The 113,955-nt window shown below is 68.4% G+C and carries 98 protein-coding genes (1 of these 98 cut by a window edge); 33 read left to right on the forward strand and 65 right to left on the reverse strand.

Annotated features, from left to right (window positions below; genetic code table 11):
* The 4 genes from AXE84_RS11605 to AXE84_RS11620 form a co-directional block, all read right to left on the reverse strand.
* A protein-coding gene (locus tag AXE84_RS11605; protein ID WP_060957981.1) for an HNH endonuclease signature motif containing protein crosses the window boundary here: on the reverse strand, positions 1 to 2,261 show its 5' portion. It extends 355 nt beyond the left edge of the window; 2,261 of the gene's 2,616 nt are visible here — the first part of the coding sequence; the start codon lies at positions 2,259 to 2,261; the stop codon falls past the left edge of the window.
* 428 nt (positions 2,262 to 2,689) lie between these two features.
* Complete coding sequence (locus tag AXE84_RS11610) at positions 2,690 to 3,496, reverse strand: hypothetical protein (protein WP_060957982.1); 807 nt, start codon at positions 3,494 to 3,496, stop codon at positions 2,690 to 2,692.
* A complete protein-coding gene (locus tag AXE84_RS11615) occupies positions 3,493 to 4,191 on the reverse strand; it encodes a SatD family protein (RefSeq protein ID WP_060958272.1) in 699 nt (232 codons plus the stop codon). Before AXE84_RS11615 ends, AXE84_RS11610 begins: the two co-directional genes overlap by 4 nt.
* A 127-nt stretch (positions 4,192 to 4,318) precedes the next feature.
* Positions 4,319 to 4,966 (reverse strand): thymidine kinase, encoded by a 648-nt coding sequence (locus AXE84_RS11620; RefSeq protein WP_060957983.1) that lies wholly within the window; start codon positions 4,964 to 4,966, stop codon positions 4,319 to 4,321.
* Positions 4,967 to 5,113: 147 nt separating this feature from the next.
* Between AXE84_RS11620 and AXE84_RS11625 the strand changes: the two genes are divergently transcribed.
* Positions 5,114 to 5,857, forward strand: a complete 744-nt coding sequence (locus tag AXE84_RS11625) for a phosphatase PAP2 family protein (RefSeq protein ID WP_060957984.1) — start codon at positions 5,114 to 5,116, stop codon at positions 5,855 to 5,857.
* On the opposite strand, the gene AXE84_RS11630 is transcribed toward AXE84_RS11625, so the two are convergent.
* Both AXE84_RS11630 and AXE84_RS11635 read right to left on the reverse strand, forming a co-directional pair.
* Positions 5,822 to 7,522, reverse strand: coding sequence for a DNA polymerase Y family protein (locus AXE84_RS11630; protein ID WP_060957985.1), 1,701 nt, complete (start codon positions 7,520 to 7,522; stop codon positions 5,822 to 5,824). The two genes, AXE84_RS11625 and AXE84_RS11630, sit on opposite strands and share 36 nt — an antisense overlap.
* Positions 7,519 to 8,424 (reverse strand): hypothetical protein, encoded by a 906-nt coding sequence (locus AXE84_RS11635; protein WP_060957986.1) that lies wholly within the window; start codon positions 8,422 to 8,424, stop codon positions 7,519 to 7,521. Before AXE84_RS11635 ends, AXE84_RS11630 begins: the two co-directional genes overlap by 4 nt.
* A 230-nt stretch (positions 8,425 to 8,654) precedes the next feature.
* Here AXE84_RS11635 and AXE84_RS11640 point away from each other — a divergent pair, with 230 nt between their 5' ends.
* Both AXE84_RS11640 and AXE84_RS11645 read left to right on the forward strand, forming a co-directional pair.
* Positions 8,655 to 9,230: a YbhB/YbcL family Raf kinase inhibitor-like protein gene (locus tag AXE84_RS11640; protein ID WP_060957987.1), complete on the forward strand. Its 576-nt coding sequence runs from the start codon at positions 8,655 to 8,657 to the stop codon at positions 9,228 to 9,230.
* Positions 9,227 to 10,090, forward strand: a complete 864-nt coding sequence (locus AXE84_RS11645) for an SDR family oxidoreductase (protein ID WP_010615111.1) — start codon at positions 9,227 to 9,229, stop codon at positions 10,088 to 10,090. Before AXE84_RS11640 ends, AXE84_RS11645 begins: the two co-directional genes overlap by 4 nt.
* A 21-nt stretch (positions 10,091 to 10,111) precedes the next feature.
* Here AXE84_RS11645 and AXE84_RS11650 read toward each other — a convergent pair whose 3' ends face one another.
* Genes AXE84_RS11650 through AXE84_RS11665 form a run of 5 tightly spaced genes read right to left on the reverse strand, consistent with a single transcriptional unit; the run spans position 10,112 to position 13,147 of the window.
* A complete protein-coding gene (locus AXE84_RS11650) occupies positions 10,112 to 10,570 on the reverse strand; it encodes a tRNA (cytidine(34)-2'-O)-methyltransferase (protein WP_060957988.1) in 459 nt (152 codons plus the stop codon).
* A 44-nt stretch (positions 10,571 to 10,614) separates the two neighbouring features.
* Positions 10,615 to 11,397: an ABC transporter permease gene (locus tag AXE84_RS11655; protein WP_060957989.1), complete on the reverse strand. Its 783-nt coding sequence runs from the start codon at positions 11,395 to 11,397 to the stop codon at positions 10,615 to 10,617.
* Entirely contained in the window at positions 11,397 to 11,732 is a 336-nt protein-coding gene (locus AXE84_RS13345; RefSeq protein ID WP_236750065.1) for an ABC transporter permease, read from the reverse strand. The genes AXE84_RS11655 and AXE84_RS13345 overlap by 1 nt, the downstream gene beginning before the upstream one ends.
* Positions 11,733 to 11,789: 57 nt before the next feature.
* The gene (locus tag AXE84_RS13350) at positions 11,790 to 12,137 is read right to left on the reverse strand and encodes a hypothetical protein (protein ID WP_236750066.1); all 348 of its coding nucleotides are present in this window, start codon (positions 12,135 to 12,137) and stop codon (positions 11,790 to 11,792) included.
* 14 nt (positions 12,138 to 12,151) lie between these two features.
* Entirely contained in the window at positions 12,152 to 13,147 is a 996-nt protein-coding gene (locus AXE84_RS11665) for an ABC transporter ATP-binding protein (RefSeq protein ID WP_060957990.1), read from the reverse strand.
* Between the two features lie 419 nt (positions 13,148 to 13,566).
* Between AXE84_RS11665 and AXE84_RS11670 the strand changes: the two genes are divergently transcribed.
* Entirely contained in the window at positions 13,567 to 14,220 is a 654-nt protein-coding gene (locus AXE84_RS11670; protein WP_060958273.1) for a GNAT family N-acetyltransferase, read from the forward strand.
* Between the two features lie 6 nt (positions 14,221 to 14,226).
* On the forward strand, positions 14,227 to 14,820 hold the full coding sequence (locus tag AXE84_RS11675; protein WP_060957991.1) for a YbaK/EbsC family protein: 594 nt from the start codon (positions 14,227 to 14,229) through the stop codon (positions 14,818 to 14,820).
* Positions 14,821 to 14,863: 43 nt separating this feature from the next.
* On the opposite strand, the gene AXE84_RS11680 is transcribed toward AXE84_RS11675, so the two are convergent.
* The 6 genes from AXE84_RS11680 to AXE84_RS11705 form a co-directional block, all read right to left on the reverse strand.
* The gene (locus tag AXE84_RS11680; RefSeq protein ID WP_060957992.1) at positions 14,864 to 16,315 is read right to left on the reverse strand and encodes a dihydrolipoyl dehydrogenase family protein; all 1,452 of its coding nucleotides are present in this window, start codon (positions 16,313 to 16,315) and stop codon (positions 14,864 to 14,866) included.
* A 205-nt stretch (positions 16,316 to 16,520) separates the two neighbouring features.
* On the reverse strand, positions 16,521 to 17,102 hold the full coding sequence (locus AXE84_RS11685) for a TetR/AcrR family transcriptional regulator (protein WP_060957993.1): 582 nt from the start codon (positions 17,100 to 17,102) through the stop codon (positions 16,521 to 16,523).
* A complete protein-coding gene (locus tag AXE84_RS11690; RefSeq protein WP_236750067.1) occupies positions 17,084 to 17,875 on the reverse strand; it encodes an alpha/beta fold hydrolase in 792 nt (263 codons plus the stop codon). The genes AXE84_RS11685 and AXE84_RS11690 overlap by 19 nt, the downstream gene beginning before the upstream one ends.
* Positions 17,876 to 18,149: 274 nt before the next feature.
* A complete protein-coding gene (gene acnA / locus AXE84_RS11695; protein ID WP_060957995.1) occupies positions 18,150 to 20,822 on the reverse strand; it encodes an aconitate hydratase AcnA in 2,673 nt (890 codons plus the stop codon).
* Between the two features lie 238 nt (positions 20,823 to 21,060).
* Positions 21,061 to 22,458, reverse strand: coding sequence for a class I SAM-dependent RNA methyltransferase (locus AXE84_RS11700; protein WP_060957996.1), 1,398 nt, complete (start codon positions 22,456 to 22,458; stop codon positions 21,061 to 21,063).
* Positions 22,455 to 24,572: an APC family permease gene (locus AXE84_RS11705; protein WP_060957997.1), complete on the reverse strand. Its 2,118-nt coding sequence runs from the start codon at positions 24,570 to 24,572 to the stop codon at positions 22,455 to 22,457. Before AXE84_RS11705 ends, AXE84_RS11700 begins: the two co-directional genes overlap by 4 nt.
* Positions 24,573 to 24,663: 91 nt before the next feature.
* On the opposite strand from AXE84_RS11705, the gene AXE84_RS11710 reads away from it, so the two are divergent.
* On the forward strand, positions 24,664 to 25,287 hold the full coding sequence (locus AXE84_RS11710; RefSeq protein ID WP_236750068.1) for a potassium channel family protein: 624 nt from the start codon (positions 24,664 to 24,666) through the stop codon (positions 25,285 to 25,287).
* A 3-nt stretch (positions 25,288 to 25,290) separates the two neighbouring features.
* On the forward strand, positions 25,291 to 25,953 hold the full coding sequence (locus tag AXE84_RS11715; protein WP_004565026.1) for a potassium channel family protein: 663 nt from the start codon (positions 25,291 to 25,293) through the stop codon (positions 25,951 to 25,953).
* 12 nt (positions 25,954 to 25,965) lie between these two features.
* On the opposite strand, the gene AXE84_RS11720 is transcribed toward AXE84_RS11715, so the two are convergent.
* The 4 genes from AXE84_RS11720 to AXE84_RS11735 are packed head-to-tail and all read right to left on the reverse strand — an operon-like array spanning position 25,966 to position 28,191.
* The gene (locus AXE84_RS11720; protein WP_010615097.1) at positions 25,966 to 26,742 is read right to left on the reverse strand and encodes a DUF3159 domain-containing protein; all 777 of its coding nucleotides are present in this window, start codon (positions 26,740 to 26,742) and stop codon (positions 25,966 to 25,968) included.
* A gap of 33 nt (positions 26,743 to 26,775) precedes the next feature.
* Positions 26,776 to 27,153, reverse strand: coding sequence for an OB-fold nucleic acid binding domain-containing protein (locus AXE84_RS11725; RefSeq protein WP_060957999.1), 378 nt, complete (start codon positions 27,151 to 27,153; stop codon positions 26,776 to 26,778).
* Positions 27,154 to 27,858, reverse strand: coding sequence for a DUF3710 domain-containing protein (locus AXE84_RS11730; RefSeq protein ID WP_060958000.1), 705 nt, complete (start codon positions 27,856 to 27,858; stop codon positions 27,154 to 27,156).
* 27 nt (positions 27,859 to 27,885) lie between these two features.
* On the reverse strand, positions 27,886 to 28,191 hold the full coding sequence (locus AXE84_RS11735) for a DUF4193 domain-containing protein (protein ID WP_004565030.1): 306 nt from the start codon (positions 28,189 to 28,191) through the stop codon (positions 27,886 to 27,888).
* A gap of 320 nt (positions 28,192 to 28,511) precedes the next feature.
* Between AXE84_RS11735 and sepH the strand changes: the two genes are divergently transcribed.
* On the forward strand, positions 28,512 to 29,990 hold the full coding sequence (gene sepH / locus AXE84_RS11740; protein WP_081093167.1) for a septation protein SepH: 1,479 nt from the start codon (positions 28,512 to 28,514) through the stop codon (positions 29,988 to 29,990).
* An 8-nt stretch (positions 29,991 to 29,998) separates the two neighbouring features.
* On the opposite strand, the gene AXE84_RS11745 is transcribed toward sepH, so the two are convergent.
* Both AXE84_RS11745 and AXE84_RS11750 read right to left on the reverse strand, forming a co-directional pair.
* Complete coding sequence (locus tag AXE84_RS11745; RefSeq protein ID WP_081093168.1) at positions 29,999 to 31,354, reverse strand: alkaline phosphatase family protein; 1,356 nt, start codon at positions 31,352 to 31,354, stop codon at positions 29,999 to 30,001.
* A gap of 11 nt (positions 31,355 to 31,365) precedes the next feature.
* Positions 31,366 to 31,986, reverse strand: coding sequence for a DUF5998 family protein (locus tag AXE84_RS11750; RefSeq protein WP_175284670.1), 621 nt, complete (start codon positions 31,984 to 31,986; stop codon positions 31,366 to 31,368).
* A 151-nt stretch (positions 31,987 to 32,137) separates the two neighbouring features.
* Between AXE84_RS11750 and AXE84_RS11755 the strand changes: the two genes are divergently transcribed.
* The gene (locus tag AXE84_RS11755) at positions 32,138 to 34,681 is read left to right on the forward strand and encodes a DNA gyrase/topoisomerase IV subunit A (protein ID WP_060958002.1); all 2,544 of its coding nucleotides are present in this window, start codon (positions 32,138 to 32,140) and stop codon (positions 34,679 to 34,681) included.
* Positions 34,682 to 34,748: 67 nt separating this feature from the next.
* Positions 34,749 to 36,392, forward strand: a complete 1,644-nt coding sequence (locus tag AXE84_RS11760) for an amidohydrolase (RefSeq protein WP_208854560.1) — start codon at positions 34,749 to 34,751, stop codon at positions 36,390 to 36,392.
* 25 nt (positions 36,393 to 36,417) lie between these two features.
* On the opposite strand, the gene AXE84_RS11765 is transcribed toward AXE84_RS11760, so the two are convergent.
* The 3 genes from AXE84_RS11765 to AXE84_RS11775 all read right to left on the reverse strand — a co-directional run bounded on the left by AXE84_RS11765 (position 36,418) and on the right by AXE84_RS11775 (position 40,731).
* The gene (locus AXE84_RS11765) at positions 36,418 to 37,470 is read right to left on the reverse strand and encodes a GNAT family N-acetyltransferase (protein WP_060958276.1); all 1,053 of its coding nucleotides are present in this window, start codon (positions 37,468 to 37,470) and stop codon (positions 36,418 to 36,420) included.
* A gap of 129 nt (positions 37,471 to 37,599) precedes the next feature.
* The gene (locus AXE84_RS11770; RefSeq protein ID WP_060958003.1) at positions 37,600 to 39,852 is read right to left on the reverse strand and encodes a DNA gyrase/topoisomerase IV subunit B; all 2,253 of its coding nucleotides are present in this window, start codon (positions 39,850 to 39,852) and stop codon (positions 37,600 to 37,602) included.
* A gap of 102 nt (positions 39,853 to 39,954) precedes the next feature.
* Complete coding sequence (locus AXE84_RS11775) at positions 39,955 to 40,731, reverse strand: hypothetical protein (RefSeq protein WP_060958004.1); 777 nt, start codon at positions 40,729 to 40,731, stop codon at positions 39,955 to 39,957.
* A 183-nt stretch (positions 40,732 to 40,914) separates the two neighbouring features.
* On the opposite strand from AXE84_RS11775, the gene AXE84_RS11780 reads away from it, so the two are divergent.
* Together AXE84_RS11780 and AXE84_RS11785 are read left to right on the forward strand one after the other, a co-directional pair.
* Positions 40,915 to 41,187: a DUF7455 domain-containing protein gene (locus AXE84_RS11780; protein ID WP_010615084.1), complete on the forward strand. Its 273-nt coding sequence runs from the start codon at positions 40,915 to 40,917 to the stop codon at positions 41,185 to 41,187.
* Between the two features lie 244 nt (positions 41,188 to 41,431).
* The gene (locus AXE84_RS11785; RefSeq protein ID WP_010615083.1) at positions 41,432 to 41,839 is read left to right on the forward strand and encodes a rhodanese-like domain-containing protein; all 408 of its coding nucleotides are present in this window, start codon (positions 41,432 to 41,434) and stop codon (positions 41,837 to 41,839) included.
* Between the two features lie 149 nt (positions 41,840 to 41,988).
* Here AXE84_RS11785 and AXE84_RS11790 read toward each other — a convergent pair whose 3' ends face one another.
* Entirely contained in the window at positions 41,989 to 43,632 is a 1,644-nt protein-coding gene (locus AXE84_RS11790; protein ID WP_060958005.1) for an RNA polymerase sigma factor, read from the reverse strand.
* Between the two features lie 225 nt (positions 43,633 to 43,857).
* Here AXE84_RS11790 and AXE84_RS11795 point away from each other — a divergent pair, with 225 nt between their 5' ends.
* Together AXE84_RS11795 and pknB are read left to right on the forward strand one after the other, a co-directional pair.
* Positions 43,858 to 45,018: a polyprenyl synthetase family protein gene (locus tag AXE84_RS11795; RefSeq protein ID WP_060958006.1), complete on the forward strand. Its 1,161-nt coding sequence runs from the start codon at positions 43,858 to 43,860 to the stop codon at positions 45,016 to 45,018.
* A gap of 97 nt (positions 45,019 to 45,115) precedes the next feature.
* Complete coding sequence (pknB, locus tag AXE84_RS11800) at positions 45,116 to 47,143, forward strand: Stk1 family PASTA domain-containing Ser/Thr kinase (RefSeq protein WP_060958007.1); 2,028 nt, start codon at positions 45,116 to 45,118, stop codon at positions 47,141 to 47,143.
* Between the two features lie 77 nt (positions 47,144 to 47,220).
* On the opposite strand, the gene AXE84_RS11805 is transcribed toward pknB, so the two are convergent.
* The 3 genes from AXE84_RS11805 to AXE84_RS11815 all read right to left on the reverse strand — a co-directional run bounded on the left by AXE84_RS11805 (position 47,221) and on the right by AXE84_RS11815 (position 50,917).
* Positions 47,221 to 48,570, reverse strand: a complete 1,350-nt coding sequence (locus AXE84_RS11805; RefSeq protein ID WP_236750226.1) for a class II 3-deoxy-7-phosphoheptulonate synthase — start codon at positions 48,568 to 48,570, stop codon at positions 47,221 to 47,223.
* Positions 48,571 to 48,887: 317 nt separating this feature from the next.
* Complete coding sequence (locus tag AXE84_RS11810; protein ID WP_010615078.1) at positions 48,888 to 50,117, reverse strand: pyrophosphate--fructose-6-phosphate 1-phosphotransferase; 1,230 nt, start codon at positions 50,115 to 50,117, stop codon at positions 48,888 to 48,890.
* A gap of 149 nt (positions 50,118 to 50,266) precedes the next feature.
* Positions 50,267 to 50,917: a CPBP family intramembrane glutamic endopeptidase gene (locus AXE84_RS11815; RefSeq protein WP_236750069.1), complete on the reverse strand. Its 651-nt coding sequence runs from the start codon at positions 50,915 to 50,917 to the stop codon at positions 50,267 to 50,269.
* A gap of 179 nt (positions 50,918 to 51,096) precedes the next feature.
* Between AXE84_RS11815 and AXE84_RS11820 the strand changes: the two genes are divergently transcribed.
* Positions 51,097 to 51,936 (forward strand): PaaX family transcriptional regulator, encoded by an 840-nt coding sequence (locus tag AXE84_RS11820; RefSeq protein WP_236750070.1) that lies wholly within the window; start codon positions 51,097 to 51,099, stop codon positions 51,934 to 51,936.
* Between the two features lie 38 nt (positions 51,937 to 51,974).
* Here AXE84_RS11820 and AXE84_RS11825 read toward each other — a convergent pair whose 3' ends face one another.
* Entirely contained in the window at positions 51,975 to 52,856 is an 882-nt protein-coding gene (locus AXE84_RS11825) for a lysophospholipid acyltransferase family protein (RefSeq protein WP_060958011.1), read from the reverse strand.
* Between the two features lie 224 nt (positions 52,857 to 53,080).
* Here AXE84_RS11825 and AXE84_RS11830 point away from each other — a divergent pair, with 224 nt between their 5' ends.
* Positions 53,081 to 54,703 (forward strand): DEDD exonuclease domain-containing protein, encoded by a 1,623-nt coding sequence (locus AXE84_RS11830; RefSeq protein ID WP_060958277.1) that lies wholly within the window; start codon positions 53,081 to 53,083, stop codon positions 54,701 to 54,703.
* A gap of 46 nt (positions 54,704 to 54,749) precedes the next feature.
* On the opposite strand, the gene AXE84_RS11835 is transcribed toward AXE84_RS11830, so the two are convergent.
* Positions 54,750 to 55,193, reverse strand: coding sequence for a hypothetical protein (locus AXE84_RS11835; protein ID WP_060958012.1), 444 nt, complete (start codon positions 55,191 to 55,193; stop codon positions 54,750 to 54,752).
* A 180-nt stretch (positions 55,194 to 55,373) separates the two neighbouring features.
* On the opposite strand from AXE84_RS11835, the gene AXE84_RS11840 reads away from it, so the two are divergent.
* Complete coding sequence (locus AXE84_RS11840; protein WP_010615073.1) at positions 55,374 to 55,997, forward strand: superoxide dismutase; 624 nt, start codon at positions 55,374 to 55,376, stop codon at positions 55,995 to 55,997.
* A gap of 106 nt (positions 55,998 to 56,103) precedes the next feature.
* Here the strand turns inward: AXE84_RS11840 and AXE84_RS11845 are convergent, their stop codons facing one another.
* The 4 genes from AXE84_RS11845 to AXE84_RS11860 all read right to left on the reverse strand — a co-directional run bounded on the left by AXE84_RS11845 (position 56,104) and on the right by AXE84_RS11860 (position 60,124).
* Positions 56,104 to 57,096 (reverse strand): FKBP-type peptidyl-prolyl cis-trans isomerase, encoded by a 993-nt coding sequence (locus tag AXE84_RS11845; protein ID WP_060958013.1) that lies wholly within the window; start codon positions 57,094 to 57,096, stop codon positions 56,104 to 56,106.
* Positions 57,097 to 57,135: 39 nt separating this feature from the next.
* The gene (locus tag AXE84_RS11850) at positions 57,136 to 57,528 is read right to left on the reverse strand and encodes a HesB/IscA family protein (protein ID WP_010615071.1); all 393 of its coding nucleotides are present in this window, start codon (positions 57,526 to 57,528) and stop codon (positions 57,136 to 57,138) included.
* Positions 57,529 to 57,760: 232 nt separating this feature from the next.
* On the reverse strand, positions 57,761 to 59,419 hold the full coding sequence (locus AXE84_RS11855; protein ID WP_208854561.1) for an ABC-F family ATP-binding cassette domain-containing protein: 1,659 nt from the start codon (positions 59,417 to 59,419) through the stop codon (positions 57,761 to 57,763).
* A 48-nt stretch (positions 59,420 to 59,467) separates the two neighbouring features.
* Positions 59,468 to 60,124, reverse strand: coding sequence for a hypothetical protein (locus tag AXE84_RS11860; protein ID WP_060958015.1), 657 nt, complete (start codon positions 60,122 to 60,124; stop codon positions 59,468 to 59,470).
* 376 nt (positions 60,125 to 60,500) lie between these two features.
* On the opposite strand from AXE84_RS11860, the gene AXE84_RS11865 reads away from it, so the two are divergent.
* Complete coding sequence (locus AXE84_RS11865; RefSeq protein WP_060958016.1) at positions 60,501 to 62,609, forward strand: glucose PTS transporter subunit IIA; 2,109 nt, start codon at positions 60,501 to 60,503, stop codon at positions 62,607 to 62,609.
* Between the two features lie 140 nt (positions 62,610 to 62,749).
* On the opposite strand, the gene AXE84_RS11870 is transcribed toward AXE84_RS11865, so the two are convergent.
* The 4 genes from AXE84_RS11870 to AXE84_RS11885 all read right to left on the reverse strand — a co-directional run bounded on the left by AXE84_RS11870 (position 62,750) and on the right by AXE84_RS11885 (position 66,524).
* Positions 62,750 to 63,610, reverse strand: a complete 861-nt coding sequence (locus AXE84_RS11870; RefSeq protein ID WP_060958017.1) for a TrmH family RNA methyltransferase — start codon at positions 63,608 to 63,610, stop codon at positions 62,750 to 62,752.
* Positions 63,611 to 63,758: 148 nt separating this feature from the next.
* Entirely contained in the window at positions 63,759 to 65,060 is a 1,302-nt protein-coding gene (locus AXE84_RS11875) for an SPFH domain-containing protein (RefSeq protein WP_060958018.1), read from the reverse strand.
* 59 nt (positions 65,061 to 65,119) lie between these two features.
* A complete protein-coding gene (locus AXE84_RS11880) occupies positions 65,120 to 65,596 on the reverse strand; it encodes an NfeD family protein (RefSeq protein WP_060958019.1) in 477 nt (158 codons plus the stop codon).
* Positions 65,597 to 65,702: 106 nt separating this feature from the next.
* Positions 65,703 to 66,524 carry an ABC transporter ATP-binding protein gene (locus AXE84_RS11885; RefSeq protein ID WP_060958020.1) on the reverse strand — a complete coding sequence of 274 codons (822 nt, stop codon included), beginning with the start codon at positions 66,522 to 66,524 and terminating at the stop codon, positions 65,703 to 65,705.
* A gap of 121 nt (positions 66,525 to 66,645) precedes the next feature.
* Between AXE84_RS11885 and AXE84_RS11890 the strand changes: the two genes are divergently transcribed.
* Entirely contained in the window at positions 66,646 to 67,383 is a 738-nt protein-coding gene (locus tag AXE84_RS11890; RefSeq protein WP_060958021.1) for a hypothetical protein, read from the forward strand.
* A gap of 57 nt (positions 67,384 to 67,440) precedes the next feature.
* Here AXE84_RS11890 and glgA read toward each other — a convergent pair whose 3' ends face one another.
* Positions 67,441 to 68,670, reverse strand: coding sequence for a glycogen synthase (gene glgA / locus AXE84_RS11895; protein WP_010615061.1), 1,230 nt, complete (start codon positions 68,668 to 68,670; stop codon positions 67,441 to 67,443).
* A gap of 349 nt (positions 68,671 to 69,019) precedes the next feature.
* Between glgA and glgC the strand changes: the two genes are divergently transcribed.
* On the forward strand, positions 69,020 to 70,264 hold the full coding sequence (gene glgC, locus AXE84_RS11900) for a glucose-1-phosphate adenylyltransferase (protein WP_060958022.1): 1,245 nt from the start codon (positions 69,020 to 69,022) through the stop codon (positions 70,262 to 70,264).
* Positions 70,265 to 70,362: 98 nt separating this feature from the next.
* A complete protein-coding gene (gene serB / locus AXE84_RS11905; protein ID WP_060958023.1) occupies positions 70,363 to 71,073 on the forward strand; it encodes a phosphoserine phosphatase SerB in 711 nt (236 codons plus the stop codon).
* A 28-nt stretch (positions 71,074 to 71,101) separates the two neighbouring features.
* Here the strand turns inward: serB and AXE84_RS11910 are convergent, their stop codons facing one another.
* Positions 71,102 to 71,602 carry a SixA phosphatase family protein gene (locus tag AXE84_RS11910; protein WP_009406005.1) on the reverse strand — a complete coding sequence of 167 codons (501 nt, stop codon included), beginning with the start codon at positions 71,600 to 71,602 and terminating at the stop codon, positions 71,102 to 71,104.
* Between the two features lie 85 nt (positions 71,603 to 71,687).
* Complete coding sequence (locus AXE84_RS11915) at positions 71,688 to 72,416, reverse strand: SDR family oxidoreductase (RefSeq protein WP_208854562.1); 729 nt, start codon at positions 72,414 to 72,416, stop codon at positions 71,688 to 71,690.
* Positions 72,417 to 72,597: 181 nt separating this feature from the next.
* Between AXE84_RS11915 and dusB the strand changes: the two genes are divergently transcribed.
* A complete protein-coding gene (gene dusB, locus AXE84_RS11920) occupies positions 72,598 to 73,896 on the forward strand; it encodes a tRNA dihydrouridine synthase DusB (RefSeq protein WP_150116277.1) in 1,299 nt (432 codons plus the stop codon).
* A 46-nt stretch (positions 73,897 to 73,942) separates the two neighbouring features.
* On the opposite strand, the gene AXE84_RS11925 is transcribed toward dusB, so the two are convergent.
* Positions 73,943 to 75,271, reverse strand: a complete 1,329-nt coding sequence (locus tag AXE84_RS11925; RefSeq protein WP_060958026.1) for a YibE/F family protein — start codon at positions 75,269 to 75,271, stop codon at positions 73,943 to 73,945.
* A 118-nt stretch (positions 75,272 to 75,389) separates the two neighbouring features.
* A complete protein-coding gene (locus AXE84_RS11930) occupies positions 75,390 to 76,781 on the reverse strand; it encodes a glycine--tRNA ligase (RefSeq protein ID WP_060958027.1) in 1,392 nt (463 codons plus the stop codon).
* A gap of 226 nt (positions 76,782 to 77,007) precedes the next feature.
* On the opposite strand from AXE84_RS11930, the gene AXE84_RS11935 reads away from it, so the two are divergent.
* The 4 genes from AXE84_RS11935 (at position 77,008) to AXE84_RS11950 (ending at position 80,417) form a co-directional block, all read left to right on the forward strand.
* A complete protein-coding gene (locus AXE84_RS11935) occupies positions 77,008 to 78,099 on the forward strand; it encodes a metal ABC transporter substrate-binding protein (RefSeq protein ID WP_060958028.1) in 1,092 nt (363 codons plus the stop codon).
* A 73-nt stretch (positions 78,100 to 78,172) separates the two neighbouring features.
* Positions 78,173 to 79,108, forward strand: coding sequence for a metal ABC transporter ATP-binding protein (locus tag AXE84_RS11940; protein WP_060958029.1), 936 nt, complete (start codon positions 78,173 to 78,175; stop codon positions 79,106 to 79,108).
* A complete protein-coding gene (locus AXE84_RS11945; RefSeq protein WP_004565082.1) occupies positions 79,105 to 79,995 on the forward strand; it encodes a metal ABC transporter permease in 891 nt (296 codons plus the stop codon). The genes AXE84_RS11940 and AXE84_RS11945 overlap by 4 nt, the downstream gene beginning before the upstream one ends.
* Positions 79,992 to 80,417: a Fur family transcriptional regulator gene (locus AXE84_RS11950; protein ID WP_060958030.1), complete on the forward strand. Its 426-nt coding sequence runs from the start codon at positions 79,992 to 79,994 to the stop codon at positions 80,415 to 80,417. Before AXE84_RS11945 ends, AXE84_RS11950 begins: the two co-directional genes overlap by 4 nt.
* A 49-nt stretch (positions 80,418 to 80,466) precedes the next feature.
* Here AXE84_RS11950 and uppS read toward each other — a convergent pair whose 3' ends face one another.
* From uppS to leuA, 3 genes are read right to left on the reverse strand one after another with little or no spacing between them, the layout of a single operon-like run.
* On the reverse strand, positions 80,467 to 81,336 hold the full coding sequence (gene uppS / locus AXE84_RS11955; protein ID WP_060958031.1) for a polyprenyl diphosphate synthase: 870 nt from the start codon (positions 81,334 to 81,336) through the stop codon (positions 80,467 to 80,469).
* Positions 81,337 to 81,338: 2 nt separating this feature from the next.
* The gene (gene recO / locus AXE84_RS11960; protein ID WP_010615051.1) at positions 81,339 to 82,088 is read right to left on the reverse strand and encodes a DNA repair protein RecO; all 750 of its coding nucleotides are present in this window, start codon (positions 82,086 to 82,088) and stop codon (positions 81,339 to 81,341) included.
* Between the two features lie 22 nt (positions 82,089 to 82,110).
* Positions 82,111 to 83,892: a 2-isopropylmalate synthase gene (gene leuA, locus AXE84_RS11965; protein WP_060958032.1), complete on the reverse strand. Its 1,782-nt coding sequence runs from the start codon at positions 83,890 to 83,892 to the stop codon at positions 82,111 to 82,113.
* A 374-nt stretch (positions 83,893 to 84,266) separates the two neighbouring features.
* Here leuA and AXE84_RS11970 point away from each other — a divergent pair, with 374 nt between their 5' ends.
* The 3 genes from AXE84_RS11970 to AXE84_RS11980 are packed head-to-tail and all read left to right on the forward strand — an operon-like array spanning position 84,267 to position 86,181.
* Positions 84,267 to 85,121 carry an ABC transporter ATP-binding protein gene (locus AXE84_RS11970; protein WP_060958033.1) on the forward strand — a complete coding sequence of 285 codons (855 nt, stop codon included), beginning with the start codon at positions 84,267 to 84,269 and terminating at the stop codon, positions 85,119 to 85,121.
* Positions 85,118 to 85,954, forward strand: coding sequence for an ABC transporter permease (locus AXE84_RS11975; RefSeq protein WP_060958034.1), 837 nt, complete (start codon positions 85,118 to 85,120; stop codon positions 85,952 to 85,954). The genes AXE84_RS11970 and AXE84_RS11975 overlap by 4 nt, the downstream gene beginning before the upstream one ends.
* Positions 85,955 to 85,956: 2 nt before the next feature.
* Positions 85,957 to 86,181 carry a helix-turn-helix transcriptional regulator gene (locus tag AXE84_RS11980; protein WP_020991564.1) on the forward strand — a complete coding sequence of 75 codons (225 nt, stop codon included), beginning with the start codon at positions 85,957 to 85,959 and terminating at the stop codon, positions 86,179 to 86,181.
* Positions 86,182 to 86,188: 7 nt separating this feature from the next.
* Here the strand turns inward: AXE84_RS11980 and AXE84_RS11985 are convergent, their stop codons facing one another.
* The 6 genes from AXE84_RS11985 to AXE84_RS12015 form a co-directional block, all read right to left on the reverse strand.
* Positions 86,189 to 86,536 (reverse strand): type II toxin-antitoxin system PemK/MazF family toxin, encoded by a 348-nt coding sequence (locus AXE84_RS11985; protein WP_029316666.1) that lies wholly within the window; start codon positions 86,534 to 86,536, stop codon positions 86,189 to 86,191.
* Positions 86,537 to 86,926: 390 nt separating this feature from the next.
* Complete coding sequence (locus tag AXE84_RS11995; RefSeq protein ID WP_060958035.1) at positions 86,927 to 90,499, reverse strand: proline dehydrogenase family protein; 3,573 nt, start codon at positions 90,497 to 90,499, stop codon at positions 86,927 to 86,929.
* 156 nt (positions 90,500 to 90,655) lie between these two features.
* Complete coding sequence (gene era / locus AXE84_RS12000) at positions 90,656 to 91,939, reverse strand: GTPase Era (protein WP_060958036.1); 1,284 nt, start codon at positions 91,937 to 91,939, stop codon at positions 90,656 to 90,658.
* Complete coding sequence (locus tag AXE84_RS12005) at positions 91,932 to 93,218, reverse strand: hemolysin family protein (protein WP_060958037.1); 1,287 nt, start codon at positions 93,216 to 93,218, stop codon at positions 91,932 to 91,934. The genes era and AXE84_RS12005 overlap by 8 nt, the downstream gene beginning before the upstream one ends.
* A 7-nt stretch (positions 93,219 to 93,225) precedes the next feature.
* Positions 93,226 to 93,684 carry an rRNA maturation RNase YbeY gene (gene ybeY / locus AXE84_RS12010; protein WP_004565094.1) on the reverse strand — a complete coding sequence of 153 codons (459 nt, stop codon included), beginning with the start codon at positions 93,682 to 93,684 and terminating at the stop codon, positions 93,226 to 93,228.
* Positions 93,674 to 94,891: a PhoH family protein gene (locus AXE84_RS12015; RefSeq protein WP_208854563.1), complete on the reverse strand. Its 1,218-nt coding sequence runs from the start codon at positions 94,889 to 94,891 to the stop codon at positions 93,674 to 93,676. The genes ybeY and AXE84_RS12015 overlap by 11 nt, the downstream gene beginning before the upstream one ends.
* A gap of 164 nt (positions 94,892 to 95,055) precedes the next feature.
* On the opposite strand from AXE84_RS12015, the gene AXE84_RS12955 reads away from it, so the two are divergent.
* On the forward strand, positions 95,056 to 96,423 hold the full coding sequence (locus AXE84_RS12955; protein WP_141675974.1) for a pentapeptide repeat-containing protein: 1,368 nt from the start codon (positions 95,056 to 95,058) through the stop codon (positions 96,421 to 96,423).
* A gap of 601 nt (positions 96,424 to 97,024) precedes the next feature.
* Here the strand turns inward: AXE84_RS12955 and AXE84_RS12025 are convergent.
* From AXE84_RS12025 to AXE84_RS12040, 5 genes are all read right to left on the reverse strand, one after another.
* Positions 97,025 to 97,897, reverse strand: coding sequence for an EamA family transporter (locus AXE84_RS12025; RefSeq protein WP_060958038.1), 873 nt, complete (start codon positions 97,895 to 97,897; stop codon positions 97,025 to 97,027).
* Positions 97,898 to 98,629: 732 nt separating this feature from the next.
* Positions 98,630 to 101,161 (reverse strand): pentapeptide repeat-containing protein, encoded by a 2,532-nt coding sequence (locus AXE84_RS12960; RefSeq protein WP_167542055.1) that lies wholly within the window; start codon positions 101,159 to 101,161, stop codon positions 98,630 to 98,632.
* Positions 101,162 to 101,770: 609 nt separating this feature from the next.
* Positions 101,771 to 102,517 (reverse strand): ABC transporter permease, encoded by a 747-nt coding sequence (locus tag AXE84_RS12030; RefSeq protein WP_060958039.1) that lies wholly within the window; start codon positions 102,515 to 102,517, stop codon positions 101,771 to 101,773.
* Entirely contained in the window at positions 102,517 to 103,350 is an 834-nt protein-coding gene (locus tag AXE84_RS12035; protein WP_208854564.1) for an ABC transporter ATP-binding protein, read from the reverse strand. The genes AXE84_RS12030 and AXE84_RS12035 overlap by 1 nt, the downstream gene beginning before the upstream one ends.
* A 208-nt stretch (positions 103,351 to 103,558) precedes the next feature.
* On the reverse strand, positions 103,559 to 104,176 hold the full coding sequence (locus AXE84_RS12040) for a TetR/AcrR family transcriptional regulator (RefSeq protein ID WP_060958040.1): 618 nt from the start codon (positions 104,174 to 104,176) through the stop codon (positions 103,559 to 103,561).
* A gap of 392 nt (positions 104,177 to 104,568) precedes the next feature.
* Between AXE84_RS12040 and AXE84_RS13530 the strand changes: the two genes are divergently transcribed.
* Complete coding sequence (locus AXE84_RS13530) at positions 104,569 to 104,838, forward strand: ribbon-helix-helix protein, CopG family (protein ID WP_081296299.1); 270 nt, start codon at positions 104,569 to 104,571, stop codon at positions 104,836 to 104,838.
* A gap of 98 nt (positions 104,839 to 104,936) precedes the next feature.
* On the opposite strand, the gene AXE84_RS12045 is transcribed toward AXE84_RS13530, so the two are convergent.
* Positions 104,937 to 105,749, reverse strand: coding sequence for a 16S rRNA (uracil(1498)-N(3))-methyltransferase (locus tag AXE84_RS12045; protein WP_060958041.1), 813 nt, complete (start codon positions 105,747 to 105,749; stop codon positions 104,937 to 104,939).
* Between the two features lie 60 nt (positions 105,750 to 105,809).
* Between AXE84_RS12045 and AXE84_RS12050 the strand changes: the two genes are divergently transcribed.
* Positions 105,810 to 106,643 carry a YggS family pyridoxal phosphate-dependent enzyme gene (locus tag AXE84_RS12050; protein WP_060958280.1) on the forward strand — a complete coding sequence of 278 codons (834 nt, stop codon included), beginning with the start codon at positions 105,810 to 105,812 and terminating at the stop codon, positions 106,641 to 106,643.
* A 39-nt stretch (positions 106,644 to 106,682) separates the two neighbouring features.
* On the opposite strand, the gene dnaJ is transcribed toward AXE84_RS12050, so the two are convergent.
* Complete coding sequence (dnaJ, locus tag AXE84_RS12055; protein ID WP_060958042.1) at positions 106,683 to 107,807, reverse strand: molecular chaperone DnaJ; 1,125 nt, start codon at positions 107,805 to 107,807, stop codon at positions 106,683 to 106,685.
* 91 nt (positions 107,808 to 107,898) lie between these two features.
* On the reverse strand, positions 107,899 to 108,984 hold the full coding sequence (gene hrcA, locus AXE84_RS12060) for a heat-inducible transcriptional repressor HrcA (protein WP_060958043.1): 1,086 nt from the start codon (positions 108,982 to 108,984) through the stop codon (positions 107,899 to 107,901).
* 180 nt (positions 108,985 to 109,164) lie between these two features.
* Here hrcA and AXE84_RS12065 point away from each other — a divergent pair, with 180 nt between their 5' ends.
* On the forward strand, positions 109,165 to 110,232 hold the full coding sequence (locus AXE84_RS12065) for a DUF3097 domain-containing protein (protein WP_420480483.1): 1,068 nt from the start codon (positions 109,165 to 109,167) through the stop codon (positions 110,230 to 110,232).
* A gap of 35 nt (positions 110,233 to 110,267) precedes the next feature.
* Here AXE84_RS12065 and AXE84_RS12070 read toward each other — a convergent pair whose 3' ends face one another.
* The 3 genes from AXE84_RS12070 to AXE84_RS12080 all read right to left on the reverse strand — a co-directional run bounded on the left by AXE84_RS12070 (position 110,268) and on the right by AXE84_RS12080 (position 113,679).
* A complete protein-coding gene (locus AXE84_RS12070) occupies positions 110,268 to 111,689 on the reverse strand; it encodes a sodium:proton antiporter (protein WP_060958045.1) in 1,422 nt (473 codons plus the stop codon).
* Between the two features lie 135 nt (positions 111,690 to 111,824).
* Positions 111,825 to 112,868, reverse strand: a complete 1,044-nt coding sequence (gene hemH, locus AXE84_RS12075) for a ferrochelatase (protein WP_060958046.1) — start codon at positions 112,866 to 112,868, stop codon at positions 111,825 to 111,827.
* A 154-nt stretch (positions 112,869 to 113,022) separates the two neighbouring features.
* A complete protein-coding gene (locus tag AXE84_RS12080) occupies positions 113,023 to 113,679 on the reverse strand; it encodes a hypothetical protein (protein ID WP_236750071.1) in 657 nt (218 codons plus the stop codon).
* Positions 113,680 to 113,955: the final 276 nt, after the last annotated feature.

Consider the following 113,955-nt stretch of genomic DNA (forward strand, 5'->3'; position numbering starts at 1 on the left):
GTGTGCCAGGACAGGATCCCGCTGGCCTGGTCTCGGGTGAGGGCCCATCCGGGGGTGTGCTTGAGGCGGTGGTGGGCCTCGCACAGGGTGACGAGGTTGTCCAGGCTGGTGGTCCCGCCCTGGCTCCAGGCGGTGAGGTGGTCGATGTCGCAGCGTTCGGCGGGGGTCTGGCAGGTGGGGAAGACACAGGCCCGGTCGCGGGCGCGCACCAGGTCGGCCAGGCCGGCCGGGGGACGGTAACGGGTGCGGCCCACGTCGATCACGACTCCGCTTGCTGGGTCGGTGACCAGGCGCCTCCAGGTCCCGCCGGCGGCCAGGGCCCAGGCAGTCAGGGCCGGCACCGCCACACTGCGCGCCCCAATGCGCACCTCCGCGACCTCAGCCGGCGAGGCGGCCGGCTGGGCGATGAGAGCAGTGGACAACGACGCGGCAGGCGAGGAGTCGTGAGCAGCAGAGCACGAGAAGGCGGGAGTAGCCGGGTCGGGTACAGGCAGACTCCTCCCACTGGAGCCGGGCAGACTCCTCCCATCAGTGGTGGGCAGGCCTCTCCGGTCATGCGGGGATGCTGCGTCATTGAGAGGGTCGGGCGTGACAATGGTGGGGCTCTTGTCTGGGCTGGCTCTGCCGGACTTCGGATGGCAGGGACCTTCGGGGCGCTCAGCGCTCTCGGGAACACCACACTTAGGAGCACAGCCCTCGGGCACATAGCCCCCGTGATCGCTGTCCTGGAGCCGGTTGCCTCCGATGCTGGTGGCGGGTTCGCGGCCGCCGGGACCGTGAGCAGCTGGGGTGTGGTCGGTGACGTCTTCTGGCTGAGCCAGGCCACCTGGGTCGGTCAGGCTGGTGAGGGGGACGGTGACCTGGACGTCGATGTGGATGCCCGCTGGCAGGGGGAGGTGTCCGGTGCCTGAGGGAGTCCACCATGGGCTGGCGGACCCCACCAAGGAGCTCAAAGCCCCCAGGAGTCCTTCCAGAGGCACCCCGTCAGGCAGCAGACGACCCAGGAAGGCAGAACGCCTGGGAGGAAAGAACGAGGCAGGCACTGAACCCAGCTCACTCACACCGCCAAAGTCTCCAGTGCTGCTGCCGAGACCGCCACCACCGCCAGTGCCGCCACTGGTGCCGTCGTCGGGGGCTTGTGTGGGTCTGTGGTAGGCGGTCTGCTGGCTGGTGCGTAGTGTGGACAGGGTCATCGCGGTGATGGCGTCGGCGCGCAGCTGGGCCGGGGTGCGCTGCTCGCCGCAGGCCCTGGCGCTGGCGGCGATCGCGTCCAAGGTGGCGTCCAGCAGCAGGGCGTCCATCGTGGGCAGCAGCAGGCGGACCTGGGACAGGCCCTCGCCGGCGGGCCTGGGGCGCGTCACGCACCGACGGGAGACATTGACTCGCACCCGCTCAGCGTGGCCGGCGGGGTCTGTCTCCATTAGGGCCCGTTCAATGTCGCGTCCTACCTGGGACACGCTGCGCCTAGGCGCCTGGGGCAGGACCCGCTGCTGAACGGCCAGTGCCACCGGGGCCGGCACCCCCTCCAGGCGGCGAGTCACCAGGGACGCCTTGGCTGCGTCCAGCACCCCGCACCGCTCCATGACCTCAGTGGGGCCGCAACCCATGTTCATCAGGGCGCTGCCGTGATCGATGATCTGCCCGACCCGACTCCGCGAGACGCCCAGGCGGGCTGACAGCAGGCAGGTGGTGTTGAACCTGCGCTCCTCGTAGCCGACCACCGACGAGACCTGCCCGTCTGGGCCCCACTGACCCGGATGGGTCGACAGCTCACCACAGGCGGTCAGGCACGCCGCCGCCAGGGACTGACCCCACGACGCCCAGGCCGCCAGGCGGTGGCAGGCCGCGGCCAACTCCCCCAGACCCCGTGCTCCCAGGCCAAGCAGCCCAGTAGCACCGACCCCCTCCAGAGACACGACCCTGTGTCCATCAGCAGCGGCCACCAGCGTCGCGTCAGCACCCGACTCGCCGGTGAGCAGGGCCGGCGCCGCATCACCATCAGCAGCGCAACGCTCACCGTCACCACTTCCATCGCCGCCACCGTCGCTGTCGTCGTCGTGGTCCTGGGCGGTGACCAGCAGCCGGGACAGCAGCCCCTCGACCACACCGGCCAGCGCTCCACCGCCGGCCAAGGACCCCAGCAGACCCACCACGTCCTCAGCGCAGGTCACAGCCCCCGCCGACGCGTCCCCGGCGGGCGCGGCCAGCACCTCGGCCGCACCACCGGCCGGGACACGAGGAAGCACACCGCCTTCGAACATATGTACAGTATAGCCCGAGCCCCCACCACCCGCACGCTGAGACAGCCACCCAGAAACACCGGCACAGCAACGAAAACCCAAGGACACCGACCTCCCTGGCCGAAGGTGCGCGAAGACAGGACGGACCTCACACACCCCAACCCACCCAAGCCGAAGCAAACACCCCGAACCAGCCCACCTAAACCGGCCAACCAGCTTGGCTGAGCCAGTCCAGGAAGTCCGGTCCGGGTGCACTAGTTCAGGGATATAGGTTCGAGAGAGTCAGGGCGGGGATGCGGGTTCAGGTGAGCAGGTGCGGATAAGCCAGTTCAGGGATACGACTTCGCAGCGTTCAGCTCGGGCGATCCGGTTCAGGCCGACCGGAACCCGCCTACCCGAACTCGCTCACCCGAAACGGCCGACCCCACCCCTCCCCGACGTGACGTGACTCAGGCGAAGTGAATGATCACAGCACCCAAGACCGCCAGGATCCAGGAGACGAAGGAGCCGATGAGGAACTCCTCAGCCTTCTGCCCCGCCTTATCCTGACTGATCTCGGGAAATCGGATCACACCCTTGGCGGCAACAATTGCGGCAATAGCGGCGGGCGCCTCAACAGAGGCGAGCAGGAGAATGAGGATTCGCTCAAGCGGACCGATCCAGCGACCGCCGCGCATCGAGCCCTCCATCTCATCCTGCTTCCCGCTCTCCTGCGAGAGCTCACAACCAACCGCAACAGCTTTTACGTCACGCTGCGAGGAGTGGCGCGCAACAGCAAGAATGTCGGCGACGACTCGATTGGCAGGAACAGTCAGAAGGACGACCACTCCGACGACGGCGCCCATCTTGGCAGCCCGAGATCCAAGCGGCTGCGACGCGACGACACAGAGCCCCACGGCGAGGAGCAACAGACCCGCATGGACAAGCCGGATGAACGGCCCCAGCCGCCCCTCACCGCCCTCAGAGACACTCCACCCCAGCCGCTTCCGCTGATAGGCCCTCAACGATTTGTCCCACCAGACCTGCGAAACCAGGCCGCAGCACAACCATGCAGTGGCTACCAGAACGCTGACGACAACACCTCCCGCCCCGAGATGAAGAACGGGCCACCCGACCAGGACGCCAAGAGCAACGACTGCAGGCACTCCCACCAGAAGTCTCGCCCCGGCGGACCTCCTGGACAATCCCCCACTCACCCGGTCGGAGTCGACAACCACGGAGGCGGCAGCAAACAGAAGGAGGAACAGGGAAATCATTCTCCTTCACCTCCCCCACTCAACCCGTCGAGAAGCTTTTGAACCTCCAGCAAGGAGGAACCGGCACCGCGAGCGAATTCTGAGACGGCTTGCTGACTCACCTTCTCCTGGCGGGCGATCTCAACCTGGGTCACCCCCATGAGGAGTCCGGCCATAATGCGGCGCTGACGGGGCTGAAAGCGGAATACCGCCTGGTCTCGCAGGATGAGGACGGAGTTGACGAACTCCTCACGTTCACTCCACTCCCCTCCGGATCCGCCGACCGCATCCGGGTGGATGCGCAGCCAGGTGCGAATGAAGGACCTCCCCGCATCCTGGAGATGATGAGCCTTCTCGATGGCTTCGCGTGCGGCCCACCATGCCGAGCCGTCCTGGATCGGACGTCCTGGCGCACCGTCTGCACCGCTTCCCGCCGCCCCCTCCACCTCGGAGATCGCTCCGACTCCGATTCCGAAGCGCAGGCCTAAGCCATCAGGCAGAAGAAGGTGTGTACGCATGGTGAGAGCGAGAGCGTCGGCAAGGGTCGCCGAGACTGCCTGCAGCTCGTCACCAACCGTGGCGTACGGGCGCTGCGTCAGCTTCAGCCCTTCAGCGGCCCGATCCAGAGTCTCGTGGATGACGCGCTGAGCACGCCTGCGATCAGGGAGCTCACGCGAGCGGATGATGTCTGCGATGAGTGCGTAGGAAGCATTCACGGCTTCACGATAGTGCTTGTAATGACCCAAGTACAAGGAATACCTCGGAGCGAGAGTCGCCTCCTAGCGCCAACCCTTCAGTCAGCCTTGTACTCCCGCCAGCACAAGCTCAGTCCCGGAGCGCGGCCTACCTGCCAGGAAGCCTCCCACCGGCGGCGAGGTAGCACTGGCCGCACAATGACTCATACGTGACGTCCCCGGAGTCGATGGCCACCTGATCGCCGTCGAAGACGAAGGACTCCCCCACCTTGCGGGCGTTGAAGATGGCCTTGCGCCCGCAGCGGCAGATGGTCTTGAGCTCCTCCAGGGAGTGGGCGATCTCCAGTAGCCTGCGCGACCCGGGAAAGCTGACTGTGCGGAAGTCGGTGCGGATCCCGTAGGCCAGGACGGGCACGTCGTCGATCAGCGCGATCTCCATGAGCTGGTCCACCTGAAGGGCCGTGAGGAACTGAGCCTCGTCGATGAGCACGCAGTCAAGAACCTCACGCAATGTCGCCGCCTCTCGCGGGACGCCGTCCTCGTCGCGGACGGGCCGCGCACCGCTCAGGGCCCGCCGGTGCACCAGGGCGCGCAGGTCGTCGTCGGCGTCGACGAGGAGGTCAACGCGGCGCGACACCCCGAGCCGGGAGACCACTGAGTCCTCACCCTTGGTGTCGACCACCGCCTTGAGGAGCAGGACGCGCTGATCGCGCTCCTCGTAGTTGTAGGCGGTCTGGAGCAGCCCCGTGGACTTACCGGAGTTCATGGCGCCGTAGCGGAAGTAGAGCTTGGCCACGCGGGTCCTCCTGAGCCGAATCGAATCACTCGGGCCGGATGCTACCCGCCGAGCGCCCCGGGCGCGGGCAAGACGTGACGACGCCGCTCAGCCACTCCATGGCGCACGCATAGCCTCATCCAGACCAGCCCGGATAACCTCCCCCTCATGCTCTCACTCGACCACCTGCCTCACACCTGGCGCACCAGGCAAGCCGGCACGCTGGCCGCAACCGCCGTCATCACGCTGTCGCTGTTCTCCTGGCTGGCCCTGACCACGAACTCCGGAACGGGGCTGGCGCCTCACGACCAGAGCGTCACCACCTGGGCCGTGGACGAGCGCATCCCGGCCCTGACCGTCATCATGCAGGTGTTCACCGCCCTGGGCTCCACCGTGGGGCTGACGATCCTGACCGCGATCTGTGCTGTCCTCCTCTTCATGAGGGGCCACCGCGTGCGAGCACTAGTCCTGAGCCTCACGATGATCGGCTCCAGCCTGTTGACGGTGGCGCTCAAAGAGTTCTTCAGGCGTGCACGCCCCTCAACCGACACCCTTCTAGGCGAGCCCGCCTCAACCACCTCTTTCCCCTCGGGGCACTCCTTCAACACGGCTGTCTTTGCCGGCCTGCTAGCGGGGATGGTCCTGGCATCCACGGCGTCGATCCTGTACCGGGCCTTAGCGATCATGGCGGCGGCGGGGGCGACCCTGCTGGTGGGGGCATCCCGCGTCTACCTGGGCTACCACTGGATGACCGATGTTCTAGCCGGCTGGTCCCTGGGGCTGGCCTGGCTGTGCCTGGTGACGCTGGCGCTCCTGTGGCTGAAGGGACGACGGCGCCCGACCCCACCTCTTGCGACCGCATCATCGGACAGCTCCTCAGGAGTAGAGGGCATCGAGCCACCACCGGCCTGATCGCACCAGCAGGCGGGGCGGCCCGACGTCGGTGACCACCTGGAGGTAGGCGCGTCGCGAAGGCCCCTGGGAGGTCCACCACCCCTCGTCGACCGGCCAGGGTCCGGCCCACAGGAGCACGGCCTCCATCTGGGACCCAGTCCCCACAGCACCCTCATCAACGCCAACCACGCCATCGTCGACACTGAGGAAGCCGGGGACACCGTCGAGCTGACCGTGGATGTCGACGCCGAGCTCTCTCCCCTCAATGTCGGTGAGACGCGCAGGAACCGGTCGGGGCAGGACAATGGAGGGTGAAGGCTTGGGCAGAGCGCCGCTCCAGGGCGCCGTCTCATCACCCGTGGACTCCCCTACGCCTTCGCTCTCACCCCAGGGGATGAGGCGAACCCGCGAGCGCGGGTCGCGCCCGGGAACGATCCTGGGAACCTGGACGCTTCCGGCCCCCAGGAGTGACTCCACGCGCTCGGCGGCGCGGCGGGCGCGCGACTGGGCCTGGTGGCCCGGCGCTTGCCACAGTCCTGCCTGGGAGGTCGTGGCGGGGCTCAGCTCGAGGGCTGTCAGGCTCAGGTGGGTCAGGCCGGAGGAGGGTGGGCGCCCGGATCGTCCGGAGAGCCATCCCTCGAGCTGCCAGCGCACGCGGTCGGTGAGCTCGGCGGGGGTGGGGGTGTCCTCCAGCATCCAGCTTCGGGCCAGGTCGGTGCCATCCTCGCAGCGGGCGGCAACGCAGAGGCGTCCGACGGAAAGGCCTGCGGACAACAGGCGCGCCGCCAGGTTCTCGGCGAGGTGGCGGGCGGCGAAGGCCGCGGTGTCGGCGCGTTCGACAGGAGGGTCGAGGTCGGAGGTGACGGTGATGTCCTGGGCCGGCCGGGGTATGGCGGGGACCTCGTGGTGGGTGCCGGCGGCCAGGTGGTGGAGCCTGTTCCCCAGGGGGCCGAAGCGGGCGGTGACGTCTTTTCTGGGCAGGGCCGCAAGGTCCGCCAAGGTGCGTAGGCCGAGTCGGGAGAAGCTCTCCAGCAGGGGGCGGGCGTCACGCCTCAGTCGGCTGAGGGGCAGGCAGGTCAGGAGTGCGTCCAGGGGCCAGGGGGCGAGGAACTCCGGGGTTCGTCCCGGTTCGACGATGATTCCTTGGCGGGCGGCCAGGACGGCTCCGGGCAGGGAGTCGGCGATACCGACCTGGCACTCGACGTCGACCTCCTGGGTGACGGTCTCCACGAGTGCTGAGGCGAGGGATTCTTCTCCGCCGATCCAGGCGGCAGGTCCTCTGACGTGGGACAGGGCCAGTCCGGGGCGGGCCACCATGGGGTCAGCCAGGAGGGAGGTGAGGGCCTCCATGACGGTTTCGAAGGCGCGGGCTTGGCGTTCCTCCTGTGGAGGCAGGACGGTGAGCTCAGGACACAGGGAGCGGGCGGTACGCAGTCGCATGCCGGTGGTGACGCCGGCGCGGCGGGCCGGGGCTGAGGCGGCGAGGACTCCGTGAGCGCCGACGACGGCGACGGGTTCGGTGGCCGGGTCCGGCAGGTGAGGGGCTCCTTGGCGCGCTCGGGGGTGTCGATGCTGTTGGCGGGCCTCCATGGTGAGGGCGACGACGGGCCAGTCGGGGACCCAGATGGCCACGAATCTGGAGGCGGGTGGGCCGGACGGCGAGGGCGGTTGTGGCGGGTTCATCCGGCCACCTCCTGTGGGTGGGAGGTCGGGTCGACGGCGTTGCGGGAGCCTGTGCGCAGCCCTTCGGCGGACAGTGAGAGCGTGAGCTCTTCGGTGGGGGCGAGCCGTGGTCGCTGCGGGTCGGCCAGGGTCCAGGTGAGGCGTTGCAGGTATCCGGCCGGCATCTCGATGGCTCGCACTGGGGCGGGTGAGGCTCCTCGCCCGATGGGGATGACGACGCCGTCGGCGGAGGGCTCTGCGGGGGCCTCCACCGGGGCCTGGGCGGGAGGCGTGTTGCTGGTTCCAGCGTCGGGGGCCAGGGCGTCGGCTCGGAGGATGCGGGCGCCTTCCCAACGGGCGGGGGTCAGAATGAGGTGGCCGCGTTCGCGTGCTCGGGACAGCAGGCGTCTGCGGTGCTGGGTGCGCAGGCCTTCGGCGACGGCGGCACCGATGAGGAGGGTGTCGACGCCGTCGAGCAGCGTGGAGGTGACTGTCAGGGTCGAGGCGTCGTCGAGGAGGGGGGCTGGAACGGTGAGGACCCGGTTGAGGTCGAGGCCGACCTCGGTGGCTGCGCACCAGCCCAGCTCGTCTCCCCCGATGATGCCGCACCAGCCGGTGGCACCCTGGCGCAGAGCGAGGGCGGCCAGGAGGAGGGTGGTGGATCCGCAGAGGGTGAGGACGCCGGAGTCCTGACATGCCGAGAGCGCCGCAGGGGGTGCGGGGGATGCGGAGGAGCCGGCCTGAGGCGAGTCGGCTGATGTGCTCAGCAGGGCGCTGGTTGATGCCGAGGACAGGGCGCGCTGCACCGTCAGGGCCGCTGAGTCGCACAGCCCGGTGCGTTCCTCGGCCAGCCTCAGGGCGAGGCGGGCCCGATCGAGGCGGTTCTGAGCCTCCGCTGGCGCGCGCGTGATCGAGGCTCTCATGACACCCCCTCCCTCTGTACGTATGTTCGATGGATGGGTTTCAGGATAGCGCCGCGCTGCGACATCAATCGGGGGCGTAGGCAACAAGGGGGTCTCAGGGTGCGACGAGCCCACGGACCTCCTCCACAGGAGATCCACAGGGACGGGTCTGCGCAGGGGCGTCTACAGTTGGGGCTGTGCCCTCATGGAAGGCCACCTTCCCTACCCGTCACCTGCCTGGAGGTACACCTATGACAGCCGACCTCACTCGCCCCCGCCCGCCGGCCCCTACCGGCCTCCTGCCCTCAGTCCCCTCCTTCACCCTGACCTCCGCGGACCTGACCGAGCAGGGGCGGGTCCCGGACATCTTCACCGGCATCCATGACAACGTCTCCCCGGCCCTGAGCTGGTCGGGCTTCCCCGAGCAGACGCAGTCCTTCGTCGTGTCCTGCTTCGACCCGGACGCTCCGACCATGTCGGGCTGGTGGCACTGGACCATCGTGGATCTGGACGCCTCGGTCACCTCGCTGGAGCGGGGTGCGGGGGCCAGCGACCTTCAGCTCGACGGCGCCGCCTTCCACCTGGCCGGGGACTCCGGCGACCACGCCTGGTTCGGCCCCTACCCGCCGGCGGGCGACGGCGACCACCGCTACGTCTTCACCGTCTCCGCCCTGGACGTGGACACGCTGGGCCTGGATGACGAGGCCAGTCCCGCCATGGCGGCCTTCACCCTGGCGCCGCACTGCATCGCTCGGGCCACGCTCACCGCCACCTACTCCGTGCCCGGGGAGCCCGGGGCCACCGCCTTCCTCAGGGACGGCCAGTGAGCCCGCAGATCGCCCAGGTCGACGCCTCGTCCTCCAAGGCGGGCCGGCGTCGCCGTCAGGGGGAGTCCGTCCCCTTCACCCCCGCCCACGGTTTCACGCGCGCCGGCTCCGGCCGCCACCAGCGCCGCCCCATCGCCCTGATCACCGGGGCGACCTCCGGGATCGGCCTGGCCGTGGCCAGGGACCTGGCCCGGGACCACGACCTCATCCTGCTGGCCCGTTCCGTCAACGACCTGGAGGAGCTGGCGCTCGCGCTGGAGGAGGAGTCCCAGACGGCGGTCCTCATCTGCCCGGTCGACCTGACCGACGACACGGCCCTGGCCAGGCTGGTCAGCCGGATCGACATTGAGAGCCTCGACGTGCTGGTGCACAGCGCCGGCATGGAGGCGCCCGGTGCCGTTGACAAGATCACCCCCACGCGTTGGCGGGCGGTTCTCAACCTCAACCTGGTGGCGACGGCGTATCTGACGAGCCTGCTGCTGCCGGCACTGCGGGAGGCGCGCGGGCTGACGGTGTTCATCAACTCCGGCGCCGGAGTGAGCCCGCGTTCGGGCAACGCCCTCTACTCCGCCTCCAAGGCGGGGCTGAAGTCCCTGGCCGACACGCTGCGCCAGGAGGAGGCCGGCAAGGTGCGGGTCACCTCGATCTACCCGGGCCGGGTGGACACCCCTATGCAGGAGCGTCTGCACGCCTTCAATGCGGCACGCCTGCGCACCGAGGGGATCATGGCCACCCCCGCATACAGGGCTGCGGACCATATGGCGCCGCAGTCGGTGGCCGCGGCCGTGCGCCTGGCCGTCAACACCCCGATGGACGCGGTCGTGGAGGACCTGGCGATCCGCCCCGCCGGCATGCTCTGAGAAGAACCCTGAGGCAGGAGCTCAGGCCCCTCCGGCGAAGCCCAAGGAACGCCAGGCCTCATACAGGCCGATAGCGGCGGAGTTGGCCAGGTTGAGGGAGCGGTTGCCCTCCACCATGGGGATGCGCAGGTGGGCGCTCACCCGCGGGTGGTCGAGGATCTCCTGGGGCAGGCCGGTGGGCTCGGGGCCGAACAGGAGGGCGTCGTCGCCGCGCCAGTCGACCTGGGTGTAGAGGCGCTCGGTGTGGGAGGTGAAGGCGAAGATGCGTCCAGGGATCTGCTCAAGGCACTCCTGCCAGGTGGCGTGGACGCGAGTGTTGGCCAGGTCGTGGTAGTCCAGGCCGGCACGGCGCAGCTTGGCGTCGTCCATGTCGAACAGGGGGTCCACGAGGTGGAGCATGGAGCCGGTGTTGGCGCTCAGGCGGATCGCGGCCCCGGTGTTGCCGGGGATGCGCGGCTCGAAGAAGATGACGTGCAGCACGGGGACAATGAGACCACATGCTGAGGCAGACCTCCTCCTCAGACTCAGACGGTGTCGGTGCGTTGGCCCTGACGGAGTCGGGTGACGGCGCGACGGGTGACGGCCAGCCCGATCCCAGCCCATACGGCGGCGACCGCGAGGTCGCGGCCTAGCAGGGCCGGGACGGCGGCCGCCGGTGCGTCCAGGACCGTCAGGGTGCCGCTGACCGGAACCAGGTGGGCCAGGGCCTGCAACCAGGTAGGGCACTGCTCGAGCGGCACGATGACGCCGGTCAGCAGCGGCAGGAACGTGGCGATGATCGTGGCACCCAGGTAGGGATCGGGCAGGTTGACTCCGACACCGGCGGCCATGATCCCCATGAGCAGCCCGCACACGATGGTCGGCGCTGCCAGTGTGATGACACGCCCCAGCACTCCAACGTCGTGCAACGGTGAGAGCGCGAAGACGACGCCGATCGCGACGGTGGCGGTCGAGGCAGCCAGGAGCGCCGGCACGACGGCGACGGACAGCCAGTAGGCGACGTCGAGGCGCCTGCGGGTATGGACCTCCTGGAAGACGCCCAGCATCCGGTCCGTGGCCACGGTCCCCACCACTCCGGAGGCCACCGAGACGGCCAGTGCCACCAGGGCCGCTGCGTATCCGGTGCGCACCAGGTCAGGCGCGGAGAGGTCCGAGCCCATGAGGACATCGAAGAGCACGTCCAGCAGCGGCAGCACCAGCAGCGTGACCACGGCCGTGCCCAGGGTCGCGAAGGCCGTCGACGAGGCCCACGAGACACGCACCCCTGAGGAGAACCGGTAGGCGAAGGCCAGAGCCCGGGCGCGCATCAGACCACCTCCAGGGTGCCGGTCCGTGTCGCCAGACGCAGCGCCCGCCGGCCGAGGAAGGCAGCAAGCCCCAGCCATGCGGCCGTGCACACCAGCCAAGCGCACAGCGCCACTGCCGACGTCGCCCGGCCCAGCAGCAGCTCGAAGGGTACCGACAACGGCAGGAACCGACTCACCACAGCCAGCCAGGCAGGCGGCGTCGTCGAGGTGAACACGATGCCTGAGACCACGAGCACCGGCACCAGCAGCAGCCCCTCGTACTGGATCGCGTTGGGGGTGAGCACGAACAGCGCCGCGATGACCAGACTCAGGGCAAGGCAGCCGACCAGCAGCATGAGGGCCCCTGCGGTCAGGCGCGCCCAGACCTCCCACCCCGGCCCCGTGAAGGAGACTTACGTCGACAGCAGCGCCCACGTGCACCACGCCACCGGGAAGGCGACCAGACCGAAGGACGCCGCCGCGCACACCACGGCCGCCAACGACCTAAGCGCCCCCACCGGAGCCATGACCAGATGGACCAGCGTGCCCTTGTACCGCTCGAATCCGATGATCCCCGCCGCGCAGGTCGTCGTCGTCCACATTCCCACGACGCCCCCGCGCACCCAGCCCTGCGTCGGGGTGATCCCGCCCCATGCCGAGGCCGCCAGGAACTGCACCAGCGTGGTGGATGTCGTGGTCATGACCATGAGCTGGATGAAGTAGGGAACCGACACGAACTGACGGACGTGAAAGGCCGTCATCCTCACCTGACGCCTCATCGGGCGAGCCTGTCGGCCAGGGCCAGGTAGGCCTCCTCCAGGGAGACCGGCCGCGTCAGCACGTCCGACGGCGCTCCCACGCCGGCTTCGGCCAGGACCTGGCGAACCTGCTCGTCGGCGTCGGTAGTGCCGGTCGCCTCGATAGCCCAGTAGACCGTCACGGCCCACCGGGCCGAGGAGGCGCGCTGCTTCACCGTCGCCCGCGACCCCAGACCGCTGCGAAGCGCCTCGACGGCGCCCCCGTGGCGGGCCGGTAACGTGAAAGTCGTGGTGGCACTCACCCCGGCCAAGGCGGACACGTCCCCCACGCCGCCGCGCACGACGATCCGGCCCGCCCCGATCACCGAGATGATGTCGGCCAGCTCCTCGACCTCCGGCATCGAGTGCGAGGTCAATAGCACCCCCGTTCCCCGCTGCGCCAGCTCACGCACCAGATCGCGTACCTGCAGCGCCACGTCCGGGTCCAGGCCGGTGGTGGGCTCATCCAGCAGCAGAAGAGCCGGCGACCCGAGCAGCGCCCGGGCCAGGTGCAGACGCTGCCGCATCCCTCGAGACAGCTCGCCCGCCTTGCGGGACGCCGCCTCGACCAGCCCCACACGCTCCAGGGCGTCCATGACCGCACTGTGTCGCCGCCGGGCGTCGAGACCCTGAATATCGGCGAAGAACAGCAGGTTGTCGCGTGCCGTAGCTCGCGGGTAGAACCCCAGCTCACCGCCCAGGACCAGGCCCAGCCGGGACCTGGCCCGCTCCGGATGGCGCACCGCATCGATGCCATCGACCCAGACCTCACCCGACGTCGGAGCCAGCAGCGTGGCGCACATCCGCACCGTCGTCGTCTTACCGGCACCGTTGGGCCCCAGCAGACCATGGACCTGCCCCGCCCCGACGTCCAGGGACACATCCTCCACGGCGACGAAGGTTTTGTCCTTTTTCCCGAAGGAGCGAACCAGGTGGGAGGCACGCAGCAGCGAATCCTCATTAAGCAATACCATAGAGCCCCTCCACTTCCAAAGGATCACAATCAATAACGTCAGCCACCCTCTCAGCCTTATAGTCGCCAAAGAATAAAATGAATGCATCAATTGCATGCCTTAGATCAGCAAGATCAGGTAGATGCACAAATCCTTCAAGAGCAGATCGCCCCGCATTACCGACGTTTTCAGCGGCTATTCATGTACACGAAGACATGCGTCATCCAACATGACTGCGCCGACTGCCGGCCGTGATTCCATCCCGTCATCATGCCGGCAAATACTCGCACCTTTATATAAGATATTTTACGTATCAAAATACAGTTCGCAACACTTGACGTGTAGTCAAGATTCGAAGATGACGTACAGCACAGGGACAATGAGACCACATGCTGAGGCGTCTGAGCGGCGACTGCGCCACGGATGCCATGATCGGCAGCATGAGCACCACTGAGTCGCATACCACCTCCCCCATTCTGACCTGCGGCGCGCTGGCCGGCAACATCGTGCGTCTGGAGCCGCTGTCGCCTGAGCACGTACCGGGGCTGCAGATGGCCGCAGAGGGGGCCGCGACCAGCCCCTTCGCCACGGTGCCGGCACCGGAGACGGTCGAGGACTACGTGGCCCATAGCCTGGCCCGCCGGGACACGGGTACCTACGCGCCCTTCGCCCAGGTGGAGGTCGCCACCGGCCGCGTCGTCGGGCACACCGCCTACCTGACGCCCCGGTGGATGCCCGATGGGCGGCTCTTCGCCGTCGAGGTCGGCTCCTCCTGGCTCTCCCCCACTGCTCGCGGCACCGCCATCAACCCAGCCGCCAAGCTCCTGCTGCTCACGCAGGCCCTCGAGGACTGGAGCGTGGACCGTGTGGACATCAAGACCGATGCACGCAATGCGGTGGCTCGCGGCGCGATCGCGGCCCTGGGGGCGACCTTCGAGGGGATCCTGCACGCCTGGCAGCCCTCGCTGGCTCCCGGTGAGGAGGGGCGCACGCGCGACACGGCCATGTTCGCCATCACCCCACAGCAGTGGCCCGAGGTCAGGACCCGTCTGGCCGAGCGCATCGAGAGGCGCTCGACGTCGTCGAAAGGATGAGAAGGAATGACTGAGCTGCGTGATCCGGCTGAGGTCTTCGCCACGGAGATCGGCTGGCAGCCGGCGCTGGAGCGCACCGATCTACTCGCCGAGCCCGTGGCCGCCGCGCTGCGGGCGCTGGAGGCGGCCTCGCCCGAGGGTACGGACCTGGCCCGTCAGGCGCAGGTAGTGCCCATTGACCCGTCCCACTCCGACACCGACGCCCTCAACGCGCACTACGACCTGGATCCTGAGGCGACCGGGAACTGCGTACTCGTGGCCGGTAAGCGGACCGGCCAGGAGCGCATCGCCGCCTGCGTGGTGCGCGCCACCGACTTCGCCGACGTCAACCACGTCGTCAAGAAGCGCATTGACGTGCGTAAGGCCTCGTTCCTGCCGGTGGAGCGGGCCGTGGAGATGAGTGGCATGGAGTACGGCGGGATCACCCCGGTCGGCCTGCCCGAGGACTGGCGCCTCTTCATCGACGGCGCCGTGGCGGAGCGGGCCACGGTACTCATCGGCTCGGGCGTGCGCCACTCCAAGCTCCTGGTGCCCGGGGCACTGCTGGTGGCGCTGCCGGGGGCCGAGCGCGTCGAGGACCTGGGGGTACGCCCCGCCTGAGCGGGCCGGTCGGACCGTTCAGGCGGGGCCAGTCCTCAGGCTCTCAGCCCAGGGAGTCCAGGACGATGTTGAGTCCCTCGCTCATGGTGGGGTGGGTGATGACGGCGTCGCGCACCTGCTGCCACGTCAGGTCGCCCAGCATCGCCATCTGGATGCTGGTGACGACCTCACTGGCCTCGGCGCCGATGATGGCGGCACCCAGGATCAGGTCGGTGCGGGCGTCGATGATGACCTTGAAGAAGCCCTCGGTACGGCCCAGGGTCTTGGCGCGCGGGACGGCCGCCGTCGGGGTCTTGGCGACGCGCACCTCATAGCCGGCCTCGCGGGCCTCGGCCTCGCTCATGCCCACGTGCCCGAGCTCGGGCGTGGTGAAGACGGCCCAGGGGATGAGACGTCCGGTGGTGGAGGCCTCCTTGCCGGCGAAGAGGTCGCGCAGGACGCGGAAGTCGTTCCAGGAGGCGTGGGTGAACTGGGGCGTTCCGGCCACGTCACCGGCGGCGTAGACGTTCTCGGCGGTGGTGCACAGGTGGTCGTCGACGCGCACGAAGCCGCGCTCGGTCAGCTCCACGCCCGCGGTCTCCAGGCCGAGGCCGGCGGTGACGGGGGTGCGCCCCAGGGCGACGAGCAGGTGGGATCCGCTCACCTCGTGCCCGTCGGCGGTGGTGACGACGACGCCGTTCCCGTCGGCCGCGGCGGCGACCTTCGAGGCGAGTGCGCCAGTCAGGACCGTGACCCCCAGGGCCTCCAGGCCGGCGGTCACCTCAGCGGCGACGTCCTCGTCCTCGCGGTCCAGGATGTGCGGCCCGGCGTGGACGATGGTGACCGGGACACCGAGGAGCCCCATGAGGGAGGCCATCTCGACGCCGATGACGCCGCCGCCCAGGACGATGAGGCTACTGGGCAGCTCGGGCAGGGTGAGCAGGTCCTCGCTGGTCCAGTAGCGCACGTCGGACAGGCCCTCGATCGGGGGGACCGACGGCGTGGTGCCGGTGTTGATGAGGACCTTGGCGCCGCGCACGCGCCGCAGGCCGCCGTCGTTCAGGGCGATCTCGACGGTGCGCTCCCCCACGAAGCGGGCGGTGCCCTTGACGAAGTCCATGCCGGAGGCGGGGAACATCTTCTCGTGGGCGGCCACCATGCCGCCCACGACGGCCTCCTTGCGGGCGCGGAAGGAGGCCAGCTCGATGCGGGCCTGGGCCAGGGCGTCAGCGCCACCGTCCTGCTCGGGCAGAGTGACGCCGTAGGTCTGCGAGCCCTGGACCTCCCGGAGGACGCGGGCGGCGGAGATGAGGGTCTTGGTGGGGATGCAGGCGACGTTGATGCAGGTGCCGCCCACCTTGTCACGCTCCACCATGACGACCTTGTCGCCGGCCTTGGCGCGCAGCATCGCCAGGGACTTGCCCGCCTTGCCGCCTCCGACGACGAGCAGGTCGACCTCCTCGACCGGGACGTCTGTCTGGTTGGTCGCGTCGCTGTTGACGGTGGACTGTGACATGAGTGCGCATCTCCTTCGGCGGTCGCCGCTCGGCATGATCTGAACGCCAAGGGCAACGGGAAGCGAAGGGCCGCTATTCCGGGGCGACTGCCCAAGGTCTCAGTGAATCGCCGACAGCAGCCGGGGAATCCTCACGCTGCTCTTACCCCTCCCGACCGGTCATTGGGGCGACTTATCCTTTCGTCCTCACTGATACCTGGCAGCCCTACTGCTCGCCGAGAGCAACCAGGGCTGCATGCAGAGAGTCAACGAGCGTGGCAAAACTCACGTCAATGGGGGCATTCATGGCGAAGCCACCGTGGACCTCGATATCCACGAAGCCATGGAGTGACGCCCGGGTCATTCGCACAGCGTCGATGATCCGATCCTCGGGGATGCGGTAGCCGGACAGCGCCGCGGTGACGATGGCAACCGTGCGTTGCGCAGCGGATGACCGTAGCGGACTCAGGCTCCCGTCCGAGGACTCGGCAGGGACCTGGGTCATCGGATAGAGCCCGGGGTGCGCGTGGGCGAAGCCTCGATAGGCGTCGGCAAGGGCTCGCAGGGCATCAGGCCCGGCCAACCCCATGACGGAGGCCGCCAGACGGTCGGCGAACTCGTCCACCGCCCGCACGGAGACTCCTCGGACCAGGTCGCTCATTCCGGAGACATGCTTGTACAGGCTCGGCGGCGCGACTCCCAGATCGGCAGCCAGACGACTCAGGGACAGTTCCTCAAGGCCGTGCTCGTCAACGATCTGCGCGGCTCGTTCCACCACGCGTTCGGCGCTCAGTCCTGCTCGTGGCATCGTGCACTCCTCACCTCTCCCCCCGCCGGCCTTGCCTCAGCATTGCCGGCGATCATACGCCGGGCGAAGTCGACCACCTGCGGCCCAACGAGGCCGGGGCGTTCCAGCATCGGGGCGTGCCCCGCACCGGGAACGATGACAACCTCTCCCCCACCTCCACCAACAGCGCTTGCTACCCAGGCGGCCTCAGCCGCAGGGTCCTTCCAATCTGGATCCTCCTGCCCCATAACCACGAGGGCGGGACAGTCCACCTTGTCCAGCCACGGGGAGACAACGCGGTGATCAGTACGAGTCGTCGCCCAGAAGGCGCGCCAGCGCCCCGGACGGCACAGCAAGCCCGTCAGACGCGTGGCCCGCTGCTGGGCATCAGGTAGACCGGGCCACAATCTGGCGGAGTAGCTGTTCCACACAGCAGGCCCCCAAGGGCGCATCAGCGCAGCCCCAAGCATGGCGCGCTGCACGAGCGTCCAGACTCGACTCTGCGGCCCACGCAGGAAGGGGCAGACGAGGACGAGCCCACACACCAGGTCAGGGCGACGCCCGCCGGCGATCACTGCAGCGGCTCCGGACATGGAGGCGCCCACAAGGATGGCGGGACCGGCGTCGAGAACCTCAATCAGGGCAATGAGGTCGGCTGCGGTGGCCTCATCGCCGTAGGCGGTGAAGGTCGCCGAGCTGTCCCCGTGACCGCGCAGATCCGCAGTGACGACACGAAACCCCGCCTCGTTCAGGGACTGCGCCAGCGGCGTATAGACGTCCCGCACGTCCCCCATGGCCGGCGAGCAGACGACAAGCGGCCGACTACTCGGTACATCCGATCCGGCACTTGTTCCGACAGGTTCGTACACCTCGTAAGCGATGGTGCCGCCCGGCACCTCAAGTTGGCTAATAGTCATAGCCATAAAGTTACTGTCAATAACCTCTGGGGGCAAGCAGCCCTTCCAGACCTGATCTCAGGCCAAGGAGGCACTCACCATCGTGCCCATCAACAACAACGCGGGGCGATCGCTGATCTGCGATCGCCCCGCGTTGTCAACGCACGAGGTCTCAGGAGCTGGCGAGCTGGCGCAGCACGTACTGCAGGATGCCGCCGTGGCGGAAGTAGTCGGCCTCCCCGGGGGTGTCGATGCGCACGACGGCGTCGAAGGAGACCGCCGAGCCGTCAGCCTTCTGCGCCGTGACCGCGACGGTGCGCGGGGTGGTTCCCTCGTTAAGCGCGGTCAGGCCCGTGATGGAGAAGGTCTCGGTGCCGTCCAGGCCGAGCGACTCGGCGCTCTGGCCGGCCGGGAACTGGAGGGGAACCACGCCCATGCCGATGAGGTTGGAGCGGTGGATGCGCTCGAAGGACTCGGCGATGACGGCCTTGACGCCCAGCAGAGCCGTGCCCTTGGCCGCCCAGTCACGTGAGGAGCCCGAGCCGTACTCCTTGCCGCCCAGGACCACCAGCGGGATGCCAGCGTCCTGGTAGGCCTGGGAGGCGTCGAAGATCGACTCCTGCTCGCCGGTGAGGAAGTTGCGGGTGTAGCCGCCCTCGACGCCGTCGAGCAGCCGGTTGCGCAGGCGGATGTTGGCGAAGGTGCCGCGGATCATGACCTCGTGGTTGCCGCGGCGCGAGCCGTAGGAGTTGAAGTCCGCGCGGGCCACGCCGTGCTCGGCCAGGTAGCGCCCGGCCGGGGAGTCGGCCTTGATGGCGCCGGCCGGGGAGATGTGGTCGGTGGTCACCGAGTCCCCCAGCAGGGCGAGCACTCGGGCGTCCTTGATGTCGGTGACCGGGGTGAGCTCCATGGACAGGCCCTCGAAGAAGGGGGCCTTGCGCACGTAGGTGGACTCCTCGTCCCAGGCGAAGGTGTCCCCCTCGGGGGTGTCCAGGCCCTGCCAGCGCTCGTCGCCGGCGAAGACATCGGCGTAGTCGCGCGTGTACATCTCGCGGTCGATGGTGGCGTCGATGACGGCCTGGACCTCGGTGGGATCGGGCCAGATGTCGGACAGGAAGACGTCACGGCCCTCGGGGTCCTGGCCCAGCGGCTCGGTGGCGAAGTCGATGTCCATGGTCCCGGCCAGGGCGTAGGCGATGACCAGGGGCGGGGAGGCCAGGTAGTTCATCTTGACGTCGGGGTTGATGCGCCCCTCGAAGTTGCGGTTGCCCGAGAGCACCGAGACCACGGCGAGGTCGGCGTCGTTGACCGCCTGGGAGACCTCGGCCGGCAGGGGCCCGGAGTTGCCGATGCAGGTGGCGCAGCCGTAGCCGACGACGTTGAAGCCCAGCTCGTTGAGGGCGGGCCACAACCCGGCCTTCTCGTAGTAGTCGGTGACGACCTGGCTGCCCGGGGCGGTGGAGGTCTTCACCCAGGGCTTGGAGCGCAGGCCCCGGGCGACGGCGTTACGGGCCAGTAGGCCGGCGGCCATCATCACCGAGGGGTTGGAGGTGTTGGTGCACGAGGTGATCGAGGCGATGGCGACGTGCCCGTTGTCGAGCTCGGTGGCGGTGCCGTCGGCCAGGGTCACCGGCGTCGGCTTGGATGGCTGGGAGGCGTAGGTGGGCAGGACCTCCTGGAAGGACTCCTTGGCCCGTGACAGGACGATACGGTCCTGGGGGCGCTTGGGGCCAGCGATGGAGGGCACCACGGTGGACAGGTCCAGCTCGAGGTACTCGGAGTAGACGGGCTCGCGGGCCGGGTCGTGCCACATTCCCTGGGCCTTGGTGTAGGCCTCGACCAGGCGCACGCGTTCCTCGGAGCGGCCGGTCAGGCGCAGGTAGTCCAGGGTGACCTCGTCGATCGGGAAGATCGCGGCGGTGGAGCCGAACTCGGGGCTCATGTTGCCGATGGTGGCGCGGTTGGCCAGCGGTACCTCGGCGACGCCCTCGCCGTAGAACTCGACGAACTTGCCCACCACGCCGTGGGCGCGCAGCATCTCGGTGATGGTCAGGACCACGTCGGTGGCGGTGGCGCCGGCGGGGATGGCACCGGAGAGCTTGAAGCCCACCACCTTGGGGATGAGCATGGAGACGGGCTGGCCCAGCATGGCGGCCTCGGCCTCGATGCCGCCCACGCCCCAGCCCAGGACGCCCAGGCCGTTGACCATGGTGGTGTGGGAGTCGGTGCCCACGCAGGTGTCGGGGTAGGCCTGGGTGACGCCGTCGGCCTCGTGGGTGAAGACGATGCGGGCCAGGTACTCGATGTTGACCTGATGGACGATGCCCGTACCCGGTGGAACGACGCGGAAGTTGGACAGCGCTCCCTGTCCCCAGCGCAGGAACTGGTAGCGCTCGGCGTTGCGCTCGTACTCGCGCTCCTTGTTGCGCTCCAGGGATCCGGGCAGGCCAAAGGAGTCGATCTGCACGGAGTGGTCGATGACCATCTCAGCGGGGTTGAGAGGGTTGATGACCTCGGGGTCGCCTCCGAGGTCAGCGACCGCCTCACGCATGGTGGCCAGGTCCACGATGCAGGGCACGCCGGTGAAGTCCTGCATGACGACGCGGGCCGGGGTGAACTGGATCTCCGTGTCGGGCTCGGCGGCCGGGTCCCAGGCGGCCAGGGCGCGCACGTGATCGGCAGTGATGTTGGCACCGTCCTCGGTGCGCAGCAGGTTCTCGGCCAGCACCTTGAGGCTGTAGGGCAGGCGCTCCAGGCCGGGGACGGCGTCGAGGCGGTAGATCTCGTAGTCGCGGCCGTCGACGTCGAGGGTGCTGCGGGAGGCGAAGGTGTTGAGGCTGGTCACCGGGGCTCACTTCCAGTTGTCGTACCGATCCGGCTCGCTGCACCACCACGGGTCTGTCACGCGGACCTGCGTTGACAGACAGGCGGAGGCTGCGCGGATGCTCCGGAGTGGACCGTAGCCCACGGCGTGTCATCCGTTGTCAATACGTAGGGAAGGTTGGCCAAACTCGGTGTGTGGGCGGGCGCCCCGGGGACGCATTTGGTGATGCCGGCCGCACGCAACCCCACTGACCACCCGTTCAGGAGCGCTCGAGTACCGCGATCGTCTCGAAGTGGTGGGTGTGCGGGAACATGTCCAGCGCGCTCATGGAGCCCAGCGTGTAGCCCGAGCGCAGGAGGGTTCCCAGGTCCCGGGCCAGCGCCGCCGGGTCGCAGGCCACTAGGACGATCCGCTCGGCCCCCAGGGCGCCGACGGCCTCGATGACCTCGCACCCAGCCCCTTGCCTCGGCGGGTCGAGAACGACGACGTCGGGGCGGCCACCGGTGAAGGAGCCGGCGAGCTCGCGCACCGAGCGGGCGCTCACGCGACCCGAGGCCAGGCGTGCGGTGGGGTGGTCATGCAGGGTGCGGCGGGCGTCGCGAACGGCCTGCTCATTGCCCTCCAGGGACAGGACCTGACCGCGGTCCCCCGCCAGGGCGGCCAGCGGCAGGGTGAACAGGCCGGCCCCCGAGTAGAGCTCCAGGACGCGGCTACCCGCGGCGCCCTCTAGGTCCTCCCTCAGGGCGCCGCGCACGACGCGCTCGACGAGCATCCGGGGGGCGTCGACGTGGACCTGCCAGAAGCCCTCTGCATGGACGGAGTAAGTCAGCTCCCCCAGCCCCAGGGCGGAGGCGTCCACGACCTCCCGGACTCGGCGCCGTCCGGTGCTGCGGGCCTGGGAGGTCAGGAGTCGATCGTCGAGCAGGACGACGGGCTCACCGCCGCTGGGGGCGATGGCCTCGATACGCATGCCGGGCCGGTAGTGGGCGCGCCAGCGGGAGCGCTCCAGCAGCCCGATCTCGGTGATGGCGTCAACCGCCAGGGGCAGGCTGCGCAGGGGCAGGACCGTCCCGGAGCGGAAGGCATGCATGCCGGGCCGGCCGTCCTCACCGACCGTCAGGCTCACGCGGGTGCGGGTGGCGGTTCCGGCCAGGGCACGCCGCCGGGCGCTGTTGGAGGCCTGGGCCGCGGCGTCGGTGGGCATGGGCTCGATCGGCACGGCGGCAGCGGCGGAGGCCTCAGGCAGGGCGGCGACGGCGTCGGCCACCTCCTGCCCGCCGATCCGGCGCAGGCAGTCGGCCAGGACCCAGCGCTTCCAGGTGCGCTGGGCGTCCAGGGCCACGTGGGCGAGCTCTCCCCCACCCACGCCGGCCGGGCCGGCCTCGGGCCAGACGGACTCGACGCGGTCCGGGGAGGCCTGGAGGATCTCAACGGCGTCGGCGCGCCAGGTCCGCGAGGTCATCTCGGTCAGGCGGGCCCGCACGGTCTCACCGGGCAGGGCGTGGCGCACGAAGATGACCCGGCCGCCCGGGTCGTCCACGGGGCGGGCCACGCAGTGCCCGCCGTGCGCAGGGGCCCCCACCGCCAGGGTCAGCTCGCGCGGCTCGCCACGGCTGGGGGCGGGCTGGTCTGCGCTCCGGCTGGGCTGGGGGGTCATCGATTCTCCTGGGGGTCGGCACCGACGCCGCCGGTGCCGGCGGGGCTGTGCTGGTCGAGGTGGCTGAGGTGACTGAGATGGCTATCGACGTGACGGCGCATGGCGACGTCGGCGTCGATGATCCCCTCGGCGGTGCGGGCCCGCACGCCGTGGTGGATGTGCCGTTGTCCGGGCAGTCCCAGCTGCCAGGGCACGGAGGCCACGACGACCCCGGGGGTGAACAGCAGGACGGTCTTGAGGCGCAGGGCGGTCTGGTTGTGGAGGATCTGCTCCCACCAGTGGCGCACGATGTACTCGGGCAGGAAGACGACGACGAGGTCTCGGGGGGACTCCCGGCGCACCGAGCGGACGTAGTTGATGACCGGGCGGGTGATGTCCCGGTAGGGGGAGTCCAGGACCGTCAGGGGCACGGCGATGTCGGCCTCCTCCCAGGCGTCCAGGAGATGCTCGGCGCCGCCGTCACCGGTGTCCACTGTCAGGGCCTCCAGGACGGTGGGGTGCGTCGACTGGGCGTAGGTCAGGGCCCGCAGCGTGGGCTGGTGGAGGCGGGAGGCCAGGACGATGGCGTGGACATGGGCCGGCAGGACGCGGGCGTCGTGGAGGTCGGAGATGGCCACCTCCTCGCTGACTCGGCGGTAGTGGCGGCGGATCCGGTTCATCACCAGGTAGAGCAGCGCCATGATCGTCAGGGTGATCCAGGCTCCCCGGGTGAGCTTGGTGAGCAGGACGATGACCAGGACCGTCCCGGTGCCCAGCACGCCGATGGAGTTGATGATGCGGGCGCGGTGCATGCGTGAGCGGGCCCGCGGCTCAGTGGCGATGGTCAGCTCGCGTGTCCAGTGGCGCACCATGCCCACCTGGGAGAGCGTGAAGGAGATGAACACGCCCACGATGTAGAGCTGGATGAGGCGGGTCGTGTTGGCCTCGAAGCCGATGAGGAAGGCCACGGCCCCCAGCCACAGGACGATGATGCCGTTGGAGAAGGCCAGGCGGTCGCCGCGCTGGGAGAGCTGGCGGGGCAGGAACTCGTCACGGGCCAGGACACTGGCCAGCACCGGGAACCCGTTGAAGGCGGTGTTGGCGGCCAGGACCAGGATCAGCCCGGTGACGGTGGCGACCAGGTAGAACATCGGGCGGAAGCCGGAGAAGACGGTGGCGGCGATCTGTCCGATCGCGGGGTCCTGGTGGTAGCTGTCCCCGACCGGGACGCCGTTGTGCAGGAGCTGGTGGGCCGGGTCCTCCACCATGCGCACGCCGACGGCGCCGGCCAGGTGGATGACGCTCATGAGCATCAGTGCGGCGATTCCTCCCAGGAGCAGCAGCGTGGTAGCGGCGTTGCGGGACTTGGGGCGCTGGAAGCTGGGCACGCCGTTGGAGATCGCCTCCACGCCGGTCAGGGCCGCGCACCCCGAGGAGAAGGCCCGCAGGACCAGGAAGCCTCCGGCCAGGCCGGTCAGGCCATGCTCCCAGCCGGCGTGAGTGACGACGTCGAAGCCGGCGGACTCGGCCCGCCCCAGGGTCCCGGTCAGCTCCTGGACGAGGCCGGCGACGGCCATGATGCCGATGACACCCATGTACAGGTAGGTGGGGATGGCAAAGGCCCGGCCCGACTCGCGCGAGCCGCGCATGTTGAGCACGGCCAGGACGGTGACGACCGCGACGGCGATCTCCACCTTGTAGGGGACCAGGGCGGGCAGGGCGGCCGCGAGGTAGGAGGTGCCCGAGGACACTGAGACCGCAACGGTCAGGACATAGTCGCTCAGCAGGGCCGAGGCCACCAGGAGCCCGGCGTGGGAGCCGAGGTTGGCCGAGACCACCTCGTAGTCGCCGCCGCCCGAGGGGTAGGCGTGAACGGTTTGACGGTAGGAGGCCACGACGACGGCCAGGACGCCGACGACGGCCAGGGCCACCCACGGCGACAGGGAGGTGGCCACCACACCGGCCACGGCCAACGTGATGAGCACCTCATCGGGGGCGTAGCCCACGGAGGACAGGGCGTCGGAGGCGAATACCGGAAGGGCGATCCTCTTGGGCAGGAGCGTCTCCCCCAGAGCTCCGCTGGGAACAGGACGGCCGACGAGAAGCCGCTTGATGCGGTCTGCGAAGTCACGCACGTCTCCAGATGTTACGTCCGCGGCCCGACAACGGAGTACCGTCCTCCTCGTGCACTTCGTCATCATGGGTTGTGGGCGCGTGGGAGCGTCCATGGCTGTTCAGCTCGACCGTATGGGGCACTCGGTGTCCGTCATCGACCGCTCCTCGGACTCTTTCCGCCGCCTGCCCTCGGACTTCAACGGCCGCAAGGTCAAGGGTGTCGGTTACGACCGCGACGCCTTGGAGCAGGCGGGCATTGATGAGGCCTACGCCTTCGTGGCCGTGTCCAACGGGGACAACTCCAACATCGTGGCTGCGCGCGTGGCCAGGGAGAGCTTCGGCGTGGACAACGTCGTCGCCCGGATCTATGACTCGCGGCGGGCCGATGTCTACGAGCGCCTGGGCATCCCCACAGTGGCCACCGTGCGTCAGACGGCCGACCAGATGATGCGCCGCATCCTGCCGGGCTCCAGTGCCCGCGAGCTCGAGGACCCCTCGGGCACGGTGGCTCTCATCCAGCCCAATGCCTCCCCGCAGTGGGTCGGTACGACGATCGGGGTGTTGGAGGACCGCCTCAGAGTGCGGGTGGCCTGGATCTCACGCGATGCCACGGCGCTGCTGCCTGAGGCCGCCACCGTCATCCAGGAGCACGACCGACTGCACCTGGCGGTGAGCACCGACCGTATCGGCCAGGTCCGCCGCGCCCTGTCACACGCCCCGACCCAGGAGGCCTGAGCCATGCAGATCGTCATCGCCGGAGCCGGATCCGTGGGCCGTTCCATCGCCCGCGAGCTCATCAGCCACGGCCACGAGGTCACCCTCGTCGACCGTTCCACCGAGGCCATGCGCATCGCCTCGGTCCCGCAGGCCGACTGGCAGCTGGCCGACGCCTGCGACATCGACGCCCTGGAGCGCGCCGGGGCTGAGACCTGCGACGTTATCGTGGCCGCCACCGGGGATGACAAGGCCAACCTGGTCATCTCCCTGCTGGCCAAGACCGAGTACGGGGTGCCGCGCACGGTCGCGCGCGTCAACAACCCCAAGAGCGAGTGGCTCTTCGATGAGACCTGGGGCGTGGACGTGGCCGTGTCCACCCCGCGCTTCATGACGGCCCTGGTGGAGGAGGCCGTCAGTGTCGGCAGCCTGGTGAGCATCTTCCACTTCCACCAGTCGGGCGCCTCCATGCACGAACTGACCCTGCCGGAGGACTCACCGGTCATTGGCGAGCTCGTCACCGACATCGAGCTGCCGCCCCACACGGTGCTGGCCGCGATCCTGCGCGACTACCGCCCCATCACACCGGACCGCGACGAGCGCTTCGAGCGCGGCGACGAGCTCATCTTCCTCACGGCGCGGGAGGGAGAGTCCAGCCTGAAGGAGCTGCCCCTCATCTTCACGTGACGGTGGGCGGTGCTACCGCTCGACGGGAGCCTGGGCCTGGGCGATCCGGCTGGGGGCCACCAGCAGCCAGATGAACCACAGGGTCACGGCGTACAGCGGCACGCCCAGGATGAGGCGGGCCGCTCCGAGGTAGGACACGGCCTGGGCTCCGGCCAGGTAGAGGGGCACCTCAACGACGAGCCGCAGGGCGAACATGAGCGTCAGGACCCAGGTGCCCGCGTGGTAGCGGCGCCGAACATGGCGCAGGGCCGGCTCGGTGCGCCAGGCCGAGGGCAGTGCAGCGGGGTCGTCGTCGGCCTGTGGAGTCTCGGCGCGACCCGAGTCCCGGCTCGCCTGGCCTCCCTCGGCGTGAGCCGACTCGTCGGTGACGCGATGCCACAGAGTCATGAGGGCGCCCACGATCGGCCAGCCGATGAGCAGGGAGACCAGGCAGGCGACCAGCCAGGCCGCGTTGATCATGAGGCCGGTGGCGTAGAAGTTGGAGGCGTCGCCACTACGCCAGGCCCACAGGGCCGAGACCAGGACCAGCGCAATCCCACCGACGACCTGAGCAGGGGACTGACGCTGTACCAGGCGGGCCACGAAGCAGATGGCGCTGATGGCCAGGGAGGCGATCAGGGCCGCCACCAGTGCGACGGGCCGCACCGCCATGACCAGGACGAACATGAGGGTGGGCACCACTGACTCGAGGATGCCGCGCCACCCGCCCACGGCGGCCATGGCGTCGAAGCGCTCGGAGTCGATGGCCCCCAGCCCCGTACGGGTGGTTCCAGTGGAACGGCTGCTCATTCGATGGTCCTTCCCGCAGGTGGCTGCCGGTTGCTACTGCCCCGGCCCCAGCAGGCGATAGGCGGGGTTGTGGATCTGCTGGCGGTGGGTGCCGTCGGCGACCCTCCCCTCAGCGAGGAGGTGGGCCCCCGGCTTGATGCCGGGGATGCGTCGCCGACCCCACCACACCAGGTCAATGCTGCCAGTGCCGTCATAGAGCTGCCCGACGAGGATGGGCTTGTCCTGGCTCGAGCGGTAGGTGACCGCCTGAAGCACACCGGAGACGCAGGTCCGCTGGCGCGAGGTGAGTGAGCCGATCGGATCGGTGCCCCGTCGGCTGGCGGAGCGCTCCTCATCCTCGGCCTCCAAGTGCTCGCGGCTGGTGCGCAGTGATTCGTAGAGCCGCTTGACCCGCGCCGACAGCACCCCCATTTAACGCACTTCGGCGATGGTCGGGCCGGGTGCCAGCGGGTCGATGCCTGGCAGGTCCTCGGCCTCAGGGCCGGCTGCGGCTCCGGGCGCGTGCAGGGGCAGGATCTCACGGGGCGGACGGGCCTGGCCGTCGCGCACGACGACGATTCCGCGCAGCACCTCCCGCAGCGCCTGGGCGGAGTGCTCGGAGGAGGCGGCGGGCCCCTGAAGGACGCCGCGCAGGAACCAGCGGGGGCCGTCGATCCCCAGGAACCGGATCGTGCCGGTCGCCATCGTGCCGTCGGGACCGCGCATGGGCAGGTGCGCGATCAGCTCGGTGCCGTGCTCCCCGTCGCTCTCCTCGTAGCGGGCGCCGTTCCCGGCGAGCTCGTTGGCGATGTCGCCGCGCAGCTCGTCCCAGATGCCCGCGGTGCGCGGCGCGGCGAAGGCTCGCAGCTCGAGCGCCGAGCCGCCCAGCGCCAGGACGACGGCGGTGACGGTGCCGTCGGGCGCCTGCTCCAGACGCAGCTGCATCCCGTCAACGGCCGGGACCTGCAGCGCCCCCAGGTCGATACGGGGCACCTCCTCCTGGTCCTCGGGCAGCTCACTGAGGTCCCAGGGGCCGGGGGCGGCCTCGTCGAGGTCGTCGTCGCCGGGGTCGCGCCCGAGAATGGACTCGTCAGAATCGGTGGTTGCGTCGTCACGACGGCGCGAGAACAGTCCCATGGGGATCTCCTGAGTTGGGTGGGAGCGTCAGCCGGCGCAGTCGGCGCACACCGGAAGACCGGTCGCCTCGTCGACGAAGGCCAGCTGGCTGCGGTGATGGACGAGGAAGCACTCCGAGCAGGTGAACTCGTCCTCGAGCTGCGGAACGACGTGAACGCTCAGCTCCTCACGGGACAGGTCCGCCCCGGGAAGCTCAAAGCCCTCAGCGGCCTCGTTCTCGTCCTCCTCGATCGCGGCGGACGACTGGTCCTTCTGCCGCGAGGTCAGCTCTTCGATGGAATCGGCCTCGGGCTCGTCATCATTCTTGCGCGGGGCGTCGTAGTCGGTCGCCATGGCCTCGTCACTCTTTCTGTCGACGGCTCTCGGGTGACCTTCGCAAGCCGGGAGCTGAGCCGTGCATGCGCACCGGCGTCGTGCCGACGATTCGGCGCTCCCGTCCCGGAAGGCACGCGCACAATAGCACCGCCAGGTGGGCCGTCAAGCCAAATCGCCCGACGAAGGAGCACGATTGGCTTGCAGTGTGTCCATCCCGGGGGATTTCACGAGGGTATTCACACCTGCTTCACATGTGGCACACCGCTGCGCCTCCCACGGCTGGGCGCCTGCGGATGGCAGGCTGTGGGGCACAGTGGAGCATATCGTGCTGACACGGGATGAAGGAGGCCCCACCCATGGTCGAACTCGAGCTGCTGGGTGCCAACGGTGACACGATTGTCATGACCGACGAGGACGGCGAGCGTTACAGCATCGTCGTCGACGACGCCCTCAGGGCCGCGGTGCGCCGTGACCGCGGAGCGATCCTGCCCCCGTCGGGGACGGTCGCCGAGGCGCCGGCGCCCCTGCGCCCCCGGCAGCTCCAGGCCTACATGCGCGCCGGTGCGACCGCCGCCGAGGTCGCCATCAGCACGGGCATGGACGTGGAGCACGTGCGCCGTTTCGAGGGGCCGGTGCTCGCCGAGCGCCAGTGGGCCGTCTCGCAGGCCCAGTCCTGCCGGATCGGCTGGGAGAAGGACTCCCCCCTGCTCGGCGAGCTGGTGGTGGACCGCCTGGCCACACGCGGCGTCGACCCTTCCAGCCTCGAGTGGGACGCGCTGCGCGAGGGCCGCGACCCCTGGCTCATCATGGTGACCTTCGTGCAGTCCGCCGAGGAGAAGCAGGCGCGCTGGTCACTGGACCTGACCGCCCGCGCGGTTCACGCCCTGGACGATGAGGCTCGCTGGCTCACCGAGGCCGGAGCCGGATCCAAGCGCCCTGCCGTCTTCGACCAGGACTCCAAGGCCCCCGGGGCCTCAGCCTCTGCGCCGTCGGCCCAGTCGGGGCACTCCCCCGCGGCCGCGGGCTCAGCGGCCGGCAGTGCGGTCTCGGCGGCCTCCGCCCCGGCTGCGGCCTCCGGCGAGTCCACCGGGCTGGCCGTCGAGATGCCCGCCGGGATGCTGCCGGTTCGGGAGTACGGTCGCCCCACCAGTGGCGCCATGTCGGCCGATGACACCGACGCGCTGCTGGCCGACCTGGCCTCCAGCCGGGGCCGGCGCGTCGAGGTGGAGATGCCCCAGGACGACGACCTGAGCGGCTTCGCCGGTGAGGGTAACGCGGATGAGGACGCCTTCACCGATCCCCACGGCATCGACTACACCAGCAGCCCTGAGAGCCCCGAGGTCCCCTCACCCCCGGCCCGGGGCATGGAGGAGCGCCGCACCGAGGCCGGTTCCAGGGCCGACGATGAGTCCTTGGAGCAGACCGCGGGCCTGAGTGCGCAGGTCTACTCGATGTCGGAGCGCAGACGTCTGCACACCGGCAACCACCCGGCCGGAACCCGGCTGGTGACGGCCTCCAGCGCCCCCTCGGCGGCGCCGTCTGCCCCGAGCCCAGCGGTGGAGCGCATCCCCGTGGGACGTCGGGCACCGCTGGGGGCGGACAGCCCCACCGAACCGGTGCCGGAGATCCCCATGCCGTCGCGCTCCGAGGTCCTGGCCAAGGCCTCCCCCGGCCCGTCTGCCGCCTCGGCGGCGGGTACGCAGGAGCCTCTGCCCGACATGCCCAGGACGCCTCCGACCAAGAAGAAGTCCCGCCGTCGCTCACGGCGCTCCGTACCCTCCTGGGATGAGATCGTCTTCGGTGCCAGGCCCGAGTAGCCCAATCCTCAGGCCTCGGTGATGAGCAGCGGCACCTCGGTCTCGGCCGGGGTGAAGGAGCCGTGGACGCCGGGCATGGCGATGGCGGACTCGGAGTGGACCCGGGGGTCCACGAGGACCCAGTTCTCGGCCATGGCCACGACAACGTCCCCGACGACGCCCCGTGCTCGCGCGCCAAGGACACCCAGGTGCTCACCGGCCTGCTCCCTGGTCCCGATCCACATCGCCCGATCCCCCAGGACGTGGCGGTAGCGGTGGGCCACCTCGGCGGCCAGGTCCACGTCGCCGTCGGCAACGTGCAGGTGCGTCAGCCTGGGCTCTCCGGCCACGGCGACGACGTCGCGAACGAGATCGCGGTGGGCGCTCAAGTCGATGCGGTGATCGGGATCGGTATCGACCATGCCGTGGTCGGCGCTGAGGAGAATCCTGGTTCCGGCGGGAACACGGCGGGCCAGCTCGGCCATGGCGGCGTCGAGGCGCTCGAGCTGGGTCAGCCACTGCTCACTGAGCCACCCGTGCTTGTGTCCGGTCTTGTCCAGCTCGCCGACGTAGAGGTAGACCAGCGGGGTGCCGCGGCGCAGGGCTCCGGCAGCCAGGCCGGGCCGGTCCTCCAGCCGGTCGGCCCCCAGGTGCGAGGCGCCTCGTAGGGCGGCCTCGGTCAGGCCGGAGCCGGCAAACCGGCTCGGTCCGATGCTCACCGCGCTCTCGTCCGGGAGCCGTTCGAAGATCGTGGGCACGTTCTGCCAGGACCTGGGGCTGGGGACGTTGTCCCCCTTCCAGGTGATGAGGCTGAGGACCTGCTCGGGGCCGGGGACGGCGGAGGCATCAAGAGGGGACCCCAGGCGGGGGTTGAGCACCGAGTAGCCGACCATGCCGGTGGTGCCGGGCAGTGCGGAGGTGCCCAGCATGGTCAGGGCCGCAGCCGTCGTCGAGGGCCGGCAGGTGAGGATTCCCGCACCGGCGGCGGCAGTGGCGGCCTCGCGCTGTGCCAGCCACTGGCGCAGGGTGGGGGTGTGCCCGCGACGCTGACGGAGCATCTCCAGACCCAGACCGTCCACGAGGACGACGACGGTTCCCGGGCCGCCACCGGCCTCCCCCGGCTCACCGGCCGGCTCAATGCCCCAGCTGCGGGCGACCGCCCGGGCACGGGCGTCGGAGACGACTGGTTCAGCGGGATCGCCGGTGGGGCTGAGGACGGCATCTCGGTCGGCATCACGGTCGGTATCGCCGTCGTGCTTGGTGTCAGCCAGGCTCAGTCCGGCACTGACGGCGCCGACCGCCAGGACGTAGCGGAGCGCCGGATCCTGTGGGGAGTCCGGAGCGGGAGCCGGTGCGGGCTGTCCGCCGGCGGTCAGGGGCCCCATGACCGGCCCCGTCACAGGGCGGCGGCGCGGGCCGCCATCTGTGAGAGCCGGCCGGCGAAGGTCTCGGCGCGGGCCAGGGCGGCGGCGCCCTCCACGCCCGCGGCCACGCGGATGACGACGTCGTCGGGCACGGACACACCGGTCATGCCGTGGTCGGCCTGGCAGTCGGGGTCGCCGCAGGTGGCCGGCTCCATGTCGATACGGCGCACCGAGCCCCAGGAGACCGCGATCGTCATCTCGGTGAGGGTTCCTCCGCCCCGGGCCGGGTCGGCCACGCCGCGGGTCAGGGCCATGGAGCGGATACGGCTGAGCGGGACGGCCTCGCTGGTGGCCAGGGCGCCGGGGCTGCCGTCGTCGCGAGGGGTGTCGTCAACGTGGACGATGATGAGGCGGCTGGGGGTCAGAGCCAGGACGGTCAGGTGGCGGTGGACCGCCTCGGCGAAGGTGGTCTCGGACTGGACCATGCCGGAGAGGATTTCCTCCTCGCCCGTAGCCAGGCGGAGGGTGTCAAGCACCAGCTCGGGGTAGTAGCCGGCGAGCTCCACCTGCTGCACCAGGTCTGCGAAGGCCTCCTGGGACGCCTCGTGCGAGGCGGGACCGGTGGCCGAGCTGCGGCCTGAGTGGGTCGTCATGGTCGCCATTGTGCCATCGTCCGCCCCTGCGTCGTCGAGCACCGGTGTGCCCTTGCTCGAGGTGGGCCGATCGCTGCCTGCGGGCGCGTCTGACCTGTCACGCCCGGGTGTCGTGGTTTGTTTTCGGCCCGATTCCTCGGAGAATGCGCCCATGCCGAAGTCTGCCACCACCCGGACTCCTCCCCCGACCGACGGGGAGATCGTCGATCTCGACCTGTCCACGGAGATGCGCACCAGCTTCCTGGAGTACGCCTACTCCGTCATCTACGCGCGTGCCCTGCCTGACGCCCGCGACGGGCTCAAGCCGGTTCAGCGCCGCATCCTGTTCCAGATGGACCGGATGGGGCTGCGCCCGGATCGTCCGCACGTGAAGTCCTCCCGGGTCGTGGGTGATGTCATGGGTCGGCTCCACCCTCACGGGGACACCGCGATCTATGAGGCGCTGGTGCGTCTGGCCCAGCCGTTCACGATGCGCCTGCCGCTCATTGACGGCCACGGCAACTTCGGCTCCCTGGATGACGGTCCGGCGGCCCCCCGCTACACCGAGGCGCGCCTGGCCGCCTCGGCCCTGGCGCTGACGGCGGACCTGGATGAGGACACGGTCGACTTCGCCCCCAACTACGACTACACACTCACCGAGCCCGAGGTGCTGCCGGCGGCCTTCCCGAACTTGCTGGTCAATGGCGCGGCGGGTATCGCGGTGGGTATGGCCACGAACATGCCGCCGCACAACCTCGTGGAGGTGGTGGCCGCCGCTCGGCACCTGCTGACTCACCCGGAGGCGAGTCTGGAGGACCTCATGGCCTTCGTGCCGGGGCCGGACCTGCCCGCCGGTGGCATGATCGTGGGTCTGGACGGGATCCGGGAGGCCTACCGCACGGGGCGGGGCAAGTTCCTCACGCGGGCCACTGCTCACGTGGAGTCCGTCTCCCCGCGTCGCAAGGGCATCGTGGTCACTGAGCTGCCCTACATGGTGGGGCCGGAGAAGGTCATCTCGCGCATCAAGGAGGCGGTGGGCTCCAAGAAGCTCCAGGGCATCACCGACGTCGCCGATCTCACCGACCGCAAGCACGGCACCCGCCTGGTCATCAGCGTCAAGAACGGCTATAACCCCGAGGCGGTCCTGGCCCAGCTCTACAAGCACACGCCGCTGGAGGACTCCTTCGGCATCAACAACGTCTCCCTCGTGGACGGGCAGCCTCACACCCTGGGGCTGCGCGAGCTGCTGGAGGTGTTCGTGCGCCACCGCCTTACGGTGGTCACGCGGCGCACCCGGTTCCGTCTGGGCAAGCGTCGCGAGCGCGCTCACCTGGTGGACGGCCTGCTCATCGCGATCCTTGACATCGACGAGGTCATCGCCGTCATCCGCTCCTCCGACGACGCCGCCACGGCGCGCACCCGGCTCATGCAGGTCTTCGACCTCACCGAGCCGCAGGCCGGATACATCCTTGAGCTCCAGCTGCGCCGGCTCACGAAGTTCTCGGTTATCGAGCTGGAGAAGGAGCGCGACGAGCTGGCCCGCGAGATCGAGGCCCTCGAGGCGATCCTGGCCGACGACGTGCTGCTGCGGCGCGTGGTCTCCCGTGAGCTGGCGGCCGTGGCCGAGCAGTTCGGCACCCCGCGGCGCACGGTGCTGCTGGAGGCCTCCGGTGAGCGCGTGACGTCGTCGGCCGCTGCAGAGACTGCGGACGACGCCTCCGCCTCAGGTCGGGGTGCGAAGCGGGCCGGTGGCGCCGTGCAGCCGATGACGCTCATGCCCAGCGCCTCCCCGGTGCCGCTGACCGTCCCCGACGACCCGTGCCGGGTGCTGCTGTCGGCCACCGGACTGGTGGCGCGCACGGCCGGCACCGAGCCGGTGGCCCGCACCGGTGGGCGCCAGCCCCACGACGCCCTGACCTCCCAGGTGGCTACCACGGCGCGTGGGCGCATCGGCGCGGTCACTGACACCGGGCGGCTGGTGCTGCTCGACGTCGTCTCCACCACGGAGGTGCCCCGCACCGAGGGGGCCCCGGGGCTGGCCGGTGCGACTCAGGTTCGCCAGCTGGTGGACATTGAGCCGGAGGAGAAGGTGGTGGGGCTGGTCCCGGTGGGGTCGGCCGACAACCCGCCCATCGTCCTGGCCACGGCTGAGGGCGTCATCAAGCGGGTCAAGCCCGGTGACGAGCCCAGGAACGCCGAGAGCTGGGAGGTCATCTCCCTGTCCGAGGGCGACCGGGTGGTCTTCGCCGGCACCGCGGCGGACACGGACTTCCTGGCGCTGGTGACCTCCGACGCCCAGCTGCTGCGGTTCCAGGCCGCCAAGGTGCGTCCGCAGGGCCGGGGTGCCGGTGGGATGGCGGGGATCTCGCTGCACGAGGGCGCCCGGGTCATCGCCGGCGCGGCGGTTCCTGAGGAGCTCCTGGCCGAGGCCGTGGTGGTGACGGTGGCGGGCTCCGAGGGCTCGCTCCCGGGCACCGGCGGGGGCAGTGTCAAGGTCACGCCCTTGGATCGCTACCCGGCGAAGGGTCGGGCCACGGGCGGGGTTCGCTCGCACCGGTTCCTGCGCGGTGAGGACGAGCTGGTGGTCGCCTGGGTGGGGGTGGCCCCGCCGCGGGCGCTGCGCGAGGGCGGCAAGCCGGTCGCGCTGCCGGAGCCCGATGAGCGGCGTGACGGCTCCGGCTCACCGCTACCGGCCCCCATCATCGGAATCGGCTGACGGGGCCGGTCGCAGCAGCATCCCGGGGATCCGCCCGCGAGCAGGGCGGTTGTGCCTACAGTGGCGCATGGCCGATCAACCGTCCGCAGACCTGCTCATCAGGGATGCGCGCATCGTCCCTTTCCGGTCCCGCACCGAGCTGGGGGCGCTGCGCCGAGGTGACCCTCACCCTGGCGCCTTGGCCGCGCCGCCGCCCCCGGGTGAGCCCGTGGATGTGCGTATCAAGGCGGGCCGGGTCGTCGAGGTGGGACAGGGGCTGAATGCTCCCGGGACACGGGTCCTTGAGGCCGAGGGCTCCTTCCTCATTCCCGGCCTGTGGGACGCTCACGCCCACCTGGACATGGAGGCGGCGCGCTCGGCGCGTATTGACACGCTGGCCACCCGCAGCGCCGAGGAGGCCCTGGAGCTGGTGGCCCGGGCGCTGCGGGATCATCCGGCCGGTTCACGGCCGGCCACGATCCAGGGCTTCGGGCACCGCCTGTCCAACTGGCCCCGGGTGCCCACGGTGGCCGAGCTCGACGCCGTCACCGGGGAGGTTCCCACGCTGCTCATCTCCGGGGACGTGCACTCCGGGTGGCTGAACTCGGCGGCGCTGCGTGTCTTCGGCCTGCCGGGGGCCAGCGCCCAGGCCCCGGGAGCACCGATGAAGGAGGACCCGTGGTTCGCCCTACTAGACCGCCTCGATGAGGTTCCGGGGACACGCGAGCTGCGGGAATCCGGCTACCGACAGGTCCTGGCCGACATGCTGTCCCGGGGCGTCACCGGCGTGGTGGACATGAGCTGGTCGGAGGATCCCGATGACTGGCCGCGGCGCCTGCGGACCATGGCGGACGAGGGCGTTCTTACCCAGGTGCTGCCCCGCATCCGCATCGGGGTCTACCGCGACAAGCTGGAACGGTGGATCGCCCGGGGCCTGCGCACCGGGACCGCGCTGGCGGGCTCACCCCGCCTGCCCGACGGATCCCCGGTGCTGGTGCAGGGGCCGCTCAAGGTGATCGCAGACGGCTCGATGGGCTCGGGCAGCGCACACATGTGCGAGCCCTATCCCGCCGAGCTGGGCCTGGAGCACGCCTGCGGCGTGGTCAACATCGACCGGGCCGAGCTCACCGACCTCATGGCCCACGCCTCCCGGCAGGGTTATGAGATGGCCATCCACGCCATCGGGGACGCGGCGGTCGACGACGTCGCTGCGGCCTTCGCGCACTCGGGTGCTGCCGGGCGCTTGGAGCACGCCCAGCTGCTGCCGGCAGACGCCCTCGCTGAGCCTGATGGGGCGCTCAGGCGCCTCGTGGGCTGCGGGATCGAGCTGTCGGTTCAGCCGGCCCACCTCATTGACGACTGGGCGGCCGTGGGGCGTGTGTGGCCGGGACTGGAGGGGCGCACCTACGCCTTCGCAGACATGGTGGCCGCCGGGGCCCTGCTTCAGCTGGGATCGGATGCGCCGGTGGCGCCCCTGGACCCGTGGCTGGCCATGTCGGCGGCCGTGGGGCGTCGGACACCGGACGGCTCGGTGTGGTCGCCGGATCAGCGGCTGACGGCCGAGGAGGCGCTGGCAGCCAGCGTCAACGGGGCCGGTCCGGTGGCGGTGGGTTCTCAGGCCGACCTGGTGCTCCTAGCCGAGGACCCCCTGCGCTTGGAGGCCGAGGAGCTGGCGGGCGTTCTCCCAGTGGCCACCGTGGTGGCCGGAGCTGTGGCCTGTCTACAAGGGTGAACCGCCCGGGGGACGCACGCCCCACTCAGACGTCGAGGGCGTAGAGGATGGTGCCGCGGGTGGGCACGTAGCCCAGGGACTCATACAGGTCCACGGCACCACTGGGGTTGTCGGTGTCGACGCCGGCGGCGGCGTACTCCATGCCGTCGGCGGCGTAGGCGCGCATGGCGGCCACCAGCAGCGCGGGCCCGATCTGGCGGTGGCGGTAGTCGCTGAGGACCCCGAGCACGTCGGTGTAGCCCTCACGCCAGCCCAGTGCCTGCCAGTCCTGCTCGTAGCGGCCTGAGCGCAGGTAGCCGGCGACACGGGCCCGGTCCCCCGAGCGATCCATGGCCACAAAGCTCCACTGCGGGGCGAAGTAGGCGCTGCCGGCGGTCCAGTCCTCGGGGGTGACGTTCTCCGTCTCCCAGGTCTCGGCCATGGCCTGGTTGTAGGCGCGCCGGACGTCGTCGTCGATCTCGGGGGTCCACGGGTCGATGGTGATGAAGCCGTCCAGGTCCACCTCGGGGATCTCGTCACCGAGGAAACGGCGTACCTCCCGGTACCAGCGCATGGGTTCGAAACCCATGTCCTTGAGGTGGTCCTGCATGCGTTGGTCATCCTCCATGACGGTGGTGACCACGTGGGCGGGGACCTGGGCCGAGCCCTTGCCCGGCACGGAGCCGGCCCGTTCGGCCCCCACGAGGTGGCGGGCCCGCTCGGCCTGCCAGTGCAGGAGGGTGCGCCCGATGCCGCGGTTGCGTACGGACGGGTCCACGGTGCCGGTCATGGAGGCGTAGATCTCCCCAGCCGGTCGGAGGCGTACCAGCCCGAAGGCGCGCATGACGCCATCGGTGTCACGCCCGGCGACGCCGGAGTAGGTGGGGTCGAGGAAGTACTCGGCCGTCTCCTGCTCACTGGTGCGGTAGGGAGGGTTGTCGACATCCTCGGCCCGAGCGATGAGCGCGGCCAGCTCGTGGTTGTCCTCCGGACCCAGCGGCCGCCAGGTCAGCTGCCGTGACAGGGACGAGCGGGGCCCCGGGCGCAGGATGGGCCAGGGTGAGGATCCCGCCCGGCGGATGCCGTAACCGGGTGCCATCAGCACACCTCCCTCATGAGGACGAAGAATGACGATCAGTCAGTGAGCAACGCGCCTCGACCTTCGGCGGGCCGTGACACGAAGGTTACCGACCATACCCGAAGAAGCGGCCGAGACCTGACGCGCCGGTCAGGCGTCGATGCGCTCGCGATCAACGTCACGCGCGCCTTCGACGATGAAGTCCCGGCGGGGCTCGACCGATGAGCCCATGAGGAGCTCGAAGACGGACTCGGCCTCCATGATCTGGGCCTCGTCCCCCAGGGTGATGCGCCGCAGGGTCCGGTGCTGGGGCTCCATGGTGGTCTCGGCGAGCTGGTGGGCGTCCATCTCCCCCAGGCCCTTGTAGCGCTGGGGCTCCTTGAAGCTGCGGCCCGCGCGCTCCAGGCGGCGCAGGGTGGTGACAAGCTCCTCGTCGGAGTAGGTGTAGATGATCTCCTTCTTGCGCCGCCCCGAGCCGGAGACCTCGATGCGGTGCAGGGGCGGGACGGCGGCGAAGACCCGGCCCGCCTCGATCATGGGGCGCATGTAGCGGAAGAAGAGAGTCAGCAGGAGGGTGCGGATGTGGGCGCCGTCGACGTCGGCGTCGGTCATGAGGATGACCTTGCCGTAGCGGGCGGCCTCCAGGTCGAAGGTGCGTCCGCTACCGGCGCCGACCACCTGGATGATGGCCGAGCACTCGACGTTACGCAGCATGTCGGCCTGGGAGGCCTTCTGCACATTGAGGATCTTGCCGCGGATCGGCAGGAGCGCCTGGAACTCGGAGTCGCGGGCGTTCTTGGCGGTTCCCAGGGCGGAGTCGCCCTCGACGATGAACAGCTCGGAGGCGGCGACGTCGTCGCTGCGGCAGTCGGCGAGCTTGGCCGGCAGGGAGGAGGTCTCCAGGGCGGTTTTGCGGCGGGTGATCTCCTTGTGCAGGCGCGCTGAGACGCGGGCGCGCATCTCACCGACGATCTTCTCCTCCAGGGCGCGCGCCTGGGTCTTGAGGTCCCGCTTGGAGGAGGTCAGCAGGGAGGTGAGCTCGCGCTCGACCACCTTGGAGACGATCTGGCGCACGGGCCCGGTGCCCAGGACCTCCTTGGTCTGGCCCTCGAACTGGGGCTCGGGGACGCGCACGGTGATGACGGCGGTCAGGCCCGCCATGATGTCGTCCTTCTCGACGCGGCCGTCCTTGGCGGTGAGCTTCAGGGCCCGGGAGTCGGCCTCGATGCGCTTGCGCAGCACCTTGGTGAGGGCCTGCTCGAATCCGGTCAGGTGGGTGCCTCCCATGGGGGTGGCGATGATGTTGACGAAGGAGCGCTCCGTGGTGTCGTAGCCGATCCCCCAGCGCAGGGCGACGTCAACCATGCAGGTGCGCTCGACCTCCACGGGCCGCAGGTGCCCGCTGGCGCGGTCGAGCTGCTGGACGGTCTCGGTGTAGGTGCCTTCGCCGGTGAGGCGGAAGGTGTCGGTGACTGAGCCGTCGGAGGCCAGGAAGTCGACGAAGTCGGCAGTGCCGCCCAGGGCCTGGAAGACCTCGACGCCGTCGTCATCACCGGTGTCGAACAGGTCGCCGCGGTTCTCGGTGGCGTTCTTGGCAGCCGCGCGCAGGGTGACCTCGTGGACGGCGTCGTCGGTCTCGCCGGCGTCGGCGGCCGGCGTGGTGGAGGCCGCGATGGCCTCGGCCTCGGGGCGCTTGTCCTCCAGGCGCAGGGTGAGGCCCGGAACGAGGAAGCTGGTCTGGCGCAGGCGGGCGCGCAGGGCGGCGGCGTCGTACTCGGTGGGCTTGGGGAAGATCTGGGGGTCGGCCCAGTAGCGGACCCGGGTTCCGGTCACGCCGCGGCGCACCTTGCCGATGACGCGCAGCTCGGAGGCCTTCGTGAACCCGGTGAAGGGTGAGGAGGGGCCGCGCCCGGCGGAGTCGTCGAAGATGCCGGGCTCGCCGCGGTGGAAGCTCATGGCGTAGGTCTTGCCGCCGCGGTCGACCTCGACGTCCATGCGCTCGGCCAGGGCGTTGACGACGGACGCCCCCACGCCGTGCAGACCGCCGGCGGCGCCGTAGGAGCCGCCGCCGAACTTCCCGCCGGCGTGCAGCTTGGTATAGACGAGCTCGACACCGGTCAGGCCGGATGAGGGCTCGATGTCCACGGGCACGCCGCGCCCGTTGTCACGCACCTCGATGGAGCCGTCGTCGTGGACGGTCACTGAGATGTCGTCGCCGTGCCCCTCGAGGGCCTCATCGACGGCGTTGTCCACGATCTCCCACACGCAGTGCATGAGACCGCGCTGGTCGGTGGAGCCGATGTACATTCCCGGGCGCTTGCGCACGGCCTCGAGCCCCTCCAGGACGGAGAGGTGGCGGGCGGAGTAGTCGCCCCGGCTGGTCTTGTTCTCAGATGAGGGCACGCTGGGAATCTAGCCGATCAGTGCCGCCGGTGCCTTGTGCCCCGCCGCGGTGCGCGTGTGGCGTCATACGTCATGCGGCCACGCCCGAAGCCGTTGGGGTCCCTACGTCAGCGGAAGGGCGGGGCTCACCCGCGCGCTGCCGATCCCACGGTCGGCCTTGCCCAGCCGGAAGCGCACCCGCCTCTTGAGCACGGTGCCGGAGACGGCCCGCCCGTCCACCAACCCCTCGCCGGGCAAGAGTGTGAAGGTCCATCGCTCGGCGTAGTCCGAGTCGGGAACGAGCCCGGGTGGGCACTGCAGGAGGCGGGCTCCCCAGATCTGACGGGTCATGAGGGCACGGGTGTCGAGGCCGTCGACCTCGAAGAGCTCCACGGCAGCGGCGGAGACGTCCTCATGGCTTCCCGCCGAGATTCCATACTGGCCGACGACGCCGGCCACCACCATCCAGCCGTCCTTGCCCAGCGTGACCCCAGCAGCATCGGTGGAGTCGGCGAGGTCGGCCCCCTCCCCCAGGGCCGGGTCAACGAAGTCCTCGGTCAGATCGGGCTGCTGACCGCGGCGGATGTTCAGGTCCATGGCCCCACGGGTGTCGAGTCGGTTACTGGCCGGGACCGCCAGGAGCCCGTAGTCGACGTCGTCGGAGAAGCGGAAGGGGGCGAAGTGCTCCCTTAAATGGGCCACCGTGCACTCGGCCCGCGCCCAGCGGGCACCGGCACCGCCTCCGTCTCCCGCGCCCTCGTCCAGGCACTCGGCGACGACCTCGGCGGGCGGTCGCAGCCCTACGGCCTCCAGCCTCTGTCGAAGGGCCACGTTGGTCGCCCAGCCCGAGCGCTCCAGGCGCGCGATCTCACGGTCGCGGAACTCCTGCACCACTGACATCCTGACGGCTCCTCCCGAGTCCTGCGCTTTGACGGCTCACCACGGCTGCTCTCCAGCATTCACCCGATCGGTCGGCTCCATGGTGACGTGCGCCATGACGCTGGTGCGCCGTGGGCGAAAGCGCGTGCGCCTCAGGCGGAAATGGCCGCCCCTGACGGGTGGGAGCGCCTGCGCCGTGATGCAATGCAGTCCATGAGCACAACCGGAACCTCAACCGCCGCGCAGGCGGTGACCACCCTGGACGAGCAGGCCACTCCTGCCGCCGACTCCACCGAGCGCCCGCTGACCACAGCCGACCGCTGCGATGTCTGCGACGCGCAGGCCTACGTCCGAGTCGTCATGCTGACCGGCGAGCTCTTCTTCTGCGGCCACCATGCCCGCAAGCACGCAGACAAGCTCAAAGAGGTCGCCCTGCTGTTCCAGGACGAGACCTCGACCCTGACCTCCGGCAGCTGAGGCCGCCGGCCAGCCCGGCCGACAGCCCAACCGACAGCCCGACCAACGTGGACTTTTTCACTGAGGTCGGCATTGAAGTTCACTGAGTTTCACAGTCTTTTTCTACCGGATGCTGCATATCCTCGTTCCTGAGGCCCTGCTCGTGTTCCCTCCCCGAATCCCCCGGGACAGAGCCTTGCGCTGATTGAAGCATCCCGCCCCATCCAGGCTCGACGAAGCCGCGTGACCCCTCAAGGAACTGCCTGTGAAACGTCCTCTCCGCGTCATAACCGCCTCTGCTCTGCTCGTCGTTTGCAGCGCGATCGCACTTTCAGGATGCTCCGGTTCTGCTGGCTCCAGCGCCTCCTCCTCTGCCAACACCGCCTCGGCGGGCGCGAAGGCATCCGGTCCCGTCATCATCGACCTGCGTTCGGCTGAGGAGTTCAAGAAAGGGCACCTCGAGGGGGCAGTTAACTACGACTTCTCCTCAGGTGATTTCTCCAGCCAGATCTCGAGCCTGGACCACAGCTCCCAGTACCAGCTCTACGGCTCCGCCGACCAGCCCAAGATGGCCAGCGCCGTCATGCGCAACGCCGGCTTCTCCAGCGTCACCGAGCTGGGGACCCTCGACGCCGCCAAGAAGACCACCGGGGCCAAGGTCGTCACCGGTTGACGTCAGGGCAGGTCAGGCGGGCGCATGTTCTCTTGATCGGCCTCATGACCCTCACCCCAACGGCGTCGGCCCCGGAACCGCATGAGTTCCGGGGCCGACGCCGTTGACACGCAGAAGCCGGTCGGGCTCCGTCGTCCGGGCGAGTCCGCTCAGTCCAGGTAGTCGCGTAGGACCTGGCTGCGCGAGGGGTGGCGCAGCTTGGACATGGTCTTGGACTCGATCTGGCGGATGCGCTCCCGGGTAACCCCGTAGACCTTGCCGATCTCATCGAGGGTCTTGGGCTGGCCATCGGTCAGACCGAAACGCATGGAGACCACGCCGGCCTCACGCTCCGAGAGGGTGTCCAGCACGGCGTGGAGCTGCTCCTGCAGGAGGGTGAAACTCACCGCGTCGGCCGGGACCACGGCCTCGGAGTCCTCAATGAGGTCACCGAACTCCGAGTCCCCGTCCTCACCCAGCGGCGTGTGCAGGGAGATCGGCTCGCGCCCGTACTTCTGGACCTCGACCACCTTTTCCGGGGTCATGTCCAGCTCGACGGCCAGCTCCTCCGGGGTGGGCTCACGTCCCAGGTCCTGAAGCATCTGGCGCTGTACGCGGGCGAGCTTGTTGATGACCTCGACCATGTGCACCGGGATGCGGATGGTGCGGGCCTGGTCAGCCATCGCGCGGGTAATGGCCTGGCGAATCCACCAGGTGGCGTAGGTGGAGAACTTGAAGCCCTTGGTGTAGTCGAACTTCTCCACGGCGCGGATGAGGCCCAGGTTGCCCTCCTGGATGAGGTCCAGGAAGAGCATGCCGCGGCCCGTGTAGCGCTTGGCCAGGGAGACCACCAGTCGCAGGTTGGCCTCCAGCAGGTGGTTCTTGGCCCGCTGACCGTCCTGGGCCACCCAGTGCAGCTCGCGACGCAGCTTGGCCGGCAGGTCGTTGCCCTCCTCGGCCAGGCGGTGCTCGGCGTAAAGACCGGCCTCGATGCGCTTGGCGAGCTCGACCTCCTGCTCGGCGTTCAGCAGCGCGACCTTACCGATCTGCTTGAGGTAGTCCTTGACCGGGTCCGCGGTGGCGCCGGCGGTGACGACCCGCTGGGCCGGCTCGTCGCCCTCGTCGGAGTCGGAGACGGTGAAGGAGCCGTCCTTGTCCTGGGACTTGCCGCGCTTGCCGGACTTCTTGGAGGCGGCCTTCTCCGCCTCCTCCCGGCGCATGCGCTCGAGCTCACCGGTCAGGGCCGCGATGGAGGGCTGCATCTTGATGCCCTTGATGACCCAGCCACGGAAGATGTAGCCGTTCTGAGCGAGGTAGTCGCGCGCCACCATGGGGGCGGAGTCGCCGATGACGAAGCGAGGCACCGGTCCGTGGCCGTAGGGGGCCAGCGTGATGGGCTCCTCCAGGGTGCCGTGGCCGGCGATCTCCAGGTTCTCCACAACCGTGCGCGATCGCACGAAGAGAGTCGCCCCCGGTGCCAGACGAACCCCCTTGAGGGAGGCGGGGTCGTTGAAGGGGCTGCGCTTGGAGCCGTCACCGTTCTCCTCCAGGCTCACATCCAGGTAGTAGTCGCGCAGTTCGGCGGCTGGGCCGTCATCCTCCTGGACAGCCTGCGCCTCGGAGTCGTCATCCTGGTCCTCGTCCCCATCAGAGGAGTCCTCGTCGTCCTCGTCAGAGTCGTCGTAGTCCTCGTCGTCGTAGTCGGCGTCGTCGTCTCCTTCGTCGTCGAGGTCGAAGTCCTCGTCGTCGAGCGGGGTCTCGTCGACGTCGTCAGTGAGCTCGGTGCTGGAGCGCGTCACTGTGGAAGAAGCCACGGAGTTCCTTTCGCGTGGGCGGGCGGACAGCCGGTGACGGGGTATGGGAACCCGATCCGGCACAGTAGACAACCCCCGAATTGTAGCGTTTATTCCCCAGGATCACCGCACGGGCGACTTAGTATGCCCTCACCTTGTTCGCACTCGGCGTCGCGCCGCGGTAAACCCGCCGACGCTAGCGTCGCCCCCCGTCCTGACGCCTGAGCTGGGACTACTCTGGCAGTCATGAGTGCGCTGCCTGCGGCCCTGGGCCGTGTCCGTCCCGCCGTCGAGCACCGCCTGACCCAGGTCCTGGAGGACTGCCACCTGCGCTGGGAGGACCTGGGGCAGGCCGCCCCGGAGCTGCTCGAGGCCGCCGGGAGCGTCCTGAGTGGCGGCAAGCGCATGCGGGCCGTCCTGGGGGCTGTCGGCTGCGCGATCCTGAGCGCCCCGAAGCAGCGGGCCGAGCGCCTGACCGGTTCCGACGCCGTCCACCTGGGTACGGCGCTGGAGCTCTACCAGGCCAGTGCCCTGGTGCACGACGACCTCATGGATAGCGCCGACACGCGCCGGGGCCTGCCCGCAGCACACCGCGTCTTCGCCCGGAACCACGAGGCCCGGGGCTGGCTGGGGCGCCCGCAGACCTTTGGGGCCAATGGCGCCATCCTGCTCGGCGACCTCCTGCTGTCCCTGGCCGGTGAGGAGATGAGCGCGCTGGCGCCGTCGCGCGCCTCAAGCCAGACCCGAAGCAGTGCGGTGCGGTACGCCAGGTCCGCTTTCGACGCCATGACCACCGAGGTGGCCCTGGGCCAGTTCCTCGACGTGCGCAGCGAGAACCTGCCTCTGCCTTGGGACCAGGAGCCGGGTGCCGCAGCCAGGCGCATGCAGGACGAGGCCCTGTCGGTCGTGCGGCACAAGTCGGCCCGCTACTCGGTGCGCCACCCGCTGCTCATCGGCGCCCTCCTGGCCGGACTGGACCCGAGCGGGACCACTGCCGAGCACCTGGCCGCCTTCGGCGAGGACGTCGGCATCGCCTTCCAGCTGCGCGACGACGATCTGGGAGTCTTCGGCTCGCCACAGGCCACCGGCAAGCCGGCCGGGGACGATCTGCGCGAGGGCAAGCGCACAGTGCTGCTGGCCCTGACCTGGGGGCGCTGCGACGAGGCCGGCCGCCGGATGCTCGGTAGCGTCCTGGCCAATCCCGAGGCCACGGAGGAGCAGATCGGCGAGGTCGCCGCTCTCATTGAGAACTGCGGCGCGCGTGCCGCCCACGAGGAGATCATCGCCGCGCACCGTGAGGCCGGGAACCGGGCGCTGGAGCACCTCGGGGACGACGGCGTGGTGAGCACCGCATCCCTGGAGGACCTGGCGGTGCTGGCGGACCTGCTGACGCACCGAGTCTCCTGATCCGGCGCGGATATCCGGGCACCCCGCCAGGTGGCAGTACTACCCACCTGATCCGGCCGCGGCTGTGACCGCCCCGCCGGCATCGTAGAATCGCGGCGTGGTCACAGATCCCCTCATTGGTCGGTTGGTCGACTCTCGCTACGAGATCGTCGACCGCCTAGCGCGTGGCGGGATGGCCACCGTCTACCGCGCCCATGACCGTCGCCTGGACCGGACCGTGGCGCTCAAGCTCATGCACGCCCACCTGGCCGACTCCCCCGACTTTGTCTCGCGCTTCCGCCGTGAGGCACGGGCCGCGGCACGCCTGTCCAACCCGGGCGTGGTGGCCGTCTTCGACCAGGGCAGCCTCGACGGGGTCGCCTACCTCGTCATGGAGTACGTCGAGGGGCCCACACTGCGCGACCTCATTGCGGCAGGCCCGCTGTCGGTCAAGGAGGCCCTGGGCCTGGTGGCCCAGCTGCTGCGCCCGCTCGGCGCGGCCCACCGAGCCGGCCTGGTCCACCGCGACATCAAGCCGGAGAACGTGCTGCTGCCCTCCGACGGCTCGGTGGCCAAGGTCGCCGACTTCGGCCTGGCCCGGGCGGTCACGGAGGTGACGCAGACGACGACGGGCAACGTGCTGGGCACGGTCGCCTACCTGGCGCCAGAGCTCATCACCTCCGGGGACTCCACCTCTCGCGCCGACGTCTTCTCCGCCGGGGTGGTCCTCTACGAGCTCCTCACCGGTCAGCAGCCCTTCACCGCGGACTCCCCCATTCAGATCGCCTTCCGCAACGTCCACGAGGACGTGCCCCTGCCCTCCAAGCTGGTGCCCGACATGCCGGCCGACGTCGACGAGCTCGTGGCCACCATGACTCGCCGTGAGCCGCAGGAGCGCCCGGCCGACGCCGACGAGGCGTTGGCGCTGCTGCGCAACGTCGTCGACGAGCTCACCGACTCCGAGCTCTCCGTGCGCCGCGGGGGCGGGACCGGCTCCATCCGGACCCAGCAGGTCATGACGGCCAATGCGCAGGCCGCCCGCTCCGCCATCGACAACGAGCCCCAGGACGACGCCGACGACTCCTCCGCCGAGGAGTCCTCGCCGCACGCTGGGATGCGCACCGTCTCCCTTCCCATCGGCTCCATCGGCCCGGACTCCAAGGGGCGAACACGTGCGCTCTCCCGCAAGGCCCTGGCGGCCGACGCTCAGGAGACCACTGCCGTCCCCACCTCGAAGAAGAGCAACGGCGGCTTCAGTCGCCGTCGTGCACTCGTCATCGGGCTGCTGGCCGTGGCTGGGACCGGTGCGAGCGCCACCTGGTACCTGACGGCCGGTCCCGGCAGACGAGTTTCCGTGCCCAACATCATTGGCATGTCTGAGGACCAGGCACAGCTCGCCCTGGAGAAGCAAGGGCTCGACTGGGGCACGCCCGAGCGCGTCTACTCCGACACGGTCCCGGCCGGCAGCATCGTCTCCTGCCAGCCGAAGGCGGGCCAGAAGGTGGGACTCGGCCAGACCGTCACCGCCACCGTCTCCCGAGGCGTGGAGACCAAGACCGTTCCCGACGTCGTCGGGAAGACCAAGGACCAGGCCACGGCCGCAATCACGGCGGCCGGCCTGACCCCGGGGGACGTCACCGAGGAGTACTCCGCCAGCGTGGAGTCGGGCAAGGTCATCTCCTGCGACCCCAAGGCCGGAAAGGTCATCAAGCACACTGAGAAGGTCTCGCTCGTGGTCTCCAAGGGCAAGGAGCCGGCTACGATCCCCGACGTGACCGGTATGAGCGAGGACGAGGCCAAGAAGGTCCTGGAGGATGCCGGGCTGAAGAAGGGCAAGGTCAGCAAGGGCTACTCCGACTCCGTGGCGAAGGGGAATGTCATCTCCTCCTCCCCCATCGCCGGGGCCTCGGGCTACTACAAGGGTGACTCGGTGGACCTGACCGTCTCCAAGGGGCCGGAGAAAGTGACGGTCCCGGATGTGACCGGCAAGAGCCAGGACGAGGCCAAGAAGGCCCTGGAGGATGCCGGGCTCAAGGTGGAGGTCAACAAGCGCCTGGGCGGTCCCTTCGGGACAGTGCGCTCCACCGACCCCGCGCCGGGCTCCAGAGTCAAGCCCGACTCCAAGGTCACCATCAACATCTTCTGACCAGCGTGGCCCGGTTCCGACTCGCGGACCGGGCCACGTTTCACCGCCCTTGCGGGGCGGGTACTCAGCGGGGGTTCTCAGCCCTTGAGCATCTCGGCGATCTCGAAGGCGACCTCGAGGGACTGCTGGTGGTTGAGGCGCGGGTCGACGAGGGTCTCGTAGTGCTCGGCCAGGCCGGCCTCGTCGATGTGCTCGCCGCCGCCGAGGACCTCGGTGACGTCGTCGCCGGTGAGCTCGACGTGGATGCCGCCCGGGGCGGTGCCCAGGGTGCGGTGCACCTCGAAGAAGCCGCGGATCTCGTCGAGGATCGTCTCGAAGCGGCGGGTCTTGTAGCCGTTGTCCGAGGTGATGGTGTTGCCGTGCATGGGGTCGGCGATCCAGGTGACGGGGCGCCCGTCGGCGCGCACCGCCTCCACCAGTGGCGGCAGGGCCTGGCGGATGCGGTCGGCGCCCATGCGGGTGATGAGGGACAGGCGTCCGGGCAGGCCCTCGGGGTTGAGGCGGTCCATGAGCCGGGAGAGGTCGTCGGGGGACGTGGTGGGGCCGACCTTGACGCCCACGGGGTTGTGGACGCCGGCGAGGATGGCGACGTGGGCGCCGTCGGCCTCCCGGGTGCGCTCCCCCACCCAGAGCATGTGGGCGGAGGTGTCGTAGAGGCGCCCGGAGCGGGAGTCCTCGCGGATCATGGCGTCCTCGTACTCCAGGAGGAGGGCCTCGTGGGCGGCGTAGAAGTCGACCTGGCGCAGGGCCTCGAAGTCCACGCCGGCGGCCTCCATGAAGCGCATGGCCCGGTCGAGCTCCTCGGCGAAGGACTCGAAGCGCTTGTAGGCGGGGTTGGCGGTGAAGCCTCGGTTCCAGGAGTGGACCTCGCGCAGGTCCGCGTAACCACCCATCGTGAAGGCGCGGATGAGGTTGAGTGTGGTGCCCGAGCGCAGGTAGGCGTCCAGCATGCGGGTGGGGTCGGGGATGCGGGCCTCGGGGGTGAACTCGTGGCCGTTGACGGAGTCGCCGCGGAAGGCGGGCAGGGTGACCTCGCCGCGGGTCTCGGTGTCCGAACTGCGGGGCTTGGCGTACTGGCCGGCCATGCGGCCGATCTTGACCACGGGCGTGGAGGCGCCGTAGGTGAGGACCGCAGCCATTTGGAGGATGGTCTGGACCTTGAGACGGATGTTGTCGGCCGTGTTGTGGGTGAAGGACTCGGCGCAGTCCCCGCCCATGAGGACGAAGGCGTCCCCGGTGCTGGCCTGGGCGATGAGGTCGCGCAGGGAGTCGACCTCTCCGGCGAAGACGAGCGGGGGCCGGCGGCGCAGGTCCGCCACCACGTCGGCCAGCGCGGCCTCATCAGGATAGGCGGGCTGCTGGAGGGCGGGCAGGTGACGCCATGCGGGGGCCTGGGCGTCCGTGCGGGCGGCGGAGAGCTCGTTCATCACGCCCGTCAGCATAGGCCAGTCGGGAGATTGCCCGGGTTCGGCGCCGCATCGCGAAACACGGGGGTTGGGAAACGAATTCTGTCACTGTGGGCGACTTTTAGGGCTGCAGCAGAGCCCGCACGGACCGGTTGCAACGCTGTGACCTGCACGGAGGCGAAGGCCTCCGTTCCAGGAGCGCAGCAGGCGGGTTGAATAGTCGCCAAACGTGACACATGGGGCCGCCGGCGCCACCCTCCGGGGCACAGACGTGCACAGAGAAGCGGCCGGCGCCGTCACGAGGACGGCACCGGCCGCGGCAGGGTGCGGGCTCAGCCTCAGTGCTCGGGGGCAGCTTCGGCGGGCTCCACCTTCTGGCCCAGCTCGGCCATGAGGTCGGTGAACCAGGCCTGGGTGATGTCGAAGGGCTTGGCGCCGGCGATGCGCGGGAAGGCGATCGCGGTGAGCTCGTCGTTGTTCTCCTCGTCCTGGCCGATGACGCCGGACTCGCCACGCAGGGCGCAGTCGACGGCCAGATCGCACATCTTCTTGATGAGGGCGAGGTCCTCGGCGTTGGCGTGGGCGGCCCGCGAGTAGTAGCCGGACTTCTGGACCATGACCTTCTCAGCGCCGATGAGCTCGGCGAACTGCTTGGCGAACCACTGGCCGGGGTTGATGGTGTCGAGCTTGACGTGGCCGAAGGGGTCGCGCTGGACCTCCTGGCCGGCGGCCTCCATCTCCGCGATGATCTCGGGGACGCCGGCGCCCTCGGACAGGAAGATGTTGACGTTGCCCTGCTCGTCCATGATGGCCTTGAGGCGCTCGGCCTCGGCGGCGATGTCGAGCTTCACCTCGGGGAGGAAGACGGCGTGGACGTCCCAGCGCTCCTTGGTCAGGCCGAGGGAGGGGGCCCACTGCTTGGTCTGGAGCAGGTCGTGGTAGCGGCGGGCGGTCTCGGCGGTGAGGTAGCCGCAGTTGCGACCCATGCACTCGTGGACGATGAGCATACGGGGGTTGGAGCGGTGCTCACCGATGACGTTGAAGGCGAAGCCGGCGCCCTCGTCGGCCGCGGTCCAGGCGCCCAGGGACTGGCGGATCGGAACCACGTCGTTGTCGATGGTCTTGGGCAGGCCGACGACCGTGAGCTCGTAGTCGTTCTCGTGGAGGTAGGCGGCCAGGTCGGCGGCGGTGGTGTTGGTGTCGTCGCCACCGATGGTGTGCAGGACGTCGACGCCGTCCTTGCGCAGCTGCTCGGCGGCGAACTCCAGGGGGTTAACGCCCTCTTCGACGAGGCCGCGCTCGACGAGGTTCTTGGCGTTGGTGAGCTTGACGCGGGAGTTGCCGATCGGGGACCCGCCGAAGTCGCGCAGGATGCCGGCGTTCTTGCGGCCCTCTTCGTCGATGACGATGTAGTTGCCGGTGAGCAGGCCGTGGTAGCCGTACTGGTAGGCGATGATCTCGACCTCGGGAGCGACCTGCGTGTAGCGCTCGATGAGGTCGCCGACGGCGGCGGACAGACAGGGGGCGAAACCGCCAGCGGTGAGCAGGGCGACGCGACGAATCGACATCAGGAACCTTTCGGGTTGTGGGTACTCGGGGTCAGTGCCCCGGCCTGATCGGGCGGCGCGGGCCGCACCGGGCGTCAGTCTACGTGCCATCGATAGCCGCTGACAGGGACCAACGGGGGATGGAATCGGACAAGGACCGCCCAGGACAATCAGCCGCCACGGACTCCGTAGAGGATGCCCTGCATGAGGACGGGGTCCCCTAGGAAATGAGTCATCGCGTGAGCGATGAAGACCGGGGTGAGGCTACGACCTCCATAGACGTAGATAGCTGAGAGGATTCCGAAGAGAAAGAAGGAGGCGACCATGTAGGAGGGCCAGACACTGTGCCCGACGACGCCGTGATAGAGGGCCATGATCCCCGCCGTTACAACGATCTGTATGAGCCGGGAGGTGCCGCAGCGCGCCAACCTGTCCAGAATGAGCCCGCGCACTGCGATCTCCTCGGCGAAGGCCAGCACGAGGCCGACAGACATCATGATCGGCCGCTGCCAGGGGAAGGCCAACGGATCCCCACCTCGCATGTAGCTCATCGCGGTCCAGGCCAGTCCGTAGACGACGGCGATGACGATCACCGGCGTCCGAACAGGACGCCCCCACCCCAGCTCGGCTATGCCCTCGCCCTGCCGATGCTGACGCCAGAGGACGAAGACGATGACAGCGAGACAGCCGATGAGGAACACGATGTCGAGAACGAAGGCAGCATTGAGGCTCGTTCCCCAACGGTCGTAGATCGATTGGGCTCCGAGAAAGAAGCATGCGCCACCAAGCACCAGCCACAGGACGCCCGCGGTGAGAGCCACCTCCCGCCAGGCTGCTGTCCTGCTCAGGGGCGGGCGTTGCAAACCCGACACAATCATCATCCGTATCCTTCACGTTTCGTAGCACTGAAGAATCTCATTGTAGGGGATGGCGAGGTGAGTCCCCGTTCTACGGGTCGCTTGTTCGCACCACCAGCCTCCGGCGGGAGACAATGGCCGGCATGACCTCGCCCCGGCAGCTGGATGGAGACCCGCCTCAACGGACTCCTCGTGCCCGAACAACGACAGTGGGTTTCCTCTTCGGCCTGACAGAGATCCGCGAGCTTCCCGGCCCCTTCCTCATCGAGGTGCTACAGAAGCTCGGTCTCACAGCCTCCGGAGCACGCTCTTACATGACACGGGCTCTTAAGGAGGGACGACTGACCAGCCGCAGGCAGGGCCGCACGTCCTTCTACGCGATGACGGGCGACTACCTGGAGCGATTCGACGCCATCGAACGCCGCTTCACCGTAGAGCCAGTCTGGGAGGGGTTCTTCCACTCGGTCGTCTACGACTTGCCGGAGTCTCGCCGCACGGAACGCGATGGCCTGCGCGCCGCAGCCTTCGCTCATGGATGGGGCTGTCCGCGTCCCGGTCTGTTGATCGGCGTGGATCCACCTGGTCCGTGGGCCCAGGACGGTTGGCGGGGGAGACTGAGCGTGGACCTGGAAACAGCTCGGCAGATGGCGGCGGCAAGTTGGAACCTCGATAGCGCCGCCGCCCGGGTGACCCGGACCGTAACTCGTCTACGCACCGACATGGAACGTACCGACACCGCCAGTCCTTCAGGAAAGCAGACAATGCCGGCGACGGCCTGGGAACCGCTCGTCCGTGCTCATGACCTGATGAGCGAAGCCACCTATCTGTGGGGCCTCCTCCCACGCCTGCCCCACACGCTTTTACCGAGGGGATTCCCGATATCGGACCTGGACTGGCTCGATGCCCAGATGTCCGGTCCGCTCATATCCGATGGTGTATCCGCCGCCCGGAGCCTGCTCGCCGCACACCTCGACAGCCGATGATGAGGCACCGTCCAGGAGCGCGAGCGCGATTCCGCACTCTAGCCTTCGGCGCCGGGCTCGGCCTCGTCGTCGGAGGCCTTGTCCTTCTTCTTGTCCTTGCCGCTCTTGTCCTCGGGAGGCTCGGGCACGGAGACCTCGGGGGCGGGGCGGCCACCGGGCGCGGCCACGGGGGCGGCCGAGGGACGGGCCTGCGCCTGTGCGGCGAGCATCTCGGTGACGACCTCGTCGGCGGTCTTCTTCTCCGAGTCCATGGCCTTCTTGACGTCGGCGGCATAGAGATCCACGTACTCCTGGCCGGAGAGGGCCATGAGGGCGTACATGATCTCGTCGGTAATGGAGCGCAGCACGAAGCGGTCGTTCTCCAGGCCCTTGTAGCGGGAGAAGTCCAGCGGCTCGCCGATGACGATACCCACGCGGTGGCGGGTCGAGGGGATGGACTTACCGATCGGCTGGGCCAGGTTGGAGCCGATCATGGCCACGGGCACCACAGGGGCGCCGGTGGCCAGGGCGATGCGGGCCACGCCGGTCTTGCCGCGGTAGAGGCGCCCGTCGGGGCTGCGCGTGCCCTCGGGGTAGATGCCGAAGAGCTGCCCCGAACGCAGGCGGTCGATGCCGGCCTGGAGCGCCGCCTGGGAGGCCTTGCCGCCGGAGCGGTCTACGGGAATCGTGCCCACGGTCTTCATGAAGTTCTTCACCGCCCAGCCCTTGACGCCCTTGCCGGTGAAGTAGTCGGCCTTGCCGATGAAGGCGACCTCGCGGTCCACCAGCAGCGGCAGGAAGAAGGAGTCGATGACCGCCAGGTGGTTGGAGGCCAGGATCGCCGCGCCCTCGGCGGGAATGTTCTCCTCGCCGCGGATCCAGGGCTGGTAGAGCATCTCCAGGGCCGGGCCGACTGTTGCCTTGATGGGTCCGTATCCCACGCGGGGCCTCCTGTGAACTGCTGGCTGGGCGGCCACCACACGGTCCTGCACCATCGGAGACGGACGGCACCGGAGCCGGCGGTGCCGCTCGGGTATGGGGTGATTCTAGGGTGCTTCCCACCCTGCTCGCACCGACTTCCCGACTGCCGGCGAGGATGCATGTCACTGCCATCCTCTAGCCTGCGACCGTGAGCACCATCGGGACCCAGGTGTCCTTCGCCGACATGGGCACGCCCCTGGAGCGGGCGACCTTCGTCGTGGTGGACCTGGAGACCACCGGTGGGGCGCCGGGCGCTCGCTCTCTGACCGAGATCGGGGCCGTCAAGGTGCGCGGCGGACAGGTGCTGGCGGAGTTCTCCACCCTGGTCAACCCCGGCGTCGCCATCCCCGCCCAGATCACCATGCTCACCGGCATCACGAACGCCATGGTGGCCGGTGCCCCCGGCGTGCGCACCTGCGTGGAGGCCTTCCTGGACTGGGCGGACCTGCTAGCCGACGACGTCGTCCTCGTCGCGCACAACGCCCGCTTCGACGTCGGTCACCTGCGTGGCGCCGCGGCGGCCCTGGGCCTGGAGTGGCCCGAGCCCCGCGTGCTGGACACGCTGGCGCTGGCCCGCAAGGCCTGGACCCGCAGTGAGGTGCCCAACCACAAGCTGGGGACGCTGGCCGCCTTCGTCGGTTCCCGGACCCGTCCCACGCACCGGGCCCTGGATGACGCGCGCGCCACCGTGGACGTGCTGCACGCCGCCCTGGAGGTCATGGCGCCGCTCGGTGTCACGCACCTGGAGGACCTGGCCACCGCCTCCGACCCGGTCCCTGCCAAGCGCCGGGCCAAGAGCCGCCTGGCTGACGCCCTGCCCAGCGGCCCCGGCGTCTACCAGTTCCGCTCGGCGGCCGACCAGGTGCTCTACGTGGGCAGCGCCGTGGACCTCAAGCGCCGGGTGCGCTCCTACTTCACCGCCGCGGAGAAGCGCCGCCAGGTGGCGCAGATGCTGGACACCACCGTGAGCGTGCGGCACATTGCCACACCCACGCTCATTGAGGCGCGGGTGCGCGAGCTGCGGATGATCGCCGAGCTCGACCCGCCGGTCAACCGCCGCTCTCGGGCCCCGCGGCGCCGGCCCTGGCTTCACCTGACCCAGGGCTCGGGCCCGGGGGCCGAGCCGCGGTTGGCGCTGACCACCGTGCTGCCCACGGAGGAGGTCGGCCATGCGGTGGGCCCCTTCGCCTCACGCGGCAGGGGCCAGGAGGCCCTGCGCGCCGCCGAGTCGGTGCTGCGTCTGGGCCGCTGGGACGGGCGTGAGCTGCGGCGGGTGCGCCACGACGACGTCCCGGCTGAGCCGGCCGAGGTGCTGGCCTGCCTGTCGGGCGAGGTCGACCTGGTGGCCGCTCCCCTGCTGGAGCGCATCGCGGCGCTGTCCCGGGCCGAGCGCTACGAGGAGGCCGGGACCTGGACGGGCCGCCTGCGCTGCCTGCTGCGCGCGGTGGATCGGGCCGAGCGGGTGCGGCCCCTGCTGGCCTGCCCGCATCTCATGGCGGCCCGCCGGCGCGAGGTCGGGGGCTGGGAGCTGGTGGTGGTGCGCTGGGGCGTGCTGGCCGGCTCCATGACGACCGCACCGGGTGCCGACCCGCGCCCCGCCGTCGAACTGCTGCGCGCCAGCGCCCGGGTCGTTGAGCGGCCCGGCCGCGTCGGTGAGGTGGCGAGCATTGAGGAGACGAGTCTGCTGGCCGACTGGGTCCTGGACGAGGGCGCCCGCATCGTGGAGGTCGACGGCGACCCCGCGGTGCTCACGTGGCCGATCGGTGCGGCTGCCCGCCACCGCAAGGTCCTGGCCTCGCAGGAGTGAGGGCGCCAAGCGTGAGCCAATCACCTCAGCGCGGCCGACGTCTGGCTCAGCCGGCGGGGGTGACGGTGCCGCGGCGGGCGGTGAGGGCCTTGGCGACGCCCTCCTGGAGGCTCAGCGGGTCCAGGGGGCGGGGCACGACGACCTCCGCCTTGGCCCAGGCCGCCAGCCAGTCGTCCTGGGGACGGGCGGTCAGCAGGACGACGGCGGGGCGCTCGTCAAGCTCGGTGAACAGCTCGTGGGCCAGCCCCATGCCACCGAGCTTCTTGGCCTCGGAGTCCAGGACCAGTGCGTCGAAGGGCGGCTGGTCCTCCTTCTCGCGGTCCTTGATGGCCATGCGCACGCCCTCGGCGGTGGCCGCCTCGGTCCAGGTCACCAGCGGCAGGCCCTTGGCCGGTCGGCGCCCGACACCGTCAATGACCTCCTGACGCACGGTGGCGTCGTCGGAGAAGACGAGAAGCTCGAGGCGGGCGGAAGCAGCCTGGTCGGTCATAGCGGATCCTTCGTGGACGGGTACGGACGGCAGTGGTTCCGCGGTCAGTGTAATCACACACAGGCTCACTATCCCTCTTCCGGCGCCACGTCTAGCATGAACCATGTTCAGGACTTCAGTCCTAACGAGCCCTGCTGAGGCGGGACTGAAGCCACCTCACCCACCGAAAGGCAGTCCTTGATGGCCGTGTACACCCTTCCCGAGCTCCCCTACGACTACGCCGCCCTGGAGCCCCACATCTCCGGCAAGATCATGGAGCTCCACCACGACAAGCACCACGCCGCCTACGTCGCCGGCGCCAACGCCGCCCTGGAGGCCCTGTCCGCCGCCCGTGAGGCCGGCGACCTGGCCGCCATCAACCTGTGGGAGAAGAACCTCGCCTTCAACCTGGGCGGCCACACCAACCACTCCATCTTCTGGAAGAACCTCTCCCCCAACGGCGGGGGCCAGCCCGAGGGCGAGCTCGCTGAGGCCATCAAGGACTCCTTCGGATCCTTCGAGAAGTTCCAGGCGCAGTTCACCGCCACCGCCATGGGCATCCAGGGCTCGGGCTGGGCCGTGCTCGCCTACGACTCCCTCTCCGGAAAGCTCGTCACCTTCCAGCTCTTCGACCAGCAGGGCAACGTGCCGGTGGGCACCATCCCGCTGTTCATGGTGGACATGTGGGAGCACGCCTTCTACCTCGACTACCTCAACGTCAAGGCCGACTACGTCAAGGCCGTCTGGAACATCGCCAACTGGCAGGACGTCTCCGAGCGCCTGGCCAACGCCGTCGCCAAGGCCCAGGACCTCATCGTCCGCTGACGCTCGGCCCGGACACGCGCCGTGCAGGCTTGTGGCCCGCACCCCTTCACGGGGCGCGGGCCACAGCTGTATCGGCGGTATGGAGCGGGCCTGAGCGGCTCTCCGCTCAGATGACCTTCTCGAGGTCCATCACGAAGATGTACGCCGACTGACGCTGCCCCCCGTTGGAGTTACCGGGGGCCAGCAGCACGATCCTGGATCCCACTGGCAGCCCGGCCGCACGGATCTGTCCGGCCGGCATGGCGCTGGGGGCGTGATCCTCCCAGGTCGAGCTCCTCGTCGTGCCGTCCCACGAGGTGCGCGACATCTGCACGGCCACGGTGTCGGTCTCCTTGATGGCCGCGCCCTTTCCGCGGGCGACGACGAAGACCTCCGGCTGCAGGGGCTCCTCGGCCTTGGGGCCCGCAAGTCCGGCTGCGGGGGCGCCCAGGTCGCCGGAGATCGACACGCCGCGATCAGTGAGCTTCTTGACCTCCGCGGAGTCGACCGTGGCGGCCTTGGTGGACGGGGTCAGCTCATCGCCCGTGATGCGAGCGGTGATGTCGACGACGAAGACGAGCGGCCCGGTCGGCGAGTTCGGGCGAGCCGGATCGGCGGTCTCGCCGTATGCGAGCTTGCCCGGGATCGACAGCTGGACGCGCTCGCCGACCTTGTGCCCGGCCAGACCACAGGTCCACCCCGGGATGACCCCGGTCAGGCCGAAGGTGATCGGGGCGCCCTTCTTGAAGGAGGAGTCGAAAGCCTCCGTTGACCCCCACTTCCAGCCCACGTAGTTGACGGTGATGATGTCGCCCGAGGACACCGCCGGGCCTTCCGCGGAGGTGAGTGTCTTGGAGACGAGGTTGGCAGGGGCCTGCTTACCCTCACTCCAGGTGACGGTCGGCTCGGCTCCCGCGTCACCGGCGATCGCTGGAAGCGCCTCTGAGTCGGTCTCGATCGTTCCGGCCTCCTGAGCACAGTTGATGATCGAGGGGGTCAGGGTCGGGGACGCCTGGGCCGAGGGCGTGGCGGAGGCGTTCTTGGACGACCCCGAGCAGCCGGCCAGCGCGAGGCAGGCGGCCGCGGCCAGGGCGGTCAGGGTCAGGGATGTGCGGCGCACATGAGCTCCTTGCGTGAGGGAGGGCCTGCGCGGGAGGGATCAGTGGAAGGACTCGCCGCAGGCGCAGCTTCCGGCGGCGTTGGGGTTGTCGATGGTGAAGCCCTGCTTCTCGATGGTGTCGGCGAAGTCGATGGTGGCGCCCGACAGGTAGGGCACGCTCATGCGGTCGACAACCACCTCGACGCTAGTCATCTCGTCGCTGCCGGTGGGGAAGGCGCGCACGGCGTCGCCGTCCAGGAGACGCTCGTCGAAGTAGAGCTGGTAGACCAGTCCGGAGCAGCCGCCGGGCTGGACGGCCACGCGCAGGCGCAGGTCGTCGCGCCCCTCCTGGGCCAGGAGGCTGGCGACCTTCGCGGCGGCGGTCTCGGTGAGGATGACCTCGTGCTCGGGGGTCTGGGTGTCAGTGGTCTCGGTCAGGGCGGTCTCTGCCATGGTCATCTCCTGGTCTGGTGTGCCTACGTTCGTCTGCGGCGCCTCGTGCGGAGCCGCTGAAGGTCCTGCGGTGGCTCTCGTGACGAGCGCCTGAAGGATCCACTGGAGCCAACGCTCCAGCTCGATGCCTTGTTCCTGGTGACAACCCTACGCGGTCCCCACCGCGGAGCCGTGGTGAGGGGACTCACTGTGTCCGACGGCTCCGCCGGGGCGGGAGGGTGCGGCCTGCCCCTCAGGCCAGGGCCACCAGCTCAAGGTACTCCGGCCCCCACAGGTCCTCGTCGCCGTCGGGCAGCAGGAGGACCCGGTCGGGGTTGAGGGCCTCGACGGCGCCCTCGTCGTGAGTGACCAGGACGACGGCGCCGGCGAAGGTGCCCAGCGCCCCGAGGATCTCCTCGCGACTGGCGGGGTCGAGGTTGTTCGTGGGCTCGTCGAGCAGGAGGACGTTGGCGCTGGAGACCACGAGCATGGCCAGGGCCAGGCGGGTCTTCTCACCGCCGGAGAGGACCCGGGCGGGCTTGTCGGCGTCCGCGCCCGAGAAGAGGAAGGAGCCCAGGACACTGCGCACCTGGGTGTCGTCCATGCCGGGGGCGGCGCGGCGCAGGTTCTCCACGACGCTCGCCGCGGTGTCGATGGTCTCGTGCTCCTGGGCGTAGTAGCCGATCTTGAGGCCGTGGCCGGGGATGACCTCACCGGAGTCGGGCTCCTCCACCCCGCCGAGCAGACGCAGGAGCGTGGTCTTGCCGGCGCCGTTGAGGCCCAGGACCACGACCCGGCTGCCGCGGTCGATGGCCAGGTCCACGCCGGCGAAGACCTCCAGGGAGCCGTAGGCCTTGGACAGCCCGGCTGCGCGCAGCGGGGTCTTGCCGCAGGGGGCGGGGTCGGGGAAACGCAGGTGGGCGACCTTCTCCACAGCCGCCTCGTCCTCCAGGTCGGCCATGAGGCGCTCGGCCCGCTTGAGCATCTGCTGGGCGGCCACGGCCTTGGTGGCCTTGGCCCGCATCTTCTCTCCCTGGGCGCGCAGGGCGGCGGCCTTCTTCTCCGCGTTGGCGCGCTCCCGACGGCGCCGGTGCTCGTCGTCGGCGCGCTGCTTGAGGTAGGCGTCCCAGCCCAGGTGGTAGACGTCGAGGACCCCGCGGCCTGCGTCGAGGTACATGACCTGGTTGACGGTGTCGCGCAGGAGCTCGACGTCGTGGCTGATGACGATGAAGCCGCCGGCGTAGGTGCGCAGGTGGTCGCGCAGCCACAGGATCGAGTCGTGGTCGAGGTGGTTGGTGGGCTCGTCGAGCAGGAGCGTGTCGGGCTGCTGGAACAGGACCCGGGAAAGCTCGACCCGACGGCGCTGGCCACCTGAGAGCGTGCCGATGGGCTGGTCCAGGATGCGGTCGGGCAGGCCCAGAGCTGCGCTGATGCGGGCGGCCTCAGAGGCAGCGGCATAGCCGCCGGCCATGGTGAACTCGTGGTCCAGGCGCGTGTAGCGGTCCAGGGCCTTGGCCTGGGCCTCCCCCTGGGTGACGGCGATGCGCTCCTCGGCCTTGCGGATGCGGGCCAGGAGCGCATCGATACCGCGGGCTGAGAGGATCCGGTCCCGGGCGATCTCGCTGAGGTCGCCGACCTTGGTGTCCTGAGGCAGGTAGCCCACCGAGCTCGTGCAGGTGATCGTGCCCTCGTGCTCGACGGCCTCCAGCCCGTGGCGCTCGTCGGCGTCGTTGACGGCACGTCCGGCGCCCTGGGCCACGGAGGCGGCGGCGAGCAGCTTGGTCATGGTGGTCTTGCCGGCGCCGTTGCGGCCCACGAGGCCGATGCGCATCCCCTTGTCGACCCGGAAGCCGGCGTGAGCGACGAGCTGGCGGGCACCGATGCGCATGGTGAGGTCCTGGACATTAATCACGCGCGCCATCGTACGGGCCCACCGGTACTGCCCGCCGCAACGGGCCTATCAGTCCCACCACATCCACCAGCCGACGGTGCCGCCGGCCCACTCAGGCCGGGTGCGCACGATGTCGTCGGGAATGCAGCCGGCGTCGAGCTCGTACCGGTCCCTGACCCGCTCCCACAGCACGGAGCACTGGCAGTCCCGGCTGTGCTCGACGCGGACCTCGTAGCCCTGCAGGTCGGTGTCGGCGACCCACAGGGCCTCAGCGCTCAGACGCTCGTCCTCCCGCTGGGGGCCGATGCCGTAGCCGCACAGGCGCACCTGCCCGTCCGCGCCGGCGCAGGCGGTCAGCATCGTCTTGAGACTCGGGGCAAGGTTCTGGCGGTCGCTCAGTGCCGCAGCCGGCAGCCGGCTCAGCAGGTCGGCCGCGGTGGCAGCGTCCATGCCGCGGAAGGGCACGTAGTCGCTCACCGGGCCGCCCCGGGCATCCAGTCGCAGCGGGCTCTCCCCCGGCAGGCAGCGCGGGGTGTCGAGCCAGGGCTCCAGCAGGCGCCACAGGCCGATGCGCACCGTCCATCCCGGTGGACCGTAGAGCCGCGGCACATCAGACGCGGCGGTCGGGGCAGGGACGGGAGGCGGAGTCGTGGTGGGCGGGCGAACCGGGATGTTCGGTAGGACCGGCGATGCCGGCTGTGCGGCCAGGGAGGTCTGCGCGCTCATATCGAGCTCCTTCGCGTGAGACTGGGGTCGGTGTGCCTCAAGCGTGCAGAACCCGCTCCCACGGTGCACCCACTGGCCCGAGTGCCTGTGCGCACAACCGACCTCGACTGCGCAAACACCCGCAAGTGGATACCGAGATCGCGCAGACTCGCGGAGATCTGCCATCTTGAGCGGGACGCGGGCACCATCCAGACGGACTGTTCCCTTTTTGTTCTGAGCCGTGAGACAGTACCCTCTTCATCAACCACCTTTTTGCGCCCGCGCGGCGCACGAGGTGTCAGATCCCCACCACCGAGAGCGAGCCCGTCGAGGACTCGGAGCGCACCGGGGTGCAGCCACCGTCCTCGTCGCTCTCGCTCAGTAGGAAAGGGCCCGAATGGCAACCACGACCTCAACCCCTGAGGCAATCCTCGACGCCGTGGGCGGCGCCGAGAACATCATCCATTTCACCCACTGCGCTACCCGACTGCGTTTCGAGCTCAAGGACGCCTCCGGCATCGACAAGGCGGCCGTCGAGGCCATCCCGGGCGTCATGGGCGCCGTTCCCCAGTCCGGGGACCGCTACCAGATCGTCATCGGTGGTGCGGTGCAGAGCGTGTACGACGAGATCAACAGCCTGCCGGCCATGAAGAGCCAGGGCGGCTCCTCCGGCTCGGGCCAGTCCGACGCCGACGTCAAGGCCGCCGCCCGGGCCAAGGCCCGCGGCAAGAACGCCTACGTCGATGCCTTCTTCGAGTACCTGTCCGACTCCTTCCGCCCCCTGCTACCGGTGCTGCTCGGCGCCTCGCTCATCATCGCGGGCCTCGCGGTACTGGATTCGTTCGGCGTCATCAATGCCAGTGACCCAACCCTGACGGCCGCGGACAAGCCTGCCGCACAGGTCTTCGCGGAAGCCATGTTCAAGTCGGTGTTCCACTTCCTGCCCATCATGGTGGCCTACAACGCTGCCAAAAAGCTCAACATCGACCCTTGGGTCGGCGCTGCGGTCATGGCCGCACTTATGACGCCTCAGTTCCTCGACCTCAGCAAGGCAATGGGAACGACCTGCACCCACAACGCCACGTTGAACAAGGATCTGTGCGTCGCGCATGTCGCGGGTCTTCCCATGCAGCTCAACGACTACAGCGGCCAGGTCTTCGTGCCCCTCATGATGGTCGCCGTCCTGGCCCTGGTTTACAAGGGTCTGGCCAAGCTCATTCCCTCCAACGTGCAGATGGTGTTTGTTCCATTCTTCTCATTCATCATCATGATGCCGGTGACGGCCTTCATCATCGGTCCAGTAGGTGTCTGGGTCGGTACAGGCCTGGGATCCGGACTGGCGTGGCTCAACACGAGCGCCCCGATCGTCTTCGCGATCGTCATCCCGCTGCTCTACCCGTTCCTGGTGCCGCTGGGTCTGCACTGGCCTCTCAACGCCATCATGCTGGCCAACATCAGTACGCTGGGCTACGACTTCATCCAGGGCCCCATGGGCTCGTGGAACTTCGCCTGCTTCGGCGCCACCGCCGGTGTGCTGGTCCTGGCCATTCGTGACAAGGACAAGGTCATGCGTCAGACAGCCTCCGGCGCCCTGGCCGCCGGCCTCTTCGGTGGCATCTCCGAGCCGAGCCTCTACGGTATCCACCTCCGCTTCAAGCGCATCTACCCGCGTCTGCTGGCCGGCTGCCTCGTGGGTGGTCTCATCACCGGTATCGGCGGCGGCATCAAGGCCTCCACCTTCGTGTTCAGCTCGCTGCTGAGCATCCCGGTCTTCACCCCGATGCCTCTGTACGGCATCGCCATCACCGCGGCCTTCGCCACGTCCATGACTCTCATCATTCTCACGGACTACCGCACCAAGGAGGAGCGCGCCGAGGCTCGTGCGGCGGCGGCCGCCGCTGGCGAGGCCATCGCCTCCGCCGAGGCGAAGCCTGCTGAGAAGAAGGAGACCGACGGCGCCGCTGCGGCTGCCGCTCCCGTGGAGGAGGGCGACCGGACTGCGAAGGCCCCCACGCCCAAGCCCGCTCTCGTTCCCGGTGCGGTCACTGAGATCGCCTCACCGCTCAAGGCCACGACCATGGACCTGGACAAGGTTCCCGACCCGGTGTTCTCCTCGGGCGCCGTCGGACAGGGCGTGGGCCTGGAGCCCCAGGGCGACATCGTCGTCACGGCTCCGGCGGACGGCACCGTCGTCGTGGCCCCGTCCTCGGGGCACGCCTTCGGCATCACCCTGGACAGCGGTGTGGAGATCCTCATCCACGTGGGTCTGGACACCGTCAACCTGGAGGGCCAGGGCTTCGACGTCAAGGTCTCCCAGGGCGACCGCGTCAGCGCGGGACAGGAGCTCGTCCGCGTGGACCGCTCCGTCATCGAGCAGGCCGGTTACCCGCTGACCACGCCGGTGCTCGTCACCAACACCGCCTCCTTCGCCTCGGTCGAGGTCGTCGGCGGCGACTCGGTGGAGCCCGGCGAGGCCCTCATCAAGGTCACCGCGCCTGAGGCCTGAGCCTGACATGACGCCGCCGACCTGATCGGCTGCAGACACAACGGTGGGGCCGGATCCGTCCATGGACGGATCCGGCCCCACCGTGTTTCTCGCCTGCTACTCGTCCGGCGTGAACCTGCGGCACCGGGCTGCGGTCCAGGTCAGGGTAGACGCAGCGCCCAGAAGGCCACAGCCGCGGCGGCCGCCACGTTGAGGGAGTCCACTCCCCCGGCCATGGGGATGCGCACCACCTCGTCGGCCGCAGTGATCGTCCGGTGGGAGAGCCCGTCGCCCTCCGTGCCCAGGACGACGGCGACCCTGGAGTCCGCGCCGGTGCACGCCGTGGAGGCCGCGAACTCATCCAGTGCCACGGAAGTGTCCGACAGTGCCAGGGCGGCCACGATGAAGCCCTGCGAGTGGAGCTCGTCCATGGCGGGCCAGCGCTCGATCCGGGTCCAGGGGACCTGGAAGACGGTGCCCATGGAGACGCGCACGCTGCGCCGGTAGAGGGGGTCCGCGCAGCGCGGAGTGACCAGGACGGCGTCGATCCCCAGGGCGGCCGCGCTGCGGAAGGCCGCCCCCACGTTCGTGTGGTCCACCAGGTCCTCCAGGATCGCGACCCGCCTGGCCCCCGCTCCCCCACGGGCGGCCGCAAGCAGCTCGGGAACACCGGCGAGCTCGGGCCGGTTCATGGCGGCCAGCGCTCCGCGGTGCAGGTGGAAACCCGTGATGGACTCCAGGACCTCCTCGGGGGCGACGAACACCGGGACCTCGCCACCGTCGTCACTGCCTGCGCAGCCGGTCGCGGAGGCGATGACCGGGCGCATCTCCTCCAGGTGGCGCGGGGCCATGAGGAAGGAGCGCGGGGCGTGCCCGGCGGCCACGGCGCGCGTGATGACCTTGGAGGACTCGGCCATGTACAGTCCCCGCTTCGTCTCCAGCCGACGGCGCAGCGCCACGTCCGTCAGCCTGGTGTAGTCCGCCAGGCGCTCATCGGCGCCGTCAGCCAGCTCAATGATCATCGCGTCGTCACCTTCTGGGGCCTTCCCCGCTCAGTACAGCAGTACGGCGGGAAGAATAGGCCGATCATCGTGGATCACCCACTCCTCCCGCCGCAGCGAGTGTCCCCGGGCCCTCGTCAGGTTCCCCGGGGGTGTGAGGGCAGTCGGCTCAGGCTCCGTAGGGACCCTGGGGCGCGCCGGGAGGCGTGCCGTAGCCGGGCTGGGCCTGGATGCCGTATCCGCCGCGAGGGGGCACGGAACCGGGCTGGGCCTCCTCAGGGTCGGCCACGTGGCTGCCGCGCGCGGCGTGTGCCCCCTCGACGCCGTCGGAGGTCGGAACGCTCACGGTGGCCCCGCCGTCGGCCTCGTCCGCGGGAGCCTTCGGGGAGACGTCTGCCTTGGGTGCGGGCTCCTCACTGGCCTCCTGGGAGGCCGACTCGACCTCACCACGGGCCTGGGCGAGGGCCTCCTCGGGGGCCTGGAGACTGGTGCTGGCCAGGTCCGAGGCGATGCCCAGGTCGAGCTCGCTGCCCGAGAGGTCGACACCGGGACGGGCGGCGTCGTCATCGGAGTCGTTCGGGCCGCCACTGGGTCCGCCGTCCTTGCCACCGCCCAGGGCGCCGGCGATGCCGTCGAGCGCCGCCGTGAACTCCGTGGGCACGATCCACATCTTGGAGGAGGAGCCGTTGGCGATCTTGGGCAGGGTCTGGAGGTACTGGTAGGCCAGCAACTTGGAGTCGGCGTTACCACGGTGGATGGCGTCGAAGACCTGAAGGATGGCGCGCGACTCACCCTGTGCCTTGAGGATCGCGGACTGCGCCTGACCCTCGGCGCGCAGGATCGCGGACTGCTTGTCACCCTCGGCCGTAAGAATCTGGGACTGCTTGACACCCTCGGCGGTCAGGATCGCGGCGCGGCGGTCACGCTCGGCGCGCATCTGCTGCTCCATGGAGCCCTGGATGGAGGCCGGCGGGTCGATGGACTTCAGCTCCACGCTGTTGACGCGGATTCCCCAGCGGCCGGTGGCCTGGTCCAGGACGCCGCGCAACTGGCCATTGATCTGGTCGCGGCTGGTCAGCGTCTGCTCCAGGTCCATGGAGCCGACGACGTTACGCAGCGTGGTGACCGTCAGCTGCTCAATGGCCTGCAGGTAGTTGGAGATCTCGTAGGTGGCGCGCATGGGGTCGGTGATCTGGTAGTAGACCACCGAGTCGATGCTCACGACGAGGTTGTCGGATGTGATGACGGGCTGAGGCGGGAAGGAGACGACCTGCTCACGCAGGTCCATGATGTTGCGCACCCGGTCGATGAAGGGCACCAGGAAGTGCATTCCAGCGCCGTAAGCCGCCTGGAAGCGCCCCAGGCGCTCAACGATGATCGCAGTACTCTGCTTGACGATCCGCACCGCCCGGAAGATGGCGACGATGACCAGGACGGCCACGAGAAGCAAGATGATGGAGACGAAAGGCACGAGGTTCCTCCTGCAGGGTTGAGCGGGTGGTCAGAACGGTTGGGGCCGGCGCGGCAGCGTCAGGACGCGGGGGCGGCGGTGGAGGCGGTGGAGGCGGTTACCGGGGCGACTACGGCCACGGCTCCGTCGATCTGGGCCACGGTCACACTCACCCCGGCCTCCAGACGGGTGGCGCCTCCCTGGGCGACGGCAGCCAGTCGGGCGCTCCACTCCTCACCGCCCAGGCGCACCCGCCCGCCTTCACGGTCGACAGGAGTAATGGTGACGGCAGACCGACCGATGAGGGCCTCGACGTTGGTCTTCATCTGCGGGGTGGCGGCCGCCAGGCGACGCTTGGCCCAGGGGCGCACCGCGAAGAGAAGCAGGGTGGAGACGCAGGCGAAGACCACGACCTGCGCCCACACGGGCCCGCCGAGGAAGGATGTCAGCCCTCCTCCCAGCGCACCTCCGGCGATCATGAGGAAGGTGAGATCCGCTGTCATCGTCTCAACGACGACGAGGAGCAACGCCCCTGCGACCCAGAACAGCCATTCCATGCGAACCTCCTGATGAACGCGGTCGGTGAGTATGTGGTCGTGTGCCGGTCGGGGACGATCAGGGATCGATGCGGCCCGCAGCGGCCTTCCCTCCCGGAACCGGTGGTCAGCCCCTGGCCTCGGCAACGCGCCTGCCGTGGCCGGCCGGGAGCCCCCTGGCCGCGTAACGACCGCGGTCGTAGGTGACCTCCAGCGGCATACCGAAGGTCGTGCTGATCGTGTCCGCGGTGAGGACCTCCTGAAGCGGGCCGGAGCCCACCACCTTCCCCTCGCGCAGCGTGAGCGCGTGGGTGAAGCCCTCCGGGATCTCCTCCAGGTGGTGGGTCACCAGGACCATGGAGGGCGAGTCGGGCGAGGAGATGATCTCGGTGAGCGCAGCCAGGAGCTGCTCACGGCCGGCCAGGTCCAGCCCCGAGGCGGGCTCGTCCAGGAAGAGCATCTCCGGGTCCGGCATGAGAGCACGGGCCAGCTCGACGCGCTTGCGCTCCCCCGATGACAGCGTTCCCCACGACCGGTCGACCAGGTGAGCGGCCCCCAGGGCACCCAGCAAAGCGTGAGCGCGCTCGAGGTCGAAGTCGTCGTACTCCTCGCGCCAACGCCCGATGCGCCCGTAGGAGGCCGACAGGACCACGCCGAGTACCTTCTCGCCGTTCTGGACGTTGGCGGCCAGGGCCGAGGACAACAGGCCGATACGGGGGTGGAGCTCGGAGACATCCACACGCCCGAGCCGCTCGGAGAGGACGTCCACTGTGCCAGAGGAGGGGAAGAGCCTGGCCGAGGCGATCCTGGCGATCGTGGTCTTGCCCGCGCCGTTGGATCCCAGCAGCACCCAGTGCTGCCCCTCGTCCACGCTCCAGCTGACGTGACTGAGGATCTGGTGGCTGCCGCGGTGCAGTGAGACATCGTCGAGGTGGAGGACACTGGTCATGAGGTGATCCTATCGTGACGGTGAGTTCACACAGGGAAGATGCGCAACGAGAGCCGCGCCCCGCATGGTGACCACTCCCCTTCGAGGCTCGCCTCACCACCATTCACTATGGTTGGCCCCCATGGATCCCCTCAACCTGCCTGTCAGCATCGTGCTGGCCCTGTGGGCGCCATCGCCCTCCTCCCACGGCATTTCGCTCGTTGAAGGCCCCGACGGCGCCCATGACGTCATCGGTAGCGTCGTCACCGGGGGCTCGGACACACCGACTGCCGACGACGACGGTCCAGGACGCGTCAGCCTGGAACGGTGGCTCGCCTCCGCCCGCCCGCTGAGTCGGGTGAGCGCGGTACTGCCCTCACCGGCCGGCGGCACCGGCACCTGGGGGCTCCTTCCCGATATCGAGGAGGGTGTCGTGCTGGAGGGGGCAGCCGGCCGGGTGCTGCTGGTTCCTGAGGACTCCGGCACCTCGGTGTCCTGGCACGCCGAGCCGCTCAGCTCCCCGCTGCCTCCGCTGGATGCGGCGCACGCCCGTCGGCAGGTGCACGCCGCCACCGAGGAGGCCATCGAGGCGCTCATCGAGCTCGACCTGGCCCGCGAGCGCCCGGAGATGGCCGACGCCCTCAATGACCTGCTCACCGCGGTAGTGGATCCGCGGCTCGTCCCGCCGTGGCTGGCGCGCCGTGATCGGGAGCTGTTGGAGCGCTCCTTGCGCCTGGCGGGGATGTGCGAGCTGGCCCTGGACGACGATGGTGCGGCCACGACCGCCCTGCAGGCGCAGCGGCGGGCCGACGTCCTGCGCCCGCTGCTGGCGGTGGCGCGTCACGGTGCCGCTGCGGCCACCGAGTGGTGGGCCCGGTAGAGGGGGCGCACCACTCGGTGGCGTGTCGGTGGGGTCACCGAGCGGGGACGGTCATGCTCAGCCCTGGGCCAGGACCCAGTTGTAGACGTCCATGGTGCGCTGGGCGATGGCCTGCCAAGCAAAGTGCTCCTCGACGCGGCGTCGGGCGGCCTGCCCCATGGCCTTGGCCGCCTCGGTGTCGGTGACCAGGGTGGTAAGGCGCTCGGCCAGATCGGCCTCGAAGCGGGCCGGGTCGATGGGGGTGCCGGTGCCGTCCTGGACCTGCTCGATGGGCACCAGCAGACCGGTCTCGCCGTCGACGATGACGTCGGGGATGCCGCCGGTGGCTGAGCCGACGACGGGCAGGCCCACGGCCATGGCCTCGAGGTTGACGATGCCCAGGGGCTCGTAGACGGAGGGGCACACGAAGACGTCGGAGGCGGCCAGTACGGCGATGAGCTCGGGGCGCGGCAGCATCTCCTCGATCCAGACCACGCCGGTGCGCTTGTCGCGCAGGTGGGCCACGAGGCCCTCGACCTCGGCCTTGATCTCGGGGGTGTCGGGGGCGCCGGCGCACAGGATGACCTGGACGTCCGCGGGCAGCTGCTCGCAGGCGCGCAGCAGGTGCGGCAGGCCCTTCTGCCGGGTGATGCGTCCGACGAAGACGATGGTGGGGCGGTCGGGGTCGATGCCCAGGCGCTTGAGGGTGGTGGCGGCCTGGGCGTCGGCCTCCTGGCCCTGGGGGTGCTTCCATGCCTCGAGGTCGATGCCGTTGTGGACGACCTTGACGCGCTCGGAGTCGATAGCTGGGTAGCAGCGCAGGATGTCCTCGCGCATGCCGTTGGAGACCGCGATGATCCCGGAGGCGGACTCGTAGGCGGTCTTCTCCGCCCAGGAGGACAGGGCGTAGCCGCCGCCGAGCTGCTCGGCCTTCCAGGGACGCAGGGGCTCCAGGGAGTGGGCGCTGATGACGTGGGGGACGCCGTGAAGCAGCCCGGCCAGGTGCCCGGCGAGGTTGGCGTACCAGGTGTGGGAGTGGACGAGGTCGGTTCCCTCGGTGCCCTGGGCCATCTCCAGGTCGACTCCGAAGGTGCGCAGAGCGGCGTTGGCGCCGTCGAGCTCGGCGATCTCGGGGTAGCCGGTGACGCCGTCATCGGCGCCCTCGGTGCCGGGCTCGCGGGGGCCGCCGAAGGCGTGGACGCGCACGTCGGCCAGGGGGCGCAGGACCTTGGCGAGCTCGTTGACGTGGACTCCGGCGCCGCCGTAGATGAAGGGTGGGTACTCCTTGGTCAGCAGGTCGACCCTCATGGGTGTGCCTCTCCTCTGTCTGATGGATGGACTGACCGCGCCTTCCTCGGCGCAGGACGGGCGCCTGCGGTGGGGCGGGCGCCACACCCGACGTTATACGCACACGGGGCCCGGTGGGATCGTTCAGCGCCGGTGGTTTCCACCGACTCTGCTCAGAGGGGCCGGCGGCATCCGCTCCGCAGTGGAGGCGGGGCGACTCGCACGTGAGGAGTCGGGGACCGGATCAGGACGAGTCGCCCGGTGCTCGATCGTCCTGAACGACGCCTCAGGCAAGGATTCGGCGGAGAACCTACCCGGAATGTGACCCATTTGGCCCCGCAGGTCCCTCGAGCAACGTAAGGTGGGCCACATGGCTCAACCTCGTGTTCTCGCAATCGTCCTCGCTGGTGGCGAGGGCAAGCGCCTCATGCCCCTGACCGTCGATCGCGCCAAACCGGCCGTGCCCTTCGGCGGCATCTACCGCCTCATCGACTTCTCCCTGTCCAACATGATCAACTCCGGCTTCCTCAAGGTCGTGGTGCTCACCCAGTACAAGTCCCACTCGCTGGACCGTCACATCTCCAAGACGTGGCGCATGTCTGACATGCTGGGCAACTACATCGCGCCGGTGCCGGCCCAGCAGCGCGTGGGCAAGCACTGGTTCCTGGGAAGCGCCGACGCGATCTACCAGTCCCTCAACCTGCTCGACGACGAGCGGCCGGACTACGTGGTCATCACCGGTGCGGACAACATCTACCGCATGGACTTCTCCCAGATGCTGGACCACCACATCGCCTCTGGCCTGCCCTGCACCGTCGCGGGCATCCGTCAGCCCCGGTCCCTGGCGGACCAGTTCGGCGTCATCGAGACCGACCCGTCCGACCGCGGCAGGATCAAGGCCTTCGTGGAGAAGCCCAAGGAGACCCCCGGTCTGCCGGACTCCCCCGACGAGGTCCTGGCCTCGATGGGCAACTACATCATGAACGCCGACGCCCTCCTGGAGGCCGTGACGGTAGACGCCGCCGATGAGACCTCCAAGCACGACATGGGCGGCAGCATCGTGCCCTGGTTCGTCAACCAGGGGGCGGCCGGCGTCTACGACTTCAAGGACAACGACGTCCCGGGCTCCTCCGAGCGCGACCGTGACTACTGGCGCGACGTGGGTACCGTGGACGCCTTCTTCGAGGCGCACCAGGACCTCATCTCGGTGACCCCCGTGTTCAACCTGTACAACGACCGCTGGCCGCTGTTCGCCGGCTACCAGGCCGCGATGCCTCCGGCCAAGTTCGTCTACGGCCACCACGAGCGCCTGGGGCACGCGGTCGACTCGATCGTCTCACCGGGCGTCATCGTCTCCGGTGGTGAGGTGATCTCCTCGGTCCTGTCCCCCGGTGTGCGCGTCAACTCCTGGTCCTCGGTGCGCGAGTCCGTCATCATGGACGGGGCCGAGGTGGGCCGTAACACCGTGGTCAACCACGCGATCCTGGACAAGTACGTCAAGGTCGAGGAGGGCGCCATGGTGGGGATCGACCCCGAGCACGACCGCGAGCGGGGCTTCACCGTGACCGAGTCCGGCATCACGGTGGTGGCCAAGGGACAGATCGTCACCCGCTGACCGCAGGCTCACCGCCTTTGCAGTGCGCGCCGTCGCCCGAGCCTCCGGGCGGCGGCGCGGCCGTCTTCGTCTGCCGGCTCGCCCACTAGCATGGAGCCATGAGTGACACCTCTCGACACCGTGCCGGCGACTCCGCGGAGCTCAGTGGGGCGCTGAGCGAGGGCCCCTTAGTGACTGAGGGCCCCGGCCTGCTGGTCATGGACGTGGACTCCACCCTCATCGAGCAGGAGGTCATCGAGCTCATCGCCGAGCGCGCTGGGACCCGTGAGCTGGTCGCTGAGGTCACGGCCCGGGCGATGCGAGGGGAGCTGGACTTCGCGGCCTCCCTGCGTGAGCGGGTGGCGACTCTGGCCGGAGTCCCCCAGGGGGTCTTCGAGGAGGTCCTGGCCGAGGTGCGCCCCACTCAGGGGGCGGCCGAGCTCATTGAGACGCTGCACGCGCGCGGCTGCAGGGTGGGGGTCGTCTCGGGCGGTTTCGAGGAGGTCGTGGTGCCTCTGGCCGAGCGGCTGGGCATCGACCACGTGGCGGCTAACCGCCTGGAGGTGGAGGAGGGCCGTCTCACCGGTCGGGTTCTGGGGCGGATCGTGGACCGTCAGGAGAAGGTCCGCTGTCTGCTCACCTGGGCCCGGCAGGACGGTGTGCCCATGGAGCGCACCATCGCAGTGGGTGACGGGGCCAACGACCTGGGGATGCTGGAGGCCGCGGGGCTGGGGGTGGCGTTCTGCGCCAAGCCGGTGGTCGTGGAGCAGGCCGATGCTGCCATCCACGCGCGTGACCTGCGTGCCGTCCTGCAGCTGATCGGGGGTTGACCGGCTGCGGTTTCGGGGAGGTCCGGCCTCAGTCGCGCTTGCGGGCGGTGAAGATCTCCCGGATGCGGGCGCCCTTGGGCTCCAGGTCCGCCCAGGTGCCGGGGACGTCGATGATGACGGCGGTGGCCGTGGGCACCCCGAAGGAGATCTGGGAGGCAAGGTCGTCGTCGGTGTCGTGGAGGATGTGGGCGAGCACGGAGATCGTGGGCTCGTGGCCGACGACGACGACCGTTCTGGCGTCAGCACCGTCCTCGGCCAGGACCTTGAGGATGCCGTTGGGGCCCAGGTTGTAGATCTCCTCGCGCACGAGGGTGTCGGTGGGCTCGAGGCGGTCGCGGATGGGGCGGGCGGTCTCGCGGGCCCGGGCCGCCGGGGAGACCAGGAGCAGGTCGGTGGTCTCCAGGCGCTTGCGCAGCTCTTTGGCCAGCAGGCCGGCCAGGGCGGTGCCCTTGGGGGTCAGAGGACGTTCCAGGTCGGTGACGGCGTCGTGAGAGGCCTTGGAGTGTCGGACGAGCACGAGCCGGCGCATGGGATCCGTTGTCACGTCTCTACCTTACGGCACCGCGGCGCTGCCCGGATACGGTCCCGACGACGTCTCGCGCCCCGCCGTGCGCCTAGCGCCCCATGCCCAGGCCGCCGTCGACGCCGAGGATCGCACCAGTGACGTAGGCGGCCGCGGGTGAGGCCAGGAAGAGGACGGGGCCGGCGATGTCGGTGACGTCGGCGAAGCGCCCCAGGGGGATCTGCTCGAGGTAGGCGGTGCGGATGTGGTCGGGCAGGGAGGCGGTCATCGCCGTGGTGACGAAGCCGGGGGCGACGGCGTTGACGGTGATGCCGCGCGGTGCGAGCTCGCGGGCCAGGGAGCGGGTCAGCCCCTCCACACCGCCCTTGGCGGCGCCGTAGGCCGACAGGCCCACGCCTCCGCGTGCGGCGATGGCCGAGGAGACCAGGACGATGCGCCCCTTGCGGGCCCGCATCATGGCTGGTGTCACGGCGCGCACGGTGTTGAAGGTGCCGGTCAGGTCCGCGGAGATGACCTCGTCCCACATCTGGGAGGAGGTGCGGGCCGCCAGTGACTCCCGGTTGATGCCGGCCGAGGCCACGAGGACCTCGATGGGGCCGTGCGCCTCGGTGGCGGCGGCCAGGGCGGCGGCCAGGGCGGCGGGGTCGGTGACGTCGGCGGCCAGGGCCAGGGCGCCGTCGGGGGCCTCACCGGAGCGGGAGATGCCCGCCACCCGGTCGCCCTGTGCCAGGAACGCCTTCGTAACCGCCTCCCCGATCCCCCGGGAGGCTCCGGTCACGACGACGGAACGTGATATCGACGGCTCGGTCTCTTCGTTCATCAGCACAAGCACACAAGGTAATGCGTATCAGCACCCGCCATCAGCGATTCGTCATACGCTGATACTGATCCATCCCTGTTACTTCCTTCACAAGTGGTCTATACCTGTGCCTGTTCGGGGTCGCAGGGCGGGGCCGGTCACGGCCCTGACACCCGCCGTGTGTCAGCATGTCGGGGTGACGATGAGTGAGACCTCCCCCCGCCTTCCCGACGCCTGCGCCTCGGGCCGCGCGCCCGCGCCGCTGCGCATCGGGCCGCTGGTGGTGCCCACCCCGGTCGAGCTCGCCCCCATGGCCGGAGTCACCAACGCCTCCTTCCGCCGCCTGTGCCGGGAGATGGCTGAGGCAGCCCTGCCGGAGTCGCTGAGGCCCTCCCATCCCGGTCCGCTGCCCACGCCTGACGGCGGCCTGCTGGCCCCGGCGGGCCTGTACGTCACGGAGATGGTCACCACCCGCGCCCTGGTGGAGCGCAACGAGCGCACTCTGGCGATGGTGCGCACCGATCCGGCCGAGAGGGTGCGTTCCATCCAGCTCTACGGGGTCGATCCGGCCACGGTGGGGGCCGCGGTGCGGATCCTGGTCGAGGAGGATCTGGCCGACCACATCGACTTGAACTTCGGCTGCCCGGTCCCCAAGGTGACCCGCAAGGGCGGCGGGGCGGCACTGCCGTGGAAGCGAGACCTGCTGGCGGCGATCCTCACCGAGGCGGTGCGTGCCAGTGAGGCCGCCGTCCACGCCGTCGGGCGGGCGCGGCAGGTGCCGGTGACCATGAAGATGCGCCTGGGCATCGACGAGGAGCACGAGACCTTCCTCGACGCCGCCCGAGCCGCCGACAACGCCGGGATCGCGGCCGTGGCCCTGCACGCCCGCAGCGCGCGCCAGCACTACTCGGGCCAGGCCCGCTGGGAGGAGATCGCCCGGCTCAAGGAGGCCACCGACCTGCCGGTGCTCGGCAACGGTGACATCTGGCTGGGCGACGACGCGGTGCACATGATGGAGGACACCGGCTGCGACGGCGTCGTCGTGGGCCGCGGCTGCCAGGGACGGCCCTGGCTGTTCGCCGACATCGTGTCGGCCATGCACGGCTCGCCTGCGCGCACCCGCCCGGACCTGGACTCCGTCATCGAGGTCATCCGTCGCCACGGGCGGATGCTGGCCGAGGAGATGGGCGAGGACCGGGGGGTGCGTGACCTGCGCAAGCACGTGGGCTGGTACCTCAAGGGCTACCCGGTCGGCGGCGCGGCGCGCGCCGACCTCATGGGAATCCGGAGCCTGGACGAGCTCGACGCAGGCCTGGCGCGGATGCGCGCGCGCCTGCCCGAGGTCGTGGACTACCCCGGCGACATCGTCGAGGGCCCCCGAGGGCGGGCCGGCAGCCCCAAGACTCCCCGTCTGCCCGATGGCTGGCTGGACTCCCCCACCCTGGATGCGGCCCACCGCGAGATGCTCAGCCAAGCCGAGTCCGACGTCTCCGGCGGCTGAGACGGCGGCCCCACGGGGTCCTTGAGGCCGGTCATCGGCTGCTCGTCTACTCGTCGAGGACCGGGGTGACGCGGCACAGGGCCGCCGCGATCGCCGTGGTCGCCGGGATCGCCAGGACCAGGCCGATGGAGGAGATGAGGGTGCGCACGATCTCCTCGGCGATCTCACCCGACAGCATCGTGTCCAGCACGGCCCGGTCCATGAGGGCGGCGGCCAGGATGAGGGGCAGCGCCGTGCCGGCGTAGGCGAAGGCCAGGGTGTAGACGGTTGAGGCGATGTGGTCCCGCCCGATCCTCATCCCGCCGGTGAACAGGCGCGTGCGAGACAGCAGCGGGTTGGCGGCGTGCAGCTCCCACACCGAGGACGCCTGGGTGATGGTGACGTCGTTGAGGACACCGAGCCCGGCGATGACCATGCCGCAGGTCAGCAGCGTCTGCAGATCGATGTGCGTGCGCGAGGCCAGCAGACGGGCGGTCTCATCGACGTCGCCGGTCAGGTGGGCGGCGTCGGTCCCCCACAGGGCCAGCAGCACGGTCAGCACGATGCCGGCCACCGTTCCCAGCAGGGCGGTCGTGGTGCGGATGGACACTCCGTGGGCAACGTAGACGGCCGCCAGCATCATCGCCATCGATCCGACCAGGGTCACCGCCAGCGGGTGGGAGCCGGACAGGAGCGCCGGGATCATGAAGAAGGCGAGTACGCCGGTGGCCACCAGCAGGCCCAGGACGCTGAGGACGCCCTTGCGCCCGGCCACGGCGACGACGAGCACCAGGTAGACGACCGCCAGGGCGCCGACCGGGAGCTGGCGCTGGTAGTCGATGAAGGAGTAGGGGGAGCCGGACAGGATGGCCTGAGGCGAGTAGAGGACGACGAGCCGGTCACCGGCGTGGGCGAGCTTGCGGGGCTCACCCACCAGCTGGACCGGCATGACCAGGCCCTTGCCCTCCCCCTCGGTGATGCGGGCGCACACGTGGCCCTTGGCGAACTCCTCCGGCTTGACGCCGTTGACCTCCGTCAGGGCGCTCACCGAGCTCTGACAGCCCAACAGGTCCGTGGAGGTGATGGTGGCCTTGCCCACCGAGCCGCCCTCGGCGGTGAAGGAGCGCGAGCCGATGAGTGAGCTCTTGCCCGGCCAGAGCACGAACAGCCCGACGACGGTGGCCAGGACCAGGGCGCCGACGATGGCACCGAGCACGATCCGCACCCGGCGGATCTCCCCCGCATCCAGGTCCAGGGGCCCGGAGTGGGAGTGACTGTGGCCACTGCTGCTGTGACGGCCGTGGCCCCTGCTGTCCCGCCCCTCCTCAGCCAGCGGCTCGGGAAGGCTCTCGGTGGGGACGGACTCGTTGCTCGGGGAGGTCGAGTTGGTGCTCACCGTCCCATCATGCCCGCCCCGTGTCCCTGAGGTGAGCCAGGGACACGGGGCGGGACCCGGATGGTGGCCGGGCCGGCGAGACTTCAGTGAGGCTGCCGGCCTGCTCGGTGCGGGCGGCTCAGCAGCCGATGAGGCGCTCAGCCAGGTAGCGCTCGACACCCTCGAGCGGGATGCGCTCCTGGGCCATCGTGTCGCGCTCGCGCACGGTGACAGCCCCATCCTCGGGCGAGTCGAAGTCATAGGTCAGGCAGAAGGGCGTACCGACCTCGTCCTGGCGGCGGTAGCGACGGCCGACGGCGCCGGCGTCGTCGTACTCCACGTTCCAGGAGCGGCGCAGGCGGGCGGCCAGCTCCTTGGCCGGCCCGGTCAGCTCCTCCTTGCGGCTCAGCGGCAGGACGGCCGCCTTGACCGGGGCGATGCGCGCGTCGAGCTTGAGCACGATGCGCTTGTCCACCCCTCCCTTGGTGTTGGGGGCCTCGTCCTCGGTGTAGGCCTCCACGAGGAAGGCCATGAGCGAGCGGGTCAGGCCGGCGGAGGGCTCGATGACGTAGGGGGTCCAGCGCTCGGAGCGGGTCTGGTCGAAGTAGGACATGTCCTTGCCGGAGTGCTCGGCGTGGGTGGACAGGTCGAAGTCGGTGCGGTTGGCGATGCCCTCGAGCTCGCCCCACTCCGAGCCGGCGAAGCCGAAGCGGTACTCCAGGTCCACGGTGCGCTTGGAGTAGTGGGAGAGCTTCTCGGCGGGGTGCTCATACAGGCGCAGGTTGTCCTCGCTGATGCCCAGGTCGGTGTACCAGGCCTTGCGGTAGTCGATCCAGTACTGGTGCCACTCCTCGTCGGTGCCCGGCTCGCAGAAGAACTCCAGCTCCATCTGCTCGAACTCGCGGGTGCGGAAGATGAAGTTTCCCGGCGTGATCTCGTTGCGGAAGGACTTGCCCACCTGGCCGATGCCGAAGGGCGGCTTCTTGCGGGCAGCGCTCATGACGTTGGCGAAGTTGATGAAGATGCCCTGGGCGGTCTCGGGGCGCAGGTAGTGCAGGCCGGACTCGTCGTCGACCGGCCCGAGGTAGGTCTTGAGCAGGCCGGAGAACTCGCGCGGCTCGGTCCAGGAGCCCGGCTGGCCGGTGACCGGGTCGGGAACCATGTCGAGGGTGACATTCTCAGGGTCGAGGCCCTTGCGGGCGGCGTAGTCCTCGATGAGTTGGTCGGCGCGGTAGCGCTTGTGGGTGTGCAGGGACTCCACGAGCGGGTCGGTGAAGGCGCCGACGTGACCGGAGGCGACCCAGGTCTCACGCGGCAGGATGACGGAGGAGTCCAGCCCGACGACGTCGTCGCGCGAGCGGACCATGTACTGCCACCACTGGCGCTTGATGTTCTCCTTGAGCTCGACGCCCAGCGGCCCGTAGTCCCAGGCCGAGCGGGTTCCGCCGTAGATCTCGCCGCAGGGGAAGACGAAGCCGCGCCGCTTGGCGAGGTTGATGACGGCGTCGAGGCGTGAAGGGGTGGATGCCAACGGATGCTCCTTCAGGAGTGGTCGTGGTCCCGCCTGGTTGGTGGGGACGAGTGGTGTCAGTCTAGGCGGACAGGGGCCGAGCGTCGGTGAGGGGCCCGTCGCACCGCAGATGCGCATGCTCCACCGGGAAGGCCCTCACGACCACCGTTCAAACCGGCTCTCAGCAGCGCACACGCGGACTCGCCCGAGTTTGACGCAGGACCGGCAGAGTATGAGAATGATTCGCATGAATGTTTCACAGGCTCGTTCCCGTCGTCTCAACCGCGTCGTGGCGCTCGGAGCCACCCTGATGCTGGCTGCCGGCATGAGCGCATGCGGCGCCCTGAAGGGCGAGAGCTCATCAGACGCATCGGCACCGCACACGATCGCCCCGGGCAAGACCCTGACGGTCTCCACGTCCTTCTACCCGATCCAGTACCTGGCCGAGGCCATTGGCGGCAAGCTCGTCAAGGTCTCCACCGTGACCCCCTCCAACGTCGAGCCGCACGACTTCGAGCTCTCCGGCAAGGAGACCGCCGAGCTGGGCAAGGCCGATCTCATCGCCTACGTCCCCGGCTTCCAGCCCTCCCTGGACAAGGCCGTCAAGGAGGTCGGCTCCGGCCCCACCGTGGTGGACCTGAGCAAGCCGGCCAACCTCGTCCACCACGAGGGGGTTGAGGAGGAGCATGAGCACGAGCACGGCGAGGAGGCCTCCGACGGCGCCTCGGCCACGGCCAGTAGCGCCGCCACCGCGCAGGCCAGCGAGGCCGAGCACGACGAGCACGGCCACGATGAGCAAGCCGAGGGCGGTGAGGGGCACGATGGCGACCTCGACCCGCACTTCTGGCTCGACCCGGACCGCATGATCAAGGTGGCCGAGGCCCTTGAGGCCTCCTTCGCCAAGATCGACCCGGCCAACGCCAACGACTACAAGGCGGGCCTGGACAAGCTCAAGACGGCGCTGACCGGAGTGGACAACCAGTACAAGCAGGGCTTTACCAGCTGCCAGCACAAGACCTTCATCACCTCCCACGCCGCCTTCGGCTACATGGCCGAGCGCTACGGCCTGACCCAGGCCTCCATCTCCGGCATCGACCCGGAGACCGAGCCCAGCCCCGCCGAGATGGCCAACATCAAGTCGGTGGTCGAGAAGACGGGGGTCAAGACGATCTTCACTGAGGAACTGGTCTCCGACGCCCCCGCCAAGGCGATCGCCGCGGAGACCGGGGCGGAGACAAGCGTCCTCAGCCCCCTGGAGTCCAAGCCCGAGCAAGGCGACTACACCGACGCCATGACCGCCAACCTGGAGCGGCTCAAGTCCGCCATGGTGTGCAAGTAGCCTCAGGGCCCGGCCACCGAGCCCGGGTTCCCGAGCAGATGACGCCCCCTCAGATTGGCATGATCGCAACCGTATGACCTCATCATCTCCACCTTCACCAGCGTCTGTGACGACGCCGTCCGGTTCCCCCCGGGCGGCGTCGTCCGCGCTCGCCATTAAGGTCCGTGAGCTCAGCGTCGTCCTGGGCTCCTCCCTCATCCTGGACGACGTGAGCCTGGCCGTGGGCGGCGGCGAGTCCGTAGCGATCCTGGGCGCCAACGGCTCGGGCAAGTCCACCCTCGTCAAGGCCGTTCTGGGCCTGGTGCCCCTGTCCGGCGGCAGCATCGAGCTCCTGGGCACCCCCACCTCGCGCCGGCACAGGGTCCCCTGGGAGCGGGTCGGATACGTCCCCCAGCGGATCGGCGCCGGCTCCGGCGTCCCGGCCACCGCCCTGGAGGTGGTGCGCTCCGGGCTCCTGGGCCCGCGCCGGCCTTGGGCCGATCGGGGCCGGGCCGCCAAACGCAAGGCCATGGCCGCCTTGGACGCCGTGGGGCTGGCACACCGGGCCGCGGACCACGTCCAGGTCTTCTCCGGCGGGCAGGCCCAGCGGGTCCTCATCGCCCGGGCCCTGGTCCGCTCCCCCGAGCTGCTCATCCTCGATGAGCCTCTGGCCGGCATCGACCGCGCCAGCCGCGAGTCCCTGGCCGAGATTCTTCAGGGGCTGCGCGCGCAGGGGCTGACCCTGGTGACGGTTCTGCACGAAATGGGTGAGCTCGCCGACGTCGTCCAGCGGGCGATCCTCCTGCAGGACGGCCGGCTCGTCGCCGACGGCCCGGCCGGCGAGGTCGCTCATCTGCGCGACAGCGGGACCGGCGCGCCCCAAGGCGACCCGCACCGTGCCCACGCCGACTACGGCGCCGACGGCGACCACCACCCGGACGCCAGCGGCCCTCCGGCCCACCACGCCCCCGTCCTCGACCATCGGCTGCCTGACACGCGCCCTCATTCCGGTAGGAGCACCCGCCCATGATCGAGTTCGTCTCCGACATGCTTGCCAGTCCCCTCATCCAGCGGGCCTTCATCGTGGCGGTCCTGGTGGGGCTGGCCGCCCCGGTGGTGGGCACCTACCTGGTTCAGCGGGGTCTGGCGCTGCTGGGCGACGGGATCGGGCACATCGCCCTGACCGGCATCGCCCTGGGCTGGCTGGCCGGGGCCGCCGCCAACGTCACTCCTCACGACGCCTGGGCCGTGCCCGGGGCGATCCTCATCAGCGTGCTGGGAGCCGTGATGATCGAGGTCATCCGTGCCAACGGCCGAACTCGGGGAGACGTGGCCCTGGCGATCCTGTTCTACGGGGGCATCGCCGGGGGCGTCATCCTCATTCGTGTCGCCGGCGGGACGACGACGAATCTCAACTCCTACCTGTTCGGCTCGATCTCCACGGTCTCGGTCTCCGACGCCTGGTTCACCATCGCCCTGGCCACCCTGGTGCTCCTGGTGGGGCTGGGGCTGCGCGGCCCACTGTTCGCACTGTGCCACGACGAGGAGTTCGCCCACGCCTGCGGCCTGCCCACCGGCGCCCTCAACGTGCTGGTGGCGGTGGTGGCGGCACTGACGGTCTCGGTGTCCATGCGGGTGGTGGGGGCGCTGCTGGTCTCGGCGGTCATGATCGTGCCGGTGGCCATCGCCCAGCTCGTGTCGCACTCCTTCGCCCGCACCATGTACCTGGCGATGGGGCTGGGCGTGGTGGCCTGTGTGTCAGGTCTGACGATCACCTACCTGGTGGCGGCCTCTCCCGGCGCCATGATCGTGGTACTCCTAGTGGGGGGCTACGCCGTCGTCGCCCTCCTGTCCGGACTGCTGCAGCTCGTCAGCCGCTCGCGACGGCACCACATCACCTCAGGAGGCAGATCATGAGCGCAAGCAGCACGGCGCAGCGTCCCCGCGCCACGCGCCAGCGCGCCGCCGTCGCCGACATCCTCGCCCGCACTGACGAGTTCCGCTCAGCCCAGCAGATCCATGCCGCCCTGGAGGCCGAGGGCACCAAGGTGGGACTGGCCACCGTCTACCGCAACCTGCAGACGCTGGCGGAGTCCGGCGCGGTGGACCAGGTGCGCAGCGCCGAGGGCGAGGTCCTCTACCGGGCCTGTGAGGAGCAGGAGCACCACCACCACATCGTGTGCCGCCGCTGCGGCTACACCGTGGAGGTGTCCGGCGGCGAGCTGGAGGAGTGGATTCAGCGGGTCTCGACCCAGCAGGGCTTCACCCAGATGGAGCACACGGCGGAGTTCTTCGGTTTGTGCGCCACCTGCTCGGCCCAGGACGCCTCACAGGACTGAGCAGGTCTGACTGACCCGGTGTCCGAGCCGGGTTGTGCCGGGCGGCTGGCTACTGCCCGTCGTGGTGCGGTGACTCGTCAGCCTCGTCGTCCTCCGGGTCCTCGGCGCCGGTGGGTTGCTCGTGCAGCACCTTGTCCACGGCCCCGCCGTAGCGGCGCTCGCGCCCGGCGTAGGCCTCGCAGGCCTTCCACAGCTCGGTGCGGTTGAAGTCGGGCCAGGCCAGGGGCGAGAAGTAGAGCTCGGCGTAGGAGGAGGACCACATGAGGAAGTTGGAGGTGCGCTGCTCGTCGCCGGTGCGGATGAACAGGTCCACGTCCCGCATGGTGGGTGAGTAGAGGTAACGCTGGATGGTCTTCTCGTTGATGGAGGAGGCCTTGAGGCGGCCGGCGGCGACGTCCTCGGCGATGGCTCGGGTGGCGTCGGCGATCTCGGCCCGCCCGCCGTAGTTGATGCACAGGTTGAGGGTGAGGCCCGTGTTGTGCGCGGTGACGCGCTCGGCCTCACGCAGCTCATGCAGGACGGACTTCCACAGGCGCGGAGTGCGTCCGATCCAGCGCAACCTGACGTTCCAGGAGTTGAGGACATCGCGCTGGACGCGCAGGACCTTGCGGGCGAAGCCCATGATGAAACGGACCTCGCCCGGTGAGCGCCGCCAGTTCTCGGTGGAGAAGGCGTAGACGCTCAGCTCTTTGACGCCGATCTCGATAGCGCCGGCGGCGACGTCGAGCATATTGGCCTCCCCCACCCGGTGGCCCTCGGTGCGGGGCAGGCCGCGGGCGTTGGCCCAGCGCCCGTTGCCGTCCATGACGACGGCGACATGCTGGGGCAGGGCGGCGGCCGGCAGCACGGGTGGGGTCAGGCCGGGTCGGTGCAGGGGCGGGGCGGCCTCGACCGTCATGTCTCTGGCGACGTCTGTCATGGTTATGCCCTTTCCACCAGTGCGAGGGAGCGCAGGCGCCGCTCCAGGTACCAGGTCGTGTAGGCCGAGACGAGCCCGGAGGCCTGCGAGCGCTCGCGCTGGCCGGAGGCGTCGGCCACGGCCCAGTCCCCGGAGAGCAGGGCGCCCAGGAGCGCCATCGTAGACGGCTCGACCTCGACGGCGCCTGCCGAGCGGCAGGACTCGCACACCGCCCCACCGGCCTGGATGTGGAAGGCCCGGTGGGGTCCGGGGGCGCCGCACAGGGCGCAGTCGTAGCACGATGGCGCCCAGCCCCCCAGGGCCAGGGCCCGCAGCAGGTAGGAGTCCAGGATGAGTCCGGGGGCGTGGCGCCGGTGGGACATGGCGGCCAGGGCCCCGGCCAGTAGCAGGTACTGCTGGGGGCTGGCCTCGGTGCCCAGGTCACCGTCGTCGGCACTGAGGCGCTCAGCGGTCTCCACCATGGTCGATGCGCAGGTGAACATGGCGTAGTCGGCGCTGACGACCCGGCCGAAGGGGTCGATGATCTCGGCCTGGGTGACGACGTCGAGGGTGCGTCCGGCATGGAGCTGGACGTCGGTCATGGAGAAGGGCTCCAGACGGGCCCCGAAGCGGGAGGTGGTGCGGCGCACCCCCTTGGCCACGGCGCGCACCTGGCCGTGATGGCGGGTGAGCATCACGATGATGCGGTCGGCCTCGCCCAGCTTGTAGGTGCGCAGGATGATCGCCTCATCCCGGTACAGCCTGCTCGTCACGGGCGCAGTCTCTCACGCCCTCTCAGCGCAGGGCGCGATTGATGGCGGAGATGACGGCCTTGAAGGAGGAGGTGGTGATGGAGGGGTCGATGCCCACGCCCCACAGGACCTGGCCGTCGACCTCGCACTCGACGTAGCTGGCGGCCTTCGCGTCGCGTCCCTCGCTCAGGGCGTGCTCGACGTAGTCGAGGATCCGCACGCTCAGGCCCGTGCTCTCCAGGGCGGTGACGAAGGCGTCCAGGGGGCCGTTGCCGGAGGCGGTCAGGTGCTTCTCCTCCCCGCCGTCGACCAGGGTGACGGTGAGGGTGGAGTCCTCGTCGTCACCGGTGGAGGTCAGGGTGGCACCACGCAGCTCGAAGCGGCCCCAGCGGCTGAGCTCGGCCTCGGGGGCGGCCGCGGCGGGCAGGTACTCGTCGGCGAAGATCGACCACAGGCGGTCGCCGTCGACCTCGCCGCCGTAGGTGTCGGTGTGGCGCTGGACGATGCGGGAGAACTCGATCTGGAGGCGGCGGGGCAGCTCGAGCTTGCGGGTGGTGCCCAGCAGGTAGGCGACCCCGCCCTTGCCGGACTGGGAGTTGACGCGCACGACGGCCTCGTAGGAGCGGCCCACGTCGTGGGGGTCGATGGGCAGGTAGGGCATGGCCCAGGGGACGGCGATCTGCGCCTCGGCGTCGGTCAGCCCCTCGGCCTGCTTGGCGCTGACCTGAGTGTTGCGCGCCGCGAAGCCCTTCTTGATGGCGTCCTGGTGAGAGCCGGAGAATGAGGTGTAGACGAGCTCGCCGGCGTAGGGGGTGCGCGGGGGCACGTCCATGCCGGTGGCCCGCTCGACGGTGCGGCGGACCTCGTCAATGTCGGACAGGTCGAGCATGGGGTCCACGCCCTGGCTGAAGAGGTTGAGGGCCAGGGTCACCAAGTCCACGTTGCCGGTGCGCTCGCCGTGGCCGAATAGGCAGCCCTCGACGCGGTCGGCGCCGGCCATGAGGCCGAGCTCGGCGGCGGCCACGCCTGAGCCGCGGTCGTTGTGGTTGTGCAGGGACAGGCACACGGACTCACGCCGGGGCAGGTGGCGGCTCATCCACTCAATCTGGTCGGCGTAGACGTTGGGGGTGGCGCGCTCGACGGTGGCGGGCAGGTTGAGGATGATCTCGCGGTCCTCCTCGGGCTCCCACACGTCCATGACGGCCTGGCAGACCTCGATGCTGTAGTCGAGCTCGGTGTCCACGAAGATCTCCGGGGAGTACTCATAGCCGAAGATCGTGTCCTCGTCGAGGACCTTCTCGGCGCGGGCCATGATCTGGCGGGTGCCGTCGACGGCGAGCTCGCGGATCTGGTCGCGGTCCATGCGGAAGACGACGTTGCGGAACAGGGGCGACAGGGCGTTGTAGAGGTGGACAGTGGCCCGCGGGATGCCGACGCAGGCGTCCAGGGTGCGGTCGATGAGCTCGCCGCGTGACTGGGTGAGCACGGAGATGGTGACGTCCTCGGGGATCGCGCCGTCGTCCACCAGGGAGCGCACGAAGTCGAAGTCGGTCTGGGAGGCGGCCGGGAAGCCGATCTCAATCTCCTTGAAACCCATGCTCACGAGCAGGTCGAAGATGGCGCGCTTGGCCTGGGGGCCCATGGGCTCGATGAGGGACTGGTTGCCGTCGCGCAGGTCGGTGCTCAGCCAGCGGGGGGCGGCGGTGATGCGCTTGTCCGGCCAGGTGCGGTCGGGCAGGTCAATGGAGACGACGTCGAGGAAGGGCCGGTACTTGGCGAACGGCATACCGGAGGGCTGCTGGGGGGCGGGGCGGGCGTTGCGCATCGGGTTTCTCCTGGGATCAGATGCTTCGTGGTTCCGACGGCGGTTCCCAGAAGACTCATCTGACTCCTGAGGAACGCGGCCGCGAACGTGGCCGAGCAGGACGAGTCAGCCGCGGTCGGGGTGCCGGCCTGTCAGGCCCCGCCGCGGCGACTAAGCAGGAGGCTCACCTGGTGGCCTGGAGTCGCTCGCACGCCGTAGACCCTACCCCGATGAGGACCCATCGTCAGGTAAGGGGGTCGCATGGGACCGCAGAGTGAGACGGAGGATGAAGGGGCTCCCCCGCGGGCCATATCTCGCACTCTGACGCACACCAACACCATGATGTAGCATCTCTACTACATTCAGTTGCGCTTCTACTCAGGAGGGTTTGTGCGATGACTCCAGTCATCACCACGGAGAACCTCGAGTTCTCCTACGGGGACACCCCGGTGCTGCGTGGCATCGACCTGTCGGTCGAGGCCGGCGAGGTCGTCTGCCTGCTCGGCCCCAACGGCGTGGGCAAGACGACCCTCGTGGAGAACCTGCTGGGCTCTCTGACCCCGACCAGCGGCAGGGTGCGCGTGCTCGACACCGATCCGCGTCGGGCGGGCGCCGACTTCTGGGCGAGGGTCGGGCTGGTGCAGCAGAGCTGGACCGACCACGCCAAGTGGAGGGTGAGGGACCAGCTGGAGTGGATCCGCTCGGTCCAGCTGACGGCGGCGAGGCGGGTGAGCAGCGTCGTCGAAGTACTCGACGCCGTCGGCCTCAGCGAGAAGGCCGACTCCCGGCTGTCGAGGCTCTCCGGCGGGCAGCGACGCACCATTGACTTCGCGGCCGCCCTCATGGCCGCGCCCGAGCTCCTCGTCCTGGACGAGCCGACGACCGGACTGGACCCGGTCTCCAAGGCGCGCCTGCACGATCTCATTCTGGCCCGGGTCGACGACGACGCCACCATCGTCATGACCACCCACGACCTGGCTGAGGCCGAGCATCTGGCCTCTCGGGTGCTCATCATGAACGAGGGACGGATTCTCGCCGACGGCACGGTCACGGCGCTGCGCGAGCGCCTCGATCGTGGCGCCGAGATCACCTGGGTTCAGGACGGGACCCACCACGTCCACTCCACCCACTGCCCCGAGCGCTTCGTCAAGGAGCTCGACCTCGACGCCATCTCCGGGCTCACCATCACCCGCCCCACCCTGGAGGAGACCTACCTCTCCCTCGTCAGCAGCAAGGAGCCCCAGTCATGAGCACTCGCACTTTTCTGGCAGTTCTACGCGCGGCCCGTCGCCAGGCCGCCCTGGACCTGCGAGCAGGCGCTGTCGGGTCGGGCATCGCATTGCTGGTCTCCGTGAGCGCCATCGTGATCGTCGGCAAGAACAGCCAGGTCGCAACCGCGGCCCACGCGGCCTTCGGCTCCATGTTCCTCGCCGGCAGCATTGGCACGATCAGCTGCTTCATCACCTTTCAGATCGCCAGCGAGGCCTACGTCGACCGCATCGGTGGCGCCCTGCTGCGGGTGCGCGTCCTGCCCCACGGCCCACTGACGTGGGCCATCGGTAAGACGATGTCCTCAGTCACTCAGACCCTCGTGTTCCAGGGCACCATTCTTCTCGGGGGAGCCCTGTTCGTTGAGGCGCTGCCCCTGAGTACGTCCCAGGTGCTGGCCTGCCTGCCGCTCATGGTGCTGTCAGCCGTTGCGACGGCCCCACTGGGCTTCCTCGTGGGTGCCTTCGTCCGCGGCGTCTACAGCTTCATGGCTTCCTACTTGCCCATGTTCGCCCTGATCGGAACGAGCGGTTTCTTCATGCCCATGGACCGACTCCCCTCCTGGCTGCAGGCGGTTCAGCTGGCGCTGCCGACGTACTGGTCGGGGCACTTGACCCGCTGGGCACTGGTGGGGGACCCCTCATGGGAGGTGGGCCGATCCTTCTCACCGGTGCTCGCCGTCGGGGTCCTGGCGGCATGGACGGTTCTCGGCTTCGCAGGGGTCTCGTTCATCGTGCGGCGCAGCTTCCGCAAGGAGACGATCGGTAGTCTGGCGCGCGTGCAGTCCACCATTCGTTCCCAGGCCGGTCTGTGACCATGTCCGACGATGTCGTCCACAACCGGATCGCTGTCCTGCGCGCCGACCGCCGGGTGAGTCGCCGAGAGCTCGCTGAGGCACTCGGCGTCCACTACCAGACGGTGGGCTACCTCGAGCGCGGGGAGTACGCCCCCTCGCTGCACCTGGCCCTGCGTATCGCCCGCTACTTCGACGTGCCCGTGGAGTCGGTCTTCTCCCTGGAGGAGTTCCCCCGCCTGACGTGAGACTCCATCACAAGGAGAGATGCAGGATCAGAGCCTCATTGACCATCTTCATCAGGCCACTGGGTAACCAGCCGACAACCTCGCCGACTCTCTCCACGGCAATCGATCGAACTTGCTCCGCCTGAGCCTTGGAGTCCTTGGGCAAGCCAGTTGCCTCCGAGGGGAGGAAAACCTGAAAGGGAAGAACTCGCGAGGTTGAGCTGGTCAATGGGATCACCGTCACCACGCCGCGACCAAGACGCGCAGCCGCCGCATTGGCATGGTCATTACTTACTATGAGCGCAGGTCGACGCTTGTTTGCCTCACTGCCAACAGAAGGATCAAAATCGACAAGGCGGATTTCACCTCGTAGCATCCTCACCTCCATCGATCCCGTCGGCGACCGCACTATCCCAGACGGTTGCATCCTCAGAGGTATCCCAGGAGGACCAGGCCTCAGCGTAAGCATCCTGAAGATCAGCTTTTCCGAGCAGGCGGATGGCGTTCTGAATACCAGCGGACCTCGACGCCAAACCGTCACGCTCCACGCATCGGTCCAGCAGAATGAGGTCACTCTCCGACAAACTCACGCTTAGCTTCATACCTGCATGCTACTCGGGTAGCATCATCAGGAGCAAGGGAGCGACGCGCCTCATCAGGCTCCCGAAGGCGTTGCTCAGAAATCGGGTGGTGCCCTCCCTGTCCGGGGAGGGCACCACCCGATTACTCGGTTCGGCTAGGTGTCGTCGCCTTGGCGCAGACCGCCCTACAGGAGGCCCTCGGCCAGGTCCAGCGGGGTGCCGAAGCGGTGGTTGGTGATGGCCACCGCCTGCTCGCGCAGGAAGGGCAGCAGCTCGGAGTGCGGGCAGGCCGTCACCGACCCCGTGTACAGGGCGATGTCGGGGCTTCCGCCAGTCACCCGACTGGCGTGGCTCCAGCGTGCGGCGGAAGTCTCCTCACGCGGGCCGAGGATGCGCACGCGCGTTCCCAGCCCGCCGGAGGCGGAGAGCTCAGCCAGACGGGCGTCCCAGGCTCCCTGGTCCTCGACCGCCACCTGGACGCCGGCGGCCTGCAGCGCGTTCTGCAACGGCTGGGGCAGACGGTCGGCCACGGACAGGCTGACGAACCCACCGGCCCGCACACCGGCCGCCATGACGCGCACGACGTCGGCCAGCTCGGTTCCCACCCCGGCGCGCACGAGCACGTCAGTGGGCCGGTAGCGCAGGACGTTGCGCTCGCAGGCCAGTGCCGTGACGTCACGGTTGACGCCGTAGGCGCTCCTCCAGGCGGAGGCGTCGGCCACCAGGGCGCGACGCAGCCCGGCCAGGTCGGCCTCGCCCAGCTGGCCGCTGACGGCGTCGCACAGGCTCGCCACGCGCGGGTCGAGCGCCGCAGTGCCCTGGCCCTCCAGTTCCTTCACGTCCTGGCCGTCTGCGGGCTCGATGTCCCCCAGTCCCAGCAGGTAGGAGGGGCCGCCGGCCTTCGTCGTCGAGCCGATGGCCGAGCGCTTCCAGCCGCCGAAGGGCTGGCGGCGCACGATGGCCCCGGTGATACCGCGGTTGACGTAGATGTTGCCGGCCTGGATGGAGTCGAGCCAGACGGCCAGCTCGGCCGCGTCGAGGGTCTGGAGCCCGGAGGTGAGCCCGTAGTCGACGGCGTTGACCGCCTCGATGGCCTCCTCGAGCGTGTCGACCCGCATGACGCCGATGACCGGCGCGAAGTACTCGGTGAGGTGGAACTCGCTACCGGGCACGACCCCGGCGCGAATACCCGGGGTCCACAGACCGTCGCCGAGGTAGCGGGGCTTGAGGACCCAGTGCTCACCAACCCCCAGGGTGGTCAGGCCGCGCACGGCCTTCTCGTCGTCGGGCACGACGACGGGCCCCATCTGGGAGTCCAGCGACAGCGGCAGGCGCACCCGCAGGGAGGCGGTGGCGTCCACGAGCTGGCGGGCGATGCGCTCGGACTTGCCGGCCGAGGAGACCAGGACCAGCAGGGAGGAGGCCGAGCACTTCTGGCCGGCGTGGGCGAAGGCCGAGTAGACCGCGTCGCGCACGGCGATGTCGGGGTCGGCCGAGGGGGTGACGATGATGGCGTTCTTGCCGCTGGTCTCCCCCAGCAGGTGCATGTCCGGCTTCCAGGAGCGGAAGAGGCGGGCCGTGTCGTAGGAGCCGGTGAGGACCACGCGGTCGACGTCCTTGTGGGTCACCAGGTGGCGTGAGACCTCTCCGTCCTCCAGCGGGGCGAGCGCCACGAGGTCCTCGGGGATCCCGGCGTCGTGGAAGGCGCGCACGAGCTCGGCCGCGCAGCGTCGGGCCGGCGGGGCGGGCTTGAGGATGACGGCGCTGCCGGCCGCCAGGGCCGCGGCCACTCCCCCGGTGGGGATGGCCACCGGGAAGTTCCAGGGCGAGGCGACCACGGTGACGTCCACCGGGGCGAAGCGGGCCCCGACCATGTACTCCGGGTCGTGCAGGAGCAGCGAGGACTCCGCGTAGTGGTGGCAGAAGTCGATGGCCTCACTGACCTCGGGGTCGGACTGGTCGATGGTCTTGCCGGCCTCGGAGCCGGCGACCTCGATGAGCTCGGCGCGCCGGGCGGCCAGGACATCGCCGACCCGGTGCAGGGCGGCGGCCCGCTCGGCTGGGTCCAGGGACTGCCAGACGCCGGCCGCCTCGGCCGTGGAGGCCACCAGGGAGTCGACGTCGGCGTTCGTGGCCAGGCGGGCGGCGCCGGCCTCCACCTCGGCCACGCCCCGCGTGGATCCCGGGATGGCGGCAGCGATGTCCCGAGCCCACTGGCGGTTGGCGGCCAGGGCCGGGTCGGAGTCGGCCTCGGAGACGAAGGACCTCCTGGCGCGCTCGGCGACCGTGCCGGTCTCCTCAGGGATGCCCGCCTCCCGCTCGGCGAGCCGGTTCTGGGTGCGGTTGGGCACCGGCACCGGGGCGTCCGGGTCGAGGTCGGACAGGGCCGCCAGGAAGCGGTCGCGCTCGCGGGCGAAGATCTGCTCGTTGCTGGCCAGGTCGAAGACGCCGGACATGAAGTTCTCCGGCGCCGCGTTCTCCTCCAGACGGCGCACCAGGTAGGAGATGGCGACGTCGAACTCGTGGGGGTCGACGACGGGCACGTACAGCAGGAGGTGTCCGGTGTCGCGGCGCACGACCTCCTGGATGCCGGTGGCCATGCCGGAGAGCATCTCGAACTCGACGCTGTCCTCGACACCGCGTGCGGCGCGCAGCTCGAAGGCGAAGGCGATGTCGAAGAGGTTCTGGCCGGCCACGCCCAGGCGGATGTTGCGGGTGCGCTCGGGCGTCATCGCCCAGGAGAGCATGCGCTTGTAGTTGGTGTCGGTGGCCTGCTTGGAGGGCCAGGTGGTCAGCTCCCAGCCGTGGATCTCGGCGTCGACCTTCTCCATGGACAGGTTGGCGCCCTTGACGATGCGGACCTTGACGCGTGATCCACCGGAGGCGACACGCTTGGCGGCCCACTCCTGGAGGCGCTGCATGGCGCCCAGGGAGTCGGGCAGGTAGGCCTGCAGGACGATGCCGGCCTCGTAGCCGCGCATGTCCTCCTGGTCGAGGATCGCGGTGAAGACCGCGATGGTCAGGTCCAGGTCCTTGTAGTCCTCCATGTCCAGGTTGAGGAAGGTGCCGTGGTCGCGGGCCAGGCGGTAGAGGGGCAGGAGGGCCTGGACGCCGTGGGTGACGACCTCCTCGAAACCCCAGGGGTTGTGGGGACCGGTGACGGCGGAGACCTTGACCGAGACGTAGTCGACGTCCTCGCGGGTGACCAGGCGGGAGACCTCAGCCAGGCGGCGGGAGGCCTCCTTCTCCCCCAGGACGGCCTCGCCCAGGAGGTTGACGTTGAGGCGGTTGCCGCCCTTGCGCAGGCGGGCGAGGGCGGGCCCGAGTCCCTTGTCGGTGGCGTCGACGACGAGGTCCCCGACGATCTCGCGGAAGACTCGCCGGGCGACCGCGGTGACGGTGCGCGGGGCGAGGCGGGAGGCGGCCGAGCCCAGCCCCATGGCCCCGGCCAGGGCGGGCGGCAGGAAGTCTGTGCGCCCTGCCGACAGGCGCTTGAGGGCGGTGCTGGCGACGTCGAGGTCGGTGGGACGCACGACGTCGTCGACGAAGCGGGTGGTGAAGGTCAGGCCCTCGGGGTCGGAGAGGATGCGGGAAAGGAGCTTGGCTGAGCGCGGTACCGGCTCGGATGCCGACTCGTCAGCCCACCGGCGTGCTCGGGCGACGGCTTTCTCGCCCAGCGCCCACAGGTCGTCGGGGCAGCGGCGTTCTGCGTTACCTGAGTCGGTGCGGGGCTGACTGGGAACGGCGGTGTTCGTCATGCGTGTGGCCTCCAGGTCGATATGACATAGGACCCTCCAAGTGTGCGCTAAGACACCCCTTGTGCGCGACCGATTCGGGCACCAAGTCACGGCGTGTCGCAAGTTCCCTTAGTCCTAGATGCCGCCCGCGCCGCTGCACTGACTGCGTGGGGCGGCTCAGAAGCCGAGGCGGGCCAGGGCCTTGGGGTCGGACTGCCAGTCCTTGGCGGTGCGCACGTGCAGGTCGAGGTAGACCTTGCGCCCCAGCAGCTTCTCGATGCCCTTGCGGGCGGTGACGCCCACTTCCTTGAGGCGCCGTCCGCCCTTGCCGATGATGATGGCCTTCTGGGAGTCGCGTTCGACGACGAGGCTCACGCGCACCTGGAGGCGGCCCCCGGCGCCCTTGATGTGTCCGACCTCGCGCTCGTCGTCGGGGTCGGCGATCTCGTCGACGACGACGGCCAGGGAGTGGGGCAGCTCGTCGCGCACGCCCTCCAGGGCGGCCTCGCGCACGAGCTCGGCGATCATGACCTGCTGGGGCTCGTCGGTGATCTCGCCGGTGGGGTACAGCGGCGGGGACAGGGGCATGTACTTGAGAAGGACCTCCTCCAGGACGTCGATCTGCTCGTTGCGCTGGGCTGAGACCGGGACGATGTCGGCCCACTCCCCCAGCTCGCTGACGGCCAGGAGCTGGGCGGCCAGGGCCTCTCGGGTGACGGTGTCGGCCTTCGTGACTACGGCGACCACGGGGGTGCGCAGTTCGGCGAGGTCGCGGGTGATGAAGCGGTCGCCGGGGCCGATCTTCTCGTTGGCGGGGATGCAGAAGACGACGACGTCGACGTCGACGAGGGTCTCGCGCACCAGGTCGTTGAGGCGCTTGCCCAGCAGGGTGCGGGGGCGGTGGAGACCGGGGGTGTCGACCAGGACGATCTGCGCGTTGTCCTTGTGGATGACGCCGCGCACGTTGTGGCGGGTGGTCTGGGGGCGCCCGGAGGTGATGGCGATCTTGGCGCCGACCATGGCGTTGGTGAGGGTGGACTTGCCGGCGTTGGGGCGGCCCACGATGCAGGCGAAGCCGGCGCGGAAGTCCTCGGGGAAGTCGGGGACGACGATCTCGACGCGGGCCGAATCCGTGATATCGGCGCTCTCTTCCGTGTCGTCGTCCTCGTCCAGGATCGGGAAGCCGTCCGCGTCCAGCCGGATGGCGGCATCGGAGTCGTCGTCCTCGCCGTCAGAGTCATCGCCGGGCTCGTCCTCGCCGTCTTCCTCGTCGTCGGGGTCGGTGAGCGGGTTGGGGCCGTCCATGAGCTCGGCGTCGGTGGGGAAGCGGAAGCCGGCCGGGGCGGGGCCGGGCGCGGGCATCTCGAGGGGCTCGGCCAGCAGTTCCTCGGGAGTCTCCCCGGGGGCCTGGGGCTGGTCGTCGCGGGCTTCGGGGGCGGTCTGGTCGGCGGTGTCAGTCATCGGTGTCCTCTTCGGGGGCGGGGGTGCGCGAGGCGAGAATAGTGGAGACCTGGCGGCGGCGGCCGGTGGCCTCCTCGGCCTGGAGGTGGACGCCCTGGGTGTCTCCGGCGGCGCCGGGCAGGGGGACGCGGCCGATGGCCTTGGTGAGCAGGCCGCCGACGGTGTCGACGTCGTCGTCGTCGATCTCGAGGTCGAAGAGCTCGCCGAGCTCGTCCAGGGCGAGTCGGGCGGGGACGCGGTAGGTGCCGGGGGCGACTTCGACGACCTCGGGCAGCTCGGGGTCGTGCTCGTCGGTGAGCTCGCCGACGACCTCCTCCAGGAGGTCCTCCATGGTGACCAGGCCGGCGGTGCCACCGTACTCGTCGACGGCCAGGGCCATGTGGAAGCGGCCGGTCTGCATCTCGCGCAGGAGGTCGTCGGCGGGTTTCATCTCGGGGACGTACTCGGCGTCCCGGGCGAATCCGGCCACGGCGAGGGACTCGTGCTCGGGGTGGGCGGCCAGGCGTCGCAGGACGTCCTTGAGGTAGAGGATGCCGCGCACGTCGTCGGCGTCCTCCCCGATGACGGGGACGCGCGAGTAGCCGGAGCGGATGAACAGGCGCATGGCGGCGGAGGCGGGCTTGTGGGCGTCGATGGTGACCATGTCGGTGCGTGGGACCATGACCTCGCGCACGAGGGTCTGGCCGAGCTCGACGACCGAGCGCATCATCTCGCGGTCCTCGTCCTCGATGGTGTCGGTCTCGCCGATCTCGTCGATCATCTCGCGCAGGTCCTCGTTGACGGCCTCACGGGTCTCGGCGTCGGTGGGGGCGGACTCGGGGCGGCGGGTGCGGGAGACGAGGCGGCGCTGGGGGGCTGCCAGGACGTCGACCCAGGTGAGCAGGCCGCCCAGGGCGAGCAGGGTGGCGGCGGGGTTGCGCCGGCCGTAGGTGCGTGGGGAGAAGCCGACGACGACGCCCAGCAGGATGATGTTGGCCAGCAGGGCCAGGGCGAGGACCTGCCACCAGGCGCGCACGAGCCCGGAGGCGGCCAGGGTGATGAGGACGGCGGCGAGCATGTCGACGGCGACGCGGGCGACGCTGAGGGCACCCAGGACCCGGGTACGGTGCTCGGCCAGGCGGCGGACCCGGGCGGCTCCGCGGCGCCCCTCCTCGATGAGGTCGTCGGCGGCGGCCCGGGTGAAGCGCAGTAGGGCGGACTCGCCGGCTGACAGGAGGGCACCCAGGGCCAGGACGATCACCGCGCAGGCGATGAGCGCAGCGGTGGGGATGCCGGTCACGCGGGGCTCACTTGCCGCGCTCGGCCAGGAAGGTCAGCAGGAGGCGGCGCTGGAGGTCGAACATCTCCTTCTTCTCCTCGGGCTCGGCGTGGTCGTAGCCCAGGAGGTGGAGGATGCCGTGAACGGTGAGCAGGAGCATCTCCTCGACGGCGGAGTGTCCGGCGGCCAGGGCCTGCTTGGCGGCGACCTGCGGGCACAGGACGATGTCGCCCAGGGTCCCGGCGGGGGTGGGTGAGTCGGCTGAGCCGGGGCGCAGCTCGTCCATGGGGAAGCTCATGACGTCGGTGGGGCCGGGCAGGTCAAGCCAGCGCACGTGGAGCTCTTCCATGGGCTCGGGGTCGATGAACATGATGTTGAGCTCGGCGGCGGGGCTGACGTGCATGGCGGTCAGAACGTGGTCGGCGAGGGCCGCGAACTCGGCGGCGTCGATGACGGTGGTGGTCTCGTTGATGACCTCAGTGGTCATGCGGGTTCCTCTCCGAGTAAGGCCGGGCGGGGCGGTTGCTGCTCCCCCGACGGTACTGGCTGTTGCGGCCGCTGCGGCCAGGCGGTCCGGCGGGTCGGGCGGCGGCGTCCTGGGCGGCGACCTCGGCGTCGTGGCGGGCGTAGGCCTCGATGATGCGGCCCACGAGGCGGTGGCGCACGACGTCGGCCGACCCGAGCTCGCAGAAGCTGATGCCCTCGACGCCGGCGAGGATTTTGCGCACGACGATGAGGCCGGACTCGCGTCCGCCGGGCAGGTCGACCTGGGAGATGTCTCCGGTGACGACCATGCGTGAGCCGAAGCCGAGGCGGGTGAGGAACATCTTCATCTGCTCGGGGCTGGTGTTCTGGGCCTCGTCGAGGATGACGAAGGCGTCGTTGAGGGTGCGTCCGCGCATGTAGGCCAGGGGCGCGACCTCGATGGTGCCGGCGGCCATGAGGCGGGGCAGGGCCTCGGGCTCGAGCATGTCGTGGAGGGCGTCGTAGAGGGGGCGCAGGTAGGGGTCGATCTTGTCGGTGAGGCTGCCGGGCAGGAAGCCGAGGTTCTCGCCGGCCTCGACGGCGGGGCGGGTGAGGATGATGCGCGAGACGCGCTTGCGGGCCAGGGCGTCGACGGCCTTGGCCATGGCCAGGTAGGTCTTGCCGGTGCCGGCGGGGCCGATGCCGAAGGTGATGGTGGATTCCTCGATGGCGTCGGTGTAGGCCTTCTGGCCGAGGGACTTGGGGCGGATGGTGCGGCCGTGGGAGGTGAGGATGTCGTCGGTGAGGACCTCGGTGGGGCGGGTGGAGGTCTCCAGCAGGCCGACGGCGCGCTCGACGGCGTCCGCGGTCAGGGGCGTGCCGGTGCGGGCAACGTCGATGAGCTCGGAGAGCAGGACGACGACGGTGTCGACGCGGGCGGCGGGGCCGGAAACGGTGACGGCGGTGCCGCGCACGTGGATGTCGACGTCGGTGAAGCCCTTCTCAATGGCGCGCAAGACCTCGTCCCGGGCGCCCAGGAGTGTCACCGGGGCGACGTCCTCAGGCAGGGTGAGGGTGCGCGTGACGTCCTTCGGTTCGGCGGATGTGGTCTGGGCGGGGGCACCGAGCGACCGGAGGGTCGGCGGCGTGGAGGGTGCCAAGGACGCGCCGGAGACGGCAGGGTCCTGGCCGGTAGCCGGCTCGGCGGGCGTGGTGGAAGCGTCTGTCATCGTGCCCCGATCGTACTGCTTCATCTCCCTGTAAGCGGCACAGACATTCACCACTACGAAGATGAACATGAAGAAAGATGATACTTTGGGCACATCCCGAGCACATCTCCCTATGGCGACAAATAGTCGTGACCACATAGTTGACAAGAAGGCAGTATTAATTTATGGCAAAAAATACCCTCCCCTTCAAAAATAGAGTGAAGCAACTAGAGTATACATTCAAGTTAATGCTGGCTCAAAAAATTGAAGCAACTCACAACAGATTTACGTCATGGCGCCACGAGAACGACCTATTCTTCTCGATCATCAAATGGATTCTTATGGCAACAGCAGCATACACCCTACTGAACTGGATCTGGGGAGATCGAGGGATCTTCTCAGGATGGTCATTAGAGGAAAATACATCCACTCCACTAGAGAGAATCAAAGTTTCACTAACCATTCTTGGCGGGACTGGAGGTATCGGATACCTTGTCATCAAATTCCGGGAACGCTCAGCGCTCGAACGCGAAGAGGCGAACGAAAAACTTGTACGCGCAGTCCAACAACTAGGCGACGCCTCACCACAGGTTCGCATCGCAGGCGTTTATTCTTTGGCCGACGTCGCCGACACCTACGAAGGCCTATACCATCAGCGTGTTGTTGACATCCTCTGCGGCTACCTGCGTACCGACCGACTCCTCAAAGATGCGAACGGTGAAACACGTTACGCCACCCACGAAGATGGAACACCCAACCACGACCAACCACTTAGCACTGACGGGGCTGTCGAATCGACCATACTTTCCATCCTAGCAAGCCACCTCAAAGCACATTCTCGAACGAACAATGGAAAACAGTTCAGTCTCGGATCATGGAGCTCATGCAACCTCGACTTACACGGGGCCTACATTACAGAACAGGTTGATTTTACTGACACGCAGATAAGCGAAATCAACGCACAAGACACCAAGTTCTCACGCGACGTTTGTTTTTCAAGATCAACATTCACAAGAAAGGTTAACTTTCTGAATGCAAAATTTTCACAACATGCGACATTCACAGGATCGCAAATTGTATGTCTCGCGAACTTCGGAGGGGTTACATTTACTCAACTCGCCAATTTCAACAGGGCTGCATTTGTTAGCGATGCCCAGTTTACAGGCACCACCTTTGGTGGTGGCGTCCTATTTATTGAAACTCTCTTTCAGGAGTGGGCCGATTTTCAAAGCACAAAATTCATTAAGGGATGCGCATTCTTCGATACAAAGCACATTCAGGAACCCATCTTTCATGAGTCTCTATTTAACATAAAACTAAAGAATACAAAATGGTTTGCATTCTCCGAATCTATCGAACTCAACGAAGAGGGACTACCCAAAGGCGCTAAGTGGAGCGAGTTTGATGACCATGGACGCCCCATAACACCAGAGAACCGGAACAGAACGAACTTCACCGATTCCAAAGATCAGGCAGAGAAGACATCACCTACAAACAGCCCCTTGCATGGCGGGGACGAAGACAGCGGTGAGGTCACTAGCGAGATGTCCTGACATTTTAGCGGTCGATCCATGAAGCATATATCTCAGACCCAGTAGAGAGGGCGAAGCCGAGCTCAACACGCGGCACAGCACGAACCTCCCGGAGCCTCCCGGTGACGGCAACCATCAGCCAGGCCATCATCAGAACCACCCCGGTGCGAATCGCGGTACCGAGGTTAGACTCCACTCCCGTAATGCCGGCCTTACCGAGGATCGTGGTGAGCACAGCGAAGACGAGTGAACCGAGTACGCAGAGCAGCCAGTCCCCACGTCGTCTCACAACTGAGGCCAGACACCGCGCCAGCCATGCCTCGGTGTTCTCATCGACCGTACGAGGAGGCGCTCAGGCATTTGGTTGCCCAGTTCACTGACTACGTCGGTTCACTAAGTCAACGCTCACATCACTAAGTCGGGTCACTGAGTCACCAAGTCGAGTCACTAAGTCGGCTTGTCAAGGCACCGAGCGAGGCACTAGGACGCCGAGCCGGAGCACTAAGTCACTAAGTCAGGACACCAAGACAAAGCACTAAGAAACCAAGTGGAGACGCCAAGCACGAATGTCCTCTCCAGCGTTCCAACTACGTCGGACACCATGCCGTCTGGTGAGCAGCGCTCAGGAGACCAGCATGGCCAGCGTCCCACCAACGAACAGCGCCAGCCCAGCGAGGTACCGCCTACCGACGGCCTCGCGCAGGACGAGGGCGGAGAAGAGGACGGTGACCAGGACGCTCAGCTTGTCGATGGGGACCACCACGCTAGCCGGGCCGTCCTGAAGTGCCCGGTAGTAACAGAGCCAGGAGGCACAGGTGGCTGCCCCGGAGGCCAGAACGAAGCCGAGCTCACCACGCGGAACACTACGGACCTCTCGGAGCCTGCCGGTGACGGCCACCATCACCCAGGCCATCACCAGGACCACCCCGGTGCGGATCGCGGTACCGAGGTTGGACTCCACCCCAGTGATGCCGGCCTTACCGAGAATCGCTGTGAGCGCGGCGAAGAAGGCTGAGCCGAGCGCATAGAGCAGCCAGCCCCCGCCGTCGCGCACAGCCCGAGGCAGGCCGCGCAGGTCGTCGGCGTCGAGCATCAACAACGTTCCGACAGCGATCAGAGCCACTCCGAGCGCACCGATGAGGCTCACCCTCTCCCCCAGGAACATGAGGGCCAGCAGCACCGTCAGCACTGTGCTCAGCTTGTCGATCGGCACGACCTTGCTGACGCTGCCGAGCTGGAGCGCCTTGAAGTAGCACAACCACGAGACTCCGGTAGCCAGCCCCGAGAACACCAGCAGCCCAGTGCTGCGGGTATCGAGGTGAGTCAGCTCGGCCTGTGAGCCGACGATGAACACCATGCCCCAGGCGCCCGCCAGCACCACGATAGTGCGCAGCGCCGTCGCCACGGTCGAGTCCGTGGTACGGATCCCCTCCTTAGCCAGGACAGCGGTGATGCCTGCAAAAAGCGCTGAGCCGCAAGCGAATACGATCCACATAAGGCAACCCTAACCCTGTCCGGCGCATGCGACGTGCTGGAGAGCTTTGGTTGGTCGGAGGGAACGAGTCCATCCTCCCTAGAACTGGCAACTTGGAGACCATGTCAACTGCAGAGTAATCCACGAGTTCAAGGCGCAGTTCTTGAGCAAAGTTGTCGAAAGGTAACTCTCTATAGCATCAGCGCCCACATCATGCAAACATTTAGTATATTCCGCAGGAGTCTGAACAACGAAGCGCAAATTGAACACCCTGCCAAGCCGTCGTAAAGCAAGTCCCACCCGAAGGGCATGCAGCAATCTATGACTACCCCACATCAGCAAAGCCACTCAATACAACACCCAGAATAGAATCTTCAGTACATGACGCAGTGAGCTAACAGCCTCTCGTTCAGAAAATTACCACGTAAATCATGCCGGCTTTGATGTATGTCCACCTTTGCAGCCCCCTTTGTGAAATGTTAACTAAGCGAAGTGCATCACAAGTAATAGAACCCAACTAAAGCAGTGTTAAACGCGAAACAAGCACCGATCGAAACACTCGAGCATGCCAATCGGAAACAATAGAATACTGCTCACAACTAAGAGCACACCAAGACGACCGCCCAGCAACAATCACAGCATCTTCGGAATCACATTCATCCGCCCTCAAGAAAATAGATCTCATCACGTTAATGAAACACAACACAATAACCGAACGGTATCGTTAACTACATTTCACTCTGAAGAATGAATTTATTTGGACTTACCACGTCCACCTAGTCCTAAATCGCTAAAATTCATCCACCTTGCCCCTTTGGGAATGCCGCGACTAGTTACCTGAATTCCTAATCCAAAAACAAAAGGATTGTCCCCATCATATTGAGCGTTGAAGATGGCGCCTCGAAATAGGGCCGCTTCACCGAAAGTGCCGCCGGAGAAGTCTGCTTCGATTTCGAACTTCGCATAACTAAAGTCGGCAACTCCAGCGCACTCCGTTCCACTGAAGAATGTAATATCACCTAGTCTAGCCCCTTTCATGAACAATCTTGAAAATGAAGTATTTCGTAGGATCGACCTATAGAAGGAAGCTCTCTCAATACTGCAGTTATTGAAGTTAACAACAGAAAATTCCACCCCCATAAAATGGGCGTCCCTCATCGTCGCATACCGGAAACTCGACTCACTTCTGAAGGACGTATCAACGAAGCGCACTTCCGAGAATATGGTTCTATCAACATTCAAGTAGGAGGAAAAATCGGCGTCTTTCTCAAATTCTACCTCACAGAATTCCGTATCCCCGCGAAACTGAACTCCGTTGAAATACGCCAGACCCTTAAAGTCAATCTCTCGAAAAAGAGTTCGTTCTTTGAATATGGTAACCTGAGATTCACTATTCTTTTGCTGTCTACTCAATTTTATTACTGCACTAGATTGAATTCGATTACAACCGAAGTTAACTGCATCTTTAAATATCCCCTTCTTAAACTCTACCTCGCCTTCGAAGTATACTCCACTAAATGTCGCATCTCTATCGAATGTTACGTCGTGAAACTTAGATGCATTGAACTTTGTTGTTTTATCTTGATAGGACCCGACATATAAGGAGCCTTTAAAATGAACTGAAGAAAATTCAGTCACGTCCTGAAATTCTGCGTTCCTGAAGGTAGTTACACCGTTAAAAACGGTCTCTTTGAAAATAGCAGGCTTATTAAAGGCTACATTCTGAAGTTCAATGCGATGAAAGCTAGAGTTTTCTCCGAACTTGACGGAATTGAACTCCACTGAACCAGCGAACAAGGTGTTTTTAAATGTAGTGAACGATTTGAACGCAACATCTCGGAAGGTAACATCCATAAAGGCGACTGGAGAACAAGTTTCATCAACATCGAAACTAGTTGGCCCTTCAAAACATGTTCGGTTGAATTCAGTCTCTCCAGAAAATTTCACGCTAATGAATGCTGTTACCGATTTCAAAGTAGCACATCTGAACGTCACATGTGAGAAGGTAGTTGGGACACCTCTGCCGTTAGATTTAAATCTAGTCGCTTTATCGAAGACTACATCCTTGAAAATTGTTCGTCCTTTAAAATTCACACCTTCAAAATCAACAAAGGCAAAAACTGTTCGGGTTCCTGCCTGAATCGCCTCAAAAGTAACATCCTTCTCAAATATGCTGTCCTGAAACTTAGTCTCGCCGCAGAAATTGACGCCTCGAAATACAACTAGATCGCGAAACTGAACGGAATCGAAATCAACACCCTCAGAAAATACTACATCATGCAATTCAACATGGTCAACGAATTTCGAATGCTGCACCTTAAGGTCTGAGATGATCGCATTACGGAGCCTGAAGGGCTCACGAAACTTCGAGCCACGCAAGTCAATAGAGTACTCACTCCAAGGGCCTGGAGACATATTTGTTGAGCCATCGTAAGCAATGTTTTGTTCCGATAGATGGTCGTTGAGCACGGAGACCACCGCTGACTCCACAGGACCGTCATCTTTTGGCCGTTTGGTACGAAGGTATCCGCATAATATATCAACAACTCTTTTGTTGTAGTCAGTCACATATTCTTCACTACCATAAACATCTGCGATTTCGGAAAGTGCATAAACTCCAGCAAGTCTCGCTTGGGCTGAATGCGAACTTAATTGCTGAACTGCTTGCATGAGTTTGTCATCGGCTTCCCTCACAATTAAGCGACTTAACTCGCGTTCGGAGCCCGCCTGTTGGCGATACTTTATGACGAGATACCCAACTGCGCCTATTCCGCCGATTGCAGTAAATACGCTGGATAGCCGGTCTCTAGAGTTCGAGAACTCGACGTCCTCCCATCCCGCCCTGAAATTTCCTCCCCAGACTGCGCTGAGTAGCGTGTATGCGATGAGTGCGATAACTACCCAGATCACGATTGCGCGAAATAGCGCATAATTCCTTTTCAAACGGCTACTCATCAAAGGAATCAGGATCATACCCGCAAATGCGGCAACTATCGCAGCATTTTTGAACTTCCACCATTCAGCTGGGTTTGCCCACCATAGGTGCTTCGCCCAACATATTATTACAACTGACGGCGTTATCGACAGTATGGTTGAAGAAGTAGGGTAACTATCGTTCCAGCTGAATATCTTTCCACTCTCGAAATTATTCACCACATCTCCAGCGTGTCTGTTTTGATCAAACGGGTTAGACAAACGTCTGCTCTCTCGTGAGACTCGACTTGCTTGCAGGGAATCAACGCGATCGTCCCACTGACCATAAAGCAAGCTAATCGTTCTCGTCAACATTGATCTGCTTCAGCGTTATCCTCGATCGTTCGTTGGCAGACCTGCTAACATTATTGTAGATTCTTTGTGTTAGATTGTGCATGTCAGGTGTGTCGATGTGCGCACGTCAAGTTGCGGGGGTCGGGACTGTTCAGGAGCCTGAGATGTGTTCTTCAGGGTCACGAGGCGGGCAGCACATCTATGGCATGCGTAGGACCCGGACACGCCCAGACCCGACTGTATGGCCGCCAAGTAGTTGATGCTGTAGCTCAAGAGGACAGGGTCGGGATGGCAAGCGATGGAGGTTGGGGTCTCATTGGCCGCAGCCAGCTTGTTCACACTCACCTCTACGGGACGGAATATTGGGCATCAGGGTGCCTGACCGGGAGAAGGCCACAGCTATTGATCAGGACGAACCACAGTAGACCCCTTCCATGGGGAGTAGTCGAGCTCAAGAGGGGATGGGGGCGTCTTCCACTTGAGTGCGAAGGTTGAAGGGGCGCTCTGGGCATCGGGCACGCAGGCGATGATAATCCACATAAGGCAACCCTAACCCCACCAGGCTCCACCGCACGGCGGGCGCGACAGTCCTCACTCTCGCGCCCGCCGTTGCTGGCCCCTTCCGGTTCAGCGGGTCTTGCGCGGCACGGTGGAGGCCGCCACCCCCAGGACCACCAGGCCGAAGCAGACCAGGTAGGCAAGGTATCGGAAGAAATCGTCGGAGGGCTCGCTGGCCGTCGTGAGCTCGGTGACGGCGTCGACCGCCCAGCTCATGGGCAGGGCGTCAGCGACCACCTCCAAGGCGCGCGGCAGCTGGTCGCGACTGACCAGGAGCCCGCACAGGAACAGCTGGGGTGCGATGACCACCGGCATGAACTGCACGGCCTGGAACTCAGTGCGGGCAAAGGCCGAGACCAACAGCCCCAGGGACACCCCGACGAAGGCGTCCACCAGGGCGGTGAGCACCACCCACCCCCAGGAGGCGGAGATGTCCACGTCCAGCCCCCAGGCGGCCACGGCGCACAGGATGAGGGACTGGATGACGGCGGTCAGTGCGAAGGCGGTGGCATAGCCGAACAGGAGGTCGGCCCGGTGGATCGGTGTGGTCCACAACCGCTCCAGGGTGCCGCTCACGCGTTCGCGCAGCATGGCGACGCTGGTGACCAGGAACATGACCGTAGTCGGCAGGATCGCCATCATGGAGACGGCGATGTGATTGAACAGCAGGTCCGCGCCGGGATAGTCGCGGTAGACCAAGTACAGCAGGGTCAGCAGCGCGGCGGGCACGATCGCGATGAGGCCGACCGTGCGCCGGTCGGCACGTAGTTGGGTGAGGATGCGGCGGGTGGTGGCCAGGTAGGTGCGCAGGCGCATCAGCGCTGCCCTCCTTTCTGCTCGGGTCGGCTCTCAGAGTCGGCGATGACGGCTAGAAAGGCGGCGTCCACGGTGTCCGCCCCGGTGCTGGCCAGGAGGTCCGTGGCCGTGGTGGTGGCCAAGATGCGGCCCTGGCGCATGAGCAGGACCTGGTCGCAGCGGAAGGCCTCGTCCATGACGTGACTGGAGACCAGGAGGGTGGCGCCGCGCTCGGCCAGGGCGTGGAAGGTGGCCCACAGCTCCTCACGGGTGACCGGGTCCAGGCCGACGGTAGGCTCGTCCATGACGAGCAGGTCGGGGTCGGCCACGAGCGCGCAGGCCAGGCTCACGCGCCCGGCCTCGCCGCCGGAGTAGGTGGACACGGGCCGGTCAGCCAGGGCAGTGAGCCCGACGACGTCGAGGACCTCGTCCAGGTCGCGGGCCCGGCTGCCGGCCAGGGAGGCGAAGTAGCGCAGGTTCTGGCGGGCAGTCAGGTCGGCGTAGACAGCCTGACCCTGGGTGACGTAGCCGACCCGACCGCGCACGGCGGCAGCACCCGGGGCGTGCCCGAGAACCTCGATCTGCCCGCGATAGCGCTGGACGCCGACGACGGTGCGCATAAGGGTGGTCTTACCGCAGCCAGAGGGACCGAGCAGGCCGGTGATGGTGCCGGGTGCCAGGTTCAGGTCCAGGCCGTGGAGGATCTCCTTGCGCCCACGGCTCACACGCAGGTCCATCGCGGTGACGGCCGGCTGCTCCGAGGCGGCGCAGGACGTGATGTCTCGACTGGAGTCGTGCGATTGGTTGCTGGCCCCCGACTCCCGGGGCGCGTCTCCTTCATCGCTTTTCATCATGTGATGAATATAGGTCGACGGTGACCCCCTGTCCAGAGCCTGGGGCTGGAAACTGTCCACATGGGACGACTTTGAATACCCCTTCAGCCAGAGCGGTCCCCATCCGTACAGGTCAGGGTGGCTTAGCTGAGCCCCAGGCCAGAATCACAGCTTCAAAGCCGTCCCAAACGGACAAAACTCGGCTCGGAGACCGAGCCGATCTCAGTGATCAGGCGGGATCAGTGACGTCGGGCAGGTCGTCGAAGGCGTAGCGCTGGATAGTGGGGCCGACAAGCGCAACCAGAGCTTCGACGTCGAGGCCGGCGATGTGGTCCATGCGGGCGACCCAGCGGGCCAGGCCGAGTCCGATGATCTGGCTGGCGATGAGCTGGGCGCGCAGCTGGGGGCGGTCGGGACAGAAGTGGGTGACGATCGGCGAGAGAACCCCGGTGGCGATGAAGTCGCGGAAGGGTTCGACGTCACCGCCCTGGCCGAGCGCGGCATGGATGACCGCCGTGAAGCGGTCCGCCCCAGCCTCGTCCCACAGGCTGATGACGGAGCGCACGATCCCCTCCCCCAGCTGTTCGGGCTCGAGCTCGGTAATACCTGCGGCCCGGTGTGTGAGGTTGGCGTCGATCCCGGCGGTCGACTCGATGACGGCTTTGGCGAAGAGCGTGGCCCGGTCCGGGAAGTAGTGGTGGACCAGGGCCGGGTCGACGCCGGCGTCGCGCGCGATGCCGCGCAGGGAGGTCTGGTAGCCGTCGCGGGCGAAGGCGGTGCGGGCCGCCGCCAGGATAGCCTCACGCGTGTCCGGGCTCCCCGCCGGCCGCCGCCCGCGCGGGCTCATCGCTCACTCGTCTCGCTCATAGTCCGAGCATGCCCGCAAGCCGGCCCATTGGGAAGCAACTCCACGACACGACATGCTAGAATTTTGTTTGACAAAATGCGTCGACAGAGGGTTGTGCGGATGTTGGACAGAATCACCGTTCATCCTCGCGTCATCCGCCGCCTCCCTGACATACAGGTCGCAGACGTTGAGTCCGCCTGGCGCAGCGCCATCGCAGTCCGCCGAAGAAACTATGACCCAACTTAGTACTACGCAGCAGCCGGAGCAGACTCTCATGGACGACTGCTCGAAATGGTTGGAGTAGAACTCGACGATGGCAGCCTACTGATTTTTCACGCCATGAGACTCACCGACAAGATGGCTCAGGAACTACAGGTCCGAAGGGAGAACACATGAGTACCTATAAGACGAAGAGTGGAGCCGCGCTCACTGACGACGAGATCGAGCGACTTGGTGAGGCAGCAGAACGAGGAGAGTATCCCGGCACTCCAGGAGAGTTCATTGTCTCTCCAGGCAGGCCTCGACTCTCAGACGAGGATCTTGTCACCATTGCTTTCAAAGTGCCACGCTCACATCGAGACGCACTGGACCGTAGGGCTGAGGCGCAGGGCGAAACTCGCAGTCAGTTCATGCGAGAAGCACTCGAAAGAGCACTAGCCTGACGCAAGCAGCGTCCACGCTGACACCACGCTCGTCAGCCAATCGACTCAGTTCATCCTCAACTTCGGCATCTACAACGATATTCACCATCGTCACGGTCTCACTCCCACAGGCCGCTGGCGTAGGCGAGGACGGCCAGGGCGACGGGGCCGGCTGAGGCGGTGCGCATGACGTGGGGGCCCAGCCGCACCGTCGTCGCCCCGGCGGCCTCCAGGGCAGCCGTCTCCTCGGGGCTGATACCGCCCTCGGGCCCCACGACGACGGCTAGCGCCAGCGGCGCCTGTTCGGGCGCGGGCAGGCGCACTGACTCCATCGCGGTGCTGATCGGGGTACTGGCCTCCTCGTGCAGGACCAGCACCACTCCCCCGCCGCGAACGGTCTGCCCTACCCAGTCGGCCAGACTGCGGGTGTCCCGCACCTCCTCGACCTCGGGGACGCGGGCCCGCCGGGCCTGCTTGGCGGCCTGGAGGGCGGTGGTCTGCCAGCGCTGGCGTCCCTTGGCCTGCTTGGCACCCTGCCACACGGACACGCAGCGCTCGGACTGCCAGGGCAGCACCAGCCCCACCCCGACCTCGGTGGCCGTCTCCACGGCCTGCTCGTCGCGCCCGCCCTTGGCCAGGGCCTGAACGAGGGTCAGCCGGAGCGGCGGCTCGGGCTCCTCAACGCGATCCAGGACCCGCACGGCCAGACGGTCCTTGGCGCCGCCGACGCCGGCCCCGGTCACCTCGCAGACCAGGCGCAGACCAGCGCCGTCAACGAGGTCCACGCGCTCCTGGGCACGCAGGCGCTTGACGGTTACGGCATGGCGGGCCTCAGGCCCGGTGAGCATGAGGACGGTTCCGGTCCCCGCCGAAGCGACGGCATCGGCAGGCTCGATGGTCTCGGGCGTGAAGAGAAAGACGGGTGCGGTCACGGCTCCAGCCTACGGGCCGTATCCAACAGGTGTCCGCCGGCGGTGCTAGCGTCAGTGACCATGACCGAGTCTTCAGCAGCCGCCCAGTCCCCTCAGTCGTCTCCGTCCCCCTCGTACACCACCGCCGTCACGGTGGAGGACTTCCGCCGCAACCTGGATGCCGTCCGCGCCCGCATCGACGCCGCCGCGAAGCGCGCCGGCCGCGACGCCGCCGAGATCCGCCTGCTGCCGGTGTCCAAGACCGTCCCCGAGGAGCGCCTGCGCACCGCCTTCGCCGCGGGCATCACCCAGATGGGTGAGAATAAGGTCCAGGAGGCCCAGCGCAAGAGCGAGAACCTGGCGGACCTGGGCATCTCCTGGTCGGTCATCGGCCACCTGCAGACGAACAAGGCCAAGAACGTGGCCGCCTTCGCCGACGAGTTCCAGGCCCTGGACTCCCTGCGCCTGGCCGGGGCCCTCGACCGGCGCCTCCAGGCAGCCGGGCGGGGTCTGGACGTCTACGTGCAGGTCAACTCCTCGGGCGAGCCCAGCAAGTTCGGGCTGGAGCCCGACGACGTCGCAGGCTTCCTCGCGGCGCTGCCGGCCTACTCCTCGCTGCGGGTGCGTGGGCTCATGACCCTGGCCGCCAACACGAGTGACGAGGCACGGGTGCGCGAGTGCTTCAGTATCATGCGCCGGCTGCGCGACGCCGCCCTCGAAGCGGGCACCGTCGGCGACGGGCTGCTGTCGATGGGGATGAGCGGGGACTTCGAGGCCGCCATCGAGGGCGGCTCCACCTGCGTGCGGGTGGGCCAGGCGATCTTCGGGGCCCGGGCCACCCCCGACTCCTACTACTGGCCCGAGTCATCTGAAGCCAACCAGTCTCAGACCGACCAGTCGCCGACCAACAGCTGAACGCCGTCACGGACCGCGGCCCCAGGCGCGCAGTGACGCTCAGCGCCCGGAGAAGCGCTCCTTGAGCTTGCCCATGACGCTGGAGTCGCGCACGGGCTCGACGTCGTCCTCCCCGCGCAGGCGGGCCAGTTCGGTCAGCAGCTCGCGCTGACGGTCGTCCAGGCGCGTGGGGGTCTCCACGACGATGGACACGTGCAGGTCCCCGCGGCCCTTGCGGCGCAGGCGCCCCACGCCCAGGCCGTCGAGGACGACCTCGTCGCCGGGCTGGCTGCCGGCCTTGACGGTGACGTTCTGCTCGCCGTCGAGGGTCTGCAGCGGGAAGACGGCACCCAGCGCGGCCGCGGTCATGGGCACGCGCAGCTCGGTGTAGAGGTCATCGCCGTCGCGCTCGAGGAACTCGTGCGGCTTCTCGTGGATCTCCAGGTAGAGGTCGCCGTTGGGCCCGCCGGCCGGGCCGGCCTCGCCGCGCCCCGACATGCGGATCCGGGTCCCGGTGGACACCCCGGCGGGGATGGAGACCTCCAGGTCCTGACGCACCCGGGTACGGCCCTCGCCGGAGCAGTCCTTGCAGGGGGTGACGATGACGGTGCCGTAGCCCTGGCAGCCCGGGCAGGGCGAGGAGGTCATCACCTGTCCCAGCAGGGTGCGGGTCATGCGCTGGACGTTGCCGACCCCGTTGCACTGGGAGCAGGTGACCGGTTCGGTGCCCGGTGCGCAGCACGAGCCGTCGCAGGCGGTGCAGGTGACGTAGGTGTCGATGGGGACCGACCGGGTCGCCCCGAAGGCGACGTCGGAGAGCTCCACGTCCACGGCCACGAGGGCGTCCTGGCCGCGGCGGGCCCGGGAGGCCGGTCCGCGGCTGGCCGCTCCCCCGCCGAAGAAGGACTGGAAGATGCCGCCCAGGTCGCCGAAGTCGGCTCCGGCGAAGCCGCCGCCGAATCCGCCGCCGCCTCGCACGGCGTCCTCCCCGCCCAGGTCGTACATCTGGCGCTTGTCGGGGTCGGAGAGGACCTCGTAGGCGGAGGAGACCTCCTTGAACTCGTCCTCGTGGCCGGGGCCGGCGACGTCGGGGTGCAGCTGGCGGGCCTTCTTGCGGTAGGCCTTCTTGATCTCCTCGGGGCTGGCGTCGCGGCTGACGCCGAGGACCTCGTAGTAGTTGCTCACTGCGTTCTTCCTTTACGGCTACGACTTCTGCGGTGGTGGTCTGGGGGCGTGCCCGGCCGGGCCGCTTGGGGCGGGTCGGGCAGGCCGGTTCTCAGGTCTCCGGTGGGGACAGGAACCGGGACAGGTAGCGGGCCACAGCCCGAACGGCGGTCATGGTGGCCGGGTAGTCCATGCGGGTGGGGCCGATGACTCCGAGGTGGGCGACGGCCTCACCGGTTCCCGACCCGTAGGTGGTGGTGACGACGGAGGCCTCGGCCAGGGCGTCGTCCTTGTTCTCCGATCCGATGCTCACGCGCATCCGGTTCTCGCCGGCCGGGGCACCGTTGTCGGCGGTGAACAGGCGCAGCAGCACCACCTGCTCCTCGACGGCGTCCAGGAGGGGACCCAGGGAGGAGAAGTCGGGGGTGGCGCGGGCCAGGTTCGCGGTCCCGGCGACAACGAGCCGCTCCTCCGCGTCGGGGCGCAGAGCGGCGATGAGCTCGTCGGAGACGGCCTCGAGCAGGAAGCGCTCGTCGGCGGGCGCCTGCTCGGCCAGGGCCGCCAGGATCGGGGCGACGTCGGCTGCGCGGCGGCCCGCGAGGGCACCGTTGAGCCGGGTGCGCAGGCGCTCCAGGACGAGGGGGTCGACGACGTCGGCGATGTCGAAGCCCCCATCATGGCGGGAGCTCAGGGAGCCCCGGGACCTGAGGGTCACGGTGCGCTGGTCGACGCGCCCGGTGTCGGTGATGATGACCAGCAGGACGCGCTCAGGCCCCAGGGCCACGAGCTCGAGGTGCTGGAGGGCCGCGTACCGCAGGCTCGGGTACTCGACGACGGCGAGCTGGCCGGTCAGCTGGGCCAGGGCCCGCACGGTGCGGGCCACGACCTGCTCCAGGTCGACCGCTCCGGACAGGAGCGCGGTGATGGCGGAGCGCTCGGGTGCCGAGAGGGGCTTGATGCGGGCGACCTCGTCGACGAAGAGCCGGTAGCCCTTCTGGGTAGGCACGCGCCCGGCCGAGGTGTGCGGCTGGTGGATGTAGCCCTCGTCCTCCAGGGCCGCCATGTCGTTGCGGATGGTTGCCGGGGACACGCCCAGGCGGTAGCGCTCCACGAGGGCCTTGGACCCCACGGGCTCACGCGTGCGCACGTAGTCGGTGACGATGGCGGACAGGACCTTGAGACGTCGGTCGTTGGCCACGGGTCCTCCTCCCCTCATCAGTGCCGAGACGCGATCAGTGCTGGCGTCAGGCGGCAGGCCGCCCGCACACCGGTGGGGTGCGGCCAGCGATTAGCACTCACCCCATGCGAGTGCCATCCTACGCTGTGCTCCGGCGGGTCCACCGCCGGCGGACCGTGAGTTTCCCCTACCGTGCCGAGGGTGAACACGCCCGCCCCGTACCGCTCCCCCGTTCCCGGATCGACTGCCGCCCGCCGCGCCGCCCTGAGGGCTCGCGCCGAGGCGGAGCAGAAACGGCAGGCGCAGGGCGCCCCGGCCGGTTCGCGCTCGCGCGGTGGGGCGGCTGCGAGCACACCCGCTGCCCGTAGGCCCTCGTCGAGCGACCGCTACGGCGGGGACGTGCTGTCAGTGAACCCGCACCGCACCGGGCCCGGCGCCATACGGCCGGAGTCGGTGCACGTGCCTGTGGCACCGGGACTGGTGGTCGAGGACCGCCAGACCGGTTTCGTCGGGGCCGCGGTGGCGGTGGAGAAGTCGGGCGGTCAGCACGTCGTGGTCCTGGAGGACCGCCACGGTGTGCGGCGCGGCTTCGCCCTGGGGCCGGGGTTCTGGATCGAGGGCCGCCCGGTGATCCTGGACCCGCCCGTGGCGCGCAAGCGCAAGCCCACCGGCGCGGTGAGCGCCGCCGGCAGGCGGCTGACGGCCTCGGGCTCCTACGCGGTCGAGGGAGAGCGGGCCAAGGTGGCGCGCGCCTCGCGCATCTGGGTGGAGGGCAAGCACGACGCCGAGCTGGTGGAGAAGGTCTGGGGTGACGACCTGCGCCACGAGGGCGTCGTCGTCCTCATGCTCGACGGCGTCGACAACCTCGAGGAGGTCATGGCCGACTTCGGTCCGGCCCCCGAGCGGCGAGCCGGCGTCCTGGTGGACCATCTGGTGGGCGGTTCCAAGGAGTCACGGATCGCCCAGCGGGTGTCCGAGATGCCCGGCGGGGAGAACGTGCTGGTCCTGGGGCACCCATATGTGGACGTGTGGCAGGCGGTCAAGCCGGCCCGAGTGGGTCTGGAGCGCTGGCCGGACATCCCGCGGGGCACCGACATCAAGCACGGCACCCTGGAGGCCCTCGGCTGGCCGCACGCCGACCAGGCCGATATCGCCCGGGGCTGGCAGCGCATCCTGGCGACGGTGCGCTCCTACAAGGACCTCGAGCCGAGCCTGCTGGGCCGCATGGAGGAGCTCATCGACTTCGTCACCGCCCCGGGCACGCGCTGAGCCCGGAAACGGCTGGCTCATGAGAGCAGGGCGGTTCAGTCCTCAGCGGCCTCGGCCTGGTCGGCCAGGGCCAGGCGGCGGGACTGGGACAGCAGGCGGGCGTCGAGCGCCAGCAGACCCACGGTGAGCACTCCGCCCAGAGCCTTCCACAGGAGGCCCGGGGCGATGAAGAGCAGGACCATGGCGGCGATGATCGGCACCAGGTGCTTCATGGAGCGCCCCACGTAGCCGCCGAAGCTGGGCATCTCGACGCCGTCGGACTCGGCGACGGACTTGACCATGAAGTTCGGGCCGTTGCCGATGTAGGTGATGGCTCCGCACAGGACGGCGCCCAGCGAGATGGACACGAGGTAGAGCTCGGGAATCCCGGCAACGTCCATGCCGCCGGGGTGGGAGACCTTGCCGGCCATCTCGAAGAAGGTCGCGTAGGTGGGGGCGTTGTCCAGGACGGAGGAGAGCCCGCCGGTGAAGATGAAGAAGGTGACCTCGTTGAGCGGCAGCGAGCCGGCGACCTCGTCGAGGTAGTGCAGGGCCGGGATCATGGTGAGGAAGATGCCGATGAACAGGATGGCGACCTCGGCGATGGGGCCCCAGGTGAACTGGTTGTCCTTGAAGCGGACCTCCCGGCTGCCCAGGAAGTAGGAGCCGGCCGCGGAGGCGAGCATGATGAACTCGCGCACGGGGATCCAGTCGCCCAGGGCGGCGTGCCCCTCCTCGATGGCGTGAGCGTCGACGGAGGGGGCGAAGGCGACGGCGGCGATGATGACGGCGAAGAAGACGAAGTTGAGCGAACCCTTGAGGCCCAGGGGCTCGATCTCGGTGTCGTCGTCGTGCACGGCCTTGGCGGGCTCCTGGGAGTAGTAGTAGGAGTCCAGGGCGTAGTAGCTCACCAGCAGCATGACGTTGACGAAGAGGTACTCGCGCAGGAGGTTGAAGGTCCAGGTGAAGGGCACCCCGCGCAGGAAGCCCAGGAACAGGGGCGGGTCGCCCAGGGGCGTGAGGAGCCCGCCGCAGTTGGCCACGATGAAGATCGTGTACAGCACCGTGTGCACCCGGTAGTGGCGTTCCTTGTTGGTGGCCAGCAGGGGCCGGATGAGGAGCATGGCGGCGCCGGTGGTGCCCACGAAGGAGGCAAGGACTCCGCCGATGGCCAGGAAGATCGTGTTGTTGCGGGGCGTGGCCCGGATGTCGCCCTTGAGGAAGATGCCTCCGGAGACGACGAACAGGGCCAGCAGCAGGCAGATGAACTGGACGTACTCCACCACGGCGGCGAAGACGGACGTCCAGCCCAGGGCGAGCCACATCCAGGCGGCCACCGGCACCCCCAGGCCCACGGCGACGATCAGCTGGCTGGAGTGCTTCTCCCACCAGTGGGCCGTGGCCGGGATCAGCGGTAGGACGGCGATGCAGGCGAGCATGCCCGCGAAGGGCAGGACGGACCACCACTCAAGATGCACGGCATTTTCCTCACAGAATCGGGACTGTTCGCGTCACCATACCGTCCCGGGCATCAGTTTCCCCGGTGAGGGCCTGTGGTCTCTCGTGCTGAGACCGACTTTCCGGCCTGCTGCGGCCAGGGGGCCGCGCCGGGCTCAGATCCAGCCGGCCAGCACCTTTCTGGCTTGCTGAGCCAGGGCGGCGATGGCGCCGTCGGAGTCGTTGCCCCAGGGGATGTAGTGGAAGCTGCCGCCCCCAGCAGTGGTGAAGGTCTCGCGGTTGAGCTGGTTGATCTCCTCGAGTGTCTCCAGGCAGTCGGAGACGAAGCCGGGGCAGATGACGTCGAGGCGGGGGCAGCCGGCGCGGCCGAGCTCGCCGACCGTGTCAATGGTGGCCGGCCCGATCCAGGCGGCGGGCCCGAAGACGGACTGGAAGGTGAGCTGGGCGAGGCCATCGGGCAGGTCGAGTCGCCGGGAGAGGAGCCGGGCGGTGCGCTCGCACTCGGAGCGGTAGGGGTCTGCGGCGTCGTGCATGGCCTGGGGGATGGAGTGGAAGGACAGCAGGAGGCGCTCGCCGGCGGCCGGGTCGGGGCGGCCGTGGACCTGCCAGTACTGCTCCAGTGCGGTGGCGAGGGCCTCGATGTAGGCGGGCGCCGTCTCGAAGGAGCGGATGGTGCGCAGCTCGGGCTGGTTGCGGGAGGCCAGGATGAAGCGGGCGGCCTCATCGACGACGGTGCCGGCCGAGGATGCGGCGTACTGCGGGTAGAGCGGGATGAGGGCGATCCTGCGGCAGCCGGCCTCCATGAGCTCACCCATGACGCGGCGCAGGGCCGGCTGCCCGTAGCGCATGGCGATACGGACCTGGACCGATTCGCCGAGCTCGTCCTGGAGCAGCTCGCCCTGTCGCTCGCTGTAGTGCATGAGCGGGGAACCCGAGCGGCTGGTCTCCTCCCCGGGGCGCCAGATGGTGGCGTACTTCGCCGCCGATGCACGAGGGCGCACCCGCAGAATGATGGCCTCCAGGACGGGGCGCCACAGGAGGGGATGCGTCTCAACGATCCGGCGGTCGGAGAGGAACTCCCGCAGGAAGGGCCGGACGGCCCTGGCCGTGGGGGCCGCTGGCGTGCCGAGGTTGGCCAGGATGAGGGCGGGACGCTCGTCCGCGCCACTCGGGTCAGGGGTGGTGGGGCTCAGGGGCACGGAGGTCCTTGGGAGGGGCAGGATCGTTCTCGACGACGGTGTTGAGCGACGTCGGCCTCACTCTAGCCGAGCGGGCCCACCCTCCGGCTCACAACGAGTCCGCGCCCCGCCGGCTGGAGCTGGCGGGGCGCGGAGGAGACCTCGGGAGACGATGTCAGCGGACGACGTCGTAGCCCTGGATGCGCACGTAGGAGTAGGCGGAGAGCAGCGCCACCAGCGGGACCGTCACAAGCCAGCCGATCAGCGTGATCCCACCGATGAAGTAGAGGCCGACACCGGTCAGAGCGAAGGGGAAGAGCTCTCCGACGTGACTGGACAAGGTTGCCCACGACGCCTTCATTCCCGCAATGCCGTCCACGCCCTTATCCACGGTGAAGTAGACGGAATAGTAGAGGAGGAAAGCCATGATGATTCCCGGAATGAAGCACAGGAGCAGGCCCACTCCCGTGGCAACCGCAGTGAGGAGGCTGGCCAGAAGGCTGGCCCCGAAGTTCGGGAAGGAGAAGATGTCGTTCCACTCCAGCTGCCGCCCAGAAGCCACCTTGAGGGACATGTTGGCGGCCACGATGGCCGAGAACAGGCGGACAACGGGAGCGACATACCCCCAGAAGGGGATTCCGTAGCTGAATCCGTACTCTTCTCCGTTGAGCTCGACACGCGAGTCAAATCCAAGATTTGAAAGAATGGCCCACACGCCGAAGCCGACAACGAGAATAAGCGCGTTGTCCTTGAACTTGGACCACGCCCAGGACAGGCCGTCGCCGACGCTCATCGGCGCACCGCCCATCGCACCTGCAGGGTAGTACGGCATATCGGCTCCGCCGCCCATGGTGGACTGGGGGCCGTAGCCCTGTGCCGCCCCAGCCTGAGACCCGTAGTTTGGAACGGCACCGGCTTGAGGTCCGTAGCCGGGTTGCTGATGAGCGTCGGGGCCGGCCCCATAACCGGGCTGTGCTCCGTAGCCCGGGACGCCACCGGGTTGAGATCCGTCGTCTGGGTAACCTGGATACTGTGGAGTAGTCATCCCGTCAGATTGCCACAACTCCCTGGCACTACACTGAAAATATCAGGGCATCAGCAAGGATAG

Origin of the sequence: Actinomyces oris, assembly GCF_001553935.1 — a bacterium.
In the GTDB taxonomy this organism is placed as follows: Bacteria; Actinomycetota; Actinomycetes; order Actinomycetales; family Actinomycetaceae; genus Actinomyces; species Actinomyces oris_A.

Bases quoted from the DNA above. Each gene is read 5' to 3' on its own strand.
- AXE84_RS11610 (WP_060957982.1), bottom strand. From the start codon at position 3,496: ATGATTTCCCTGTTCCTCCTTCTGTTTGCTGCCGCCTCCGTGGTTGTC.
- AXE84_RS11625 (WP_060957984.1), top strand. From the start codon at position 5,114: ATGCTCTCACTCGACCACCTGCCTCACACCTGGCGCACCAGGCAAGCC.
- AXE84_RS11630 (WP_060957985.1), bottom strand. From the start codon at position 7,522: ATGAACCCGCCACAACCGCCCTCGCCGTCCGGCCCACCCGCCTCCAGA.
- AXE84_RS11635 (WP_060957986.1), bottom strand. From the start codon at position 8,424: ATGAGAGCCTCGATCACGCGCGCGCCAGCGGAGGCTCAGAACCGCCTC.
- AXE84_RS11640 (WP_060957987.1), top strand. From the start codon at position 8,655: ATGACAGCCGACCTCACTCGCCCCCGCCCGCCGGCCCCTACCGGCCTC.
- AXE84_RS11655 (WP_060957989.1), bottom strand. From the start codon at position 11,397: ATGCGCGCCCGGGCTCTGGCCTTCGCCTACCGGTTCTCCTCAGGGGTG.
- AXE84_RS13345 (WP_236750065.1), bottom strand. From the start codon at position 11,732: ATGCTGCTGGTCGGCTGCCTTGCCCTGAGTCTGGTCATCGCGGCGCTG.
- AXE84_RS13350 (WP_236750066.1), bottom strand. From the start codon at position 12,137: ATGACGGCCTTTCACGTCCGTCAGTTCGTGTCGGTTCCCTACTTCATC.
- AXE84_RS11665 (WP_060957990.1), bottom strand. From the start codon at position 13,147: ATGGTATTGCTTAATGAGGATTCGCTGCTGCGTGCCTCCCACCTGGTT.
- AXE84_RS11670 (WP_060958273.1), top strand. From the start codon at position 13,567: ATGAGCACCACTGAGTCGCATACCACCTCCCCCATTCTGACCTGCGGC.
- AXE84_RS11675 (WP_060957991.1), top strand. From the start codon at position 14,227: ATGACTGAGCTGCGTGATCCGGCTGAGGTCTTCGCCACGGAGATCGGC.
- AXE84_RS11680 (WP_060957992.1), bottom strand. From the start codon at position 16,315: ATGTCACAGTCCACCGTCAACAGCGACGCGACCAACCAGACAGACGTC.
- AXE84_RS11685 (WP_060957993.1), bottom strand. From the start codon at position 17,102: ATGCCACGAGCAGGACTGAGCGCCGAACGCGTGGTGGAACGAGCCGCG.
- AXE84_RS11690 (WP_236750067.1), bottom strand. From the start codon at position 17,875: ATGGGGGACGTGCGGGACGTCTATACGCCGCTGGCGCAGTCCCTGAAC.
- AXE84_RS11700 (WP_060957996.1), bottom strand. From the start codon at position 22,458: ATGACCCCCCAGCCCAGCCGGAGCGCAGACCAGCCCGCCCCCAGCCGT.
- AXE84_RS11710 (WP_236750068.1), top strand. From the start codon at position 24,664: ATGGCTGTTCAGCTCGACCGTATGGGGCACTCGGTGTCCGTCATCGAC.
- AXE84_RS11715 (WP_004565026.1), top strand. From the start codon at position 25,291: ATGCAGATCGTCATCGCCGGAGCCGGATCCGTGGGCCGTTCCATCGCC.
- AXE84_RS11720 (WP_010615097.1), bottom strand. From the start codon at position 26,742: ATGAGCAGCCGTTCCACTGGAACCACCCGTACGGGGCTGGGGGCCATC.
- AXE84_RS11725 (WP_060957999.1), bottom strand. From the start codon at position 27,153: ATGGGGGTGCTGTCGGCGCGGGTCAAGCGGCTCTACGAATCACTGCGC.
- AXE84_RS11730 (WP_060958000.1), bottom strand. From the start codon at position 27,858: ATGGGACTGTTCTCGCGCCGTCGTGACGACGCAACCACCGATTCTGAC.
- AXE84_RS11735 (WP_004565030.1), bottom strand. From the start codon at position 28,191: ATGGCGACCGACTACGACGCCCCGCGCAAGAATGATGACGAGCCCGAG.
- sepH (WP_081093167.1), top strand. From the start codon at position 28,512: ATGAAGGAGGCCCCACCCATGGTCGAACTCGAGCTGCTGGGTGCCAAC.
- AXE84_RS11745 (WP_081093168.1), bottom strand. From the start codon at position 31,354: ATGGGGCCCCTGACCGCCGGCGGACAGCCCGCACCGGCTCCCGCTCCG.
- AXE84_RS11750 (WP_175284670.1), bottom strand. From the start codon at position 31,986: ATGACGACCCACTCAGGCCGCAGCTCGGCCACCGGTCCCGCCTCGCAC.
- AXE84_RS11755 (WP_060958002.1), top strand. From the start codon at position 32,138: ATGCCGAAGTCTGCCACCACCCGGACTCCTCCCCCGACCGACGGGGAG.
- AXE84_RS11760 (WP_208854560.1), top strand. From the start codon at position 34,749: ATGGCCGATCAACCGTCCGCAGACCTGCTCATCAGGGATGCGCGCATC.
- AXE84_RS11765 (WP_060958276.1), bottom strand. From the start codon at position 37,470: ATGGCACCCGGTTACGGCATCCGCCGGGCGGGATCCTCACCCTGGCCC.
- AXE84_RS11775 (WP_060958004.1), bottom strand. From the start codon at position 40,731: ATGTCAGTGGTGCAGGAGTTCCGCGACCGTGAGATCGCGCGCCTGGAG.
- AXE84_RS11780 (WP_010615084.1), top strand. From the start codon at position 40,915: ATGCAGTCCATGAGCACAACCGGAACCTCAACCGCCGCGCAGGCGGTG.
- AXE84_RS11795 (WP_060958006.1), top strand. From the start codon at position 43,858: ATGAGTGCGCTGCCTGCGGCCCTGGGCCGTGTCCGTCCCGCCGTCGAG.
- AXE84_RS11805 (WP_236750226.1), bottom strand. From the start codon at position 48,570: ATGAACGAGCTCTCCGCCGCCCGCACGGACGCCCAGGCCCCCGCATGG.
- AXE84_RS11810 (WP_010615078.1), bottom strand. From the start codon at position 50,117: ATGTCGATTCGTCGCGTCGCCCTGCTCACCGCTGGCGGTTTCGCCCCC.
- AXE84_RS11820 (WP_236750070.1), top strand. From the start codon at position 51,097: ATGACCTCGCCCCGGCAGCTGGATGGAGACCCGCCTCAACGGACTCCT.
- AXE84_RS11830 (WP_060958277.1), top strand. From the start codon at position 53,081: ATGGGCACGCCCCTGGAGCGGGCGACCTTCGTCGTGGTGGACCTGGAG.
- AXE84_RS11835 (WP_060958012.1), bottom strand. From the start codon at position 55,193: ATGACCGACCAGGCTGCTTCCGCCCGCCTCGAGCTTCTCGTCTTCTCC.
- AXE84_RS11840 (WP_010615073.1), top strand. From the start codon at position 55,374: ATGGCCGTGTACACCCTTCCCGAGCTCCCCTACGACTACGCCGCCCTG.
- AXE84_RS11850 (WP_010615071.1), bottom strand. From the start codon at position 57,528: ATGGCAGAGACCGCCCTGACCGAGACCACTGACACCCAGACCCCCGAG.
- AXE84_RS11860 (WP_060958015.1), bottom strand. From the start codon at position 60,124: ATGAGCGCGCAGACCTCCCTGGCCGCACAGCCGGCATCGCCGGTCCTA.
- AXE84_RS11865 (WP_060958016.1), top strand. From the start codon at position 60,501: ATGGCAACCACGACCTCAACCCCTGAGGCAATCCTCGACGCCGTGGGC.
- AXE84_RS11870 (WP_060958017.1), bottom strand. From the start codon at position 63,610: ATGATCATTGAGCTGGCTGACGGCGCCGATGAGCGCCTGGCGGACTAC.
- AXE84_RS11880 (WP_060958019.1), bottom strand. From the start codon at position 65,596: ATGGAATGGCTGTTCTGGGTCGCAGGGGCGTTGCTCCTCGTCGTCGTT.
- AXE84_RS11885 (WP_060958020.1), bottom strand. From the start codon at position 66,524: ATGACCAGTGTCCTCCACCTCGACGATGTCTCACTGCACCGCGGCAGC.
- AXE84_RS11890 (WP_060958021.1), top strand. From the start codon at position 66,646: ATGGATCCCCTCAACCTGCCTGTCAGCATCGTGCTGGCCCTGTGGGCG.
- glgA (WP_010615061.1), bottom strand. From the start codon at position 68,670: ATGAGGGTCGACCTGCTGACCAAGGAGTACCCACCCTTCATCTACGGC.
- glgC (WP_060958022.1), top strand. From the start codon at position 69,020: ATGGCTCAACCTCGTGTTCTCGCAATCGTCCTCGCTGGTGGCGAGGGC.
- serB (WP_060958023.1), top strand. From the start codon at position 70,363: ATGAGTGACACCTCTCGACACCGTGCCGGCGACTCCGCGGAGCTCAGT.
- AXE84_RS11910 (WP_009406005.1), bottom strand. From the start codon at position 71,602: ATGCGCCGGCTCGTGCTCGTCCGACACTCCAAGGCCTCTCACGACGCC.
- AXE84_RS11915 (WP_208854562.1), bottom strand. From the start codon at position 72,416: ATGAACGAAGAGACCGAGCCGTCGATATCACGTTCCGTCGTCGTGACC.
- dusB (WP_150116277.1), top strand. From the start codon at position 72,598: ATGAGTGAGACCTCCCCCCGCCTTCCCGACGCCTGCGCCTCGGGCCGC.
- AXE84_RS11935 (WP_060958028.1), top strand. From the start codon at position 77,008: ATGAATGTTTCACAGGCTCGTTCCCGTCGTCTCAACCGCGTCGTGGCG.
- AXE84_RS11940 (WP_060958029.1), top strand. From the start codon at position 78,173: ATGACCTCATCATCTCCACCTTCACCAGCGTCTGTGACGACGCCGTCC.
- AXE84_RS11945 (WP_004565082.1), top strand. From the start codon at position 79,105: ATGATCGAGTTCGTCTCCGACATGCTTGCCAGTCCCCTCATCCAGCGG.
- AXE84_RS11950 (WP_060958030.1), top strand. From the start codon at position 79,992: ATGAGCGCAAGCAGCACGGCGCAGCGTCCCCGCGCCACGCGCCAGCGC.
- uppS (WP_060958031.1), bottom strand. From the start codon at position 81,336: ATGACAGACGTCGCCAGAGACATGACGGTCGAGGCCGCCCCGCCCCTG.
- leuA (WP_060958032.1), bottom strand. From the start codon at position 83,892: ATGCGCAACGCCCGCCCCGCCCCCCAGCAGCCCTCCGGTATGCCGTTC.
- AXE84_RS11970 (WP_060958033.1), top strand. From the start codon at position 84,267: ATGACTCCAGTCATCACCACGGAGAACCTCGAGTTCTCCTACGGGGAC.
- AXE84_RS11975 (WP_060958034.1), top strand. From the start codon at position 85,118: ATGAGCACTCGCACTTTTCTGGCAGTTCTACGCGCGGCCCGTCGCCAG.
- AXE84_RS11980 (WP_020991564.1), top strand. From the start codon at position 85,957: ATGTCCGACGATGTCGTCCACAACCGGATCGCTGTCCTGCGCGCCGAC.
- AXE84_RS11985 (WP_029316666.1), bottom strand. From the start codon at position 86,536: ATGCTACGAGGTGAAATCCGCCTTGTCGATTTTGATCCTTCTGTTGGC.
- AXE84_RS11995 (WP_060958035.1), bottom strand. From the start codon at position 90,499: ATGACGAACACCGCCGTTCCCAGTCAGCCCCGCACCGACTCAGGTAAC.
- era (WP_060958036.1), bottom strand. From the start codon at position 91,939: ATGACTGACACCGCCGACCAGACCGCCCCCGAAGCCCGCGACGACCAG.
- ybeY (WP_004565094.1), bottom strand. From the start codon at position 93,684: ATGACCACTGAGGTCATCAACGAGACCACCACCGTCATCGACGCCGCC.
- AXE84_RS12015 (WP_208854563.1), bottom strand. From the start codon at position 94,891: ATGACAGACGCTTCCACCACGCCCGCCGAGCCGGCTACCGGCCAGGAC.
- AXE84_RS12955 (WP_141675974.1), top strand. From the start codon at position 95,056: ATGGCAAAAAATACCCTCCCCTTCAAAAATAGAGTGAAGCAACTAGAG.
- AXE84_RS12025 (WP_060958038.1), bottom strand. From the start codon at position 97,897: ATGTGGATCGTATTCGCTTGCGGCTCAGCGCTTTTTGCAGGCATCACC.
- AXE84_RS12030 (WP_060958039.1), bottom strand. From the start codon at position 102,517: ATGCGCCTGCGCACCTACCTGGCCACCACCCGCCGCATCCTCACCCAA.
- AXE84_RS12035 (WP_208854564.1), bottom strand. From the start codon at position 103,350: ATGATGAAAAGCGATGAAGGAGACGCGCCCCGGGAGTCGGGGGCCAGC.
- AXE84_RS12040 (WP_060958040.1), bottom strand. From the start codon at position 104,176: ATGAGCCCGCGCGGGCGGCGGCCGGCGGGGAGCCCGGACACGCGTGAG.
- AXE84_RS13530 (WP_081296299.1), top strand. From the start codon at position 104,569: ATGAGTACCTATAAGACGAAGAGTGGAGCCGCGCTCACTGACGACGAG.
- AXE84_RS12050 (WP_060958280.1), top strand. From the start codon at position 105,810: ATGACCGAGTCTTCAGCAGCCGCCCAGTCCCCTCAGTCGTCTCCGTCC.
- AXE84_RS12080 (WP_236750071.1), bottom strand. From the start codon at position 113,679: ATGCCGTACTACCCTGCAGGTGCGATGGGCGGTGCGCCGATGAGCGTC.